Consider the following 114924-nt stretch of genomic DNA (forward strand, 5'->3'; position numbering starts at 1 on the left):
GTGCTGTGAGGCATGGAGCGGACCATTACTAATCGGTCGAGGACTTAACCAAAGAGTCGCGCGAGTGACTCGGTCCAAAGAATTACAAGAGATGAATGTTATTCAGTTTTGAGGGAATGGATCTCTCAAAAATAAACAAAAGTGCGGCGATTATTGCACAAAGGCTACACCTGTTCCCATGCCGAACACAGAAGTTAAGCTTTGTCACGCCGATAGTAGTTGGGGGATCGCCCCCTGTGAGGGTAGGTCGTTGCCGCGCTTTGTTTATTATTCCGGCATAGCTCAGTTGGTAGAGCATCTGACTGTTAATCAGGGTGTCGACGGTTCGAGTCCGCCTGCCGGAGTTTTACAGTGTTAGTACTGTTAGTTATGACCCGTTGGTCAAGTGGTTAAGACACCGCCCTTTCACGGCGGTAACATGGGTTCAAATCCCGTACGGGTCAGTTAGATAGAAATAGTTTTGCCGGCTTAGCTCAGTTGGTAGAGCATCGGTATCGTAAACCGAGGGTCACAGGTTCGACTCCTGCAGCCGGCATCATAAAGTGACTTAAAGCATTGATATAACAGCATTCTTGATTGCTAAGTGCAACAAAAGTGCAACAAGGTACCTACTTTGCAACATCTGCAGAGTGGGTACCTTTTTTATTTGTCAGATTATCAAGTAGTAATTCAATTAAATCGTCGGACTTTGCTTTGTACTCGTCAATCAAATAAGCATAACGTTTTGATGTGGTCGTCATGTCGGTATGGCCAAGACGTTTACTAATTGCGTATAAGTCAGCACCCTGAGAAAGCAGATAAGCCACGTGCGAGTGTCTGAGACTGTGGAAGTGGAAGCCTTGTCGATTGATGTCGCAATCTTGAAGAAGGCTTCTAAGTGTCTTATTGACTGCGTTAGAAGTAGGGATAGTGCCATACTGATTAACAAACACCATTCCAGAATCAGCGTGATGCAGTTGTTCAAGAATATCCAGCAAATCATCATTGATGCGAATAATGCGAGTCGAGCCTTCGGTTTTAGTTGGCTTAAATTTGTTGTTAAGTGCATCCCATGATTTGTTGATAGAGATCGTTCGCCAATTAAAGTTAATATCTTTCCAAGTTAATGCTTGAATCTCGCCTAAACGTGCGCCAGTATAAATTGCTGTTAATATCATGTATCGGCTAGTGAAGTGTGGGTTTAGTTTTGATTGAGTATGGCTGATTAACGTTTGAATTTCGGAGATGTTAAGATAGTCCACTGTTATTTCACGACTCTTATCCCACGTGAGAGAGACATTCTGGGTGAAGTCTTTCTTGATTAGATCATCATAGACAGCCGACTTAACGCACGCTCGCACAATGGAGTTTAGTTTCTTGACAGTTTCTGGCGCATGATCAGCGCCATAACTATTGATAAATTTCTGGTATTTTCGGCGATCGACTTTTTTAATGTTTATTTTCTCGAAAGCGTGATGGAGCTCACGTGAGATTATTCGATAGCGATTAGCAGTGACCTGAGAAACCTTGTTTTCTTTGTAAAGCTGAAACCATTCGTCGAAATAATCTGCGAAAGGTACTTCACGCACATCCACATTATTATTAGCCACATCATTTTCGAAACTGATTGCATACAAGCGGGCTTCATTCTTAGTCTTAAAGCCTGCTTTATATTTCTGTTTTAGTTCACCGTCAGCATCGCGCCACGATACGCGAACCCCCCAACCAGTGGAAGTTTTTCGATAACTTGCCATTTTAATCATTCCTTTCTGTGTTATAATAATAAAAGGGCATACTTGTCCCTGAGCAATTAAGCGAGCACATCCTAAACTTTGGCGAGTGGGGGATGTGTTTTTTTATTAATCATCTATATGTTGAATTGCATAATCGGCTTCCTGAGATGTAAATTGTTCGCCGGCCTCTGAAGTTAATTGTTCGTGTATTGAATCATTGGACATGTCTTGTTCTTCACGATAATCTTTGGCTTTCTCTAATGCATTTTTGTTATAGTCGACCTTAATATTATCTACTGCATATTGTGCAGCCTTTTCTGGGAAGCCTTCACCTGCATCAGAAGTTAGCTGATCATAAATACCTGCTTTTGACATATTCATGGTGTCGGCGTAAGTTTGTCCCTTTCGTTGAGCTGCTCTATATTCAGCCGGTACATCATCTTTTTTCTCACTTGTTTTGCTAGAATCACTTGATGTTTTTTCTTCAGTCTTTTCGCTAGAAGATGAATCGCTTAATGTGTCGCTTTCATTACTACCCATTGATCCAGCAAATATAAATACAACAAGTACAACTAGAACCCAAAACCAAATTCTTTTATAAAAAGGTTTTTTAACCTTTACATAATATTTTTTTCCGTCTTCGCCAGTTACTTTTTTCTTTGCCATTTGTAATTCCTCCAAATATAATATTTCCTCGGTTTTTAACGTCCACGAGGTACGGACTATGTATTATTTTAATTAAATATGTAATGTGTCCAACTTCATGGTATATTTGAGTTGAACACATATTCTCATGCTCTAGCCGGTCCCTAAATTCTGGCTAGGGCGTTTTTTATAGGTCGGCAACGAATCGCATTGCCTTTCCTATTATTCTGCCAGTGTAATCATCTGATAAAATTATTGGATCGTATTCGTGATTGTCTGGCATCAGCATGACAATGTCGCCCTGGTGCTTGATCCGTTTCAATGTGGCCTCATTGTCATTGTCGACAAGTACCGCAGCGATCTCGCCATCTTCCACAGTTGGTTGCTCTCGTATCAATACATACGAACCATTCGGTATTGTCGGCTCCATTGACTGACCTTTTGCTTTAAGATAGAAAACTGTTCCGCTTGGTAACAGATCAGCAATAGTTTCACGATAACCTTCAATATTTTCATCGGCAGTGATTGGATCGCCGCAAGCGATGGCTCCAAGGACGGGAATACGGCGAATACCGGTAGTTATTGGTTTAACATTGTCAGGATAAGGAAAAAACTCGTTTATGCTAACATGGAAAACTTTTGATAATGAAAATAAGACATCCTGTTTTGGCTGTCGTGTTCCTGCTTCGTAATTAGCAATTGCACTTTTGCCGATGCCTAATTGTTTAGCAAGATCAGTCTGGGTCCAATTTCTTTGTTCACGAAAATATTTGATTTTGGTTCCAGCATATTTTGCTAAATCCATAACGTTCACCTCCTGTGTACACTTAATATAATACATTGCACTACTATAGTAGTCAATAACAAAAATCACGAAAAGTGAACTTTTTTTACTTTAACGCTTGATTTATGTTCACGTATCGTGTACTATAATAACATAGAGTTCAGGAAGGAGATGAGAAACAAAATGCAATATATTCTAACAGGCATTAGAAAAGAGCACGGAGAACTACAAGATGATTTGGCGAAAATGCTTAACATCAGTACTGCGGCATATCGCAACAAAGAACAAGGGAAGACTCAATTCAAAATGGATGAGATGTTTAAAATTGCTGATCATTACAACGTTAAGATTGAGGATATTTTTTTGCCTAGGAAGTACACGTTACGTGAACTAGAACGGCAATAGAAAGGAATGGTGATTATGATGCAACAGACTCTCTCAATCACTTTTCCCAAGCAAGAAATCCAAGCGATGGTTCAGCAACAAGCAGAACGTTACTTTGAAGAATTAACCACTGGCAAAACATGGACGTTAGACGAGTTCCGCAAGAATTGCTGTGGGAGCAAGTCACCCGATTGGGTCAAGCTGTTTGTGTTTGCTGAGTTTCGAGAAGAAATTGATTATCGTCACGGTGGGTGGTTGAAGTTTAGCCGGGGGCGTGGCAGTCAGTTTATTATCTTCGCCAAGCCAGCCTGTGAGTGGATGGAAGACAATCGGGACCGCATCGACTGGGAGGCGAAATTGCCATGACACCAATAGGGACTGTGATGTTGTCAGTTGTCCTTTTCATCGCTTGGAAAGCCTTGAGGGCCTTAATTGAAAGGTGGTGGGGAAAATGAAGTATACGAAAGAAAACTTCCAACGTGGCTTAAAAGTTCAAATGGCAGTTTTTAATTTAAATGTTAGCGATGTCGCTAAAAAAACAGGACTTAGCAGAGGTACTATATCTAATTTACTAAATAATAAAGTGACTCCAGATATGTCGTTCAGGATTGGGACATTATCAAAATTATGTACCCTCTTTAAGTGCACGCCGAACGATTTATTTAAGGAAGCACCAAAGGGGTGGGGGAAACGTTAAGTATTGCAATTGTCGGACTGCTAACGGTGTTGTGCCTTATCTTGGACGACATCGAGTGGAGCCTTGAGGGAAAGAGGTGGAAAGATGAACTGGGTACTGATTCAACAAATAGGAATGACGATTCTAGTAGTGATTCTGTTAATAATCGCAGTAATTAGTTTGTGGAAAGTTGTGCCAGAAATCAACAAGATAGTTCGGGGCGCAGCACTAGAAGAAGGCGAGAAAAATGAGTAGAGTAATCGATCTGACGGGACAGCGGTTTGGCAGGTTGACAGTTGTTCAATTTTATCAAAGAAAAAATGGAAGAACTTTTTGGAAATGTCAGTGCACTTGTGGAAATCAGACTATTTCAAGAGCCGATGCTTTGAAATCTGGAAGTGTGAAAAGCTGTGGCTGTTTTGCAAAAGAAAAACACAAACTTGATTTTGAAAAATTCGCTAGAAGCAAAAGACAAAAAAATGATTTAAAAGAAAACACGGATTTAACAAATTTGGTCGATAAACCGCAATCAAATAGTTTAAGTGGAATCAGAGGTGTTTGTTTTTCAAAAGGTGAACAATTATGGATAGCTACTTTAAATCTGAAAGGAAAAAATATTCTTCATAAACGTTTCAAAAACAAGCAAGATGCGATCAATGCTCGTAAAGAAGCAGAAGAGAAATATTTCAAGCCGATTTTAGAAAAATATAAAAATAGCCACTCCTGCCAGAGTGACTAAGCAAAATATTCAATGTGGTTATTATACCACAGATTGGAGAGCTTATGGACAAATACCGAGAAACGTTGCATGTGATTGCGAACATGTCAACAGAGCAGAAGATTTCGTTTCTGACACGCTTGTTGGCCGACAATGATGCGAAGTTAAGCATCTTCGAGCGCAATGACCTGCAAGCAACGATCACGAACCTAAGAAAGCAGAGGGAACAACATGCCAAATATAAATTGGGACCGCAGTATGGAACAGGCAGATAGAAACCTGCAAATGGACCCGCCCACATACGACTGGGACGAACGAGAGGATGTGGCAGAAGATGATTGACGAAGCACAACGTATCTTATTGAAGCTAGTCGATTGCAAGAACGAACGCATCAACTATGAAGGACCGACAGACACCATCAAAGGCATTCAGTTAGCAATTGACTGTGTGACGGAGTACATGCGCAAGAAAGGGGAATAAGCATGAACCTATACGATTTAAACGATGCTTACAAACAGTTAGCTTACTCAGACGCTGACCCAGAAGTCATTAAGGACACGCTCGATTCAATCAACGATGAGTTTAACTTGAAACTCGATAACATTGCATCATGGATCGAATCAAACAAGAGCCAAATTGAGTGGGCCAAGAAAAAAGCACAGGAGTTCTCGGAGTTGGCCAAGCAATTAGACAACCGAAACAAATCATTAAACGAGTACCTGGCGGCGGCAATTGACGACCGAGGGGTTAAGTCAGTGCAGACTGAAAACCATTTGTTACGGCCGAGAAACTACCGTGCAAGCGTGCGAATCGTGGATGAGAGCAAAATACCGGCTGATTACGTCCACACAGAGACTGTCACTAAGATTGACAAGAAACAACTGTACAGCGACTTAAAAGCTGGCAACGTTCCAGGTGCTGAATTGAAACCGAACCGAGGGGTGGTGATTAAATAATGGAAATCAAATCGTTAAAGGACACAAGCCGAACCGAGCAATGGCGTGTCTGCTTGTACGGCAAGCCAGGTGTCGGAAAGACAAGCTCTGCGAAGTACCTTAAAGGCAAGACGCTAATTCTAGCATTAGATAACTCAGCCAAAGTGTTAGGCGGTACAGACATTGATGTGATTGAGTTCAATCGGCAACAACCAGGGCAAGAGATCAATGATTTTATTAAAGAAGTTCCTAGCTTTATTGGGGGTTACCAGAATCTAATTGTTGATAACATTTCATCTTTTGAAAAAGACTGGTTTGTTGAGCAAGCTCGAAATTCTAAGAGCGGTATTCGCAATGAGCTGCAAGATTACTCAGGATATACAAACTATTTTGCACGACTTATCTCAGCAATCTACCGTTTGCCCGTCAACATCTTAGTAACAGCGTGGGAAAGTCAACGACCAATTACAACTGCAAACGGTCAGCAATTCAACCAGTACGCACCAGCTGTCCGTGACAATGTACGCGATTTATTTATGGGCTTGACCGACATTGTGGGTCGAATGATTGCAAAACCAGACAGTGGCGAACGTGGCGTGATTCTTGAAGGCGATGATGGAACTTTTGCTAAAAACCGGTTAGACGATCGTAAGGGATGCAAGATTGAAGAATTGTTTAACTTTGAGGATGGTGATTAGGGATTGCCTTTGAGAGATTATCAAAAAAAGCTGATTAGTGATTTACGCAAATCGTTATTAGCTGGAAACCATAATGTTGTTGTGCAGTCCCCTGCGTAGGTAGTGGCAAGAGCGTCACAATGGCAGAAATTGCCAAGTCTGCTACTGACAAAGGCAATCGTGTGCTGTTTGTTGTTCATCGTAGAGAATTAGTTGAGCAAATCAAACAGACATTTACCAAATGGGGCGTTGATATGAGTTTATGCCAAGTTGGCATGGTACAAACCATAACAAGACGATTGCAGAAAATACCAATACCAAAAATGATTTTGGTAGACGAGTGTCATCATTCAATCGCTAAGACTTATCAAAGAATATTCGATAAGTTTCCTAATGCAAATGTAATTGGCTTTACTGCAACACCGCAAAGATTAGGTAAGAAGCAATTAGATGTTGTTTATAACGATTTAGTCCTTGGCCCAAAAATTAAATGGTTAGTGCAAAACAACTTTCTTGCACCATACAAATACTATTCTGTCAACATGATTGACACAACAGAATTAAAACGTTCATCCACAGGTGATTATACAGTTCAGAGCATGGGCAATGCTGCCAAATCAATTATCTATGGTGATGTGGTAAAGCATTATCAGAAGTTTGCTGATCACACAAAAACTATTGTCTACACCTACAATGTTGCATCTAGCAAAAAGGTTGCCGATAAGTTTCTAGCTGCAGGATATTCCGCTAAGCAAGTTGATGGTGAGACACCAAAAGATGTCAGACAGAAAGCGATGGACGATTTTAGGACTGGAAAAGTGACGATTCTAGTGAATGCCGAACTTTACGGCGAGGGAATTGATGTTCCTGATTGTGAGACTGTCATAATGCTACGACCAACTGAATCGTTGAGTTTGTTTATTCAAACCACAATGCGGGCAATGCGTTATAAGCCGAACAAAACGGCCAAAATCATTGATATGGTTGCGAACTGGAAAACACACAACTTGCCAGACGCTGATCGTGAGTGGTCGTTGGAAAGCAAACCCAAGAAAAATACCGAAGCAATGGACATTGTGCAATGTGAGAATTGCTTAGGCGTATCCGAACGTTCTGATTGCGGTAAAGGCTGCATCATACGAACACACAAAGTCGGGATGCTCTGTCCATTGTGTGGTGAGTTACTCAGCAATGGACGTGAATCAAACGGGCCAATTCATGAAGATGCTGAGCTAAAAGAAATCACACCTGGAATAGTCTTAAATTTCAAGTCTGCAAACAAGGGTGACTACTGGCAGAAACTAAAAGAAGCCAAAACTTGGGACGATCTCGAAAAAATTCGAAAAGAGCGCGGTTATAAACCAGGTTGGGTTTGGTACCAAGCAAAACAAAAAAATATAACAAAATAAAGAAAGAGGTATTTAATTATGGCATTTCAATTAGACTACAGTGATGTAAATGATGGACAAATCAAGGATGGAGATTACGAAGCAGTGATTTTTACTGTGAACGAAGATGCTTCACCATCCGGCTCAGAATTTATCAACTTCGACATGATTATCCGTAACGACATTGAGCAGCAGTACAAGAACTCACACATTTTTCACCGGGTTTGGAAAGCAAAAGCAACTGGTAAGTATAACATCAATATGATCATGCGTATTGCTCAAGCTGTTGGCTTGCCAGAAGGGAAATCATACAACTCATTTGATGACCTTCTAAAGGAATTCCATGGCAAAGCAGTTAAAGTTCGGGTCAAGAATGAAAAGTCAGAATTCAACGGTCAAACATACGACAATTTAAACGTTAAGCGTTGGAATCAAACAGAATTCCCAAACATTCAGCATCAGTGGAAAGACAATCCACAGCAGGCTAGTGATCCATTAATGGGACAAGGGCAAACAATTGACATCAGTGGCTCAGATTTGCCGTTCTAAATTTTAAATAGTCAGTGAACTTGATACGCCGGACCGGTGAGATGCCGGTTAATAAAATAAAGGAGGCATCTTTTTAATTGTTCGATTATGCAAAAATACCGCAAGAGCTGCGTGATCTAAAACAGTGGGGACTATATTCCAGAAAATGGTTACCTGAAAAAAATAAATATACTAAGTTGCCACTAACTGTGGATGGAAGAGCAGCATCGTCAACTAATGAAAGGACATGGTCAAGCTTTGGCGAAGCACTAACTGCTTATCTAACACCAAATAATTTTGAAGTTGCTGGTTTAGCATTTTTCTTCAAACCGCCCTACATCGGAATTGACATTGATCACATTAAAGATGACATCACTGCTACTATCCAAGGCGACCCTAACACTGTTACTAATGACTTTATCAAACGTACCAAAAGTTATACTGAAACATCAATGTCGGGTGAAGGCATCCACATTATCACTAAGGGGAACTTCAAAGGACAAAAGCATCGGAAAGGGCAGTTTGAATTCTACGACAAAGGACGTTTCTTCGCATTAACCGGACAAGCTTTCGGGAGTGTAAGTGATTATTCAAACATCAATCGGATTAAACCAGAAGACTTTGATTATTTGTATAAGCGCTACATCGGAGAAGATAAACCCTTAATTCCTCAAGAAAATAAGCCAGTGCCATCAAATAATTTAAGCAAAAACGATGTAATTCTAAAAGCAGCACAAAGCAAAACAGGCAAGCGGTTCACAACTTTATACAAAGGCGACTGGCAGGGGTTATATGAATCACAGTCAGAAGCCGACCAAGCCTTTATGAATGATTTGGCATTCTGGACAGCTAAAGACCGCAGTATGATGGACGAAATTATGCGAGAATCTGGACTCTATCGCCCGAAATGGGACGAACGCCGTGGAAGATTGACTTACGGCGAAATCACAATGAACGAAGCAATCAACTCAACTTCAGACACGTATAAATCTCACTCTGATCAATACCAGATATTCGTCAAAGGTTTTAATGTGCCAGATGATGCTAAACCAATTACTCTGACGACTGCATTTAATTATACTGACACCGGTTTTAGAAATAGGTTCTTACGCGATCATCCAAAAGATGTTTTATTTTCTCAACAAACCAAGCAGTTTTTGTACTTTAACGGCAATCGTTGGGTCTATGACACGAGTGGAGTTGTTCCTCGAATGTTGGATCCAGTAATTGACAAGATTGGGAATGAACAACGGCTTTCACCCGATGATGTTGGCGCAAAAGATGAAGGTGCAGCAACTAAAGCATTTCATGATTTCGAAAAACGATGTCTCTCCCACAATGGGCAGCAGGCGGTGCTAAGCATGATTGCAAATCAGCGAGGAGTCGATGATTCAGAATTTGACCGCAAGACAAACATTATCAATACACCTTCAGGAATTGTTGATTTATCAAGTGGGAGCATTAAACCAGCAACAACCGAAGACCTAGTTACCAAGTCGACCAATGCAGAAATTTCTGAAATTGAAACACCAATTTTTGACAAATTTATGCTAGATATTTTTCCAAGTCATCCCGAATTGATCGAGCTAGTTCAGAAACTGATTGGGTACACAATTACTGGGACTGTGGCTGAGCAACTAACAGTCTTTTTGCTAGGCAAAGGAAACGAAAATGGCGCGAATGGTAAATCGGTATTAGTCGAAGTGTTACGACAAATTCTGGGAGACTATGCGGTCAGCATTCAACCCGAGACGATAACTTATAGCAAGACAACAAATTCAAGCAGCAACACCGACAACCAGATTGCCGACACAAAAGGTGCCCGTATGATTGCAACATCAGAAATCGAACGTGGAGCTAAGTTGTCAGAATCAATGCTCAAACGGCTAACTGGTGGCGAGATGATCACTGCTAAACGGCTATATGAAAAGCCAATCAGTTTTACGCCAACAGGCACATTGTGGATGAGTTCTAACTACAAACCAATTATTTCAGGAACCGATAACGGTATTTGGCGGCGACTAGTATTTATCCCGATGACGGCCAAGATCACGAAGAAAGACCCACACCTCAAAGATAAATTGATGACTGAAAAAGCCGGTATTATGAACTGGATCATTGAAGGAGCGCTGAAATATCAACGTGATGGCATCCAATTGCCAAAGATTATCACCAATGAAGTTGATGAGTACCGAGAAGACATGGACGATGTGGCAACATTTATTAACGATTGCTTTGATAAAGTTCCTGGATGCAGAACACCATTTTCTGAAATTTCAGACAGATTCAAAGAATGGAAAGACATATATGGTACTCCACTGACTATCCGTGGACTGTCCAGAGAATTGTCTGATCGGTATGAAAAATATCGGACAGAAAGCGAACGTGGCTATGTTGGTCTGAAATTAAAAGGAAAAATCGAAATTAAGAACGGATATAACCCTTTATAAATGACAGTAAGAACCATTCTGACAGTTGGCTGACACTAATTTGGAATTAGTGTCAGGTTCAAAAACGTTGATATAACAGTCTTAAACCTATATAGATGACAGTATGACACTAATTTCTATTAAATAGATATACTTTTAGGAACTATATAAAACCATATAAGAGCCTCGAGGGGAAATTACAGTCATTTAGTGTCAGCGATGGCTATAACCGCTGGGAGAGTAAGCATAACAGCATGACAGTGTTAGTGTCAGGAAAGGAAACTATGAAATCAGAAGCGCAAATTCAAAATGAAATTTTAGTCGCGCTCAGTAAGTGTGGATGCACAGTGATCCGCACAAATGCTGGGCAAGCCAGAACAATGCAAGGAAGAATCATCAAATTAGCACCCCGAGGTTGGCCAGACATCACTGGCTTTCGTAAATCAGACGGGCGGATGCTGCTTGTGGAAGTTAAGAATGAAAAAGGCCGACTTCGACCTGACCAAGTTAAGTTTCAAGAATTTATCAGTCAATATCCGGTATTGTACGGTGTCTGTCGGAGCGCTGAAGACGCAATTAAGTTAGTGGAGGATGTTAATAATGCAGGAAAATAAAACAGATTTAACTAAAGCAGTTCAACAGTGGGGCAAAAACAAAGGCATCACCGACCCACGGGCACAGTTTATGAAAGTCGTCGAAGAAGTCGGCGAGATTGCCGAAGCATACGATAAAGGCTGGCAAGACAAACTGGTCGATTCGTTTGGTGATGTGCAGGTCACATTGATCATTGCAGCCGAGCTAATGGGTGTGGACTATGAAGCATCACTAGCTGAAGCTTATAACGTGATTGCGAAACGTAAAGGTCACATGCATAACGGGGTGTTTGTTAAGGAAGAAGACGAATAGCCCTTAATCGTGCTTAAACGGGCACCTAAGCGATTTAAATACTAGATTGGTGTAATTACACCAGAAGACAATAAAGGAGCTTAAAACAATGGAATTAAGCGAATACGCAAGTAAGCTAAGAGAACTAGCAGATATTATCGAGAAGAAGTATTACGTGCAGGTCTTTGATTGTCCCTCAGGGTATTTGAATTTTTCAGAAAAAGCAGAAGATTATGCTGTCGAAACAAGAGTTGAAGTCTTCGGTTATCGGGTCACGTTTACTAAGACTGAAATCGAAGATCTAAAAATTAATCCAGCATTGAAAGCAATCAATTGGGACGAAGTTAAGCTTATCCCGGTCGATTAACAGTTTATGTGGGTGTCAAAACCCGCATAATCATTGGCCGAGTGAGAAAAAACTCAAGGAGTGTGAACGCACCCCCTACTAATATTACGCACTCACTCAGCCACACAGTGACTAGAAAATAAATCAAAGGATGTGAAGACCTCAATTATATATATTTAATTAATTCTAGTCACTGCATTGCCCCGAACAGTTTAACTTAGGTGCAACTCCTGAGCGGGGCTTATCCGGATAAATTTAAACAAAGGAGTGATTAAGATAGCAAAGTTAAAAGCACTTGAACTGTTTGCAGGAATTGGTGGTATTGCTTTGGCCGAACAAATGGCAGGCATTGAAGTTGCTGGCCTGTGCGAATATGCAGAGTTTCCACGCAAGATATTAAACAAAAATTTTCCAAAAGTTCCAGTTTAAAAGACGTTAAGAAAATAAATTCAGAAAGCTTAAAAGGAGTAGGTATAGATGCTTCAACAATTGACATTATTTCCGGCGGATTCCCTTGCCAGCCTTTCAGTATTGCCGGGAAGCGACAAGGCACGGAAGATGACCGCGACCTCTGGCCAGAGATGTTTCGAATTATTCAAGAGCTCGAGCCAACTTGGGTTGTTGGAGAGAATGTTGCTAACTTCGCCAATATGGAACTCGACCGCACGTTATTTAACTTGGAAAGTGCAGGCTACGAAACACGTGCATTGGTATTACCAGCTTGTGCCGTCGGGGCATTTCACCAACGAAAAAGAACGTTTATTGTGGCCCACGCCAACCGCCAGCGATGGGGGGGGCTTGGACAAAAGTCAAGAAAACCGATGTGTTAGGGAGTTTGCAGAGAGCTTTGGAAGACAAACCTGGCAGACACATGGGAACGATCCGCACAACTTATTACTTGCAGGCGCAGAAAAAATCGCCCATGGAGACAGCAGAATTCAACGAAATGATGATGGGCTTTCCACTGGGGTGGACAGACTTAAAGCATTAGGCAATGCAGTTGTACCTCAACAAGTTCTGCCTATTTTTAAAGCGATTGTGAAAATTGAAGAGTTAAGGAGCGAAATCGTATGAAAGAATCACTTAAAGCAACGATGTTACTTGCAAATTACTTCGAGCAGCATCCTGACGCACCAGATGACGACCCGTTTGTGGTCGAGCAAAGAAAAATTGCTGGTATTGTACCTAACTCTAATAAGCCGATGAAACGTCGTGGCAACAGAAAGAAAATCGATGACGAAGCGATCAACAGGCTAAACCAGCAAGGGCTGACTAGAGTGCAGATTGCTGACCAATTAGATTATGCAGTGTCGACTGTTTCAAAGCATATTCGAATAATGGAATCGAACGTCCCGCGCCCACCACATGGCAATCGCAAAGATATTGACGAAAAAATTATTAAACTCCACAAACAGGGACTAACCAGAAACGCAATCGCAGAAGCGATTGGTGTCACTGGTACAACCGTCAACAAGCATTACCAGAAGCTCGGGCTGACACCGAATAATGTAGCCAAGAAAGAACTACATCTTGGCCGCATGAAGAAGCTAGTCGGTCAGGGACTAACCATGCAGATGATGACGGAGAAATTGCACGTTGACCGCAAACAGATTAAAGAAGCCATCTTGAAGCACGGACTGTGGACGCATTACAACGAGATTCAAGATCTACGACATCAATTTGTGTTCGTCCTGCCAACAGGTGGTTACCGTGATTATGACACGATGAAAGAGCTGGAACGGCATGAAGATGTTACAGCAGGCGAAGTGATGACGATGTTTGAGTATGAGAAAAGAAAGGGTGTTAAGTTTTGAGCAAATATTACCGAGTGAGAACGCAAGAGCAGTGGAACTGGCTGATGGAACATCTAGAATTAGAATACCCGTTCTCATCTACTACATTCTTGACAGATTCAATTTTTATGGATTTTAAAGACGCCCATCAATTAGTGCCAAAAATATCAATTAAATCAAGCAATATAAATAAAATTATCGAAGTATCTCAAATGATGGAGGACGAGAAAATGGAAGATTACGTAACGATCCACAGTGAAGATTTAGAGAAGATAAAAGTTGATTATGGACAGATGAATGACGTTAGCTTAATTAACCATGACGTTGATGGAAAAATGTATATTCATGAGCGTTTCTTACCTGCTGATTTAATGGTTCCCAAGTCCCTGCTTTATCCCAAAATTAAACTTACACCAGCAGAGAAAGCTGAGTTTGATTCGATTGATAATGACGAAACGCTATATAACGCTTTGGATATTATTGAACGCGAAGACTATCCACATCTATACAAACGAATCTATGAGCACGCAATAATGTCTATCCCTAAGTTCGAATTAGAGTTTGCCCGTGCATGGGCGGACCCAGATTTAATCGAAGTCCTGCCAGAAAAGAAATGGAATGTGCGAGTGCCTAAGCTCAAAAATATGTTCTATTGGAAAAATGATGATGAAACACTTGATTATCAAGACAGCCAATATAACTGTTATCATCACCAGCAGTTCACCGCAGAAGAACTTAAACACTACGGTTTGGACAATGATTTATTCGAGAAAGTCGAGGTAAGCGAATGAAAGTTTATGTATTAGAAATGGTTTCAGAAGGCGGAAGCATCGTGTACGGAGTTTATAAGACCCGAAAAAGTGCAGAATTAGTTGGTTTGTCTCAAGTTGGTAAGAGTTGGCCAAACTATTATATTACTGAGCAGGAAATACATGGGGAAGGTAAGCAAATAACCGAATGTGAGTATTGCTCTCAGGAATATAACATTGAGGGCGATTATACGGAATTAGAATTAAACCTACCAGACAGAAAAATCATTGCATGGGGTGACGGTGAAGCTGTCCTAAAAAATGTCAATTATTGCCCCATGTGTGGACGGAGGCTGACTGATGAATAACTTTTATGCTTTATATCGTGGCGACAGGTTTATCACAGTTGCCGATACGATCCAAGAAATGGCTGAATTTATGCATGTGTCAATCAGCACGGCACGTTGGCTAACTTATCCAACTGCACACAAACGATTTAAGAACCAGAATGCAAATTTAATTTATAAATACGAGGTGTAAATTATGAAGAAAACACTTAAGCAACAATTAACTGGAATGAAACCAACCACAGAATGTCACGTCCAATTCACTGATATGCGATTCTGTGACACTGTGAGTGAGTTACTGCAAGATGAGCGAATCCAACAATACAAGGATAACTTGGTAACTCGTACACGCAGACAACACGTGGCAGGGAGACATTACGTTGAGATTTATGTGGGGAGGGCGAAATAATGTCATTTAAACGCAAGCACTACATCTACCGCAGAATTGGGCCAAGATTGTACAAATTCAATCGGGCAGCAAAACGAGACAGTAAACTAAACCAATTGTTTAAATTATTCTAGGGAGTGATCTATTGGCAACAAGAGATGAAGCAATTCAAGCAATTAAGAGATATCCAGATTATGAACGTGATAGACGCAGACGTGAGCTAGAACTCAGATATCCATTTGATAAATACCCAGATGAAAATATCGGTGGCGGACGCGCGCAGAATGTACGTGATGAATCGCTCGAGAATGAGGTTAGCCGAGTTTTATCTGACCCTAAGCTAATTGAGCTAGAGCGAAATAAAAACGTAGTAGAGAGCGTTCTAAGGCAATGTGTGGACAAGCAAGTTAGATCGTTGCTAGATAAAGCTACCTACGATATTATCTACGAGTTTTATTTTGCGGAAGTAAAAAGATATAACGCGCAGGCAATTGCTGATAAAGTTGGTTTATCTCGTGCAAGAGTTTACGCAAGAAAAAACGCCTTTATAGATGAAGTTCAAAAAGAATTAACAAAACGAGACAAAAACGAGACAAAACGCCCTTAAAAGTGTTGTATATTTGTAATATACAAAAATGTTTAATTAAGCAGTTTGTATAGCACATATTTTTCTCCTTTATAAATAACGTGCTGGCCGTGATGTCAGTCCCTTAGCCAGGGTCACAGGCTTACATATTCTTCAGACAGCTTAATGGCTGTCTTTTTTATTGCAAGGAGAAAGCAATGCACAACAGAATAACAGTAACTGAAAATATATATAGGCAGCCATTGCTGGTTGTCTTTTTTATTGCAGTTAGAAAGGACGATAACATGATTGATTTAAAACAAGGCGATTGCCTAGAACTGATGAAAGAGATACCGGATAAGAGTGTGGACATGGTGCTGTGTGATTTACCTTATGGGACTACCAAGTGCCGATGGGATAATGTGTTGCCATTCGATAAATTGTGGGAGCAATACCATAGAATTATCAAAGATAAAGGTGCAATCGTGTTATTTGCGACAGAGCCTTTTACATCGACTATGATTTGCTCAAATATCAAAGAATTTCGAGAAAAAATAACATGGATAAAGCATAGAGCAAGCAACTGGGCAAACGCGAAAAGAAGGCATCTTAAATATACTGAAGATATTATTATCTTCGGAAGTGGACAGCCGACCTACAATCGTCAAATGGAACCAAGAAAATCACGACGTGTTGCAGAAGCACAAAAAAACAATTGGACTATGACAAACAACAACACCTCTCAGGTTTCGTTTAGCCCAAAACAAACAAAAAATGTTAGTTCTTTAAATTGGGACAAAGACTATAAGAACCCAATGGACTATATAAAGTGCCCAAGCGTAGTTAATAATTCGCACGAGAAAGTTAATCATCCGACGCAGAAACCAGTTAAGCTGTTGACCAACTTAATCAAGACCTATACCCACGAAGGCGAGCTAGTCTTAGACAACACAATGGGTAGTGGTTCAACAGGTGTGGCATGTGTCAATACTAAGCGTGACTTTATTGGTATGGAACTGGACGAAGAATATTTTCATATTGCTGAGAAACGGATACAAGAAGCACAGAGTGAGATTAGATTGGACGTGTAACCATGGAGCCAGAAACACGAAACTTTTGCATAGGCTGTCTCAACGGCCTGCTGGCAACAATAGCATTAATTGCTTTGCTCGCTCTGTTATTCTGGGGTGGGAAAGTATTCGCATGGCTGATTATTAAAACTATCTTGTAATATACGAATACTGAAAGGTGGTGGGGCTGAATGTGCAAAAGAAAAAGCTAAATAAGCAACAACTCAAGTTCTGCCGTGAATGGTTGAAAAGTCACAATGCTTATGACGCTGCGATAAAAGCAGGCTACTCTGACAGTTATGCCAGAAATGCTACTAAATTTCTATTGGAAAATATTGGAATTCAAGAATACATCGACAAACGGACATCAAAAGTCGAAAAACAGGAAGATGACGAAGTCGATATGGTTTTGACAAATATCTATCGAATTGCGACAGGAAAAGAGATAAGCAATCACTCGAAAGCTGTTGACAATCTCAAAGACAAAGTTATCCACGACAAGACATACATCAGCCCCGCCGATACAAAAGAACAAATCGCCGCTGCTGAATTGTGGATGAAGATTAAAGGGCAATTCAAAAATGATAATGCCGAGATTGAAAAAGCTAGAGTTAAGAAGCTTAATGCTGAAGCACGAATTGCAGATGCTAAAGCTGACGCAATTGAGAACACGGGGCAAGATACTGAAACATTATTGACCGGCTATTTAAAAGAGTTGCGCAAAGGTGTGAATGAAGATGAGTCTTAACGATCTATATACAGAGAAACAAGTTGAAGTTATTAAGACTTTGAATCGCAACGACTGGAAGTTAATGATTAACTATGGTGCAGTTCGCTCGGGCAAAACTGTAATTGATAACGATATATTCTTGTTAGAAATTGACAGAGTTAGAGACTTAGCTAACAAGTTAGGCGTATCAGAGCCAATGTATATCTTAGCTGGCTATTCTAGCAAGTCTATCCAAAACAACGTCTTACAAGAGTTAAGCAACAAGTACGGTATTGAGTTCAAGTTCGACAAACATAATTCGTTCAAGCTTAATAATGTAAAGGTCGTTCAGACATTTACTGGTTCAATCTCTGGTTTAGGTGCAATTCGAGGCATGACAGCGTTTGGTGCATATATCAACGAAGCATCGTTAGCTAATGAATTGGTTTTCGACGAAATTAAGAAACGTTGCTCAGCACCTAATGCTCGTATCATCTGTGACACTAACCCTGACCAGCCACAGCATTGGTTGAAGAAAAATTATATCGACAACAAAGACCCTGACGCAGGTATCGTGAGTTATCACTTTATTCTTGATGACAACACTTTCTTGCCAGAAGATTATGTTAAGCATGAGAAAGCTGGTACACCTAAAGGTATGTTCTATGATCGCGACATCCTAGGACTGTGGGTGTCAGGTGAAGGCATGGTTTATCAAGACTTTGACAAGAAACATTCTGCTGTTGATGTTGCACCCGAAGGGCTAGAGTATTATGTTGGTGTCGACTGGGGTTATGAACACAAAGGCTCAATCGTTGTCTTAGGCGATGATCGTCAAGGCAATACGTATTTAGTCGAAGAGCACACTAAACAGCACCAAGAGATAGATTACTGGGTCAAGGTTGCTAAAGGCATCCAACAAAGATACGGCAGGAATATCCGTTATTATGCTGACTCAGCACGTCCCGAACACGTGCAGCGGTTCATCCGTGAAGGACTGCATACGATAAACGCAGACAAGAATATCATGGCTGGGATTGAATCAGTGGCTAAGCTGATCAAGACTGGTCATTTTTATTACGTTAAATCAGGCATTCAAGAGTTCCTTGATGAGATATATCAGTATATTTGGGACGAGAAAAAAGGTGTGCCAGTTAAAGATGAAGACCATGCAATGGACGCTCTTAGGTACGCATATTACACGAAACACAACCGCAAACCGGTTTCAATAATGAGAAGGTGATTATAGATTGGAAACTATAGTGCAGGGCGCTGGTTCAATGATTAAAGGCAATGTATTCGTCTATCCAAGAAATAGGAATATGACACCCGATGATCTGCGTGGGTTTATCAACGCCAATATGGAACTATCAAAGAATTACAACAAGTTGTATCGGTATTATTTGGGACATCACGACATTTTAGATGAATTTCGCAAGACTAAGCGCCCAGATCATAAGCTAGTACCTAATTATGCTAAAACATTAACAGAAACATTCAACGGTTACTTTATGGGAGTACCGCCTAAGATTAGCTTGAACAATGATACAGACAATATGAAGCTACAAGATTGGCTAAATTGGAACTCATTCCAAGATAAATTGAATGAAGCCAGCAAGATTGTTGACATTATGGGACGGTCGTATATGTTCCTATATCAGAATGAAGACAGTCAAACGTGTGTGGCGGTCAGTGAACCAACTGAATCGTTTGTAATTTATGATGATACAGTGGCACATCTACCGATTGCATACGTACGTTATTCGTTTGATGACAATAACAATTTATCTGGCAGTTATTACACCCAATCAAAAGCATACACGATTGATACAGCATACAGATTGTTAGATGAGCGTATCAATCCGATTCAAGCTGTACCCGGTATTGAGTTTTATGCTAATGAAGAACGACATGGCTTATTTGAACCAGTCATGACATTGATTGACGCGTTCGACAAAGCGCTGTCCGAGAAAGCTAACAACGTGTCTTATTTCGATTCTGCTTATCTATTATTGCTTGGCCTGCAATTTCCACACGATGAAAACGGCGACCCAATCGTCAATATTGACGGTAACGATATGATTGTTGCTGAAGATGCAGATGCAACGCAGGCACGAGTTGAGTTCTTAAACAAGCCCGACAGTGACGGTATGCAAGAGCATTACTTAGACCGTTTGAACGATTTGATTTATCAAGTCTCGAACGTAGCTAATTTGAAAGATGATTCTTTTAGCGGGAACTCTAGTGGTGTGGCAATTCAATATAAGCTGTTGCCAATGCTCAACTTAGCATCCACAAAGGAACGCAAATTCACACAGTCGTTGCGAAAATTATTCGGCCGTGTATTTGATATTGGAACAGTCGTCAATGCTAAAGCTCAAGACTTGACGTTTAAGTTTATTCGCAATATGCCTGTTAATCTTGAAGACGAAGCAGATACTGCTCAAAAACTCAACGGGATTGTGTCGAAAGAAACACAGCTTAAAAGCCTATCATTCGTGGATGATGCTAAACAAGAAATTAAACGTATTGCTGATGAACAAACTGAACAGGTCAAGCAGTCACGTATTGATTACGGTGTGGCTACTGATAAGGAGATGAACGGCGATGGCTCGCAAACTGCCGAAGCAAGATGACGCATACTGGAAGAAACGTATTAAGCAAGAGCAAAAGTACATGGAGCAAGCGACCAACATACCTGAACTAAAAAAGTATTACCAGCAAGCAGTCGATGAGATTCAAGAAAAAATCGATGCCGAATACGCTCGTTTGGATAAGCTAGGCTTTAGCTCTAAAGATGTTAAGCAAGCTGATATTCGTCGATATGAGCAAGAAGCTAAGGAAGTCGTTGCTCAAGCTGATAAGATTCGTGAGGAGCTAGGACGCAATGCTAAACGCTCAGACTTCACTGATGCGGTTAATGATCGCATGACGATCTACAATGCCACAATGAGAATTAACCGTTTAGAATATCTGAAATCGCGCTCTGCTCTCTCGTTAGTCAAGGCAGGCGTGAACGTTATCGACAAGATGACTAAGGAGTTTTTCAGCAAATACATTGGTGAGTTCAAGCGACAAGCTGGTATTCTAGGACGCACGTTTCAGCACATGGGAGCTGACCGCATTATTAAGCACGTGCTGGCACAAACAGACGGGGCAACGTTTAGCGACCGTGTGTGGAAGAATACGGACGAATTAAAGGCTCGTTTAGATGTATTGCTGACTAACAATCGCATTAAAGGTGAGAACCCTGATAAGATTGCTCGGCGGTTACGTGATTTAGTTAGTGACCAGTTTGCAGGCCAAGCTAAGTATGTGACTGAACGCATTGCTCGAACTGAATCAACTCGATTGATTGGTGAAGCACAAAAAGAAAGTTATAAGAAATACGGTATTAAGTTCGTTAAGTGGATAGCAGAAGCTAGTGCTTGCGATTTCTGCGAAGATATTGCACATGGAGGTAAAGATGGCGAGGGTGTGTACAAGATTGATAATGTACCAGCATACCCCCGCCATCCGTGAATGAGCCGAATTGTATGTGCAGTCTTGCAGCTTATTATGAAAATGAATAAAAGCGATGGTTTAACAGCCACCGCTATTTTTATGCAGTTTTTGGAGGTGATCCCTTACATCTCGCAGTTATACGTTAAATAATTGTCCGTTTTCCTCGATCGTGGACGTTAAATAAGATCGTGAGTAAACAGTGCACCCGCACTTTAAACGGAGGTTATTAAATGGCTGAAGAAGTACAAGCAGAAACGGTTGAAACTGAACAAGCCGAAGTACAAGGCGAGCAAACAGAACAAGCTGAATCTCAAGGTAAAACATTCACTCAAGAACAAGTCAATGCAATGATCAAAGACCGCTTAGCACGTGCCGAAAAGCAAGCCGAAGCAGAAAAAGCTGAAGCTAAGAAGTTAGCCAAAATGAACGCTGACCAAAAGCAACAATACGAGCTTGAGAAAGCACAGAATGAGGCCAAGGAGGCACAAGCCCAGTTAGCTAAGTATGAGATGCAAGGACAAGCTCGTAAGATGTTTGCTGATTCTGGCATCGAACCCTCTGATGAAGATTTAGCTTTGATCGTGACGGCTGAAGCAGAAGGCACGCAATACAACGCTAATCAGTTGCTTGATTTGATTGCACGAGTTCGTGAAGATGAACGCACTAAATTGCTGAAAGGCGAAACACCTAAAGCAAATGGTAAGAAATTGCCAGCTCAAGTTACACAAGAAGATTTTAATCGCATGAATATGACTGAAAAAGTTAAATTACATGCAGAAAACCCAGAACTATTCAATAAATTAACAGGAGGTCATGAATAATGGCAGATAATATTACACACATTGCGGATTTGGTAAATCCCGAAGTATTGGCACCAATCGTGTCTTATGAATTAGAAAACGCATTACGCTTTACACCGTTAGCTCAAATCGACGCAACATTGCAAGGTCAACCAGGCTCAATCTTGAAGTTCCCTAGCTTTACGTATATGGGCGACGCTACCGACATTGGTGAAGGCGAACAGATTCCTTTAGATAAAATCGGCACATCTTTAAAGCAAGTTGAAATCAAGAAAGCTGCTAAGGGTACAGCAATCACTGACGAAGCTATCTTATCTGGCTATGGCGATCCTGTGGGTGAGTCTACAAAACAACTTGGTTTAGCAATTGCTAACAAAGTTGATAATGATTTGCTCGCAGCTGCTCAAGGTGCTACTCAATCTGTTGCGTTTGCTGCAACTGTTGATGGTGTACAGGCTGCACTGGATGTCTTCAACGATGAAGACGACGCTACTGTCGTCGGTATCTTCAATCCTAAAGATGCTGCTGCTTTGCGCAAAGATGCTAACAAGCAAAAAATTGGTTCAGAAGTTGGCGCTAACGAATTAGTGAACGGCACATACCTTGACGTGTTAGGGGTGCAGATTGTTCGTTCTCGCAAAGTAGAAGCAGGCACAGCCATCTTTATTCGTGCTAACCAAGCTAAACCAGCTTTGAAGTTAGTTATGAAGCGTAATGTTCAGGTTGAATCTGATCGGGACATTAGGACAAAAGAGACAGTATTAACAGCCGATGAGCATTACGCTGCATATCTCTATAATGATGCCAACGTGGTATTAATGACAAAAAAAGCCTAACCCCGCCTAGTGGGGTGATAGCTACCCCAACTAAAGACGGGGCCAATATCACAGCTGGCTAGAGAAGGAGGCTAAACAGACTGAACCAGAACCGCCTGCTGAAGGTGAATAACATCAAACTAGAGACGAGGGATATGAAACGTATTAGGAGGTGTAAATATTGGAGTTAAGTGATTTAAAAACAATGCTCCAAATTGCTGATGATAAGCGTGATTCTATTCTTGAATTAATCAAGAAGAACACAGAACAGGCTTTGCGATTTAAACTCGGGTTGAAACCTAGTGATGATTTACCCACAGAGCTTGACTATATTACTTTAGAAGTCGGCATTAAACGTTACAACCGAATTGCGAACGAAGGCATGAGCCAATATTCGCAGGAAGGTGAAACGATCACGTTTAAATTGAACGACTTTGATGAGTTTGCCGATGACATTGATCAATGGAAGAATAACAACGATAAGAAGCCTAAATCATTAGGCGGTGTCGCTTTTATTAATCCATATGGTGGTGGTCAGCATGAGATTTAATAACAACGTTAAGTTTTACTCGGATGAAGCCGAGCACTACGACCCAACCAGCGGCGAATGGGTTGGCGGTGAGAAGTTAATCGCTGAAGTTATCGCCAACGTGACTGACTTAGGTACTAACCGCTCAGTAGCCTTATATGGTGATGTTAATATTCAAGCGTATGTAATTCGCACGATCAATCCAATTGATTACAATTGGAGCTATTGCACGATTGATGGAGGAAACACGCAGTATATTGCTAACACTAAACGAGTACCACTGAAGAACAATACCTTGATTGTAGGTGAGCGTAAGTAATGGCAAGAGTTAGTTATAGCATTAAAGGCTTGGACAAACTGGAGCAAGGTCTGCTGAAACGGGCACAAGTGGAAGCCATCAAGACGATCGTCAAAAAACATACGACTGAACTACAGCAGAAAGCAATGGCAAACGCCAGTTCAACTTATGTTAAAGGTTATTCAACTGGAGCAACTAAGAAGTCAATTGGTATCGGCTTTGAAGATGGTGGGCTAACTGGTATTACCGGTTTAGGGCTTAGCTACGATCCCTACCTAGAAACAGGAACCCGTTTCATGGCAGCCGAGCCATTGCTAAAGCCATTGTTTAATCAACGCAAGAACATGTTTATTTCAGAAATTAAGAAGGTGGTTGAATGAAATCACCAGAGCAATCACTGTTTGATTATTTTTATAGTCTATGTCTCAAACATAATTTGCCGACATTCGATTATCTACCAGCGGAAAAAGAAGCTGCTTATCCGTTTGTTTATATCGGGCAAACACAGACACAGGGACAAAACAATAAGTATAGTCGCAGCGATCACATCTTTCTCACTATTGATGTGTGGGGAGACAAAAAGCAAAGAAAGACTGTCAGTGAAATAGCTGATGGCCTTTTTAATTGTGCAATTGGAAGAATAAAAACTGCTGAATATGAGTTTTATGGGCGTTCCAATCAGCAATCTAAACAGATGATGATTGACACGAGCGTCCCTAATACGGTCTATCAGCGGGGGCATATAGAAATTGAAATGGAGGTAGTTTTATAAATATGGTTAAAGTATTAAAAGGTGAAAAAACCTTGCTGTTTGCACGTAGACATGCAGACGCAGCAACCAAAGAAATGCAGTTAGTACCGTATCAGACCGGATTAACATTTGACCCAAGTCGTGACAGTGATTCAACTGCCACAAAGAGCGGGTCTGTCAATACGACATCTAGTGTGGAAACTGACTTAGAAGTCAACTTCTTAAACAACACATCAGAAGTGGCAGACGTATTATTGCAAGCATTGTTCGATGGTACACAGATGGACATGGAGATTGTGCGTACTGATCGTCAGAATGATAAAGGTGAATATGAAGCATGGTATATGCAGGGCTCTGTGTCAGAAGATTCTAATGATAACGATGCAGACGATAGCTCAACACGTGATGTTTCTTTTGCAGTTGATGGCACGCCTAAGCACGGCTGGACGACATTTACGCCAGATCAGCAAGCTGATGTTGATTACTTGTTCAAGGGACTGGCTGCAGTTACTGACGAAGATAAAGACGGTGGCGGTACTGCATGGACAGACGCTGATAACGGCAAAGATGCTGATTCGGGAAAATAACAGCTCCGGCTAATGTCGTTGGTTCGGCAACAGTCGACGGCGCAATAATATCGGCTGACTAAACTAAGATGCTCGCCAGAGAAATAAACAATGCCGTAGTGCGGGGCGGGCATTAATTGGAGGAATTAAAACATGCAAATCAAAATTAACAATAAAGAAATTGAATTAAAGTTTGGCATCAAGATGATCAGAGAGCTTAACAATATTGCAGGGATGAAATTTAACGGTGCGCCTTTTGGTATGGCTATTGCTAAGGTTACTCCTGAATTAAAAATTGGTGACCCATCTGCATTATCTGATGTGATTTATGCAGCAACTTCTACAGTACAAATGGGACGCCCAAGTCATGATGATGTAGATGAATTCTTGGAATCTCAAAAAGATTTAGAGCCTATTTTCGATGAAGTTATTAAAGAAATGAATAAAGCTACTGTATTGAAAACTGCATTAAAAAACATGCAAGCCTAGACGAGGAACAATCAAAGACTAGCGAACAAACGTATCACGAAATAGTCTTGAATTGCTTAACTCGTCTAGGCTTTTCTGTCGGTCAAATGCACGAAATAGAGTGCTTGTCGTTGTCTGACTACTGGCTTGGCATGGAAGCCTATGCGATTAAGAAAACGCTAGAACGTGAAGATTTGGCGTTACAAGCATGGATGAACCAAACTGTGCAAGCAACTAAAGGCAGTGACAAGCATCCACAGCCTATGTATAAGAAGTTTGAAGACTTCTACGATGCCAATGAGCTGGAAGATAACATTCGGGGCGAATTTGAGCCCGATTATGTTTCAAAACATGCGATCGAGAAAAACGAACAAGATGAGATTCGCAGTCGCTGGGATGCGATTCAAAAAATGAGAGAAAGGAGGAATAAATAAGTGGAAAGTTATTCAGTTGAAGCTGTTTTAAAGGCTGTTGATAGTGGCTTTTCTGACACATTCAAAGAAGCTACTAAAACTGCTAGCTCGCTCTCTCAACGTGTGGGTGGGTCATTGCAGAAAGTCGGCAAGATGTCAACGATTACTGGCCTAGCTGTTGGTGCAGCAGCAGGCAAAGCAATTAAATCATATGGTGACTTCCAAGAAAGCATTAACAAGGCGGCGGTTATTGCCGGTTCAAGCAACAAGAAACTGAGCGGTAACATGAAAGATTTGGAAAAAGTTGCCTTGTCACTGGGGAAGACGTTGCCTATCTCAGCCGAAGATGCTGGGAATGCGATGGTTGAAATGGCGCGGAATGGTGCGTCAATTAAAGACTTGAAGAAAGAATTCCCTGCAATTGCCAAAGCTGCGGCAGTTTCTGGCGAAGATTTATCACAGACAGCCACGACCGTTCAGCAAGCAATGAACATCTGGGGTGGCGGTGCGAAGAATGCTGCTAAAGATTCAGCCACTCTGGCGATCGTTGCCAACAAGTCAAATGCTGAAATTGGCGATATGCAACAGGTATTCGCCAACGTTGGTACGACAGCGAAAAACATGGGCTACTCACTCAAAGATGTGGCAATTGCCGCAGGTGTTATGACTAACGCCGGTATTCCTGCCGCTCAAGCGTCAATGGATTTGAATCATGCGTTTGCCCAAATGGTTAAGCCATCTAAGACAGCTCAAGGTGAGATGAAGAAATTAGGCCTGTCATATACTAATGCTCAAGGCGAAATGAAACCACTCAAGACAATCATTCAAGATGTGGGCAAAGCCACTAAAGGAATGTCTGGAGCACAGAAAACTGCTGCTTTAAACATGTTGTTTGGTGCAGCAGGCGCTAAAGCAATGGCTCCGTTACTAGATTCAGTAGGCGACAAGGCTAAAAAGTCTGGTAAAGGTTGGGATAGTTTTAGTTCTGCCATTGATAAAGGCGCAGGATCAGCGAAGAAAGCTAATAAGTACCTGAGTGATAACTCACAGAATATGACTAAGAACGTGGGACAGTCACTTGCGCAGATGGCTGACGCATTCGATGCGTTAGTGAAGACTTCGATTGGTTCAATTGCTCCACAGATTAGGGCAGTTGCTGACGCTTTAGGAGATTTTGCAACTTGGCTAAACAATTCTAAAAGCCCACTTGCTGGCTTCGTTAAAAAGCTAATTGCTTTGAGTCCTGTAATTGCTGGCGTGTTGGTCGTCTTTGGATTATTAGCTAGCGGCGTTGGAAAATTAATCAAAGCATTCTCAAGTCCGGTCAAAGCCATCCAATCATTTGGAAAAGGTGCACAGACAGCCGGTAAGTTTGCCGGAGCGTCTGCTGGCCAGATTGCTGCAATGGGAGCTAAAGCATTAGGAATTGGTGCAGGAATTGGAATTGCTGCCGCAGGAATTGGCGTCTTTGCGATGGGTGTTGCTAAAATGGCAAGCACTGGTAAGTCTGGCCTGATTGCATTAGCAGCATTAACTGCTTCGATTGTGGTATTAGCCGGCACGTTTGCTTTGCTTAAAGGCCCATTGACTGCAGCGATTCCTGCAATGTTGGCGTTGTCAGTTGTTTTGATTGCCGTTGGTGCGGCGGCAATAATGACTGGTGCAGGAATGCAAATGCTAGCTAGCACTTTGCCAACCGTGTCGCAATATGGACTTAGCGCATCAGTTGGTTTTATTGCATTGGCAGGAGCGATGGTATTAATGGCACCTGCGTTGGTATTAGTTGCAGCAGGCTTGCTCGCTGTATCAGTACCATTAGCGGCGATTTCAATTGTGATTGTGGTTGTTGCTGCCGCGTTTACGGCCATGTCTTTAGCGTCTATTGCATTAGGAGCTGGTTTGATTCTAGTTGGTGCTGGTTTAGCAATCGTGTCAACAACACTTCCTGTATTGGCACAATATGGTTTACAAGCTGCATTAGCAATGACAGCATTAGGAGCTGCATCTATTGTTATGGGGGCCGCTTCGTTAGTGCTAGCCGCTGGCTTACTTGCCGTATCTATTCCACTAGCACTAATTGCAGTAACTCTAGTTGTTGCATCAGTCGCAGCATTAGCGTTCGGTGCAGCTATTATGCTGGTTGGTACAGGAACAATAATTGCTGGTGCTGGAATGGCGATGTTAGCAACAACATTACCGATAGTCGTTGCTAGTACGTTAATGGCAACCGCAGCATTAATGGCATTTTCAGCCACAATTCTAGTGACTACTGCAGCATCTTTGGCAGGTGCTGTTGGTTTAGCTGCATTAGGCGCAGCGGGGCTCGTCGCTGGGATTGGTCTTACTGCTGTTGGAGCAGCAGGGATGATTGCTGGCGTAGCGTTGGCACTTATCGCTGGAAGTATTGTTGTTGCCGCTGTCGGCGTGGTGGCTTTTGCTGTGGGAGTTACAAAAGCTGCAAAGCCGACTGGAACATTTGCTACTAATTTGCTTAAACTATCTGCCGCTGGTGTGGCGATGGCAGCCGGTGCCGCCGGAATTGCTGCCGCTGCAGCTGCAATTGGAGTGTTTGGTGCCGCCGTCGCATTGGTTGGTGGAAAGATTAAATCATTATCGTCCGCAGTCGTGTCAATGGATAATAACTTTGCGACAATGAAAGGACATGCTAATAGTGCCAAAAGTGCTGTGACAAGTTTTGGTTCTGCTACTGCTTCAGCAAAGTCACAGGTGAGTGGCTTTGCAAGTGGAGTAGCAAGCAGCATGTCACGTATGTCTTCTAGCGTTAAATCAGCAATGAATACCGCTAAGTCAGCTGTGCGCAGTAGTTTTGCAGGAATGAAGAGTGCTGCAAGTTCTGGTGCGTCTGGTATGGTTTCAGCCGTTCGTTCTAAGATGGCAAGCTTGAAGTCATCAGTTAGTTCTGCTATGCGTGGTGCTGCCAATTCAGCTCGTAGTGCTCGGGGAGCTTTTCAGTCAGCTGGGGGTTATGCTGCCGCTGGTATGAGTGCGGGTATTTTAGCACAACAAGGCTCAGTTATGGCAGCAGCCGCACGAGTTGCTTCGGCAGCCGCAGCAGCCGCACGTAAGAATCTGAAAATTCATTCACCTTCACGTGTTTTCTTTGATATTGGTGGGTTTACAACGGCTGGTTTTATTAATGGTATTGGTTCGATGGATCGTTCAGTCGTTAGTGCTGCTAACGGTATTGGTGATTTAGCGGCTAACGCTATTAGCAAACCAGTGAATGATTTAAACTCACGTGTCAACGGCTCATACAGCGGTTCACTGACGATGCAGGATAGCAGTCTGCAAATGCAGAATAACGCACTGCTGCGGGTGATTGCTAATAAGAATACTAATCTATACCTTGACGGTGACACTTTAGTCGGTGGCACTGCTGACCGTATAAACAATAATTTGGGGAATAAATCGCAATTAGAAGGGAGATGGAGTTAGTGGAGTATGGTTTTCACGATCTTTGTATTAGCAAAATCTTAGATCAGAACGAAAATATAACTGAAGGCTTTGAATTTGGTTCATTTAATTCAACCGAGAACAGCCTCTGGCTAGTCACACGTGACGCTCCAACTCCTGATGAGTTTGAAGTTCTTGAGACTGTCCCAGGAATGCAAGGTAGTTATGATTTTTCTGATTTAGGAACTGGTGAGCGATTTTTCCAAAACAGAGAGGTCAGTTATCAGTGCTTATTTATTTCCCAAGAATATATCGATCGTAAGACGATAGAGCATGAACTCAAACGTAAGTTAATGCCATTAGGCATACAGAATCTATATGACAGCCACATGCCAGTACACCATTGGCAAGGTAAATGCAAGTCTGTATCTGTGGACGATGATGCTAAATATGGCAAGCTAACGGTGACTGTTACGTTTAGTTGTTATCCTTTCGCCATTTCTAATTACGCTGAGGGCGACGACCTGTGGGATGATGTTTATTTCCCAGATTGGACCTTTTCAGAACAAAAATACTCAGTCAATGGTTTTAAAATCATTAATGTGCTGAACTCAGGTTCTAAATCAGTTCAGGCAGATTTAAAAATATCTGGAACTGTTCGTATTGAGGGAGATGTCGTTGCTGGCAAAGCTACGCTTAAGCGAGGACTTAACAGCTTTCAGATTATCGGAAATGGAACTATCGAGTTTATTTTCTATCGTGAGGAGATGTTCTGATGGCTTATAAAATTATTGGTTATAAGGATGTCTACGATAAAGACGGCTTTATTGTCTATGACCCGACAGTTAATCGGTTTATCAGCGAAGGAAAGCTCACCCTAAAAGAAAATGAAGTTGATGATTTAGTCTTAACCGTGAACCAAAACAGCCCCTTATTTGGGACCGTTGAACCAATGCAAACTATGGTGGATGTTTATGATGATAATGAGCTTATTTTTCGGGGGAGAGCTTTAAAACCGACTCGTCAAATGAAAGACAGTGGCCAGTTCATACAAAGCTTTACCTTTGAATCGATATTTTCTTATCTGATTGATTCAAACCAGACTTATGCAGAAATACACAATATGACGATTAAGCAGTTCTTTACCAAATTGATTGACTTTCACAATTCAAGAATGCCACCGCACAAACGTTTTGCGGTCAGAAATGTTAATGTGACCAATTCAACTGATAACGTCTATTATTATGTAGATTATGTCAGTACTTGGGATACTCTTAAAGACAAACTGCTAAGTCGTTTGGGTGGATATTTCCGCATGGAGTACAAGAATGGTGTTAACTATCTTGACTACATGCAAGATATTGGCAAAGACCATCTGAATGATACACCAATTCAATTCACTAAGAATATGCAGTCGGCTAGTGTGGAAGTTGACCCTACGCAAATCATCACTCGTCTGTTTCCTTATGGCGCTACGATTGAGGATGACGACCCTAACAATACAGCAGCATCTCGTCCAAGGATTGACATTAAGAGCGTTAACGACGGTTTCGACCACATTGACGATCCACAATTATTAGCTCAGTTTGGTGCAATAGACGGTTCGCAGATGTGGGACGATGTGCACGACCCTAAAATATTGCTGACTAAAGCTAAAGAGTGGTTAGCTCAACAGGGTACAGCAAAGCAAACGTATACAGTTACAGCACTAGAATTAAGAAATAGCGGTTATGATTCCTTTAAGGTGTCAGACCGCTATTTATTTGTTAATCCAAATGTTTCTGGGACGCAGTTGTTACGACTAACCCAGAAAGAAATCGACATTACACAGCCGTATAAGTCTACTTTGACGTTTGGTCCCAAGGTTCAAACATTGAGCCAATATCAGGCTGAAAACAAGCGGATGTCGGTGCAAGTTGATAACCTGCGTCACCAAGTTAACGGGTATAGCACGCGAATCGTTTCATTAAACGCCAAGGCTAAACAGCTGACCGATACTATTTCATCACAGCAAAGCATTATCGAGTCGGTTAAGAATGATGTTAATAATGCTGATTTAAATGGTATAAACGGAAAGCTTGCACAACTCCAAGGCACAACAGAATCAATTAAGAATCAAGTAGCTAACTTAGACTACGTATCGCAAAGTGTTTTTAACAGCTATAAAAATCAACAGCTACAAATTAACAATAATGTTGAAGCGAGATTACAGAAATTAGAAGGAGGTTCTACTTCCTAATGGAAATGGACAAAGTAGAAACTAGAGAAGATACACATTTTGATCAATCAAAATTAAACTCAATTGCTGAAATTAGTAACACTATCAGACATGACCCAAGCGCCTATTCAGTGCGTGGTGCAATGGCGCAGCAAGGAGAAGCGCTGGTAAAACTAATACAAGAAGAAGGGGGCAATCAGAGTGCCGAAGTTGCAGAAGCGCGTGGGAGTTTTGGAACGCTAGGGATGCGAGAATCTGCACAGGATAATGCAATTTATACCGCACAAAGTGATGCAGTTGCAGGCGTTCAGCAATCAACTGAAGCAATCAACTTAGCCAGAAACCTAAGCAGTGGTGGGCCCGCTGGAGTTTTTGATACAGTTAATGATTTAAAAAACGCCTTTCCAAGCGGTGATAGTCGTGTCTATCTTGTCTTAGCCGATGGTAAGGTTTATTACTACAGTTACACAAAAGGTTGGACTGCTGCAGTAGTATACCAGGCAACAGGATTGCCAGATAACGGAATCACTAGTTCCAAGCTGGCTTATAACGCACAATATGGCGAGATAGTTTGTGCCGGAATCTCAATCAGCCCTGAGAAAATGCAGGTTATCATTACTAACTGTTATCGGGTTACTTCAAGCATTTTGAGCTTTAACGTTAACAAAAGCATCACTGTTGCATTGACCCCTACCACTGCAACAGGCTTTTTTATTGCGTTTAATACTACAAATTCAACTTTCAGATCAACTACTAATATTTCTTCAATTACAAATGATGAAGTATATCTAGGTTGGCTATCGGTAACTCCTAGCGGGGTAACACACAATCTCCGTGGCAATAATGTCACAGTCGATAATGCTCCCGATTTGACAACTAATTTCGTAGTTGCCAGTCAAAAGCCAGCCATTGTTGATGTTGCAAATAAGACTATTGACTTCTCAAAGACAGGTGGATACTGTCGTGTATTCTATACTGATCAACAGTGGGTAGATTTAAAAGCCAAAAATCCTAGTCCAGTTGATATTTCTGCGAATGGTGCAAATAGCTCGTTTATATTTGTCAACAAGGACTCAGGAGTGGTTACTGCCGATTCGGGTATTAATAATAGAGGTAACCGTACACTCTTAGGATATATCACTTGGGGCGACTTTATGGAACACGATTTAGGAAGTTTGAGAGTCGAGTTTGTTGACTATCCGACTAAAGTTTCTGTCGGTGGGATGAGTTATGTTGCAATAGGCGACTCAATTACTGCTTCATATAATATTGTTAAATGGGCATCAATCGTTGCTGGTGCTTTGAACTTGCCAAGCATGCAGAATCTAGGCATAAAAGGCGCAACTTATTCAGTTAGAGATGGTCATGAAGATAGCGCAGTCGATAAGATCAACGATGTCAAAGGAGATCTAATCACAATTTCTTATGGTGTTAATGATTTCCATGCTGGCTTACCGTTGGGAACATTTGGCAGCAGTAATACTAAAGAATTATATGGGGCTTTAGATTATGTTTATTCAACAGTGATCGCAAACAATCCAAATTCTAGAATATTGGTTATCACTCCGATGAAGCAGCACGGGTATAATGAAGCACCCGATAGCTACACCAAGAACTCTCAAGGATTGCTACAAGCCGACTATGTGCAAGCTATTAAAGAAGTTGCTGGTAAGTATGCTCTACCAGTTATTGATATGTATAACAACTCTGGTATGTCACCGTTCAGCGAAGCACAAGCAACTCAATATTTTCGCGATGGTCTGCATCCTAATCAGGCTGGAGAGTATGTTTACGCTCGAAAAATTGTAGAAGCTATTAAATCATTGAGCTAAATTGTGATGATTGTTAGAGCAACAAAAACGCAAGAGCATCTATATTTACGTGGCTAAATTCACCATATTTTTGTATTATTGAGATTGAGGTGAATGAAATGATTAGTGCTTTGTTGTTTTATATAAATAATTTTATTTTTTGTTGGTACTAATAAAATAAAGGAGATATCTCAGACTAAGTATCAATTGAACAAATTTTTGGTTAAATACGTTAATAAGTTACAAGAAAGCAGCGGAGAATAAATAGATTTAATAGTTTTAATTGCGATTTTTATGTGAAATCCACAGTACGCAAGGGCGGCTATTATATAGAAGGGAGATGATGTGATGTGAAACTAGGCAATCGTTTGTTGCACAATCGGTTTATTCTCAGCAGGTCACTGCTAACGATAATCTGGGCGGTCTATGTGGCAATGCGCTTGATTGATTTCGGTGGGTCTATCCCGAAGACTGACGGGACGTTTATCTTGTATAATACGGTCAATTCTGGGCTGATTTACGGCTTTAGTATTGTTGGGCTTCTGGGACTGTGGTCGAGCTTATCGCCCCACTATATGCCTAAATTAAAGGTTTGGGTATTGATTGTAATGTTAATGATGTGGACTGCATTGGCAGTCTTTTTTGTTATCAAAGATGTGACTGTGACTGGTTTCGTGACGTTTTCGAGTATCTTGATTTGTTCAGTCGCACTTAGCATCTTGATTGAACTTGAGGTAGGTGAAGCAGTGTGAATATTGACCCACAGTTGGGGGCAGTTATCATTGCAATCATTTCGGGGCTGGGTGGGTGGTATGCGAACAAGAGCAAGCGAGTTTCGTCCACAGAAACAGTCTATGCCGAGCATACTCAAGACCTGTGGGCTCGTTTGGACAAACTCAGTAATGAGCTTAACTCGGTCACACAAGAACGGAACCAGTTGCAGATTCAGGTTGAACAATTGAGTGCACAAATCGAAGACCAGAGCAAGATGATTGGAAACCTACAATTAGAAGTTAGAAAACTGACTAACAGATTGGAGAGCAAGAATGAAGAAACCTAACTTTAATTACCATAGTTATAAAGCATGGGTCACACTAGCGATGGCAGTCGTGTCCGCTGGCTTAGCAATTTTGAAAGTCTGTGGCATTGAGGTCACGCCAGAACAAACTAAAGACGTGACGCTGATTATCACCACAGTTCTTAACGTGGCGGTCGCAGCAGGTATTATCTATGGCCCGATGGACAAACAGGATAAGGGAGATGATAATAATGACAATCACAGCAATTGATGTCGCTAGTTACCAGACAGTAGCTCAGGCAGTCGACAAACGGGCACAAGCGACAATCGTTAAGGCCACACAAGGAACTGGGTACGTCAACCCACTATGCGACCGCCAGTATCAGGCAGCAAAAAAGGCTGGAAAATTATTGGGGGTCTATCACTATGCTGGTGGTGGGAATGCCACAGCCGAAGCTGATTACTTCTTGAAGAATATTAAAGGCTACATCGGGCAGGCAATGTTAATTCTTGACTGGGAGCGTGGCGAAAATAGCGCCTATGGCAATGGCAAATGGGCGAACGATTTCATTGATCGTGTGCACGCGAAGACAGGAGTTTGGTGTGTGCTGTATACTGGCTCAGAAGGTGCTGGACAATGTGCCCCGTATTTGAAGAATAAGGCAGGCTTGTGGTTGGCTGGTTATCCGTACCAGAATTATCCAAGCTTCACACCGCCAGCTCAGAGCGTGTTTAAATCGCTCTATAACACCCACGGCATGAACTTAGTCGGTTGGCAGTATAGTTCGACTGGCATTGACCATTCAGTTTTCTACCTGACCGAAGCACAGTGGAAGAAGTATGCGAACCCGAAAAGTAAGCCTGCCAAGCCCATTGCTCCAAACAAACCTGCTAAGAAACCAGCTCCAAAGCCTAAGCCAGTAACGACATACACAGTTCAAGCTGGTGACACGTTAAGCGGAATCGCTGCCAAATACGGTATTTCCACGCAGAATCTAGCTAGTCTGAACGCCATCACTAACCCGAACTTCATTCGAGTTGGCCAGAAGTTAAAGGTTAATGGCAAAGCTAAGCCTGCTAGAGTGTACACCGTTGTTAATGGTGACAATCTCAGCACGATTGCTAAACGGCTGGGAACAACAGCCGACCGTCTGGCTAGACTAAATGGAATTGTTAATAAGAATTTAATTTACGCTGGTCAGAAACTCAAATATTAATGTATAATAGCTAAAGGCGGTCCAATATCCCGCCTACGTTATACTTTGCGCTCACCTTAATTGGTGGGCGTTATTTTTTTGCACTTTTTTTAAAAAACTTCTATATTTCTATTGACTAATACGCTATAACGTATTATACTATAGTCAAGGTTAAGGAAAGGAAGTAATCAGAATGAAGCATTTAGAAAACATGTTCGGAAAAGTCTTAGACCAAGCAGGCATCTTCAAACAAGCACACCAATGGACTAGAAAAGCTTTTTCAGAAGGCCGTGCAGAAGGTTCTTACCAAGCATGGTTTGCTGAATTCTTGCGTCGCTCATACGCTCGCAACAACAGCATCAAGGGCGACTACAAAGAATACAAAGAATGCAAGAACCGTCCGGACTATATCGAAGATGTGCCAACATGGTTACTTTCTAAGAACCTTAACCAGCAAGAATGGCAAGCAGTACAGACAGCTTATGCAAGCGAAACAGTTCGCGAAACACTCAAAGCTAAGTTAATTGCGTTTAGCACAGACTTCGGTCGTATCACTTGCTGGGTGCCAAAATCAGTTATCAAAGCAGCTTAATCAAAAAAGGAGAAAATAACATGCAAAATATTTTAGATCGTTACCTTAACAGTAAAAGTACAGTACGTTACCGTATTTCAAAGAAAGAGAATATCAGTGCATCCACATTGCAGAGTGCGGCGGACGCTTTCGACAAAGACGGCATGAATGCGAAAGTTGCAGTTAAGACAATCACTGCGATTGCCCATTATCTGCACAAGACACCCGGACAGGTGCTAGACGGAATCAAAGAATTTATCGAAAAAGGCGAGAAGACATTGGCTTATGCAATTGAGTTCACTGCTGACGATCAAACTTACTCCACTTCGTTTGAGATGGAACCATTGACCGATGATAATGTTCAGTACGTCGATAATGTGGGTGATGTTGGCGTAGCTTTGGTTGACATCTTCAAGACACACGATGGTCTTATTGACGGTGACAAGGACCAAGATGACGGGTTTGAAGCTTATTACTCTGAGAAAGACATGCTTAGTGATGATAATGTTCGAGCATGGTTCCTGAAACTGATTGAGCACTCTTATCCTGACGCAGAGATTACCGAATTCACCAACGAGACTGAATTTCTGAATAAATAAAAAATAGCCCGCCGGAGATTATCCAGCGGGTTTTATTAAAGTGCAACAAAAAGTGCAACAACTTCATTTCTTCTAATGGTTTTTAATGTGTTATTTTCAAACGTTTCCTATTATATAGCCTTTTAATTTGTTTTAATTCCATCTACATCGACTGCAGCCGGCATAAAAAGTGCCTGAGGTCTAATTAGATAGTAAATCAATGAAAGGTTCTTCGATCAGAGATGATGGGGAGCTTTTTTTGTACTTGAAAACTGCTTACGCTTAAACGGCACCTGCCTCATTTTAACTGATCGGCGAATTTGGCGAGGAAAAATGGTGAGGGGGGAAGTGTGAATTAACTAATTTAGCGAGCTAAGTGGCAGAAAAGGCGGTTGTGAATCCACTTAGTGGGCCCGGACAACCACTGAGCAATACTGGCAACAGCTTTAAATTGTTGTCTTAAAACTTAACCTCAACAGCTCCAGGCATGAAACAAAAAGTGTACTGGTGAATAGTCGGGGATGAGCTATTACAAGTAATTAATACCACAGGAATCAACATGCGTCTTAACAGAGACACTCAGACGTTGATTGAGCTTAATCAGCAAAGCAGACGGGCCGAGACAGTGTCTTGTAATGGATGTCAGCAGTGGCCGATCAGGAATTGATTGCGAAATTGGTTTAAAAAAACAGGGAAAATGAGCGCTAATGGTTGGTGATAAACCATTAAAATGGTCAAAAAAAAGACACGAACGATTTTTTTGTTTCTGAGTAGGGAATAATAAAAAAATATCAAATAAAATTTATTAATATTTTGAAAACGTTTTTTTGAAATGCAATTAATCAAAAAATAGGAAATTAAAATAGAACAGTGTGATTATAGTGATTTTTCGCTAAAAATAATAACAATACCGTTAACTTAAAATGAATTAAACATGAGTAAAACTGACAATGAATATTAATAGTTGGTGAGCCTGATTGACGAATTAATTATTAAAATTTATAATAGTTAATGTTATTTAATTTTATTTAAATGAATAAAACCCTTCGGGGGAAATTTGGAGGAATTTTATCAAATGAGTGGTAGTAAAGAACCATCATTTCTTGGACATCCACGTGGACTTTCTACGCTGTTCTTTACTGAAATGTGGGAAAGATTCAGTTACTATGGTATGCGTGCCATCTTGCTGTATTATATGTATTTTGCCATTAGCAAGGGCGGCCTTGGCTTTGATAAGGGAACTGCAGCTTCGATCATGTCGATTTATGGTTCACTAGTTTATTTATCTAGTGTGCTTGGCGGCTTTATCAGTGACCGTTTGTGGGGGCCACGCCGAACTGTCTTTATTGGTGGTATCTTGATCATGATCGGGCATATCGTCTTAGCAACACCATTTGGTGCGACAGCCTTATTTATTTCAATTGGCTTGATCGTCATCGGGACTGGGTTATTAAAACCTAATGTTTCTGAAATGGTCGGTGGTTTGTACGCTGAAGATGATCCTCGCCGCGATTCTGGTTTCAACATTTTTGTGTTTGGAATCAACATGGGTGCTTTCTTAGCTCCATATATTGTCGGTTGGTTAGGTCAAAACGTTAACTTCCATTTAGGCTTTTCATTAGCTGCGATCGGAATGTTCTTCGGCTTAGTTCAGTATGTGATGGATGGTAAGAAGTATCTGACTAAAGAAAGTCTGTATGCTTCAGATCCAATTCAACCAGAAGAAACTAAATCATTAGTTAAAAAAGTAACTTTAGGTGTCATTGCAATTATCTTGATCTTTGTGATCATGGCTTTGTTTAAGATGTTTAACATCAATAACATTATTAACTTATTAAGTATCTTTGCAGTGTTATTGCCAGTCGGCTACTTTATTTCAATGTTGACCAGCAAAAAGGTTAACAAAACGGAACGTTCACGTGTGTGGGCTTATGTTCCATTGTTTGTAGCGTCGATCTTATTCTGGTCAATTGAAGAACAAGGTTCAGTTGTTTTAGCCTTGTTTGCCCAGGACCAAACTAGATTGTCAATTGGCGGCTTTGGTTTCCCAGCTAGCTGGTTCCAAAGTGCTAACCCATTGTTTATCATGCTGTACACTCCATTCTTCGCCTTATTATGGACGAAGTTGGGTAAAAAACAGCCTTCATCAGGTAAGAAGTTCTCCTACGGACTCTTCTTTTCTGGGGCATCCTTCTTATGGATGATGTTGCCAATTATGTTGCATGGTACTAACACTAAGGTCAGCCCATGGTGGTTGATCGCTAGTTGGGCCTTAGTCATTATCGGTGAAATGCTGATCTCACCAATTGGCTTGTCCGTGACAACTAAGTTAGCTCCAAAGGCGTTCCAGTCACAGATGATGAGTATGTGGTTCTTAGGTGACGCAGCTGCTCAAGCAATTAACGCACAGATCGTGCGCTTGTATACACCAGCAAATGAAATGATGTACTTCGGTATTATTGGTGCTGTAGCAATCATCTTTGGCTTCGTCTTATTATTCTTCGTACCAAAGATCGAAAAATTGATGGTTGGCGTTAAATAAATCTAAAATTAAGCTTTATTTCATGTTAGTAGTGCTAAGCTGCAGCGTGAAATAAAGCTTTTTTGTTTAAATTCAAATTTTTTTATACCTTTTTGGAAATATCCCTTGCATTTTAGTGCCAAAGAGGTTATCATAATTAAGTCGGATGATTGCTGACGACATTTATGGAAGGGTAGCGAAGTCTGGCTAAACGCGGCGGACTGTAAATCCGCTCCTTCGGGTTCGGTGGTTCGAATCCACTCCCTTCCACCATTATTGGGGTATAGCCAAGCGGTAAGGCATCGGGTTTTGATCCCGTGATTCGCTGGTTCGAATCCAGCTATCCCAATCGATCGGTAACTAAGAAAAGCTTTCAGATCTTTGTTAAGAAGATTTGGAAGCTTTTTTTGAACATAAATTTCTGGCTGGGTCTTCGTTCCCTGATCTTGTGGGCTAATTTCAGCTCGTTGTTGTTTAGCTGCCAAATTTGCTGAGTGCACAAAGATTCCATCTGTCCGGATGTTTGTTATAATCAAGGTAAGTGAGGCGCGATTAACACAGTCAGATTTAGTGAGGAGTTTTGTTAAGATGAAATTAGGGTTTATTGGTGTTGGTAATATGGCAAAGGCCATTATTGAAGGTTTGCTTGCTGCAGGCAAAGTTGCTCCGGCAGATATTTATATTCATAGTGCCCATGCGGCAAATTATGAAAGCTATGCGGCAGAAAAAGGGCTGACGGCTTGCAAGGATAATACGGCGGTTGCTTTGGAAGCAGATTATGTTTTTCTGGCGGTCAAACCATTAACGGCAGGAGAGGTCTTGCGCGAAATTGCAGATTATTTAGTTGAAGCAAAGCCAGTCGTTGTTTCCATGGTCAGTGGGGTTTCTTTGACGGAATTGACAGACTTTATCGGTGCTCCGGAAGTTGAAGTAGTGCGGATCATGCCAAACGTTAACGTTGCAATTTCAGAGGGCATGACAGCGATGGTTGCTAACGATGCGGTCAGTGATGAACATTACCAAGAATTAACTGCAGTTTTAAACCAATTAGGGCAAACAACCAATTTGCCGGAAGCGGATTTCTCGACCTTCGTGGCCTTAGCGGGCAGTTCGCCAGCTTTTGTGTACTTCTATATTGATTCAATGGCGAAGGCTGGAGTTAAGTATGGTTTGAAAAAGGACCAGGCAGTCCAAGTTGCGGCTCAGGCAGTTTTAGGCAGTGCTAAAAACGTTCTGCAAAGTTCTAAGAGTCCAATGGATCTAGTCGACGATGTTTGTTCACCAGGCGGCACGACTATTGCCGGTTTGTTAGCGATGGAAGAAGCAGGCTTTATGCGTTCTGTGGTCCGTGGAATTGATGCAACGATCGCTAAGGACCAAGAATAAGTCATAAAAAGCTCGAATTCTACGTAGGCAAAGCTTGAAATTTTGGTATATACCGATTATGATAGAAGTATCGAAACCGAATGGGGTGTAAGAAATGAGCAAAGTATTAAAGCATGCAGTTATTTATACGGGTGAAGAAAAAATCACTGACGGCTACCTGCGTTTCACGGATCGAATCGAAAATGTCGGACCAATGAGCGAGTTTGCTCCGCAAGCAGGCGATAGTGAGATCATTGATTTAGCTGGGAAAATTGTTGTTCCTGGTTTTATTGACGTTCATAGCCACGGTGGGTACAGTTTTGACGCCATGGACGGTAACGCCGACCAATTGAATGAAATGGTCAACGACATGGTCTATGAAGGTGTCACGAGCTATTTTGCCACAACAATGACTCAGTCAAACGAAAACATTGACCAAGCAATGGTCGCTGTGAATGAAGCAATGCAAAAAAATCCGGTGATCTTGGGTGCGCATTTGGAAGGGCCATTTGTTGCCCTTGATTTTAAAGGAGCACAGCCGCCAGAATATATTAAAGATCCAGATGCTAAGCTGCTGGCACATTGGAATGAATTAGCCGGCGGTAACATCAAAATGATCACTTACGCTCCAGAACATCCAGGCACAGCCGAATTTGAGGACTACTGTTTGTCACACGGCATTGTTCCTTCAGCTGGGCATAGTAACGCCACTAGAGCGCAAATGAAGGCTTCTAAGGCTAGTCACGTCACACACTTGTATAATGCGCAACGTGAGTTCAAACACCGCGAACCAGGTGTGACTGGACATGCCTTGTTGGAAGATAATATTTATTGTGAAATTATCGCTGACGGGTTCCATGTAGTTCCAGATATGATCAAATTGGCCTATGAGTTAAAGGGCCCAGACAAGTTAGAGTTAGTGACCGACTCAATGCGTGCCAAGGGGATGCCTGAGGGAATCTCTGAATTGGGTGGTCAAAAAGTGATTGTTAAAGATAAACAAGCCAGACTTGAAGCCGGCAACCTCGCTGGTTCTGTCTTGGAATATAACGATGCTTTTGTTAACATTATGAAATTTACCGGCTGCGGGATCGAAGAAGCAGTCAAAATGTCTTCAGTTAACCAGGCCAAAGAATTTGGTTTAACTGCTAAAGGCAGTTTGCAGGTCGGAAAAGATGCCGATCTGAATGTTTTTGACGAAAATATGAAGCTCGACAGAACTTATAGTTTCGGACGGTTGTTTAAAAAATAACAGTTGGGAAGATCAACTGATAATAGGGAGTAGGGTTGCCAAGTGAGTTCGCCAATATATATACAAATTCATAACAAAATCAAGCAGACTATTGAATCTGGCAAGTGGAAAGTCGGGGACCGGATTCCAGCAGAAAGAGAGTTAGCCGTTCATTTTGGGGTGAGTCGGATGACCTTACGCCAAGCGGTCCAGACCTTAGTTGATGAGGGGATCTTAGAACGGCATGTCGGTTCTGGCACTTTTGTCGCACGGCAAAAAGTTCAAGAACGGATGTCATCTGGGGTCACGAGTTTTACGGAAATTATTGAGTCTGAGGGAAAACAGGCCTCAAGCAAGACAATTTCATATCTAGTCACGACTCCTTCGATCTCTGAAAGTGAGCGTTTAGACCTTGCTGCAGGAGAAAAGGTCTTACGGATGGAGCGGATCAGATATGCAGATGACCTGCCAATTTGTTTTGAAGTGGCAACTTTACCTTATAACCTGATCAAAGATTATGCACGTTCCCAGATCTCGACTTCGCTTTACCGGACACTGGCCGAAAACGGCTTGGAGATCGGACATGCTGAACAAAATATTTCTGCAACCTTAGCGCCAGAGCGAATTGCAGAGTATTTAGATGTTAAGCGCGGGGCTGCGATCTTGCGTTTGCGTCAAACGACGCGCTTAAAGGATGGCCGGCCCTTTGAATATGTGCGGACCCAGTATGTGGGCGAACGCTTCGAATTCTTTTTAGCAAAATAATCTGACCGTTGTTTTCTGGTCACAAAAAAGACAGTTCCACCAATCAGTTGCTGATTGAGGGAGCTGTCTTTTTAGTTTGCAGATTCATTGGTGGGGGACCTGGCTGAACAGGTCATGGATCAAATAATTGCCATCGCCTGGGTTAGCGGCCACTTGGTCGTATGCGTCAAGGTCATTAAAGTGCCACCATTCTGACGCTAAGGGGGTCAGTCCGCCATCTGTACAGTACTTTTGCAAGCGCAGGGCGTTTGGGTCGACCACTGAACGAATTTGACTGTGGCGCCAGGCAATTCGGTCACCAGTCCAAACGGGCGCCGTAAAGACCGCTGAGCGGCGACTGAGCTCGTGGATCGCGGTGTACATCTGGGCTTCGGTCGCTCGCGTGACTTGGTGGACCTGGTAGTCGCCGATGGTCGTTAATGTCGTTTCGTCCACCGTGGCGAGGGTCACGTCCATGGCATAACCGATTTGGTGGTTGGAAATGTCATCGGCAATGAACCACTCTAAGTCCCAGGGCTCACTTGAGATCCCAGCTTTAATTTCAGGATCCTGGTCAGCGAAAGCTGCTAGCTGAGTACAGACTTGTTGTTGGACAGAGTAGGGGCGAAAGGCCTCGTAGATTTTGAGCGTTTCGCCGTTTGCCCAGACTTGTCGTTGAATCCGCTGGATCTTTTGTGCCATTGGATACAGGAGCGGTGCAATGAATTCCGGGCGGCCTAAGCGCGGATTATAAGTCCGGTTGGTAAACAGCTGTTGACCAGTGATCCCAGGAATTGGTTTGCCAAGTGAAACAAACCGAGAACTCAAGGCGTTAGTTAGGTCATACATGATCGACGGGATCACGTCCGGCAAATTGATCATGGCCTGGTCATGGCGCACATAGCCTTGCTGAGTGGCGCGCTGAACTTGCCACCAGTCTCCGCTTTCAGCTAAGATCAAGAAACCATCTCCCGGCGCCAAAGTCAGCAATTGTTCGCTATTTAGATCGGCAGCTTGGTAGAGTGGTGTTTGGACTGGGACATAACCAGTGGCACCTGCGACTGGCAGTTCAAATAAATTTTCCCCCATGATAGTCATTCCTTTGCTAGTTGATTATCCTTTAGCCTAGCATTAATTGTCCCAGTCAGCTAATAATTTGCTGTAAAAAACCACTCAGTAGCAACCGTGAAGACGGTTTGACTGAGTGGTCCGTTTAACTATTAGAATTTAAAATCGTAGTCGCTGTCTTTCATGGCTTCAACGTTACCTAACAAGTAGCCGTTACCTACCTGAGAGAAGAAGTCATGGTTTGAGGTAGAAGTTGAGATCCCGTTCATCACAACTGGATTGACATCTTCAGCTGTATCAGGGAAGAGCGGGTCCATCCCCAAGTTCATCAAAGCTTTATTAGCATTGTAACGTAAGAAAGTTAGGACATCTTCTGCCCAACCAACTTGATCGTATAACAAGTGAGTGTATTTTTCTTCGTTTTCATACAGATCATATAGTAGGTCATACATCCAAGAAGTCATTTCAGCCTGTTGATCTTCGCTTAATTCTTGGAAACCAAGCTGGAATTTATAGCCGATGTAAGTGCCATGGACTGATTCGTCCCGCAAAATTAGTTTAATAATTTCTGCGACGTTTGGCAGCTTGTTATGACCTAACCAGTAGAGCGGAGTGTAAAAACCAGAGTAGAATAAGAAAGTTTCTAGAAAGACAGAAGCGACTTTCTTTTCCAAAGGTTGACCATTTTGGTAAATGTCATTGATTTTTTTGGCCTTATATTGCAAAAATTCATTATTGTTAGTCCATTCAAAGATCTCATCAATTTCTTTGGGAGTGTTCAAGGTCGAAAAAATTGATGAATAACTCTTGGCGTGGACGGACTCCATAAATTCGATATTGTTGAGCACAGCTGCTTCTTGTTGGGTACGAATATCTTTTTTAAGTGAAGCCATCCCGTCTTGAGACTGCAGTGTATCTAACAGAGTTAAGCCGCCGAAGACTTTGTCAACGACATCTTTATCTGTGTCAGAAAAGGCACGCCAGTCACTTAAATCGTTAGATAAAGGAATCCGGGTATCTAACCAAAATTGTTCGGTTAATTTTTCCCAGGTGGCTTTGTCCAGCTGGTCTTCTAAGACGTTCCAGTTAATTGCGATGTAGTTATTGTTTTCCATTCAAATTGCTCCTTCAAATCAAAGGTCATCGTTGCAGACCTTCTGTTATTCAAATCATGCCGAGTTAATTTAGCCAGCGGTTCTAACTAAATTGAGCAGCTTTCACATTCATTGGCGCCGATCACACCTGCATCGTCTGTGAAAGTTCGAATGTAATAAATTGATTTGATTCCTTTAGCATGGGCGTAGTTGCGTAAAATTGACAAGTCACGGGTCGTCAGCTTCTCTGATTCAGCATCTTTCCACTCATACATGCCTTTAGGCAAGGTCGAACGAACAAAGAGTGTCATACTCATCCCTTGGTCAACGTGAACCTGTGCGGCAGCGTAGGTGTCGATCACGCGACGCATGTCCATGTCGTAGGCGGAAGTATAGTATTTGATCGTATCGTTAGAAAGATATGGAGCAGGGTAGTAGATCTTACCGATCTTACGTTCCTGACGTTCTTCGATCCGGTTAATGATCGGCTGCAAAGAAGCAGTTGTGTCATTAATATATGAAATTGAACCAGTTGGAGCGACTGCCATCCGATTTTGATGGTAGAGACCATCTTTTTGAATGGCATTTTTTAATTCTTCCCAGTCTTTTTCAGCGGGAACGAAGATACCTTCAAAGAGTTCTTGGACCTTTTTTGTTTTTGGACCAAAGTTTTTTTGCAAATATTGATCAAAATACGAACCGTTTGCGTACTTACTACTAGAGAAGCCGGCAAAAGTTTCTTGGCGCTCTTTAGCAATTTCGTTAGAAGCCTTTAAAGTCCAGTAGTTGAGCAGCATAAAGTAGACACTGGTAAAGTCGATGGCTTCCTTTGAACCGTATTCGATGTGGTTTTTAGCTAAGTAGCCGTGTAAGCCCATCGCACCTAAGCCGATCGTGTGGGCTTGGTGGTTACCATGTTCAATTGAAGGCACAACATTGATGGCCGAGTGGTCGGTCACAAAGGTCAAGGCCCGAGTCATGGCTTCGACTGATTTACCGAAGTTTGGTGAAGCCATCAAGTTCGCAATATTAGTTGAGCCCAGGTTACAACTAATGTCAGTCCCTAGTTGTTCATATTCCTGTCTATTATTTACGATCGAAGGCTTTTGAACCTGCATGATCTCTGAACATAAATTACTCATGATGATCTTGCCGTCGATTGGGTTAGCCTTGTTTGCAGTATCGATGTTGATAATGTAAGGGTAGCCGGATTCCTGTTGTAACTTGGAAATTTCTTCTTCCAATTCACGCGCTTTGATCTTGTGCTTGGGAATGTCTGGGTTAGCGACCATGTTGTCGTATTCTTTAGTAATGTCAACGTAGGAGAACGGCGTATGGTAAACTCGTTCAACACCCCATGGATCAAAGAGGTACATGTCTTCGTTGTTTTTGGCTAATTCATAGAATTTATCGGGAACGATCACACCTAAGGATAAGGTCTTGACCCGGATCTTTTCATCAGCGTTTTCTTTTTTAGCTGATAAGAATTGGATAATGTCTGGGTGGAAGATGTTTAGATAAACAACTCCGGCACCTTGGCGTTGGCCTAACTGGTTGGAATAAGAAAAACTGTCTTCCAAGAGTTTCATAACAGGAACGACCCCAGAAGCAGCACCTTCAATGCCCTTGATCGGAGCACCGGCACCACGCAAGTTACTCAACGTGATCCCGACCCCGCCGCCGATCCGGGATAATTGTAAGGCAGAATTGATCCCGCGGCCGATGGAGTTCATATCATCGGTGAATTGCAGCAAGAAGCACGAAACAAGTTCGCCACGACGCTTCCGCCCAGCATTCAAGAAACTAGGTGTTGCTGGTTGGTAGCGTTGGTGGATCATTTCGTCAGCCAAACTTAAGGCTAAGTCTTGGTCGCCATCTGCAAAATATAAAGCGTTAATGGCCACACGGTCTATGTAGCTTTCTAGGTACGAATCATTATCGTTAGTCCGTAAAGCATATTGGGCATAGAACTTGTAAGCAGCCATAAATGTTTTGAATTGGAAATGAGCATCTTCTAGCTGTTGGTAGAGTTTTGCAATAAAAGCTGAATCATATTTGGCGAGAAATTCTTCTTCTAGGTAGTCATTTGCGACTAAGTAAGCAAATTTATCCTCCAAAGAATCGAATTTAACCATGTTAGGCGCGACGTTTTCTTGTAAAAACGCTGCTAAAGCCTCTTGATCCTTATCTAATTGAATCTTGCCGTTTAAAGGAATGTTGACCTCATTATTTAGGTCATAGTAACTGACGTTGTTGCTGTCTAGTGTTTTAAGCCCCAAGTTCTTTCACCGCTTTCTCAAAATTTGTTACATCTTTACTAGTTCCATTAAATTCAAATGCATAAAGGAGGGGAACGTTAAACTCGGCCGCCAGATCTTTTGCCGTAAAAATAAAAAGTTCGGCAAAATTACGGTTACCAGTTCCAGCCACACCCTGAAGCATTTCACGATTAGTGCTAAAATATAAAAAGTCGGTGACCGGTTCGGTTATCTCTTTTTCGTACGTAGGTACGACCAAGACGAAGGGTTCACCAACTTCAAATTCAGGATCGATCGGATCAATCTCGTAAGTGTCATTTAAGTTTAATTTTTTGATAAAGCGTCTGGTTTGTCCAGTGACGCTGAAATAGACGATTTTCATTGTGCGATCAGTTGTTTCAATAAGTCAGGACGGAAACCATTTACGATCGGTTGAGCGTTGTCTTCCAAGACTGGAACACTTCGGAAACCTTTATCTTTTAAATAGTCAATATATTCAGGAGACTCATTAATGTTTTTTTCAGCGAAGGCAATATTGTGTTCTGCTAAAAATTTCTTGGTCATTTTACATTGGATACAGTTGTTTTTGGTATATAGTTCTAAGCTCATGATGAGCACCTCCTAATAATATTTACTTGATTTAGTATACAACAATCTAGACTAAATTCAAGCCCTAAATACTAGATATGGTGTAAGATTTTACAAAACTCACCGATATATGGTGTTACACTGGCTTTTTACCCCTAGAAATAAATTTAGCAGCGGCTGGTGAAAAACGGCGCGTGAAAAAGTATTTGCTACTCGTCTATTTCTACTTTAAGATAGAAAGTGGATGTTTAATCGACAGTGAAAATTGTGTTACAACACTAGTTAAAGAAATGAAAGAGGAGAAATTGTGGCAGATCATTATTATACTAAAGACCCGAGTGTCAAACATGCCGAACAGACTTGGGATTTTACTTTATCCGGACGGAATTTTACTTTTAAGACTGATAGTGGTGTCTTTTCTAAGAATACGGTTGATTTTGGGTCACGGACTTTATTGGACGGGGCACAACAAGTTGAATTTCCAGCCGGAAAAATCTTAGATGTAGGGTGCGGCTATGGCCCAATTGGGCTCGCCTTGGCTGCTGCGCAGCCCGAGCGCCAGTTTGACATGGTCGATGTTAACGAACGTGCCTTAGGGTTGGCTCGCTTTAATGCTCAAGCTAATCGAATCACTAACGTGAACATTTTTAGTTCTGATGTCTATGAAGCAGTCACGCAAACAGATTATGCTGGGATCGTGACTAATCCGCCGATCCGTGCCGGCAAAAGCGTAGTGCACGCAATTTTAAGCGGTGCCTATGACCACTTAGCAGTTGGCGGCTGTTTACTAGCTGTGATTCAAAAAAAGCAGGGCGCCCCATCCGCACAAAAAAAGATGACGGAAGTTTTTGGTAACTGCGAAGTGATCTTGAAAAAGAAAGGCTACTTTATTTTAAAGAGTGTGAAGGTTAAATGACGGTCACATATAGTGAGCAGCAAAAGACCGACTTAATGCTGGCGGCTGTGGCTGAAGCCAAGCTTGCGGGGCAACAAGGCGAAGTGCCGATCGGCTGTGTGATCGCTGATCGAAACGGTCAGATCATCGGGCGGGGCCATAATCAACGAGAGTCGGCCCGTTCTGCACTGGGACATGCCGAGCTTCTGGCCATTCACCAAGCTAATCAGCAGAGTCAGGACTGGCGGCTAACTGACTGCAGCTTATTTGTCACCTTAGAGCCTTGTCCGATGTGTGCTGGTGCAATTGTGAATGCCCGACTCAGCCGGGTTTATTATGGTTGTGCCGATCTGAAAGCAGGTTGTGCTGGAACCTTGATGAATTTATTAACTGAACCACGGTTTAATCACCAGGTTCACGTTGAAAAGGGCTGCTGCCAGGAGCAGTGTGCAGAACTGCTCAGTGAATTTTTTAGGAAAATTAGGGAAAAATAATAAAAAGACTAGCAATTTAAGGTATTTTCATGTATTATAGTAGTTGCCGCAAGGCCTTGGGGCAATGTTGTCCTCACGAAGCGTGTCAGGTCCGGAAGGAAGCAGCACTAAGTTTGGTTCGGCATGTGCCTTAAGTTATTATGATATTGATCCCTGGTCTTTTTAAAGATCGGGGCTTTTTTTTAAGTTAAAATACTGGTAAAAATGGTTAGTTTGTCAGGAAGACTCGCCTGATTTTAGGTGAGCTTCTCAAGTGGACTTAGGTTAAGGAGGAGACGAAAATGAGTTACCAAGCTTTGTATCGTGCTTGGCGTCCACAGAAATTTACGGATTTAGTTGGACAAGAATTAGTCATCAAAACTCTTAAAAATGCTTTAGTTACTAAGCAAACTTCGCATGCATATTTATTTACCGGTCCGCGGGGGACAGGGAAAACGTCGGCGGCTAAAATTTTTGCCAAGGCGTTAAACTGTCACCACCAAAAAGATGGTGAACCTTGTAATGAGTGTGAGATTTGTCAGTCGATCACTGCTGGTCGACAAAATGATGTGATCGAAATTGATGCGGCTTCGAATAATGGGGTCGAAGAAATTCGGGATATCAGAGATAAAGTTAAGTATGCTCCAACTGAGTGTGATTATAAGATCTATATTATCGATGAAGTTCATATGCTCTCTACTGGTGCATTTAATGCATTATTGAAGACTTTGGAAGAACCGCCGAGCAATGTCGTCTTTATTTTAGCGACAACAGAACCGCATAAAATTCCTGCGACAATTATTTCGCGGACACAGCGGTTTGATTTTAGACGGATCCAGCCGCAAACTATTTTACAGCGGATGGAATATATTGTTGAACAAAAACACTTGGAATATGAGCCGGCCGCACTGAAGCTGATTGCTTCGGCTGCTGAAGGTGGGATGCGGGATGCTTTAAGTATTTTAGACCAGGTCATTTCATTTGGAACAGATAAGATCACACTTGACAACGCGTTGATGGTGACGGGCAGTGTCCAAAATGATGAATTGTTGCAGTATTTGCAGCAAGTTACTGCTAAAGAAACTGCCCAGGCTTTAGAAACCTTACATCAAATCTTAAACGATGGTAAAGATGCCAATCGTTTGATCGAAGACTTGATCAGTTTTTGCCGGGATCTGTTGTTGTACCAGCAGTTGCCTGAAAAAGTTGAGGAAGCTGAATTAGAAGAGGTCAACGATGACTTCCGCAGCTTCGCACAAAAGATTCAGCCGGCTGAGATCTACCAAATGATCGATTTATTAAATGAACAACAAGAAAATATGCGGTTTACGTCTCACGCTTCTATTTATTTGGAAGTTTTGACCGTTAAACTAGCCACACGAAGCAGTCAACCGGCGGCTCAGGCTGGCGCGGTGCAACAACCACAGGCACAAGCTGGTTTGTCACCAAAAGATACTGTGCAAGTTGAAAATTTAAGTCGACAAGTGAACGAATTAAAGCAACAAGTTAACCAACTGAAACAGGCTCTGCAAAATGGTGGCAACTCAGTTAAAGCTGCTCAAACTAGTACTAATAATCACCGGCAGCCAGCTAAGAAGTCCGCTGCAACCAAAATTGACTTGCAGCAAATTTACGCTGTCTTGGGTGAAGCCACTAAAAAGAGTTTACTAGAATTACGGGATGTTTGGGGCGACTTGATGAACATGCTGACGGTCTCGCAACGTGCAATCATGCACGTGAGTTCACCGGTTGCTGCCAGCCCAGACGGTGTGATCGTCACCTTTCAGTTTGACTTTTTATGTCAACGGGCTGAAGCTGACTCACAACTCAAGGATACCTTAGAAAATGGCTTGGATCGTTTAGTTGGACACGTTCCGCGGCTCTTGTTTATTCCGCAGGAACGCTGGCCGCAAATCAGACAAGATTATCTGCAAGGTCATCAAACTGAGTCTAAAGGACAAGGGGAACAAGCCGAACAAGCCCCGGCAAATGAACAAAAAGCAGCTGATCCAGTTGTGGATGAGGCGTTAAAATTGTTTGGAAATGAACTAGTTGAAGTTAAAGAAGATTAATAAATAAGGGAGTAATTTAAAATGATGCCAGGAAATATGCAAGGTATGATGAAAAAAGTTCAAAAGATGCAAAAGCAAATGCAAAAAGACCAGGAAGAATTGAACCAGACTGAATTTGCTGGTCAAGCTACCAATGAAGAAGTCGTAGTTAAAATGACTGGCGATAAGAAAATGACAGACATTGCAATTAAAGAAGAAGCCATCGACCCCGATGATCCAGAAATGTTACAAGATCTGATCATTATGGCCGTCAACGATGCGATGGACAAAATTGATCAAAAGACTCAAGCAGTCCTAGGCAAGTATTCTAAAGGCATGCCAAGAATGTAATTTAAAATTAAGGAGCGAAGTTTGTTATGCAATATCCAGAACCGATTGCAAAATTGATCGATAGTTATATGAAATTACCTGGAATCGGGAATAAAACTGCGGTCCGATTAGCTTTTTACACGATTGATATGAATGAAAAAGATGTCACGGCTTTTTCGCAGGCACTTCTGGCTGCTAAACGCGACTTACACTACTGTAGTGTTTGCGGAAATATCACTGAGTCAGATCCGTGTGCGATTTGTGCGGATAAAGGGCGCGACCAAAGTCAGTTGATCGTGGTCGAACAGCCTAAAGACGTGATGTCGTTAGAAAAGATGCGCGAATATCATGGCCTGTACCATGTTTTACACGGAGTATTATCACCGATCGAGGGTAAGGGACCAGAAGATATCAACATTAAAAGCTTAGTGAAACGCCTGCAAACTAAAGAAAGTGTCAAAGAGATCATCATTGCGACCAATGCCACCCCAGAAGGTGAAGCTACTGCAATGTATTTGTCACGTTTGCTCAAACCAGCGGGTCTGAAGGTGACGCGCTTGGCTTCTGGCTTAGCAGTCGGTAGTGATATTGAATATGCAGACGAAATGACTTTATATAAAGCCATTGAAGGACGACAAGAAATTTAAGCGGGGTAAACAGTAGTGTTTGGTAGAAAAAAAGTTGACCTTAAAAAACAGTATGATGAGCGTCTGCTGGCTGATATTGACCGTGCTTTTGCGTTATGGACCAACTGTAAGAAAAATCAGGAAACGATTTATGAAGCTGATGCACAATTGGCTGCCCAAACCAAGGCAGCGAAAGCTCAATATGAACTGTTGTACCGCGAAGCCCGTTTACGGCAAGTGAAGGGCCATCTTCAGTCTTCAGTGATCAGTCATTAACGGTCAATGTCAAAATGGCACTTGCGTTAGCGTGGACAGTTTACTAATTTTTAAGTACAATATAACTAATTAAATAAATAATTGAGGTTTTTTAAGTGGCAGGAATTTTTGTAACGTTTGAAGGAACTGATGGCTCAGGTAAAACTAGTGTCATCAATGATTTGACTGCACGCCTAGATCAAATGGGTTTGCAAGACCAGTATTTGGTCACCAGAGAACCAGGCGGCAGTCGTATTTCGGAAGCAATCCGAGAAATCATTTTAGATCAGAAAAATACTGAAATGGATCAAAAGACGGAAGCTTTGCTGTATGCGGCTTCACGTCGGCAGCACTTGGTAGAGAAAATTTTACCAGCTTTAGCGGCAGGCAAGCTTGTGATCTGTGACCGATTTGTAGATAGTTCTTTGGCTTATCAAGGAGCAGGTCGTGCGATCGGTGTTAAACAAGTTGCTGCGATCAATCAATTTGCCACTGACGGTTTGACGCCTGACTTGACTTTTTACTTTGATTTAGCCCCAGAAATTGGCTTAAATCGGATCAAAAAGAATCGACAAGACGAAGTTAATCGTTTGGACGAAGAACAGCTTAGTTTCTACCAGTTGGTTCGAACAGAATATTTGGCCCTGGCAGACCAAGAACCAGAAAGAATTAAAACCATTGATGCGACTCGCTCAGAAACAGAAGTTGCAGCAACAGTTTTTTCTCAATTAAAGAAATATTTACCATAGTTGTGCGCAGTCAGGCTAAGTAATATCGGAGGTAGAGAATATGAAAATGATTATTGCGATCATTCAAGATAAAGATAGTAACCGTTTGAGTAACGCTTTTATTGAACAAGATATTCGAGCAACCAAACTTTCATCAACCGGGGGCTTTTTACGCTCGGGAAACTCGACTTTTTTGATCGGGGTCGAAGATGAAAAAGTAGATGATGTCTTAGAGCTGATCAAAACAACGTCTAAGACCAGAAAACAGTTTATGGCACCACCAGTTAACTTGGATTCACCAATGGAGGCCGCAGGTGCTTACCCAGTTGAGGTTCAAGTTGGCGGCGCGACAGTCTTTGTCTTGCCAATTGATGCTTTCCACCGCTTCTAAGTGCAACGCTAATGGAAATTGTTAAAACTCAACCGGTGTTGACCCAGCATTTTGCAAACTTGATCCAACAAAACCGCTTGGCTCATGCTTATTTGTTAGCTGGTGAAGCAGGGGCTGGTAAAAAAGAGTTAGCAGTGTGGGTTGCGAAATTATTATTTTGCGAACAGCCTAGTGCGACGGGTCCGTGTGATCACTGTTCAGAATGTGTCCGGATCGGGGCACATGAACATCCTGACGTGGTAGAAATTGCACCAACAGGCTTATCGATCAAAATTGATCAGATTCGTTACTTAAAGTCTGAGTTTGCTAAAAGCGGAGTTGAAGGAGCACAAAAGGTCTTTATCATTGAAGATGCTGAAAAAATGTCCACTAGTGCGGCAAATGGGTTACTGAAGTTCTTAGAGGAACCCAGTGGGCAAGTGACTGCTTTTCTGTTAACAAGTGAACCAAACCAAATTTTGCCGACGGTTATTTCTCGTTGTCAGCTGTTAGAATTACAAGCTCCGTCACTGACGGACTTGGTGGAAAAATTTACGGCTGTGGGAGTGGCGCAGAATCAGGCAGTATTGTTAGCTAATTTAACTAAAGACCCGCAACAAGCACAGGAACTAGCCGAAAGTGAAGACTTTCAAAAGTTACTGACACACTTGTGGCAGTGGTATAGTGCGATTTTGAAGAATGATCTGATGGCTTTTGTGAAGGTGCAGGCGGACCTGGTCCCTCTAGTTGGAAGTCGAGATCAGCAAGACAAGTTGTTATTTATGATTGCCCTGTTGGCGCGTGATTTAATGTTGTATGCTAATGAACCGCAGCAGCAGTTTGTTTTTACCATGTTCACACAAGATTTTGCTGACAAGCTCCGTAATATTTCAGCAGCAGCTGCGACCGAAGCGTGTGAACTAGTGTTAAAGAAGTGGCGCTTATTATCGTTCAACGTTTCGATTCAAAATGTTTTAGAATCGTTAACATTAGAACTATGTAGTTGTTATCATCAATAAACGAAGGTGAATGAATTTGGATAAACGTGAGTTATATGACAATATTGAACAATTAGGAGAAAAAGCGGATCAATTGCGTCTAATGATTGGCAACACGCAAGATTCATTAACATCTTTAGTTGAAAGAAATGCGGAATTGGAAATCGAAAATCAACATTTACGTGAACGACTCAGAGAACTGGAAGACAAGGCGTTAGCCAAGAACAATCCAGCTGGCTTATCGAAGTCACGACAGAATTTAGAAAAGTTGTACGAAGAAGGTTTCCATGTTTGCAACGTCGATAATATGTATGGTTCACGGAGGATCAATGATGAACCATGCGTCTTTTGCGAGGATGTTATTTATGGGGAGAGAGGTTGATGAGTATTCAGATCGTAAGTAGTTTTCAGGGTGAAAGCAGCAGTGGGACCCTATTTTTAGTGCCGACACCAATTGGTAATTTGGGAGATATGAGTCCTCGTGCAATTGAAACTCTACGAGCAGTAGACTTGATTGCAGCCGAAGATACCCGCAATACCCAAAAACTGTTGAATCATTTTGAAATTGAGACTCATCAGATTAGTTTTCATGAATACAACACGAAAGAGCGAATCCCTCAGCTAATAGATAAGTTAGAGCAGGGTCTGAGTTTAGCGCAGGTCAGTGATGCCGGCATGCCGTCAATCAGTGATCCAGGCTCTGAGTTAGTAGAAGCCTGCGTGGCTAAAGGAATCCGGGTCGTTCCGATCCCAGGACCGAATGCCGCACTAACGGCTTTAATTGCTTCCGGTTTAGTACCGCAGCCATTTTTGTTTTACGGCTTTTTGTCACGTAAGAATACTGAAAGAGCGGAACAGTTAGCACAATTAACACCACAGACGATGACGCTGATTTTTTATGAGGCACCACACCGTTTGTTAAAAACGTTAAAGAGTTTAGTGACTGCGTTTGGAGAAGACCGCAAGATTGTTTTATGCCGGGAATTGACCAAACGTTATGAAGAATTTTTACGTGGAACGCTGGCTGAAGCAGTTGAATGGGCAGGCAGTTCTGAAGTGCGGGGCGAGTTTGTCTTGATTGTTGAAGGCAACCAAGCACCGCCGGAAGAAGAAGCTAAAGTCGTGTTACCCTTAGACCAACAAGTTGAAATGTTGATCAAGAGTGAAAACTTAAAGACGAATGATGCCATTAAAAAAGTGGCTAAACAAAATAAGTTAAAAAAACAAGTCGTTTATAACGAGTATCATCACTTAAATTCGTAATTTAGTGGAGAAAGAAAAATGATTGTTTGACGCGGTTTGGGTAATTTAGCTCAAGCTGCGTTTTTTTACACAGAGCGAAGTCAAGCGGTAGGACTTGAGCAGTTCAAACAAGCAGATAGAAATTTAAATGAGTAGAGGGTAAAAATGAGCGCAAAAAAATTTAGTGAAGATCATCGAGTAGTTTATTATGAAACAGACGTGACAGGAGCACTGAAAATTGGTCAACTAGTTGATTTGTTGATGCTGGTTTCTGGTGACCAAAGTGACCAAGTCGGAGTGACTGATGAGAAGGTCAGTGCCCAGGGGTTAGGTTGGGTCGTCACCCAACACATGATGGAAATTACCCGCTTACCTCGTGCAAACGAAGTCATTACGTTATCGACCCAAGCAGACAGTTACAACCGTTTCTTTTGTTACCGCGACTTTTGGGCCCATGATCAAGATGGCAATGAGCTGGTTAAAATGCACAGTGTCTTCGTGATGATGGACCGGACAAAGCGCAAGATAGTTCGTTTGCCAGAAGAGTTCGTCACCCCATATGAATGCGAGTATACGCGTAAAATTGAACGCTTAGCGACACCGCGTCCAGTAGAAGAAATCAGTGCACAAAAAGATTACCATGTTCGTTTTATGGATATCGATGGCAACCACCATGTGAACAACGTGCATTACTTTGACTGGATGTTGGATGCTTTGCCTGGTGAGTTTTTACTAAACCATCGCTTGGTAAGTCTAAACATTTCTTACCGACAAGAAGTTTACTATGGTGACCAGGTCTTAAGTGAAGTTGAAATCGACCAAGAAAACTTGCTTACTAAACATATGATCACCACCGGGTCTGAACAAAATTGTATCGCTGAATGCCAGTGGGTGAAAAGATCAGAATAACAAAAAGTCGTGGGTTTGAATTTAACCCACGACTTTTTTGGATAGTTTTCTTATTGTTTTGGCTGTAGTCTGTTCTTAGTCGAGCTACTCAAAGCAGCTTCTTGCGCCTATCCAAGAGCAACCTTCAATGCCGAAACCGCATTAAAGGTTACTCTCCGATATGCTCGGCAGCTAACCGCTTTGATTCACTCTGTTATTCTTAGTCGAGCTACTCAAAGCAGTTTCTTGCGCCTATCCAAGAGCAACCTTCAATGCCGAAACCGCATTAAAGGTCACTCTCCGATATGCTCGGCAGCTAACCGCTTTGTTTCGCGCTGTTTTTAGGAAGTCGCGTCATTGACAAAGTTCTTTAAGGCGGCTGGTCCCATTTGAGCACTTAACCCGACTAATAATTTGATGCGAGCTTTTTGACCATTTAGACCATGGCAGTAGATCGCGCCCATCTGTGCGAGCTGGACACCGCCACCCTCGTAATCGTAGATACTCTCAGCTGTCCCGTTAAAACAACGTGAGACGATGACGACAGGAATTTGCTGGTCTAAGAGTTGTTGTAACCCAGACAGTGTAGCAGGCGGCAAATTACCCGCACCTAGAGCGTCGATCACTACACCTTTAGTGTCAGAGTTGGCAAGTGCTTCGAATAGCTCTGGTCCCATGCCAGCGAAAGCCTTTAACAAATAAACATGGTCGACGACGTGGTCGATGGGAACATAAATCTGGCGGATCAGTTTGGAAAAGAAAGTGACCCGTTCTTTTGAAACAGAACCAACTGGACCAAAGGTTGGTGTACGGAAGGTGGCAACGTTGGTAGTGTGTGTTTTAGTCACAAAACGCGCGGTATGGATCTCATCGTTCATAACTACTAAAACGCCTTTACCATGTGCTTCATCACTCGCCGCTGTTTGGATCGCAGTTTGAAAGTTGTGTAAACCGTCAGAACCAATCTCATTGGCTGAGCGCATGGCACCCGTCACAACTACCGGAATATCTGAGGGTAGTGTCAAATCTAAAAAGTAGGCAGTTTCTTCCAAAGTATCGGTTCCGTGGGTGATCACGACACCATCGATTCCTTCATTTTCTGCCTGAATAATTTCATTTTTTAACTGCAGCATTTCAGTGGGCCGCATATGTGGTGAAGGCAAGTTAAAGGGATTACGAATATCCAGTTTGATTTTGCCAGTAAAGGGGTTAGTAAAGCTGTTGAGCGGGTTTTGTTTACCAGGAACAATTGACCCGTTTTCTCCTTCGGACATCGCAATTGTGCCGCCGGTATGGAGAACTAAGATTGTTTTCATATTTTTTTCACTCCAATTTTTTAGGATGATCAAGCGACTAGTCCACCAAGTAATTATAATGATTTTTTTACACTTAGTAAAACTTTTCTGAAACTCTGCCGAAAATTTGGCTAGTTTGTTCTTTTTTGTGAAAAGAGCAGGGTGGTTTATGGTAGAATGCTAAGTAGATGAAGAATTCAGTTTGAAAGAGGAATGAACAAAAATAATGAAAATTCTTGCAATTGATACCTCTAATCAGCCCTTAAGTGTGGCTTTATTAGAAGATCAAAAATTATTGGCCGAAACCACAACGACCGTTAGCAAAAATCATAGTGCAACATTAATGCCCGCCATTGACCAAATTTTTAAGCAAAGCCGCTTAAAGCCAGCAGACATTGACCGCGTGGTTGTTGCCCAGGGACCTGGCTCATACACGGGACTTCGGATCGGCGTGACTACCGCAAAAACTCTGGCATATAGCTTAGATAAAGAACTAGTGGGTGTTTCCAGCCTCGCAGTTTTAGCGGCGGCAGTGCATCCCAATGATGACACAATTTTAGTGCCGTTATTTGATGCGCGGCGCCAAAATGTTTTTGCCGGGGCCTACCAGTGGCAAGACTCGCAGTTGGTAAATGTGTTGCCAGACCAACATGTTTCCTTAAACGATTTATGTCAGCAATTAAGCGGAAAGAAAATCTGCCTGATCGGTACAGCTGCCCAGCAATTTGCAGATGAATTTGCTGCTAATTTAGCGGCTGACAGTTATGACTTTGCCCCCGTCGAAACAGCAGTTCCACGTGCTTTTGTGTTGGGATTGTTAGGGGAGGACAAGCAGCCTGAAAATGTGAATGACTTTCTTCCTCAATATTTGCGGATCACGCAAGCTGAGGCCCAATGGCTAGAAAAGAATCCAGCTGGAAAGGAAAATCATGGACCTTACATTCAAAAATATTAAAGCACAGTTAACACACTTCACTCAAGGTTTAGGTACACAGCCTAACGTTGAATTTGAAAACCGGGACCTTGTCTTACAGGGTAAGGATTATTTTTTGTGCCAGTTAGCCGTCGCGACGATTCCTGAAATGGCGGCAATTGAGGACCGTGCACAACCAGAAGATGATCGGTGGAATGATCGGACATTCCATCTCCGGATGAGCGACCCGAAGAAGTCGTTATACTTTGGTTTTCGTCAAGCTGATCAACTAGTTGCTTTTCTGGGTTGTCGTTTCAATGCCAAAATGACGCGGATGCGCATCATGCGACTATTAGTTTTGCCAGAAGAAATGACCGACTCAATCGCTGAAGCTTTAGTTTCTGCTTTGTTGGAGTTTGCGGCTCAGTTAGAAGTGCGGTCAATTTTTGTACAGGTTCGTAACGATCAAACTGAACTAGAAACTTTTTATTCCCAATTGGGCTTTAAAAAAGTCGTCACGGGAAAAAAGACGGAATCAGAGACTGAAGTTGCGGAATATCAGTACGTGTTGAAGTCAAAATAAGGGAAAGATGAAAATGAATGAGGAAAAGGATGTAATAATTTTAGCGTTTGAATCGAGTTGTGATGAAACTAGTGTGGCTTTGGTCAAAAACGGGCGTGAACTTTTAGCTCAGTCGACTGCGACACAAATTAAAAGTCACCAAAGATTCGGCGGTGTCGTTCCTGAGGTTGCCAGTCGGCACCATATTGAACAGATCATTGGCTGCTTGGATGATGTTTTTTCGGAAACCGGCTTAACTTACGCAGATCTAACGGCTGTGGCAGTGACATACGGCCCTGGGTTAGTGGGGGCTTTGTTAGTAGGAGTTTCAGCTGCCAAAGCAGTGGCCTTTGCGCACCAATTGCCGTTGGTTCCAGTTAATCACATGGCAGGACATATTTATGCTGCTCAATATAGTGCACCATTAGAATTTCCTGCAATGGCATTACTAGTTTCGGGTGGACATACTGAATTGGTCTATCTAGCCGCAGAAAATAGCTATCAAATTATTGGAGAAACTCGTGATGACGCGTGTGGTGAAGCCTTTGACAAAGTTGGCCGTGTTTTAGGATTAAATTACCCTGCAGGTAAAGAAATTGATGAACTAGCTCATCAAGGAAAAGATACTTTCCATTTTCCGCGGGCAATGGAAAAAGATGATAACTTTGACTTTAGTTTCAGCGGGTTGAAGAGTGCATTTATCAATACCGTTCATCATGCTGATCAAATTGGGGAGACCTTATCTAAAGTTGACCTCGCCGCTAGTTTTCAACAAAGTGTTGTGGACGTTTTGGCTGAAAAAACAGTCCGTGCACTAAGAAACTATCCAGTTAAGCAGTTGGTCTTAGCGGGTGGCGTTGCGGCTAATAGTCAATTACGTGACCGTTTGGCAAAAGAATGTGAACAGTTGGATGGTGTTCAGTTAGTTAAAGCACCGCTGAAATATTGTGGGGATAATGCGGCAATGATCGGGATAGCTGGTTATGTGGCTTATCAACATGGAGTGCGTGCAGATATGTCGTTGAACGCAGAGCCAGGATTAGAGTTTGAGTGGCTCAAATAACAGAGCGGAGTGAAACGGGAGAAAGTGAGCACCATCGGAACTTAGGGACTAATGCGGTTTAGGCATTGGTTCCTGGGTTTGGATGGGCGGAACTTTCTGTTTCAAGTAGCTCGACTAAGAATAACAGAGCGGAGCAAAGCGGTTAGCTGCCGAGCATATCGGAGACCAACGTTTAATGCGGTTTAGGCATTGAAGGCTGGTCTTGGATAGGCGGAAGAAGCTGCTTTGAGTAGCTCGACTAATAACAGAGCGCAGTGAAACAATCAGTCCCCAAGCATATCAGAGCATGGAGGTTTCATAAAAACTAAAGCAAAAAGACCCGCAAGATTTTCGTGACTTGAAAATCTTGCGGGTCTTTATTTTGTGTTTGAAATTATTCTAAGAAAGCTTCAAGTTGTTCAGAACTTTCTTCCCACTGTTCTTCGGCAGTGGTTAATTGTTCGGTAACGTCGGTCAGCTGTTGTTGTAGTTCTTGCATCTTAGCAGCATCGTTAAAAACATCTGGCTGTGACATCGTTTGTTCGATGGTTGTTTTTTGTTCGTCCAAATGTTCAACTTGTTCTTCCAGGTCAGCCACTGTACGTTCGAGTTTGCGTTGCTGTTTTTGCTGGGCCTTACTGTTCACGTAGTCAACTTTGGCTGCCGACTCAGTTTTAACTGGGGCAGCAGTTGAGCCGGCTTGTTCGAGTTCCTGTTGTGCAGCAATTAAGCGCAGCTCTTCTTTTTTCTCCAAGTAGTAGTCGTAGTTGCCCAAGTATAAAGTGCTGCCTTCAGGAGCGATTTCGATGATCTCATCTGCCGTTTGGTTAATGAAATACCGGTCATGGGAAACAAAAAGAACAGTTCCGCTAAAGTCTTGTAACGCTTGTTCAAGCACTTCTTTACTATTGATGTCTAAATGGTTAGTAGGTTCGTCTAAAATCAGTAAGTTATCGTGATCCATCGCGAGCTTGGTTAATAGCAAACGAGCTTTTTCGCCCCCGGATAAATTATGGACAACTTTTTTGACATCATCGCCTGAAAAAAGAAAACCACCTAGTAATGAGCGAATATCTTTTTCAGGAGTAGTGGGATGGTCATCCCAAATTTCATTTAAAACTGTTTTCTTGTCATGTAACCCTTGTTGTTCCTGGTCATAGTAACCGTACTGAACTTTGGCACCAAATTTGGCAGAACCGCTGATAAACGGAATTTCACCAATGATACTTTTTAGCAAAGTCGACTTACCAATTCCGTTTGGACCGACGATCGCTAAAATCTTGTTTTTGCGTAGTTCTAAGTTAATGGGGCCAGCGACGGTCTGCTGGTCATGACCAACATAGCCGTCTTCAACCGTCAAAACGACTGAGCCGCTTTTTTCTGCCGGAGTAAAGGAAAAGTGGGGGCCTTTTTCATCACCTTCTGGTCGTTCCAGCCGGTCGATCTTATCGAGCTGCTTTTGGCGACTTTGGGCCCGTTTACTGGTAGTCGCCCGCACTAAGTTTTTATCAACAAAGTCTTGGAGTTTGTTGATTTCAACCTGCTGTTTTTCGTATTCTTTCCATGCATGCTTTTGATCTTCTTGTTTCTGTTTCACAAAGGTAGAGTAGTTACCTGGGTATGTTTTCGCATGCTTGTGACTGATGTCGCAGACTTCTGTGACGATTTTATCCAAAAAATACCGGTCATGGGAAACAAGTAACAAGGCACCAGGATAAGTTTGGAGATAATTTTCTAGCCATTGAAGGGTTTCAATGTCCAAATGGTTAGTAGGCTCATCCAAAATTAAGAGATCTCGTTTTTCCAGCAATAACCGTGCCAGCGCTAAACGGGTCTTTTGTCCACCTGAAAGAGAGGAGATCTTCTTGTCGAAATCTTCTTCATAAAAGTGAAAGCCATGGAGGACCGCACGAATTTCGGCTTCATAACCATAACCATTTTGAGCCGAAAAATCATGCATCAACTGGTCATATTGTTGCAGCAGTCTTTGATAAGCTGCAGATTCATGGTTAGAACCAGTGGCAATTTCTTGTTCCAACTGGTGGATCTGCTTTTCCATCTTGATTAATGGTGCAAAGACTTTGAGCATTTCAGCATAGATCGTGTCATCAGATTGTAAGCCGGTATCCTGGGCTAAATAACCGATCGAAATTCCTTTGCGACTGATAATTTGGCCTTCATCGGGTTCAGTTTCACCCGTGATCATTTTGATTAAAGTTGATTTACCTGCACCATTCGGGCCAACAAGGGCGATCCGTGAATGGTCCTGGATATTTAAATTAATATTTTGAAAAAGCGGCTCGCCTGAAAAGAGCCGTGCAACCTGCTGAACTTGTAGTAAAAGCATAAAAAAGTTCACCGCCTAAATTTTATAGTATACAGAACTATTTTAGCATACTCACGCAGCATTAATATATCGTCAAAAATTTAAATTTTTTCAGATATGTTGTGAAATAATGCACTTTATGCTTGATTGTGAAAGTTAATATGGTAAAATAATTTGAGTGAGCATTTGTGAAAGGAGCTTAAAAATGATTAATTCAAAAATACCTCAGGCAACTGCCAAGAGATTACCAATTTATTATCGTTACCTAGGTATCTTGTATAATTCAGGCAAAAAGAGGATTTCCTCCACTGAGTTAGCAGAGGCTGTTAAAGTTGATTCGGCAACGATCAGACGTGATTTTTCTTATTTTGGTGCGCTGGGTAAGCGTGGATACGGTTATGATGTCAAAAGTCTATTAGACTTCTTCAAGAAGACCTTGAACCAAGACAAATTAACGAATGTCGCTTTGATTGGTGTGGGGAATTTGGGCCATGCTTTATTAAATTATAATTTTCATGGCAGCAATAACGTTAGAATTAGTGCAGCTTTTGATATTGATGACCGGATCACCGGCACAATTCAAAGTGGAGTACCAATTTATCCGATGAACGAAATGAAGGAACAATTAGTTGAACAACAGATCGAAGTTGTGATCTTAACTGTGCCATCTCCTGTTGCTCAACGTGTTACTGATGAATTAGTAACGGCTGGGATTAGAGGAATCTTGAACTTTACTCCATTACGGGTCAATGTCCAAGATGGCGTTCGGATTCAAAACGTTGATTTGACTAATGAATTACAAACTTTAATTTATTTCTTAAACCATGTGGATCAACCACAAGCATCAACTAAATAAAAAAATCGCAACAGTGCACTTGTTAAAAAGTAGACTGTTGCGATTTTTTAATTAATTAGTAAAACGAGTAAGTTCATCAGGACATGTGATGTCATCGCTGCGGATAATTTACCTGTTTTAGCATAGATGAAACACAAAATCAGACCGATCACACTGTAAGTGAGGAAGTGCCCGTCGCCATGAGCTAAAGAAAAGAGCAGACTGGAAAAGAGTGCTGCTTGCCAGGGCTTAAACCAGAAGGTCAAGTTGCCAAACAAGACCTTGCGGAAAAGTAATTCCTCAATGATCGGTTCGGTCACAACGATCACTAACAGATAGTAGGGGTACTTGGCCGCGATGGCTGTTAGTTGACTGGTGTTTTCAGAAATCACTGGTTGACTCAAAAAAGTGATCTCGAACCATAAGAAAATTTTTTGGAAGAGTAATAGGGCTAATGCTCCGCCACCAGCCCAAGCTGTAAACTGCCACCAAACTGGGGCGGCTTTTTCTTCTAACTGGTTTTGATGGTTAAAGTGTTTGGATAAAAACAGTAAAATTAGCGCACCAGCGAGGTTAATGATCGTTTGCAAGGGATAGAGCAGATCATTATTACTGATCAGGCGAAAGCTCAGCTGCTGACATAACACTAAGATCAGATAGCCCAGTAATAAACTGAGTGAATTCTTTTTTAAAGTCACTAGGGACACTCCTTTAAATATTTAGCTTCCAACATTATAGCATAGTTTGCTGAATGAAAATTAGCACTCTCCGGTGAAGAGTGACAAAAAAGACTTGCAATTTAAAAATAAAGTGTTTATGATAATAACTGTAATCAAATTAGCACTTAGAGATGTTGAGTGCTAAAAAATAATTGGAGGGATCAAGAGTGCTGAAACCATTAGGAGACAGAGTTATCCTTGAAGTTCAAGAAGAAGAAGAACAAACAGTTGGTGGAATTGTTTTAGCAAGTAATGCTAAAGAAAAACCACAAACTGGCAAGGTCGTTGCTGTGGGCGCTGGTCGTGTCCTAGATAACGGCGAAAAGATTGTACCAGAAGTCAAAGTCGATGACTTAGTAGTTTATGACAAGTACGCTGGGACAGAGGTTTCGAACGACGGTGAAAAGTATTTAGTTGTTCGTGCCAATGACATCATTGCAGTAGTTGAATAAACTGTGCAATTGTAGTGGTAACTCTAATTTTTGATGAGGTGAAAATAAATGGCTAAAGAAATTAAATTTTCTGAAGACGCACGAGCAAAAATGCTTGCTGGTGTAGATAAATTAGCAAATACAGTAAAATCAACGATCGGTCCTAAGGGTCGTAACGTTGTCTTGGAACAAACTTACGGCTCACCAACTATCACAAACGATGGTGTGACGATCGCTAAGAGTATTGAATTAGAAGATCATTTTGAAAACATGGGTGCAAAGTTAGTTTCTGAAGTTGCATCTAAGACGAATGACATTGCCGGTGACGGTACAACAACAGCTACAGTTTTGGCACAAGCAATTGTGACAGAAGGTATGAAGAACGTGACTGCTGGTGCTAACCCTGTTGGGATCAGAACTGGGATCGACATGGCTACTAAGACCGCTGTTGCTGCTTTACATGAAATGTCACACGATGTTTCATCTAAGAGCGATATCAGTCAAATCGCCGCAGTTTCATCTGCTAGTGAAGAAACTGGTGCATTGATCGCCGAAGCAATGGAAAAAGTCGGTAACGATGGTGTGATCACTATTGAAGAATCAAAGGGTATCGAAACTTCCTTAGACGTAGTTGAAGGTATGCAATTTGACCGCGGCTATCTTTCACAGTACATGGTAACTGATGAAGACAAGATGGAAGCTAACTTGGAAAACCCATATATCTTGATCACAGATAAGAAGATCTCAAACATTCAAGATATCTTGCCATTGTTGCAAAACATTGTTCAACAGGGTCGTCCTTTGTTGATCATTGCTGATGATATCGAAGGTGAAGCACTACCTACTTTAGTTTTGAACAAGATTCGCGGAACATTTAACGTCGTTGCTGTTAAGGCTCCTGGCTTTGGCGACCGTCGTAAAGAAATGTTGCAAGACTTGGCAATCTTAACTGGTGGGACAGTGATCACTGAAGATTTGGGCTTACAATTGAAAGATACAACGATCGATCAATTGGGGACTGCAAGCAAGGTGACTGTTGATAAAGAAAACACGACCGTTGTTGAAGGCTCTGGCGATAAGAACCAAATCGCAGAACGTGTTGCTCAGATCAAGAAGCAAATTGCTGAAACAACTTCTGACTTTGACCGTGAAAAACTACAAGAACGTTTGGCTAAATTGTCCGGCGGTGTTGCAGTGATCAAAGTTGGTGCAGCAACTGAAACTGAATTAAAAGAACGTAAATACCGGATCGAAGATGCTTTGAACTCAACTCGTGCTGCGGTTGAAGAAGGCTTCGTTCCTGGTGGTGGTACTGCTTTGATCAATGTGATCGATAAAGTAGGTGCCTTGGAAGAAGAAGGCGACGTTCAAACAGGGATCAACATTGTTAAACGTGCCCTTGAAGAACCAGTTCGTCAAATCGCATTTAATGCTGGTTTGGAAGGTTCTGTGATCGTTGAAAAACTGAAGAGTGAAAAACCTGGCGTTGGTTTTAACGCTGCGACAGGCGAATGGGAAGATATGATCAAATCAGGGATCGTTGACCCAACTAAAGTTACTCGTTCAGCTTTGCAAAACGCAGCTTCTGTTGCAGCTTTGTTGTTAACGACTGAAGCAGTTGTTGCTGACAAGCCTGAAGAAAATGCTGCTGCAGCACCTCAACAACCAGGTGCCGGCATGGGCGGTATGATGTAATTAAATAGCTAGTTTAAAAAGCCAGGGGCATTGTGCTTCTGGCTTTTTAATTGCGGTCAAAAATGTTGTTTGTTCTGAAAAAATATTTTTGACGTTAATTTTCAAAAAGCCTTAAATAATTTAATGATTTTACCGCCGTTTTTCTAGGAAAAATAAGACTTTTTACCGGTCTGACCTGGCTGAGAATAATTTAGTTTAGTAGCGAAGATTAACTTTTTCTATCGACTGCAAAATTTTTCTAAAATAATAGCTTGCAACTTTCTAGATGAGTGGAGTATTATAAGGTTCGCCTTTAAAAATTAACCAAATCCGGTGGAAAATCAGCGGTATTTTTCGTGCGGTTGACTGGTCATTTAAAGGAGATAAAAATAAAATTTAATTTTTTTGATTAAAGGGGTAAAGATTATGTGGCGTTACTTAAAACGGCTGTTGATTGGCAGACCACTCAAAACAGCTGATGAAGGTGGCCAATCATTGACCAAGTTTAAAGCACTGGCATTGCTCTCTTCAGATGCACTGTCTTCAGTTGCTTATGGGACTGAACAAATTACAGCTACGTTGATTATTTTGTCAGCGGCAGCAACTTGGTATTCGGTTCCTGCTGCGGCCATCGTGTTAGTGTTATTATTTGCGATCACGATGTCTTACCGACAAATCATTCATGCCTACCCATCTGGTGGTGGGGCTTACGTGGTAGCTACCAAGAACTGGGGTGCCAATGCCGGTTTATTGGCAGGTGGTTCACTGTTAGTCGATTATATGCTGACTGTGGCTGTTTCAGTGACCTCAGGGACAGAAGCCATTACTTCTGCGATCCCGTTGCTGCGACCATATGCGATTTTGATTTCCGTGATCATCGTGGTCTTTATTATGACCTTGAATTTAAGAGGAATGCGCGAATCAGCGTCATTTCTGACGGTGCCGGTCTATTTGTTTGTGGTAATGATCGCAGTAATGATCATTTGGGGATTATTCAATATTTTAAGCGGGAACCTTGATTACCAAGCGACTGCTAGTATTGGTGCTCCGGTCAAGGGAATGACGCTAGTCTTATTCTTACGGGCTTTCTCAGCTGGTTCTTCATCTCTGACAGGGGTCGAAGCAATTAGTAATGCAGTTCCTAATTTTAAGCGGCCTAAAAGAAAGAATGCGGCCAATACTTTATTGATCATGGCAGTGATTTTGGCGTTATTCTTTGCCAGCATTACATTTTTGAGTTATTACTTGGGGATCTTGCCTAACAGTCATGAAACTGTACTTTCACAAATTGCTGAAGCAGTCTTTGGCCATGGTGTCGTTTACTATCTCTTGCAGCTGTCGACAGCGATGATTTTAGCCGTAGCAGCTAACACTGGTTTTTCTGCCTTTCCAATCTTAGCCTATAACCTGGCAAAGGATAAATATATGCCACACATGTTTATGGATAAGGGTGACCGGTTGGGTTATTCCAACGGTATCGTAGCTTTGGCAGTCGGTGCGATCGTCTTGATCTTTATTTTCCACGGTCAAACGAACCTCTTGATCCCGCTTTACGCAGTGGGTGTTTTCGTACCATTTACACTCTCCCAGTCGGGAATGATCATTCATTGGTTCCGTGAACGAGGCAAGCATTGGCTATTAAATTCAAGCTTTAACCTGTTAGGCGCTGTGATTTCCTTGGCCTTAGTCGTATTCTTGTTCTGGCTGCATTTTCCAAATGTTTGGCCATACTTGATCATTATGCCGGTCCTGTTATTTATCTTTTATCGGGTCCATCGCCACTATGTTGAAGTTGCTGAACAGTTGCGAGTTAATGCTGAAGTCCAGCAATTACATGACTACAGTGGGGCAACAGTAATCGTTTTGGTTAGTTCAGTAACTCATGTGACGACGGGGGCGATCAATTACGCCCGTTCGATCAGTAACAACGTGATCGCGATGCATGTTTCATTTGATACGAATCCGAAAAAAGAACATGAGACTGCCAAAGAGTTTAAAGAATCTTTCCCAGAAGTGCGCTTTGTGGATCTACATTCGTCATATCGTTCAGTTGTAGCACCTGTACTGCGTTTCTGTGATGTGATTGCTAAAAACTCAGCAGAGCGAAATGATTCTGTGACAGTCATTGTGCCACAGTTTGTTCCACGGAAGCCATGGCAAAACATTTTGCATAACCAAACAGCTTTCCGTTTAAGAAACTCACTGAATACACGAGAAAACATTATCGTTTCCACCTATAACTATCATTTGAAAAAATAAACAAGCAAAAAACCTGTTAGTCTGAATTTTGACTAACAGGTTTTTTTGGATGCGCTGAAAGGGGGGATTGTAGTTGAACTCCTCTAGTGCTCGAGTCCTCCCGATTCACTCCGCTCTGTGATTTTAGTCGAGCTCCACAAACCAGGCTTTTCCGCCTAGCTAAGACCAGCCTTCAATGCCGAAACCGCATTAAAGACTAGTCTCGACTAGTGCTCGAGTCCTCCCGGTTTGCTCCGCTCTGTGATTTAGTCGAGCTCCGTGAGGCAAGAGATTCCGCTTATCCCGTCCCAACCTTCAATGCCAAGAACGCATTAAAGGTTAGGCCACGATCATGCTCGTCTCTTAAGCGCCTCACTCCGCTCTGTGATTTAGTCGAGCTCCAAAACTCAGAAGATTCCGCTTAAAAAGCAAGGGCCTTTAATGCCGAAATCGCATTTAAGGTCCTTGCTCCTTAATGCTCGTCTTCTAAACGAGTTTTTCCGCTCTGTGATTTTAGTACCGTGCTGGTTTATTTGCTAAATCATAATCAAGTTCATGGTAAACTTCTTCACCCTTGACGAAAGTAACTTGAGCGTTTAAAAAATCATTGATCAAACTAGTCTTTTCTTCGTATTCTGGGGTGTTTAATGCCAGCGTGAGCGTTACTTTGTCAGTATATTCTGTCTCAAGGATCGTAATGTTTTGTTCGGCTAAGAAGTGTTCAAGTTGTCCTTGTAACGGATATGCGATGGTCACCGCGACTTCTGTTTGTGGTGCACGGACCACCACACCCAAAGCATTTACAGCTTGTGAAGTTGCATTGCTGTATGCCCGAATTAGTCCGCCAGCCCCTAACTTGATCCCACCAAAATATCGGGTGACAACGGCTGTGACATTGCGGAGTTCTAGTTGTTCTAAGACATTTAAAATTGGAGCTCCTGCGGTACCAGATGGTTCACCGTTATCATTTTGCTTCATGACTTCATTTTTTAGGCCTAAAACGTAGGCATAACAGTTATGAGTAGCAGAAGAATGTTCTTGTTTAATTTGCTCGATAAAAGCTTCAGCTTCTGCTTTAGTTTCTGTCCGCGCAATGTTACAGATAAACTGTGATTTTTTAATGTCGATTTCGTGATTACCAGCTGTTTTTATGGTCAGGTAAGGTTGCATAAAAAAATTGTCCTCCTTTAGATCAAAATGCGTTTTTTTTGCGTATCTACTAGTTGAGGTGAAATAGTATGGAAATTAATGATGTCGCGGGCCGCTTGTTACTGGAAACCGAATTGACCCCTGAATTACGCCAACAGTTGGCCAAACAGGCCCAACCAGCAATAATTAGTCAGGGAAAATTTATTGTCTGCCAGCGTTGCTTGACGCGAACCCCGAAACTAGCAGCAAGTTTACCGAATGGTCAGTATTACTGTCCAGCTTGTTTGTTACTAGGCCGAGTTAGTTCAGCTAATCAATTATACCATTTATCAGAAAAAAATTTATTTTCCCCCTTGCAGCAGTCGCCGCTAGTTTGGCAGGGGAAACTGTCAGCCTTTCAAGCAGAATGTTCGGCTCAATTATCCAGTGCTAGTGAAAAGACAGGGCGGTATCTCTTATGGGCTGTGACAGGCGCGGGGAAAACGGAGATGCTGTTTCCAACGCTCGAAAAAGCTTTTTTAGCTGGCAAACGGGTCTGTTTAGCTTCACCGCGAGTAGACGTTTGTAATGAACTTTATCCACGGTTGTGTGCGGCCTTTACAGGGATCGAACCGACTTTATTACATGGGCATACAAAGCAAGTTTATCATTATAGTCAACTCACGATCTGTACCACCCACCAACTGTTACGGTTTCAACATGCTTTTGATTTATTGATCATTGATGAAGTTGATGCTTTTCCGTTTCGCGGCAATCAAATGTTGGGTCAAGCTGCGACAAGAGCTGTCAAACCGGCAGGGTGTCTGGTTTATCTAACGGCAACGCCGACTCCTGAACTACTGGCGTTGGTCAAACGAGGCCAGTTATCAGTTTCATATTTACCGTTGCGCTTTCACCAGCATCTCTTGCCGGTCCCAGTCGTATGGTTGTTACCAAACTGGCAGCGAGACCTAGCAGCCAGTAAATTACCGTTAAGAATTACTAGGGTGCTGCAAAAATGGGGTAAGTCGCAACAGCCATTCTTAGTCTTTGTGCCCAGCTTACGATTGTTATTACCAGTTTTGGAAGTGCTTCAACAGCTCTTACCGCCAGCGGTTCGTGGTGAGTCGGTGTATTCAGCTGATGCACAGCGAATCGAAAAGGTCCAAGCCTTGCGGGACCACCGGCTGAATTATTTGGTCACGACCACGATTTTAGAGCGGGGGGTCACTTTTCCGGCCTTAAACGTCTTAGTTTTAGGTGCCGACCACCAGACGTTTTCCACAGCAGCCTTGGTGCAAATTGCAGGGCGAGTTGGGCGCAGTGCTGAGCATCCAACGGGGGACGTGCTTTTTATTTGCAGCGACCATGTCAAAAATGTCCGTGCTGCACTGCAACAAATTCAAGGCTTAAATCGGAAAGGGGAGAAGTTATTGCATGGCTAAATGTTTAATGTGCGGCACAGAACTGGTTTCACGGCTTAGTTTGGCGTGGCTGTTGTCATTGCAGCCGTTAATTTTGCCGGTGCTGTGTCCACAATGTCAGCGTCAATTTAGTCCGTTAGCCCAGCAAACGACTTGTCCAGGCTGTGGCAGAGTCCAGCCGACCACCAAACTGTGCCAAGATTGTCAGCGGTGGCAAAAGATGGGGGAAACTGAATTGCTAGCCAACCAGGCTTTGTATGGTTATAATACTGCAATGAAAGATTATGTCCAGCGTTACAAGTTTACCGGTGATTACCAATGGCGGTTGATCTTTCAGCGTGAATTTACCGCGGCTGTCCAGCAATTTGTAGTACAAGAGTGGCTTGTCGTCCCTATTCCAGTTGACGAGCAAACCTTTGAGGTACGCGGCTTTAATCAGGTCCTCGGTTTGTTGGACCGGGTATCAACTGCGAATTTGTTACAGTTTAAGCAACAATCTGGACGAATCAAACAATCAACTAAGACACGGAAGGATCGGATGGAAACTATGCAGCCTTTTGTATACTGTGGACAACAAAAACTGAGTGGACAGAAGATCTTACTGATCGATGATATTTATACCACGGGACGGACCTTGTATCATGCGAAACACGTGCTGGCAAAACAAGGAGCAAGCCAGGTCCGTTCGTTAACTTTAGCTCGCTGACATTCGCCCAGTATTTTGAAATTAGTCTTGTCATGGCAATAACTTATCATTTCAAATAAAAAGATAAATTTTTATGCTGGTCAAAAGCCTATTTAGACGCGTTTAGACTCACTTTTGGAGTAAAACTTCGTAAAAAAAGGAGAGAAATATTTGTTTATTCAAGCGTTTTCTATTATAATTGAGTTGTAGATGAGATATCTAATTTAATTGATATCCACCCACTGGAACAATAAAAATGTTCTGGTTGTGAAAGGAGAGGTTATCCATGTTAAAAGTCAACGTACGTGGTGAGAATATTGAGGTTACAGCTGCTTTGAGGGATTATGTCGAAAAGAAACTGACAAAACTCGAAAAGTATTTTGAAGACACCTCCAATTCAACTGCTCATGTGAATTTGAAGGTCTATTCAGATAAAAATGCTAAGGTCGAGGTAACCATTCCGTTACCATACCTAGTTTTACGGGCGGAAGAAACATCGCCTGACATGTACGGAAGTATTGATTTGGTGACCGATAAACTTGAACGGCAAATCAGAAAGCACAAGACCAAGATCAACCGGAAATCTCGTGAAAAGGGATATAAAGGTTTGGACTTTGTTGCCCAAGCACCGGAAACTGAAGCTCCAGTCGATGACGACATCGAAATCGTGCGGACTAAAAACATTGCTTTAAAGCCAATGGATAGTGAAGAAGCTGTTTTACAAATGGAAATGTTAGGCCATAACTTCTTTATTTATGAAGATGCTGACTCAGAAGGGGTCAACATTGTGTACCGTCGCCGCGATGGCCGTTACGGCTTGATCGAAGCTGGTCAATAATCAGCTGCAGCTGGTTTCAGTTGATCCTGGACTGAAATAAAATGTGGTAATATAATTAAAAGCACCTCCCATTTTCTCAATGATCAGAAGATGGCGGGTGCTTTTTTGTAGATGATTATAGAATTCGAGCGGGATTTAGGGCAGTTTTTGTTTTCATTTGTAATCAAGAATGCTAGAATATAGGTTAGTGTATTATATCTAAAAAGATTAAAATCAATTAAAATTCAAAGTTTTTTATTAAAGAAGGGAATTATTTCATGGCAAACGTCCTGAAAAAGTGGGTTGAAAGTGACAAGCGAGAACTAAAGAGATTAAACAAGATCGCTGATAAAGTTGAAGCCTTTGCTGCTGATATGGAGGCTTTATCAGACCAGGAGCTACAAGCTAAAACCCCTGAACTTAAAACTAGAATTCAGGAAGGCGCAACCTTAGATGACGTGCTTCCTGAAGCTTTTGCAGTGGCTCGTGAAGGAGCAAGACGTGTGTTAGGTCTGTATCCCTTCCACGTGCAAATTATTGGTGGGATCGTTCTTCATGAAGGTAACATTGCTGAAATGAAGACTGGTGAAGGGAAGACCTTGACCGCTACGATGCCGGTTTATTTGAATGCCTTAGGCCAAAAAGGTGTCCACGTGGTTACGGTTAACGAATACTTAGCCTCACGTGATGCAACAGAAATGGGCGAACTGTACGAATGGTTGGGCTTGACCGTTGGTTTGAATGTCAACGGGATTTCAGCCGAGGAAAAACGCGCAGCTTATAACGCAGATATTACCTACTCGACTAACAGTGAGTTAGGGTTTGACTATTTGCGCGACAACATGGTCGTTTATAAAGAAGACATGGTACAACGACCATTGAACTTTGTGATCGTCGATGAAGTTGACTCGATCTTGATCGATGAGGCGCGGACCCCATTGATCATTTCTGGTCAAGCACAGGGCTCAACGAAACTGTATATTAGAACCGACCGTTTCGCTAAAACCTTGACTAAAGATGATGATTATAAGGTCGATTTGGAATCCAAGACGGTTTCATTGACTGAACAAGGAATTCAAAAGGGTGAAAAGTACTTTGGTTTGACCAACCTCTTTGACCCAGATAATACGGCATTGAACCATCATTTGGATAATGCCTTACGTGCGAACTACATTATGATCAACGATAAAGATTATGTGGTCCGCGATGGTGAAGTTCTGATCGTCGACCAGTTTACTGGCCGGATCATGGATGGCCGTCGTTATTCTGATGGCTTGCACCAGGCGATCGAAGCTAAAGAACGGGTCACGATCGAAGAAGAAACTAAGACGATGGCTAACATCACTTACCAGAACTTCTTTAGAATGTACCGCAAGTTAGCGGGGATGACTGGGACTGCCAAAACGGAACAAGAAGAATTCCGGGAAATTTATAATATGGAAGTTATCGGGATCCCAACTAACAAACCAGTTATTCGTGATGACCGTCCGGATTTGTTGTACCCAACTTTGACCAGCAAGTTTAACGCGGTGGTTGAAGACATTAAAGTCCGCCACGAAGCAGGCCAGCCAATCTTGGTCGGGACCGTGGCTGTGGAAACTTCAGAATACTTGTCGAGTTTGTTGGACCGTGCGGGTGTTCCGCATGCGGTTTTGAATGCGAAAAATAACGCTAAAGAAGCAGATATCATTACTAACGCTGGTCAACGCGGCGCAGTTACAATTGCGACTAACATGGCTGGACGTGGGACTGATATCAAATTAGGACCGGGTGTCACCGACGTTGGCGGTTTAGCTGTGATCGGGACCGAACGCCATGAATCACGCCGGATCGATAACCAGCTGCGTGGCCGTTCTGGCCGGCAGGGGGATCCAGGTGTTACTCAATTCTATCTGTCACTTGAAGATGACCTGATGTTGCGGTTCGGTTCTGACCGGATCAAAGATCTATTGCAACGGATGAAAGTCGATGACGATGACGCTGTGATCCAGTCGAAGATGATCTCCAAGCAGGTTGAATCTGCCCAGAAGCGGGTCGAAGGTAATAACTACGATACGCGGAAACAAGTTTTGCAATATGATGACGTAATGCGGGCACAGCGTGAAGTGATCTACGCTCAACGTCAACAAGTCATCATGGAAGAAGAATCTTTGAAGTCTGTCATCATGCCGATGATCAAGCGGACTGTTGCCCATGCTGTCCAAGTGCACACCCAAGGTGAACGTAAGGATTGGGATCTACAAGCAATTCTTGACTTTGCGATTGGAGTCATGGTCAATGAAGATAGCATTTCACTGAGTGATTTAGCGGGTAAGAAGCCAGAGGAAATCGTTGACTACTTGATGTCACGTGCTGAAGCTAATTATCATTTGAAGGAAAAACAACTCTATGATCCAAGTCAAATCTTGGAATTTGAAAAAGTTGTTATCTTACGGGTGGTTGACTCTCGCTGGACAGACCACATTGATGAAATGGATCAACTCCGGCAATCAATCGGCCTGCGTGGCTACGGTCAGTTGAATCCGTTGGTTGAATATCAGTCTGATGGCTACCGGATGTTTGAAGAAATGGTCGGCAACATTGAATATGATGTGACCCGGCTCTTCTTGAAAGCTGAAATTCGCCAAAATATTAAACGTTAATAAGTCTGAAACGGGCGGAGGCAACTATTACTAGCGGCCGCCGCTCGTTTTTTAAAGGAGAGAATGAATATGGAATTTAGCGATTATCATCGTGAAATTGAACATTTAAATCATCAACTCACAGACTTTAGGGGGTCTCTTTGACCTCGAAGGTCTGAAAGAGTCAATTGCAGAAAACGAAATGAAGATGGCTGACCCTAATTTTTGGAATGACAGTCAGCAAGCGCAAGTTGTGATCGATGAAAATAATGAATTAAAAAGCAAATACGATAATTTTAATTCATTGGTTGAAAGTACTGAAGACTTGGAAGTTTTATTGGAATTAGCTGAGGCTGATCCAACAGACCAAGAAATGCTGACTGATCTGGCTGCTAAATATCAAGAAGTATCTGGGCAAATGCAACGCTATCAGCTGACCTTACTACTCAATGAACCATATGATAAAAATAATGCGATCTTGGAAATTCATCCAGGAGCTGGTGGGACCGAATCACAGGACTGGGGCTCAATGTTATTGAGAATGTACGATCGCTGGGCAGAACAACATGGTTTTAGCGTGGAAACCGTCGACTACCAAGAAGGAGACGAAGCCGGGATCAAGAGTGTAACGCTGCTGATTTCTGGTAAGAATGCCTACGGTTATTTGCGGAGTGAGAAGGGTGTTCATCGCCTAGTCCGGATCTCACCCTTTGATTCTGCAGGTCGTCGGCATACGTCGTTTGCATCAATCAATGTCATGCCTGAACTGTCAGATGACGTTGAAGTCGACTTGCGTCCTGAAGACATTAAAATGGAAGTCTTTCGTTCTTCTGGTGCTGGTGGGCAGCATATCAACAAGACTTCATCAGCAGTCCGTTTGATCCATATTCCAACTGGTATTGTGACTTCTAGTCAGGCGCAACGTTCACAGTTTCAAAACAAAGCAACAGCTGAAAAAATGATGAAAGCTAAGTTGTATCAATTGGAACTTGAGAAAAAAGAGCAGGAAAGAGCACAAATTCAAGGGGAACAAATGGAAATTGGCTGGGGTTCGCAGATTCGTTCGTATGTTTTCCATCCGTACTCAATGGTCAAAGACCACCGGACCGAACAAGAAACTGGTAATATCCAAGCGGTGATGGATGGCGATCTAGACGCATTTATCAATGCTTACTTACAGTGGAAGTTGCAGCAAAAAAATCCACAGTAAGGGGAAAAGAACAGGTCTAGTGGGACTTGTTCTTTTTTTCGCAATCTTTTTGTAATATAAATGTTCTGTTAATTCATTAACAATCAATGTTATACTCATGGAGTATGAAAAATATTTTGGAGGAAGAGTTCTCTTGATCGAATTTAAAAATGTAGTGAAAGATTATGGCAATGCCGTCTTAGGTGCCGATCATTTATCTGTCCGCATTAATCAGGGCGAGTTTGTCTATGTTGTCGGACCAAGTGGTGCCGGTAAATCAACATTCATTAAACTAATGTATCGTGATGTGGCACCAACTTCGGGTGAAATTAAAGTTAACAATTATCGGGTCGATTCAATTACGAATAAGGAAGTTCCGTTCTTGCGGCGTGAATTAGGCATCGTTTTTCAGGATTTCAAGTTGTTACCACGTTTAACAATTTTTGAAAATGTGGCTTACGCTTTACAAGTTATTGAAAAAAAACCAGAAGATGTCCAAAAACGGGTCAATGAAGTCTTAGCATTAGTTGGCTTGGAAGATAAGGCACAAAGTTTTCCCAATGAAATTTCTGGTGGGGAACAACAAAGAGTGGCCATTGCACGGGCAATCGCCAACCATCCTGGAATTTTAATTGCTGATGAACCAACGGGGAACCTGGATCCGGAAACATCAGAAGATATTATGAGAATTTTGGAAAAAATTAATTTAGATGGGACCACGGTTGTCATGGCAACCCATAACAGTAACATGGTGAATGAACATAAGCATCGCGTTTTAGAAATCTCTGCCGGAAAGATTGCTCGTGATCAAGAAGGAGGAGGTTACGAAAATGAGTAGCTTAACGTTGAAACGTCATTTGACCGAAAGTTTACGCAACTTAAAGCGAAATGGTTGGATGACTGGGGCCGCAATCGCAGCGGTTACTGTAACCTTGTTGTTGGTCGGTGTCTTATTATCAATTCTATTGAACGTCAATAAAGTTGCTAGTGATATTGAAAACGACGTGGAAGTGCGGGTCTTTATTGAACGTAAGACCACTAAAGATGAACAACAAGAATTGAAAAAAGAATTGGCTAAGGTCGATGGTGTCAAAGAAATTAGCTTTTCTAGTCGGAAAAAGGAACTGAAAAACGTGGTTGGAACTTATGGGAAGTCCTTCCGACTGTTTTCTGGCGATGATAATCCTTTATATGATGTTTACGTAGTTAAAACGGATAGCCCTAAACATACGGTTAAGGTGGCTAAACAAGCTGAAAAATTCCGGCATGTTTATCAGACTCAATACGGCGGTACTTGGGCTAAAAAACTCTTTAAACTAGTCTCTGGTATTAGACGTTGGGGTGTAATTATTAGTGTCTTGCTGCTCTTTGTGGCAGTCTTCTTAATTTCAAACACGATTCGTTTGACGATTTTGTCACGAAGCAATGAAATTTCGATCATGCGCTTAGTTGGGGCAACCAATTCTTACATTAGATGGCCATTTATTTTGGAAGGTGCTTGGACTGGTCTGTTTGGTTCAATTATTCCGATCTTAGTCGTCGATTTTAGTTATGGCTGGATGTATCGCGTAATCACGGCGTCCTTGCATAGTACAACAATTTCCTTGTTGTTACCACATACGTTCTTAATTGAAATCGATTTGTTGTTGGCTGTCATCGGGATCGGCATTGGTGCTTTAGGTGCTGCATTATCGATGGGCCGCTTCTTGAAGCTGAAATAAGTTCAGCTAACAGGAACTTTATAAAAAATAATCTTAGTTTGTGGAACTCTACTTTATGAAAAAGTGGGGTTCTTTTTTGCCTAAAAATAACTGTAACTGTGATTTGGTCAAATTGATGCCGCTAAAAGCTGGATTCTGGTAATTTTGTCTAAATTTTAACCGTTGTTTTTTGTTTTAATTAGCTGATATTGATATACTTAAATCATTAAGTACATAGCGAGGAGACTTGAATGTGGAAATCTGGCAAATTATTTTATTATATCTAATTCAACCCGTCACTTGGCTCGGAGTAATTTTGGCAGGGGTGGTGTATTACCGGCGCTTAAAACAGGAAAGACAACTCTTTCGAATTGCGATCGACCGTGATTTTTATGAAGGTCGCCACTTTTTAAAAACGGCCGTATTTGGTTTAGTATTGGGTGGAGTAATCTCTCTTGCTGCGGGGTTAATGTTAAATAATGGGGCCTTGCTGCTGCTTGAACTAGCAGGCGTTTTGGGCTTGTTAGCTTTACCTGCCATTGACTTAAGTCTGGTTTTCTTGTGGTTGGCAGCGTTGGTGGCGTGTTTCTTAAATTTAACCGGCAATTCACTGTTAAACGTGAGCCATCATCTAATTTCAGTGGCTGGAAAACAGTTGCCCGCTAATTTGTTGTTAGTGTTGGTGCTCTTTTTCCTGCTACGGACATTTCTATTGCACTACAAAAAGAGTACGTGGTTTACTCCTAGTATTCAAAATGGCAAACGTGGGCGGCGAGTTGCCTATTATAAGTGGAAAGAATTTAGCGTGATTCCTTTAGTGGTCTTGATCCCAGCCGATACTTGGCAGAGTTCAGTGCCATACTGGCCAATTTTTTCTTTCAACGGACATTCATTTGGACTACTAATTTTGCCATTATTCGTCGCTGCAACACTGAAAGTCTTTAAAAAAGAACCGCAAGAGATGTTACGTTATTATCGACAACAATCTTTGTGGTTGGCGGCGCTCTCCTTGGTGGCTGCAATTGGCGGTCTGTTTGAACCGCTAGTTGCCGTAGCGGGTATACTCTTAGTAGGAATCTTGGCAGGGATCTTCACGTTTAAACGTCGCCGCTTAGACGCAACTGGCCAACGCTGGTATGTCGAGACTAAGGAAGGTGTGCGAGTGATCGCAGTCATGCCAGATACTCCTGCAGCTAAGATGAAGATCAAAAAAGGCGATATCATCTTGGATTGCAACAATATTGCGGTTCATAATGAAGCTGAATTCTACGCTGCCTTACAGAAAAATTCCGCTTACTGTCATTTACGGGTCAAGACGTATACGGGTGATTTAAAGATTGCTGAGAGTGCAATTTATGCAGATGCACCTCATGAAATTGGGTTGATACTTTTTCAATGAAAGGGCGAGGTTGAGTGAAAAAAATTCTAGTAGTTGATGATGATCAAGCAATTGTAACTTTGTTAGAATACAACCTGCAAAAGGCTGGTTATGAAGTTCATACAGCAAATGATGGACAACTTGCCTTACAAGAAGCGTTAACTGGTAATTTTGATTTTATTTTATTGGACCTAATGTTACCGAAGTTAGACGGAATTGAGGTCACGAAACGCTTACGACAAGAAAAAATTCAAACACCGATTTTGATGTTAACTGCTCGTGATGAAGAGACCGATAAAATTATCGGCTTAGAATTAGGGGCGGATGATTATCTGACCAAACCTTTTTCTCCCCGTGAGGTAATTGCACGGATGAAAGCCATTAGTCGACGAATCGGTCCTGGTACTCAGCCAGCGACAGAAGAACCACCGGAAAAAGTTTATACTTTCACTGACTTCACGGTGAATTTAACTAGTTACTCGGTTACTGTTGCGGGAAAGCCGGTGACTTTAACACCCAAGGAGTTTGAATTGTTAGCGTATTTCATTCAACGACCTGACCGGGTCCTAAGCCGAGAAAAACTATTAAATGGGGTTTGGGGCTACGACTATGTTGGGCAAACGCGGATGATCGACATGCATGTCAGTCATTTACGGGAAAAAATTGAGCCGCATCCAAGTCAGCCAGTTTATATTCAAACCGTTCGCGGCTTTGGGTATAAATTTAATGGTCAGCCAGATGAAAGTTAACCAGATTATCCGGCGCCTCGGACTGGGAGTACTTGCCGTTGGTTTGATTTTGATCGTGGCTGCTCAGGTGACTGGTCATTCGCTCAAAGCGACGGCAGTTGAGCTGCATGCCGGTTGGCTGGTGGCGACGGTGCTAGTGGTAGTTAGTTTGCTGGTCTTACTCGAATTCTTTGAACAACGACGGCAACGACAGATTCTTGCTTTATTGGCCAAGAAGTTACGAGAAGTGACGGCCGGTCAAAAAAGTGGTCATGTCCTCGTCCCTAAAAATAGTGAACTGTCTCAACTGGCTAGCGCAGTTAATCAGGTGCAAAGTACGAATACACTCTTACTTAAAGCCTATGACCGGCAAAAAAGAGGGTATTTTGGCTTGCTTGAGTATGTGCCAATCGGTGTGATGGTGATCGATCAGGACCGGGAAATTTATTTGAGTAACCATTATTTAAGTGACATCATGGAACGGGAATTGGAGTTGCAGCACGAATTGTACTATACAACTTTAGCGGAGTTTGACCTGGTCAAATTAGTTGAAGAAACCTTTCGGACTAAACAAGACCAGCAAGCAGAAGTTAGGTTGTCTCTGGCTAGCGGTCTGAAGATCGTGGCAGTCAATGTTGTTCATATCCCGGTAAGCACCCATCATTTCTTTGTAATGCTTCTGGTCAACGATATTACGGAACAAAAACAAATTGAACGGATGCAGCTGGATTTTGTCAGCAATGTGAGTCACGAACTAAAAACGCCGGTCACATCAATCGTGGGCTTCAGCGAGACGTTAAAAAATGGGGCACTCGATGAACCTGAGACGGCCGCGAAATTTGTGGAGATCATCTACCAACAGAGTCAAAAATTAACCGAACTGATCAATGATATTTTATCGCTGTCTCGGTTAGATAGTGGGCTGGTAGTTGAGCACCAAACGATCCATTTGGCACAGGTCGTTGACCAAGCACTCCAACCATATTCCCAGTTAATTGCGCAACGGCAGTTAACCGTGAAAAATCAGGTCTCAGCTGACTTTCTCGTGGTGACTGATGTTAAAAAACTGCGTTATATTTTAAGTAACTTATTGCAAAATGGGATCCGCTATAACCAAGTTGGTGGGCAATTGAGGATCAAGGCACACAAGAAAGCTGACAAATGGGAGCTGACAGTGAGTGACACTGGGATCGGATTAACAAGCGAACAACAGGGCCGGATCTTTGAACGTTTCTACCGGGCAGATACTTCGCGCAGTAAAGAAGTGGATGGAACCGGCTTAGGTTTAGCAATCGTGAAAGAATACGTCGAGTTTTTAGGCGGCAAGATCACGGTTACTAGTCAACTACAGGTTGGGACGACTTTTACAGTCAGTTTGCCTGTCAAACACGCTAAAGACTAATTATTTCTTAAAGATGTTCGCAAAAAGTCGGCAGAATTTGCAGTCCTTGCCGTTAGCTTGTAGAATTAATGATGGTGTCTTAAATGGAGATAAAATAGTAAGATAGTGAAGACTCGTGAAACCTTTTGGAGGAATGCTTTTTGAAGAAAAAATTACGTCGTTCAGCAACAAACCGTTATTTAGCCGGAGTTTGTGGTGGAATCGCTGAATATTTTAACTGGCCGGCTAAAAACGTGCGGATCGGTTACCTGATCTTTGCGATCCTATGCTCATTTTCAGGACGGTTCATGATTTTGCCGCTAGGATTGTATTTAATTTTGTATTTGGCATTACCGCAAGAAACTGCTGGCGGAACTTGGTCATCATTTTTCCATAATATGACTGACCAAGCAGCTGGCAAAACTGCACCAGGTGCTCGTCCAGAACAACGGCAGCGTAAAGTTTTGCATGATGCACATGAAAGGAAAGATTAAGTGAATTTTATTAAGCGTGTTTTGATCAATGCGTTGATTTTTGTGGCGGTTGCTGGTTTATTACCCAACTATTTTCATGTTACCAGCTTTTGGGTCGCCATTTTAGCAGCAGTAGTATTAAGTATGTTAAATGCTTTTGTGAAACCAATTTTAGTGATCTTGTCCTTACCGATCACAATGGTTACACTGGGTTTTTTCTACTTGTTTATCAATGCTTTTATTCTGGAAATGACGTCCTTTTTTGTCGGCAGTGCCGTTTTCAGTTTTGCTGGTTTTGGCAGCGCATTTTTGGTCTCGATCATTTTGAGTTTGGTGAACCTAATTATTACTGATCGCTTTTCTGGTTAAAAACTGTATAATAGTGATAGAAAAGGAATTGGTCTAGCTGCTTTCAGAGAAAAACAAGAAAGATTTCATGTTTTTTTATAGCAAATTAAATGATGTCCAGGGAGGTTTCAATTTGAATAAAGTCAGTGTACAAGAACTGGTGGATGAATGCGACTTGGTAGTTTATAGCGGGGGAGTTAACCTTGAGTCCCGTTTTATTGTCACGAGTGATATTTCACGACCAGGATTAGAGATGACAGGGTATTTTGACTATTACCCAGCGGAACGGGTGCAGCTATTGGGCATGACGGAAATCTCTTATTCGCATAAGATGAAACAAGATGAACGGGCGCGGATCATGGATAAAATGTGCGGTAAGAATACCCCATGTTTTGTGGTTTCTCGCTTTTTGCCAGTCCCGATCGAATTAGAAGAAGCGGGCAAACGGCATAATATTCCAATTTTGCGGTCTAAACTGTCAACGACACGGTTGTCTTCTCGACTAACAGATTACTTACAAGCTAAGTTATCGATCCGTCGCTCGGTTCATGGCGTTTTAATGGATATTTATGGCTTGGGAGTCTTGATCACAGGTGATTCTGGAGTTGGTAAATCAGAAACCGCCTTGGAATTGATCAAACGTGGTCACCGTCTGATCGCGGATGACCGGGTAGAAATTTATCAACAAGACGAACGAACTTTGGTTGGCGAAGCACCTGAGATCTTGAACCATCTCTTAGAAATTCGCGGGGTGGGGATCATTGATGTGATGAACCTCTTCGGTGCGGGTTCTGTCCGGCAAAATACCCAGATCTCAGTAGTAGTTAACCTGGAAAATTGGTCGGCAGATAAGCAATATGATCGTTTAGGCAGTGGAGAAGAGGTCTTTGAACTCTTTAATGTTGACTTGCCAAAAATCAATATACCAGTTAAAGTTGGCCGAAACATGGCGATCATTATTGAATCTGCGGCCATGAACTTCCGCGCTAAATCAATGGGTTATGATGCCACACAGAAATTTGAAGATAACCTCAGTCGGTTGATCGAGAAAAATTCTGTCCACTAAGAATTGAAAATCAAACTTAAACATAGAAACTAATTAAGACTAAATTACTTGATTATTCAAATAATTTAGTCTTAATCTGATTGTAAGGAGAGAATTGAAGAATGGAATTATTCTTGGGTGCTTTAAATCCGATCGCACTAGATTTCGGACCCTTTGAGATTCGCTGGTATGGTGTGATTATTGCCTGCGGAGTGATTTTAGCCGCAACCTTATCAGTAACTGAAGGGAAAAAGCGGGGACTCAAAGACGATTATTTTTATGACTTTCTGCTTTGGGCACTGCCATTTTCGCTCATTGGTGCGCGCTTGTACTACGTAATTTTTGAGTGGAAGTATTATGTCGTTCATCCGTCTGAGATCTATCGGATCTGGGATGGCGGGATCGCAATTTATGGTTGTTTGATCGCAGCGGTGATCGTCTTACTATTGTATTGCCGCCACCAAAAAATCTCGAGCTGGTTATTTTTGGATGTCATTGCGCCGAATGTGATTTTAGCGCAAGGAATCGGACGCTGGGGGAATTTCATGAACCAAGAGGCCCATGGACGAGCAACGACTCTGGCCTTTTTACACAAACTGCATTTGCCGCAATTTATCGTTGAACAAATGCAGATCGGCGGGATCTATTACCAGCCGACTTTCTTGTATGAGTCAGTCTGGGATGTGGCAGGTTTTATTGTCTTAGCTGTCTTACGGCAAAAACAGCACCTCTTTAAACAAGGAGAAGTCTTTTTTGCTTATGTGATCTGGTATGCCTTTGGCCGCTTCTTTGTCGAAGGAATGCGGACTGACAGTTTGATGTTAGGACCATTAAGAGTTTCCCAGTGGTTGTCGGTTGCTTTATTCGTTGGGTCATTTCTGTGGTTATTTCATCGGCGTTACTGGCAGCCATATGCTCCGTGGTATTTGGATGGCCAAATTGCCTTGAACAAAGAAGAAACAAAAAGAAAATAGAAAATTTAACAGAAGAACAGCTTTTTACTAGACAACTTACAAAAAGTAAGTTAATATAGACATAAGGTAAAAAGAGAAGGAAGGAATAAGTTGATGGCAAAAAGTTATGATGTGATCGTGATTGGGGCAGGACCTGGTGGTATGACCGCTGCCTTGTATGCTTCACGGGCAAACCTCTCAGTATTGATGTTGGACCGTGGGATCTATGGCGGCCAGATGAACAATACGGCTGCGGTGGAAAATTATCCGGGTTTCAAGTCAATTTTAGGCCCAGACCTCGCTGAAAAGATGTATCAAAGTTCAACTCAATTTGATGCCGAATATGGTTATGGCAGTGTTGATAGTGTAACTGTTGGCGACGATGGTTTAAAGACTGTTGTGACAGATAGTGAGACCTATGAAACCCATGCATTGATCATTGCGACTGGCTCTGAGTATCGTAAACTTGGTGTCCCTGGCGAAGATGAATATGGCGGCCGAGGTGTATCGTACTGTGCTGTCTGTGATGGTGCGTTCTTTAAGAATAAACCAGTTGCAGTGATCGGCGGCGGAGATTCTGCCGTTGAAGAAGGCGGATATTTGTCACAGATGACCTCTGGCGTCAATATTATTCACCGGCGCGACCAATTACGGGCCCAAAAGATCTTGCAGGACCGTGCTTTCGCAAATGATCGAATCGGTTTTACTTGGGATACGATCGTGACTGAAATTTTAGGTGATGGCCAAAAAGTCACTGGAGTTGCGACCCATAATAAAAAGACCGGCGAAGATAGCCAGCAATCCGTTGATGGTGTCTTCATTTACGTTGGTAACCAGCCAATGACGGCCCCATTTTTAGACTTAGGGATCACCGATGAAAAGGGCTGGATCGTGACAAACGAAAAGATGGAAACTAAGGTTCCCGGAATTTTCGCAGTCGGCGATGTTCGTCAAAAAGATTTAAGACAAATTACAACTTCTGTTGGTGATGGTGGTATTGCTGGACAAGAAGCCTTTAACTACCTCCAGTCATTAGGAGATTAAGCAAAGATTAAGAGTGTTACGAGGAAGGGTCATTCATTAAATTGAATGGCTCTTTTTTCTTTACGTAGTGAAGTGAACTGAGGGAGAGCTCGAGCACTAGCCCAAGACTGGTCTTGGCTAGACGGAAAGTCCTAGTTTGAGCAACTGACTAAGAAGTACGATCTGCTTAGTTTTCAACTGGTTGTAAGTCGGGCAAAGTTGGCCCCAGTCGAGTTGTAACTGGGTGTAAGTCAGTCGAAGTTGGTCCCAGTCGAGCAGTCACTGTAGGAAAGTCCCATTTTGGATAGTTCGACGACGATCACAGCGGGTTATTTTGCAGCCAAAATGCGGAAGCGCTGGCAAAAATCTGGATTTTAGTGGTAATCAAGCGACTGAATGGCTATACTAGAGTGAGATGTAAATTAATGAGGAGTGAACTAAATGAGTTGGGAAGATACTTATGAAGTTTGGAAAAATAACGCTAATTTAGAAGCAAGTTTAAAAGAAGAATTGGATTCCTTAGCTGGAAACCAAGAAGCATTAGAAGATGCTTTTTATGCACCGCTTGAATTTGGAACAGCCGGAATGCGCGGGATTCTTGGCGCAGGTGTGAACCGCATGAATATCTACACGGTTCGTCAAGCAACGGAAGGACTAGCCTCCTTTATGGAGACCTTAGCTGCTGAAATTAAGCAACGCGGTGTGGCGATTTCTTATGATTCACGTCATCATTCACAAGAATTTGCGTATGAAGCAGCGCGGGTATTAGGCGCTCATAACATCAAAGCTTTTGTGTTTGAAAGCCTTCGTCCAACCCCAGAATTGTCTTACACAGTTCGTCACTTACACACTTATGCTGGGATCATGATCACTGCCAGCCATAACCCGAAAGAATATAATGGTTACAAGATTTATGGTGAAGATGGGGCACAGATGCCACCCAAGGAATCAGATCTGATCACGAAATATATTCGCCAAGCCGAAGATTTATTTGCAATCAAGGTCGCAAACAAAGATGATCTCTTGGCAAACGGCTTACTAGAAATTATCGGTGATGCAGTTGACCAAGATTATTTGGCTGAAGTTAACCAGGTAACGATCAACCGTGAGTTGGTTGAAAAAGAAGGCGAAACCATGAAGCTGATCTTTAGCCCATTACACGGAACGGGTGCAATGTTGGGTGAAAAAGCTTTGAAACAGGCCGGCTTTAAGAACTTCACGATGGTTCCTGAACAGGCAATCACAGATGGCGACTTCCCGACAGTTAAAAAACCTAATCCAGAAGATCCAGCTGCCTTTGATTTGGCAATCAAGTTGGGTCAGCAGCAAAATGCTGACTTGCTGATCGCGGTTGACCCTGACGCTGACCGTTTGGGTGCCGCTGTTCGTCAGCCAGATGGTGAATATCAATTACTGACAGGTAACCAGATCGCAGCCTTGATGTTAAACTACATCTTGGTAGCGCATGAAAAAGCTGGGACATTGCCAGCCAATGCGGCCGCAGTTAAATCCATCGTTTCTAGTGAATTTGCGACAAAGATCGCTGAAAAGCATCACACTAAGATGATCAATGTTTTGACCGGCTTTAAGTTTATTGCCGAACAAATCAAGGAATTCCAAGCTAATCACCAACAGACCTTTATGTTTGGGTTTGAAGAAAGCTATGGCTACTTAACGAAACCATTCGTGCGTGATAAAGATGCGATTCAATCCTTAGTAATGTTAGCCGAAGTTGCAGCCTTTTATCGCGAACAAGGCAAGAACCTCTATGATGGTTTACAAGATTTGTTTGCCGAATATGGGTACTTCGCTGAAAAGACAATTTCATTAACATTTGACGGAATCGAGGGCGCTTCACAGATCGAAGCCTTGATGACTAAGTTCCGCAAAGAAGCACCTAGTGAATTTGCCGGCTTCAAGGTGGCAGCATTAGAAGACTTTACGACATCTGAAAAGACTTTGGCAGATGGTACGGTCGAAACAATTAACTTGCCACAAGCCAATGTCTTGAAATACTTGCTAGCCGATGGAACTTGGATCGCCATTCGTCCTTCTGGGACTGAACCAAAGATTAAATTCTATATCGGGACTCAAGCAGCTACTGCAGCAGAAGCCGCCGAAAAACGGGCAGGCTTTGAAAAAGCACTCAACGAGTTTACACAAGAGTAATTAAAACACTGAGTGAAACGGAACTTTCTGTTTCATGCAGCTCAACTTTAAAACAGCGGGTTTTAGCTAGTGTCACACTTCTGAATAGGGAAGTGTGATGCCGGCTGAACCGGCTGTTTTTTTACGCTGATGGTCGGAATTCATTTGGCAAAAGAAGTTAAAATTATCGCGAAAACATGTTCGGTATGCTACAATATATTGTGCTGGCTATGGCCAAAAACGGAGAGATGATTGGGGGAATAATTGTGATCGAAAGACAAGATGGACGTGAATTTGACTTGGTTTCTAAGTACCAGCCGACTGGTGACCAACCGACTGCGATCAAACAGTTAATAGAGGGCATTGAACAGGGAGAAAAGGCACAGATCCTGTTAGGAGCGACTGGGACTGGGAAAACTTTTACGATTTCAAACGTCATTAAAAATATCAACAAACCGACACTAGTACTAGCTCATAATAAGACCTTAGCGGGTCAATTATATGGAGAATTTAAAGAATTCTTTCCTAATAATGCGGTGGAGTACTTTGTTAGTTACTACGACTACTATCAACCAGAAGCATACGTTCCCTCGAGTGATACCTATATTGAAAAAGATTCAAGTATTAACGATGAAATTGATAAACTGCGCCATTCAGCGACGAGTTCATTATTAGAACGTAATGATGTGATCGTAGTGGCTTCAGTGTCTTCCATTTTCGGGTTAGGGGATCCTACCGAATATCAGGCCCACACCATTTCGATTCGAGTGGGGCAAGAAATTGAACGTAACCGCTTATTAGGTCAACTGGTAGATATTCAGTTTGAACGCAACGATATTGATTTTCAACGGGGACGTTTCCGGGTTCGCGGGGATGTCGTGGAAATTTTCCCTGCCTCACATGATGACCGGGCGTTACGCGTGGAATTTTTTGGCGATGAGATCGACCGGATCCGCGAAGTTGATCCGTTAACGGGTGAGATCTTGGGTGAACGAGAACACGTGGCAATCTTTCCAGCGACCCATTTTATGACGAATGAAGAGCGAATGGAAGAAGCCGTCAATGGAATCAGTGCTGAACTACAAGAGCAGCTGACCAAATTAAGGGCCGATAATAAACTCCTGGAAGCACAACGATTAGAGCAACGGACGACCTATGACATTGAAATGTTAAAAGAGATGGGGTATTGTTCTGGAATCGAAAATTATTCGCGCCATATGGATGGCAGAAAACCGGGACAGCCGCCATATACCTTACTGGACTTTTTCCCAGAAGACTTTTTGATCGTGGTGGATGAATCACACGCAACGATGCCTCAAGTTCGCGGGATGTACAACGGGGACCGGTCGCGGAAGCAAATGTTAGTTGATTATGGTTTTCGTTTGCCAAGCGCTTTGGATAATCGGCCGTTAAAATTAGCTGAATTTGAAAAACATGTTCATCAAATCGTCTATATGTCTGCCACTCCTGGACCATATGAACATGAACAAACTGATGATGTAGTTGAACAAATTATTCGACCAACAGGTTTGTTGGATCCAGAAGTCGAAGTGAGAAAGACTGAGGGTCAAATGGAAGACTTAGTCAGTGAGATCAACGCCCGCGTTGAGAATCATGAACGGGTCTTTGTAACGACTTTAACTAAGAAGATGGCAGAAGATCTGAGTGACTACTTCAAGGAACTGGGCATTAAGGGCAAGTACTTGCATTCAGATATTAAAACTTTGGAACGAACTGAAATTATCCGCGACCTACGGCTAGGGAAGTTTGATGTGCTGGTCGGGATCAACCTGTTACGAGAAGGAATCGACGTGCCGGAAGTCTCGTTGATCGCAATTTTGGATGCTGATAAGGAAGGCTTTTTACGCAATGAGCGTTCGTTGATCCAAACGATTGGACGGGCAGCGCGGAACGAACACGGCCACGTGATCTTGTATGCTGATAAAGTCACTGATTCGATGCAAAAGGCGATGGATGAAACAGCTCGCCGGCGTCAGATTCAGCAACAGTACAACCAGGACCACGGAATTACGCCGCAAACGATCAAAAAAGAGATCCGGGCTTCTATTTCAGGTGTCTTACCAGTTTCAGGTAAAACAGAAGACACAGGAGTCGTTGACTTTGCTAAGATGAAGAAGTCTGAGCAAAAAGAAATGATTGCTGGGCTAGAAAACCAGATGAAGCAAGCATCCAAGCAGTTAAACTTTGAAGATGCTGCCACTTTACGTGATACCATCTTAGAATTGAAAGCAGAGATCGAATAGACTGCGACACCGTTAGTTAGCTAAGAACAGTGTGAAAGAGGGAAATAGGTTGGCACAAGATAAAATTGTGATCCATGGCGCACGCGCGCATAATTTGAAAAATATTGATGTTGAGATCCCGAAAAATAAGTTAGTTGTCATGACCGGACTATCTGGTTCAGGGAAGAGTTCCCTAGCCTTTGATACTTTGTATGCTGAAGGCCAACGTCGTTACGTAGAAAGTTTGTCCGCGTATGCTCGACAGTTTTTAGGTCAAATGGATAAGCCAGACGTGGACTCAATTGATGGTTTATCGCCCGCAATTTCGATCGACCAGAAGACGACATCGAAAAATCCACGGTCAACGGTCGGAACTGTCACAGAAATTAACGACTATTTACGCTTATTGTGGGGGAGAGTCGGCACGCCAATCTGTCCTAACGATGGGCACGAAATTACGAGCCAGTCACCGGAACAGATGGTTGACCGCGTTTTGGCATTACCAGAACGGACTAAACTGCAAATTTTGGCACCGGTAGTCCGGGCTAAAAAAGGCCAACATAAGAAAGAATTAGCGAAAATTAAACGTGAAGGTTTTGTGCGCTTAATTGTTGATGGTGAAATGCATGACGTAGAAGAAGACATTGAGCTGGACAAGAATTTGCAACACTCGATCTCAGTCGTGGTTGACCGGATCATGGTCAAACCTAGTGCGAGGTCCCGGCTGTTTGATTCCTTTGAATCAGCGCTGCGTTTGTCAGGCGGCTATGCATTTGCGGATGTGATCGATGGTGAAACGCTCCAGTTTTCCGAAAATTTTGCCTGCCCGTATTGCGGATTTACGATTGGGGAATTAGAGCCGCGACTATTTTCGTTTAACGCACCATTTGGGGCTTGTCCAGAATGTGACGGTTTGGGTGTGAAATTAGAAGTCGATGTGGACTTAGTTGTGCCCGATAAGAATAAGACTTTAACTGAAGGGGCTTTAGCACCGTGGAATCCGATCAGTTCACAATATTACCCGACTCTGTTGCAAGAGGCCTGTGAAAAATTCGGAATTGATATGGATACGCCATTTAAAAAATTAACTAAAAAACAACAAAATATTGTTTTATACGGAGCGGGCGAGAAGACTTTCCACTTTGTCTTTGAAAATGACTTTGGCGGTAAACGTGACCTTGATATGCAGTTTGAAGGGGTCGTTAACAACGTTTCTAGGCGGTACCACGAAACAAACAGTGACTTTACGCGCGATGTGATGCGCAAGTATATGACGAGTTTAACTTGTCAGGCTTGTCATGGTTATCGTTTAAATGAAAAAGCTTTGGCAGTTAAGATCAACGGTCAGCACATTGGGGAAGTTTCAGATTATGCCATTGGCGAGTCCTTAGACTTCTTTAATGACTTACATTTTTCAGAACAAAATGAACAGATTGCTCGCCCAATTTTAAAAGAAATTCGGGATCGGTTAGCCTTTTTGCAAAATGTAGGCCTCAATTATTTGACCTTAAGCCGTTCTGCCCGGACTCTTTCTGGTGGGGAAGCTCAGCGAATTCGGTTAGCCACACAAATTGGTTCTAACCTTTCTGGTGTGATGTATATCTTGGATGAACCATCAATTGGTTTACACCAACGAGATAATGATCGTTTGATCGCCTCTTTGAAAAAAATGCGTGATTTGGGAAATACCTTGATCGTGGTCGAACATGATGAAGATACGATGCGCGCCGCTGATTATATTATTGACATTGGGCCAGGAGCCGGAGTTAACGGTGGTCAAGTCATGGCGAGCGGAACTCCTAAACAAGTCCAACGGGCTAAAAAGTCGATCACCGGTCAGTATTTAGCAGGCAAACGGTATATTTCAATTCCTAAAAAACGGCGTGCTGGTAATGGTGAGTTTGTCACAGTCACTGGGGCTAGTGAAAACAACTTAAAGGACTTAACCGTTAAATTCCCATTAGGCAAGTTTATTACGGTAACTGGGGTCTCAGGTTCCGGCAAGTCGACTTTGATCAATATGATCTTGAAGCGTGCTTTGGCACAAAAGCTGACACATAACTCTGAAAAGCCGGGTAAATACCAGACGATCAGCGGCTATGAGTCTCTGGAAAAAGTAATCAATATTGATCAATCGCCAATTGGTCGAACTCCCCGCAGTAACCCGGCGACTTATACGGGTGTCTTTGATGACGTTCGGACTCTTTTTGCCCAAACGAATGAAGCTAAGATGCGTGGTTACAACAAAGGACGTTTTAGTTTTAACGTCAAGGGTGGCCGCTGTGAGGCCTGCAAGGGTGATGGAATCATCAAAATTGCGATGAACTTCTTGCCGGATGTCTATGTTCCCTGTGAAGTTTGTCATGGAACACGCTTTAATTCTGAAACTTTGGAAATTGAGTATAAAGGACATACAATTGCGGAAATTTTGGAGATGACGGTGGAAGAAGCTTTGGATTTCTTTGCACCTATCCCTAAGATCAAGCGCAAACTGCAAACGATCGTGGATGTCGGTTTAGGTTACGTTAAACTGGGGCAGCCAGCAACGACCTTGTCTGGTGGGGAAGCCCAACGCATGAAGCTGGCTTCAGAGCTGCACCGGAAGTCAAACGGCAGAACTTTTTATATCTTAGATGAACCAACGACTGGTTTACATTCTGAAGATGTGAAACACTTGTTGGCAGTCTTGCAGCAGTTAGTTGATAAGGGCAACACGGTCTTAGTGATCGAGCATAATTTGGATGTCATTAAGACCTCTGACCATTTGATCGACCTGGGACCTGAGGGCGGCGATGGCGGCGGCCAAGTCGTTGTGACTGGGACCCCAGAAGACGTTGCTGCCTGTCCTGAAAGTTATACCGGTCAATATTTAAAGGATATTTTAGCAAATGGCACTTACGAATAAGTGAGCGAATGATTTGCATTTTGGGCGGTAAATGCTAAAGTAACTTTAATGGATCTAATTCAAGATTGGAGAGATGATTTTGGCAGAAGTTGAAAGTTTTACATTGGATCATACAGCAGTTAAGGCACCTTATGTTCGTTTGATCACGACAGAAGAAGGCGCAAAGGGCGACGTGATCGCTAATTATGATTTACGTTTAGTGCAGCCCAATGAAAACGCAATTCCAACGGCAGGTTTGCATACGATCGAACACATGCTGGCAGGATATTTACGTGACCATCTTGATGGTGTGATCGACTGTTCTCCATTTGGTTGCCGGACAGGTTTTCATTTGATCACTTGGGGTGAACATGACACCGTTGAAGTGGCACGGGCTTTGAAAAAATCCTTAGAAGAAATATCTCAAGCTTCATGGGAAGATGTGCAAGGTACTGATATTAAGAGTTGCGGTAATTACCGTGATCACTCCTTGTTCTCAGCCCAAGAATGGTCTAAAAAAATCTTGAGCGAAGGAATTTCTTCCGAACCATATGAACGTAAAGTAGTTGAATAAGCATTAGCAAAAAGACTCAGGGCAAAACCTGGGTCTTTTTTCTTCGGGAAAAATTGAACTGCCTGTTTGCTAACGGCCTTAAAAAATATATAATTGGAAGTAATTGGAACAGTCTGGAATAGAGCGGCAGAAAAGGGGCGGCAACGATGAATGAAAAATATCAGAGTGTTTTTGATATCGTGGGACCAGTGATGGTGGGGCCGTCGAGTTCGCATACAGCTGGTGCAGCTAAATTAGGCTTTGCTGCCGGTAAGCTCTTACCCACACGTCCGGACAAGATTCAAATCGATTATTACGAGTCTTTCGCCAAGACCCACGCTGGGCACGGAACAGATTTTGCCATTGTTGCGGGAATTTTAGGGATGGAAACCAATGATCCGCGGTTGCCAGAGTCCTTGGACCTGGTACATGAACTGGGCATTCCCGTGCAGATCAATGAAATGCAGACTCCCAGCCCGCTTGGACATCCCAATACGGCGCAACTGACCTTGTGGGCCGGGCAGAAGAAAGTTAGTTTGTGGGGAGATTCGATCGGCGGCGGTAAAATCGAGGTCAAACAAATTCAGCTGGGAGAAAAGACCTTGGAATTACCTGGTCCTCTGCCAGTCCTGCTCTTTTCTTGTCCGCCCAGCCGGTTACCGCAGATTTTGGCAAAAATGGCGACGCTGTCAGTGGTAGTGACCGCCCAAAATTTTTGTCAGTTAAATCAAACGGAAAATTTGTATGCACTGAATTTACAAAAAGAAATTGCACCAAAAAGTGAATTGGAACTCTCACAGTTGTGTCATAACTTAATTTGTCTTTAGGATGTTAGGTGGAAAAATGTACAAAAGTATTGCAGAAATTGTGCAGGCCGCACAAGAACGACAACTCTCGCTGGCCGAGCTAATGATTGAACAAGAATGTGAACTTTCGAAAAAAACGGTCGCAGAAGTCCGAACTAAAATGCAGACCCAGCTCCGGGCAATGCACGCTGCAGCGGTGCGCGGGACCCACGGAAAAGGTGTTGCTTCAAGGACTGGTTTAACTGGACAGCAGGCTGCCAAATTGGTCAAATATCACCAGGAGGGCCATAGCCTGTCGGGAGATACTGTCTTAACGGCCTTAGAAAACGCAGTGGCTACCAATGAGGTCAACGCCGCGATGGGTGTCATTTGCGCTGCACCAACAGCCGGTTCGGCGGGGACTTTACCAGGAGTGTTATTTGCTTTGAAAAAAAGATTAGCGCTGAGTGAAGAAGACGAAGTGAATTTTCTGTTTTGTGCCAGCGGCTTTGGACTTATTGTGGCAAACAACGCAACGATTGCCGGGGCGACAGGAGGATGTCAGGCTGAAGTGGGAAGTGCTTCTGCGATGGCAGCTGCCGCAGCCGTGGAAGCTAGTGGCGGGACCCCGCAACAATCAGCGGAGGCCTTTGCTTTTGCCCTCAGCAATTTGTTAGGCTTAGTCTGTGATCCTGTGGCCGGTTTAGTCGAGATCCCCTGTGTGAATCGTAATGTGGTAGGGGCCGTTAATGCTTTAGCGGCAGCTGATCTGGCCTTGGCGGGATTGACGAGCCAGATCCCGGCAGATGAAGTGATCTTAGCCATGAAAGACGTCGGACAAAGAATGCCGCGTGAATTACGGGAAACAGGCTTAGGGGGTCTGGCTGCCACACCGACGGGGACCGAGATTGCCTTTAAAATTTTTGGTCAAGAAGCTTAACTGTTAGTAATGAATAACTTAAGAAGAATAAAATATGATGACACGCCCGGATTGTTGTGGTATTGTTATCAAGGATGTTTGAAATTGGAGGAGCAATAATGAGTGAACAATTTGAATTAGTAATATTAACTGGGATGAGTGGGGCAGGTAAAACTGTGGCCATGCAGAGTTTTGAAGATTTAGGCTACTTCTGTATTGATAACATGCCGCCCAGCTTGATCCCTAAGTTTTATGAATTATTGCAAGATTCAGGGAAGGTTACAAAAGTTGCCTTAGGGATCGATCTGCGTTCGCGGTCTTTTTATGACCAAATTATTGAAATTTTACAAAGCGTCGAAGATCATCAGGCGGTCCATATTAAGATCGTCTTTCTTGATACCTCCGATGAAGAATTAGTTGCTCGGTATAAGGAAACCAGGCGGGCACATCCTTTGGCACGAGCCGGTCGCTTATTGGACGGAATTGCCAAGGAAAGAGAATTACTCGCTGAAATTAAGACCCAAGCTCAGCTGGTGATCGATACTACCAAGCTGTCACCGCGTCAATTACGGGAAGAAATTTTCCATACTTTTGAAAGCGGCAAGGAAACACCTTTCCACGTGGAAGTAATGTCATTTGGGTTTAAATATGGGTTGCCAATCGATGCTGATATTGTGATGGATGTTCGCTTTTTGCCTAATCCATACTATATTCCAGAACTAAAGGATCAGACTGGCTTAGACCAACCTGTTTCTGACTATGTGATGAGTTCAAAAGGGGCAAAAAGCTTTTATGAACAGTTTGCGGGCTTGTTAGAAGAAATTTTACCTGGCTACGTGAATGAAGGAAAATCAAGTGTTGTGATCGCCATTGGCTGTACTGGCGGGCAACATCGTTCAGTTGCTTTGACTCAGATGATCGGGCAAAGATTACAAAAACAGTATCCGGTCCGCATCTCACACCGTGATATGAACAAGCGGAAGGAGACTGTGAACCGCTCATGATCAATCTTAACAGGAATAACCAGCGCCCTAAAATCGTGGTGATTGGCGGAGGGACTGGTCTACCAGTCGTTTTGCGCGGGTTGCATAAACAAAACGCCGATATCACTGCCGTTGTGACCGTTGCCGATGATGGCGGATCTTCCGGCGTGATCAGGGATTATATCAACGTGGTCCCGCCTGGAGATATTCGGAATGTTTTGGTCGCACTGGCAGATGTGCCAGAGATTTATGAGGATATTTTTCAGTATCGTTTTAACAGTCAAGATCAGTTTTTTTCAGGACATGCGATCGGTAATTTAATTATTGCAGCATTGTCCGAAATGAATGGCGACGATATTTTTTTGGCGGTACAGAAGCTGTCACAGTTAATGAGAGTCGATGGAAAAGTCTACCCTGCTGCAAGTGTTCCGTTGGTTTTAAACGCTGAATTTAGCGATGGAACGCAGTTGGCTGGAGAAGCTGAAATTACAGCTGCTGGAAAAAACATTGAAAAAGTGTGGGTCACCAGCACGAATGGCACGAAACCAGAAGCACGTCAGGAAGTAATTGACGCAATTTTGGAAGCTGATCAGATCGTCTTAGGACCTGGGAGTTTGTTTACGAGTATCTTACCGAATTTGATGATTGAAAATGTAGGTCAAGCGGTCTGCCAAACTCAGGCTGAAGTGGTTTACATTTGTAATATCATGACGCAAAAAGGGGAAACCGAGAAGTTTACGGATGCTGACCACGTGCGAGTTTTAAACCGGCATTTGCATGAGAATTTTGTGGACACTGTTTTAGTCAATACGGAACCAGTGCCGCAGGATTATTTGAATCATCAGAAATATAATGAAATTTTAGACCAGGTCAAGTATGACTTTAATGGGTTGCGTGAACAAAATTGTCGGGTAATTTCAGATAATTTTTTGGAACTGCGGAATCAAGGAGTTTTCCATAACGAAAACAAAGTTGTGGATGAATTGATCAGGTTAGCGGGACGACCGAATTCGTGGGTCGCTGATCGTTTTAATTAAAAACAGGGCACAAAAAATTAAGGTGGGCTGGAAAGTTTTCTGGCGCACCCTTAGTTTTGTCTAGGGAAGGAGGCAGTTAAATGTCATATGCTAGTGAGGTCAAAAAAGAGTTAACGACCTTAGAAGTTAGTCACGAACAAAATGGTAAGGCCGAACTGATGGCACTGATTCGAATGAACGGCGCGTTGAGCTTGATCGACCACCAATTCGTGTTAAGCATTCAAACGGAAAATCCGGCAACAGCCAGGAGAATTTATTGGCTGTTGGAAAAATTTTATGGCATTAAAAGTGAGTTAATGGTGCGGCGGAAGATGAAGTTAAAGAAAAATAACTTGTACATTGTACGTTTGCGGACGGGGACGAGTTACGTTTTGGAAGACTTGGATATTATCGATGGTCTTCAAATTAAACAAACAGTGACAAATAGCTTTTTGACTACCGATGGGCCAGTACGTTCTTACTTGCGCGGTGCCTTTTTAGCGACTGGGTCGGTCAATAACCCGGAGACCAGCCGTTACCACTTGGAGATTTATTCTTTATACGAAGAACATAACAACTCGATCTGCGAGATGATGAACCATTACCAGCTCAACGCACGTAAAACAGAGCGGCGCAGCGGCTATATCACCTATTTAAAAGAAGGGGAGAAGATTGCTGATTTTCTATCCCTGATTGGTGCAACGAGTTCGATGCTGAAGTTTGAAGATATTCGGATCATGCGTGATATGCGAAATTCGGTCAATCGGATCGTGAACTGTGAAAATGCGAATATGAATAAGGTTGCCGATGCAGCTACTAAGCAAATACAAAATATTGAGTTTTTGGATGAGACAGTGGGGTTAAACAAGCTGCCTGTTAAGTTGCAACAAGTGGCGCGAGCTCGGGTGATTCATCCAGATGTTAGTTTGAAGGAACTAGGGGACTTGGTCGAAGGCGGTCCAATTTCTAAATCAGGAGTCAATCACCGTCTGCGCAAACTCAATGAGTACGCTGCTAAAGTCCGAGACGGAACTTTTAGCTAAAATAAAAAAGAGGTGTTATTCCATTTTCAGGAATAACGCCTCTTTTTAAATCATTGTTTATTTAGCTTGCTTTTTGTTTTTCATGATACCATCGATCAAACCATAGTCAACGGCTTCTTGAGCAGTCATGAAATGATCACGTTCAGTATCGCGGTTGATTGTTTCAAGGTCTTGTCCAGAACTTTCGGATAAGATCTGGTTGATCAGCTTCCGTGTCTTCAAAATGTGCTCAGCAGCGATTTGAATTTCAGTTGATTGACCTTGAGCACCGCCCAATGGTTGGTGAATCAAGATTTCAGAGTTAGGTAAAGCAAAACGCTTGCCCTTTGCACCAGCAGTTGAAAGGATCGAAGCCATTGAAGCTGCCATCCCTAAAACAATTGTTTGGACATCTGAATTGACGAAGTTCATGGTATCGTAAATTGCCAAACCAGCTGAAACAGAACCACCTGGTGAGTTGATGTACATGTAGATATCTTTTTCAGAATCTTGTGCATCTAAGAAAAGTAACTGAGCAATCACAGCATTAGCCATATCATCAGTAACTTCACCTGAGACCATGATGATCCGGTCTTTTAATAAACGAGAATAAATGTCATAAGCACGTTCCCCTTGGGGAGACTGTTCAACGACTGTAGGTACTAAATTCATATTCAAAAACCTCCTGTTTCAAAATTTCTTGCATGAAATTCGCTTTCATGGCTTTGATTTATAGTTTACCTTATAGGTCAAAAAAGGTCAAACTTTTCGCACTTCTTTTTTGCTTAAATTTAAGATTTTTTTGACCGATAGTAATGTCAGGGACCTTGGCACGATTTTTCCAGTCTGGAACCAGCTGATACGTGCACCGCGATAGACGAATTTCGCGAATAAATGTATAATAATACTACAGTCTTAAAAGAGCAGTAAAGCGTGGATTCACTTGAAAGAAAGCGCTGGCTCAAACTGACTGATCGTTCGAATTTTGGTGGGATCGTTGAGAACGGATTCCAAAAAAAGGACACAAAAAAAGCTTGATCACTCAAGCTTCAACCGTTAATTCAATGATGCGCCAGCAGGGAGTCGAACCCTGATTACAAGAACCGGAATCTTGTGTGCGATCCATTACACTACCGGCGCGTACTAGATTATTTTAACGTAAATGAAATAGAATTACAAGGTAAATTTATAAATAATTATGTAAAAAGTCAAAAGGAGAAATTTGTATGGCACTGCAACAGGATTTTAGTCAACAACAAAATCAAATCCAAAAGCTTGCGATGACACAAAGCATGCAGCAATCGATCCGAATGCTGAAGTTTAGTGCCGATGAGTTGCAAAGCTTCTTAAAACAACAGGAATTAGAAAATCCGTTTATCGTCGTTAATCCGCGGCGACAGGGGAGCAGTGCGAATGTTATTAGCACAACTAGTGCTGCAAGTAGTGAAACTGATTGGACTGAATATACTACCAGCAGAAAACAACGGTCACTAGATGACTACCTGCTAGATCAGGTTCATTTGACCATGAGAAAAACGCCATTGCGTGGCTGGGTTATTTTTTTAATTGAACATTTGGATTCAAACGGATACTTAGATCTGGATCTTGAGCAACTGTTAACTAGTGATTTGCTGGATAAAATCACCTTGATCGATGCTTTGACCTTACTACAGGAATTAGATCCACCTGGTGTGGGGGCAAGGAACTTGCAAGAGTGTTTACTGTTGCAGATCCAACATGATCGTTTTGCGCCGCTTGGTGCTGAAGAAGTGATCAGCAGCGACTTTGAAACGTTTGTTGACCGGAAATGGCAGCCATTGGCTAAAAAGTATGATTTAACGCTAGGCCAGCTGCAAGAGATCTTAGACTATATTCAAACTCTGTCACCAGCACCAGGTGCTGAGTATAGTCAAGATGAAGTGGGATACATTCGACCAGATTTAATTTTAGAAGTGGGACCAAATGATGAGTTAACTTTGAAAATGACGAAACAGACGCACCCGAAAGTTGTTTTTCGTGATAATTATTTTCAAGAAATGTTGCAAAGTGATGATCCGCAAGTCAAAAAGTATGCGGAAAGTAAGAAAAAAGATTATGCAGAGATCTACCGGGACATTGAACAGCGGGGAACGACTTTACTGCGGGTCGGCAATGAGATCATTAAGTATCAACGAGCATTTTTGTTAGATCCTAGCCAATCTTTAACACCGTTGTTATTACGTGATGTGGCTAACCACCTCCACTTGCATGAATCGACTATTAGTCGAGCAGTAAATGGTAAGTACTTGCAAACTAAAAATGGAGTTTATGAATTAAAATCATTCTTTTCACAGGCAGTTAATTATAGTCAAACTGGAGAAAAATTAACGGCGCAAGATGTGAAGGACCGGATCAAGGCCGAAATTATGGCCGAAAATCCTGCTAAGCCGTTATCTGATCAAAAAATCAGTGATTTATTAGCTAAAGAGGGACTAAAATTGTCCCGCAGAACGGTAGCAAAGTACCGTGAACAACTCGGAATCAGCGGCTCAAGCCGGAGAAAGAAATATTCGTGAAAAAATAACGTTCTGGTATTTCATGGGTAGCTACAGCCTTTCATAAAAATAATTCGTATTTTCACAAATATCGGCTAATTAACCGTCAGTGTTGAGAAGAAAAGCTGAATTTTGATGAAACGCCTAGAAAATTACTTGAAAAAATTAGTTCACATGGCTTGCAATAAATGGTCATTGTTGTTATAATTTTCTTGTAAATAAGGAAACAGCCCAGTGAGTTTTCAGTGGAACTGTTGAACTTATTTAAATAGATTGTTGGACATTATCAGTCCCAAAGGGAGAGACAAGCAATGCACCGAGAACTTGAGTGGATTCAAGCTGTCGTTCCCGATATGATCAATGTCTTAAGTCGGCGGTTTCTGGTTTTGAAGTCAATTGGAACTGATCGACCAGTAGGACGTAGAAGTTTAGCTGCTCAACTTAATTTAAGTGAGCGCGTTTTACGGACTGAAACTGATTTTCTGAAAGAACAAGGCCTAATTTGCTCTAGCAAGGCGGGCATGAGTTTGACAGAGAACGGTGCATTGGTCGTTCGAAGTTTGACTGCTTTTATGAATCAAATGTTACCGTTACGAGCAACTGAGCAAAAGTTAAATGCCTTGTTTCAAGGTAAACGTTGCTTGGTAGTTCCTGGAGATAGTGATTTAAGCGAAAATGTTGTCAGTTTGATGGGACAGGCTGTGAATGATATTTTACAGGCACTGCTTCCGTTGGGTGAAAATATTATCGCTGTAATGGGTGGAACAACCATGGCCACCGTGGCCCACTCCTTAGATGATTCACTATCAGAACAACGCGACTTGATGTTCGTACCTGCCCGTGGCGGGATCGGAGAAAGAGTCGATGTCCAGGCCAATAACGTTTGTGCACAGATGGCTGAACAAACAGCCGGACAGCACCGGGCGTTATATGTTCCTGAACATGTCAGCGAGAAAACTTATGAGCCGTTATTACGTGAACCTGCAGTGCAGGAAGTGATCGCAATGATCAAACGAAGTAATGCGGTGATCCATAGCGTTGGTGAAGCAATTCCGATGGCGGAGAGACGTTCGATGCCTCAAAGTGAAATTGACTTCTTGAAAAGCAACGGCGCTGTCGGGGAAGCCTTTGGTTATTTCTTCAATAAAGAAGGACAGATCATTAAGAAGCTTTCACGGATTGGATTGCAACTCAAGGATCTCGTGTCGGTGAAGTGTGTTGTTGCCGTGGCCGGTGGTGCTTCAAAAGGTCATGCGTTGGCAGCATATATGAAACTCGCTCCAAGTCAGACGTTTTTAATTACTGACGAAGGGGCTGCAAATGTGATTTTAAAAGGGTAGTGTTTAGCGGCATTATCTTTTAAAATAAATTTTTTATTTCCTAAAGGAGGAAAATATTAGTATGACTACTAAAGTAGGTATTAATGGCTTTGGCCGTATCGGCCGTTTGGCATTCCGTCGTATTGCAGAAACATCAAAGGATTTGGAAGTTGTTGCGATTAATGATTTAACATCTCCAGCAATGCTCGCACATTTGTTGAAGTATGATACAGCGCATGGTCAATTTGCTGGCGAAGTTTCAGCAACAGACAATGCTCTTGTTGTTGACGGCAAGACAATCCCTGTATATGCAGAAGCTGATGCACGCAATATTCCTTGGGTTAAGAATGACGGCGTAGATTTGGTACTTGAATCAACAGGTTTCTACACATCTACAGAAAAAGCAACTGCTCATTTGGACGCAGGTGCAAAACGTGTTCTTGTTTCAGCTCCAGCTGGCGACATGAAGACAATCGTTTACGGTGTTAACGATGACACAATGACAGCCGACGACAAGATCGTTTCAGCTGCTTCATGTACAACAAACTGCTTGGCACCTCTTGCAAAGGCTGTTAACGATGCATTTGGTATCAAAGCAGGTACAATGACAACTGTTCATGCTTACACAGCTACACAGAAGTTACAAGATGGTCCTGACAAGAAGGGTAACGTTCGTGCTGCACGTGCCGCTGCCGCTAACACAATTCCTCATTCAACTGGTGCCGCTAAAGCTCTTGGCTTGGTAGTTCCTGAATTGAACGGTAAATTGGATGGCCATGCACAACGTGTGCCAGTTATCACAGGTTCATTGACAGAATTAGTTACAACTTTGGACAAAGAAGTTACAGCTGACGAAGTTAATGCTGCTGTTAAGAAAGTTACTGATGGTAACGAATCATTTGGTTACAATGCTGACAGCATCGTATCTTCAGATATCATCGGAACAACATTTGGTTCAGTATTCGACCCTACACAAACACAAGTTGTTGGTGAAGGCGAAGGACAAGTTGTTAAGACTGTTGCTTGGTATGACAACGAATCTGGTTTTACTGCACAAATGATCCGTACACTTGAAAAATTTGCTAGCATGCTTTAATATTCGCCTTTAAGCGAATATGACGCCTGCATGGCGCTAATTAAGGCGGGGGGAGGCAAAACTTCCTCCGCTTTTTCTTTGAAATAAGTTTAAAGTTTGCTAGCGCAGCTTGGACTCGTTGACAAACTTGGATAAATCAATGGAGGATTTTCAATGGCTAAATTAACAGTTTCAGATCTTAAAGATCTTAAAGGAAAAAAAGTCTTGATCCGTGTTGACTTTAATGTTCCTTTGAAAGACGGCAAAATCGGTGATGATAACCGGATGGTAGCTGCATTACCAACAATCAAGTATATTACTGAAAATGGTGGTAAAGCCATCTTGTTCTCACATCTTGGCCGTGTGAAGAAGGAAGAAGACAAGAAAGAATTAACTCTACGTCCAGTAGCACAGCATTTAGCTGAATTACTCGACAAACCAGTCACATTCGTTCCTGTAACACGTGGACCTCAATTGGAAGAAGCTATTGGTAAATTGGCTGACGGCGACGTGCTGTTAGTTGAAAATACTCGTTTCGAAGATTTGGATGGCAAAAAAGAATCAGGTAACGATCCTGAACTTGGCAAGTACTGGGCTTCTCTTGGCGACGTTTACGTCAACGATGCTTTTGGTACAGCTCACCGTTCACACGCTTCTAACGTTGGTATTGCAAGCAACATGGACCAAGCTGCTGCCGGCTTCTTATTAGAAAAAGAAATCAAGTTCTTAGGTAATGCTGTGGATAACCCTAAGCACCCATTTGTTGCTATTCTTGGTGGTGCTAAGGTTTCTGACAAGATCGGTGTGATCGATCACTTATTGTCAAAAGCTGACAAAGTTATTATCGGTGGTGGGATGACTTACACATTCTACGCTGCTAAAGGCTTGAAGATCGGTAACTCTTTAGTTGAAGAAGACAAGATTGATTTGGCTAAAAAGATTATCGACAAAGCTGGCGACAAGTTAGTCTTGCCAGTTGATAACATTGTTGCCCCAGAATTTAACAACGATGCACCTAGCGAAGTTGTTGAAGGCGACATTCCTGATGGCCAAATGGCATTGGATATCGGTCCTAAATCAATTGAATTGTTCAAGGATACTTTAAAAGATGCTAAGACAGTTGTTTGGAATGGACCAATGGGTGTCTTTGAAATGAGCAACTTTGCTAAAGGAACACTTGAAGTTGGTGAATTCTTAGGTACTTTGACTGATGCTTCAACAATCGTCGGTGGTGGTGATTCAACAGCCGCTGTTAAGGAACTTGGCGTTAGTGATCAACTGACACATATTTCTACCGGTGGTGGAGCTTCATTGGAATACCTTGAAGGTAAAGAATTACCAGGTATTGCAGCCGTTTCAGATAAATAGTCATTTAGAAAATAAAAAATTTATGATAGTTGCGAGTTGTTAGTACGGCCCGCAATTATTTTTTTAAAAGGAGAAGATATTTAATGCGTACACCAATTATTGCAGGTAACTGGAAATTAAACATGAACCCAGAACAAACTGCTGAATTTGTTAAAGCTGTTAAAGATCAATTACCAACAGACGGAAGTGTAGAAGCCGTAATCGGTGCTCCTGCCGTTGACTTGCCAGCCTTGCTCGAAAACCGTGCCGGCTCAAGTTTGAAAGTTGCCGCTGAAAACTGCTACTTCGAAGATGAAGGTGCCTTTACTGGTGAAACTTCACCAAAAGTTTTAGCTGAAATGGGCGTTGACTACGTAATTATTGGTCACTCAGAACGTCGCGAATACTTCCATGAAACAGACGAAGACATCAACAAAAAAGCACATGCCATCTTTAAGAATGGTTTAACACCAATTATTTGCTGTGGTGAAACTCTTGAAACACGTGAAGCCGGCAAATACCAGGAATGGGTTGAAGGACAAGTCACAGCTGCTTTGAAAGATTTGACAGCTGACCAAGTTGCTTCACTTGTAATTGCTTACGAACCAATCTGGGCCATCGGAACTGGTAAAACAGCTTCTTCTGACCAAGCTGAAGAAGTTTGTGGAATTGTTCGCCAAACAGTTGCTAAATTGTATGACCAAACAGTTGCTGACAAAGTTCGGATCCAATACGGCGGTTCAGTTAAACCAGCTAACGTTGCAGAATTAATGGGCAAAGAAAATATCGACGGCGGCTTAGTCGGTGGTGCTTCATTAGTTCCAGAATCATACGTACAATTGGTTAACTTCAACAAATAATTAGTTGTCCAAACTAAGCAGCTTTCTCTTTAAAAGGGAAAGTTGCTTTTTTGCGTTGTGGTCAAAAAATTAGTATAATAGAACTACTATTAAATTCAGACAGAGAAACTAGCTGAATCAAGCCGAGTCTTATTGTGTTATCAGGTATTTTGTGCTAAATTAGAATAGATGTAGGTTACCTAGATAGGTAAGGAGGAAACTTGTTTGTACAATACATTATTGACCCTATTGCTGATCGACTCAGTGTTAATTATCATTGCTGTTTTGATGCAACCAGCAAAGAACGATAATGCCGCGTCCGCGTTGTCAGGTGGAGCAGCTGACCTATTTAGTAAACAAAAGCCACGCGGTTTTGAAGCTTTTATGCAGAAGATCACAGCTGTTTTAGGCGTTTTATTTTTCGTTTTGGCGCTGGCTTTGGTATATATTTCTTCACATTAACTTTGAAGTAAAACCTCCTGCACAGTTCAAACAGGAGGATTTTTTGTTTGTTAAAGTCAAAATTGGTATGATACGGGGATTTAGATGAATAAAGAAAATATAATTGAAAAATTAACCGGCTTTTTTGAAGCAGAACCAACCCAGAAATTTTCTGTCGAACAAATGGTTCAAAAGCTCGGTATGGAAGGTGCTGGACAGTTTAAGTTCGTAGTCCAGGCCTTGACTCAACTCGAACATGACAAAAAGGTCTTGTTAGACGATGAGGGTCGCTTCTCATGGAATGTCGCAGCAGACACCGCAGCCTTAACGGGGATCTTCCACGCTAATGACCGCGGCTATGGTTTTGTGACGGTTGATCCAGAACAACCAGATTATTTTATTAATCCAACCGCAACGATGTCCGCTTTAAACGGCGATGAGGTTCGGATCGAAGAAACAGGCGCTGGAGATCCAAAGATCAACAAACGTCCAGAAGGTAAAATTGTTGAAATTATTGCACATTCACTGACACAGGTCGTGGGTGAATTTCAGGATGCCGCTGATGAAAACTTGCCAGCTGGGATCTTGGGCTTAGTACATTTGAAAGATAAGAAATTATCGAATTTCAAGTTTTTACTAGAAGATAAAGGCTTACATCCGGTTGCCGGAGAAGTCATTTTGGCAGATATTTCTGCTTATCCTAGTGCGGCTTTACCTGGCTTATTAAAGGGTGTTGCCGTGAAAGTCTTGGGAAATGTTAATGATCCGGGAATGGATATCTTGCAGGTCGTTTATGAACATGAGATTCCTCATGAATTTCCAGATGATGTCATGGAGCAGGCTGAAAAAACTCCTGATCATGTGACTGAGCCTGAACGTGAGGGTCGGGTCGATTTGACTGACCAAAAATTAGTGACGATCGATAGCATCGAATCTAAAGATTTGGACGACGCTGTTAACGTGTGGAAACTGCCAAACGGTAACTTCCACTTAGGTGTTCATATTGCTGACGTGTCCCATTATGTTCAGCCTGGTACACCGCTTGACCGTGAAGCCTACGAACGGGGAACTTCCGTTTATTTGACTGACCGCGTGATCCCAATGTTGCCAGCTAAGCTGTCAAACGGGATCTGTTCTTTGAACCCACACGTTGAACGGTGTGCGATGACGTGTGAAATGGAAATTGATGCTGCTGGTAAAATCGTGAACCACAAGATTTTCCCAAGTTTGATCAAGTCAACTGAACGAATGACTTATATCGCCATCAATAAGATCGTCGAATCACATGATGAAAAAACGATGGAACAGTATCAAGAACTTGTTCCAATGTTCCAGGACATGGCCGAATTGCACAAAATTTTGTTGAAGATGCGGAAGCGTCGTGGTGCCATTGAATTTGATGATACCGAAGCCAAAATTATTGTGGATGAACAAGGTCACCCAACTGATATTCAGTTGAGAGAACGTGGGACCAGTGAACGCATGGTGGAATCATTTATGTTAGCGGCTAACGAAACCGTTGCTGCACACTTCCATGCATTGAAAGTTCCGTTCGTATACCGGATCCATGAAACTCCTAAACCTGAAAAGATCGAAAACTTGTTTGAGATCTTAGGGACTTTAGGCATTGAAGTGGCTGGTAAGAAGACCGATGTTAATCCGAAGATGATGCAGAGTATTTTGAAGAAAGTTGCTGGCAAGCCGGAAGAAGCCATGGTTTCAACGATGGTCTTGCGCTCAATGCAACAGGCGAAGTATTCACCACAGCCTTTAGGACATTTTGGGATCGCTGCGGATGACTATACGCACTTTACTTCACCGATCCGTCGTTATCCGGATCTGATGGTGCATCGCTTGATCCATTTATACCTAGAACAAGGTTTAGGTCAAGAACAACAAGACAAGTATGCTGATCAGTTAGATTCATTAACAACTCATACTTCAGAAGCTGAACGTCGGGGAATTTCTGCTGAACGTGATACAGACGCCATGAAGAAGGCAGAATTTATGTCTGACCATGTTGGCGAAGAATTTGATGCGGTGGTTAGTTCAGTCACTAAATTTGGGATGTTCATTGCTTTACCAAATACAGTTGAAGGTTTGATCCACATTAGTCAGATCCAAGACGATTATTACGAATATTTGGAAAAACAAATGGCTCTAGTTGGACGACGGACCAAACAGACATACCGAATCGGTCAGCCAGTCAAGGTCAAGCTAATTAATGTCAACGTTGAACAAAAAGAAGTTGACTTTACTTTAGCTGAGCCAGGTCAAGCACCTAAGTCTGATTTGTTAGACGGGGTAGAATTACCTGATCGTCGACCAAAGCGGAATAATGACCATCGCGGCCACCGCAACAATTTCCATCGTCAGGGCGGTTCAAATCACAAACGTCCGAATGGCAATAATAACCGAAATCGTCGTAGCAATAATGGCGGACATTCAAGTCGGCCACAACGTCAAGGCGGTTCACGGTCGAACTACAAGAGTAATCAGTCATCTAATCGCAATCGATAATAGATGAGCTCTACATTAAATTTGCGAAGTGGTCATTAACAGGTAAAAAACTACTAGTTGATTTCTGCTTGGCATTCAGTGGAGGATGAGCGAAATGGTTCAGAAAAAACAGCATTCACGTCCCTTGGCTCAAAACCGGAAGGCGAGTCATGATTACTATATTTTAAGCACGATCGAGGCAGGGGTTTCTTTAACCGGAACTGAGATCAAATCAGTTCGTGCTGCCCGGATCAATTTGAAAGATGGTTTTGCCCAAATCAGAAATGGTGAAGCATGGTTGATGAATGTCCATATTTCACCCTATGATCAGGGAAATCAGTTTAATCATGATCCTTTGCGGAATCGAAAACTTCTTTTGCATAAAAAAGAAATTCTCAAACTTGAGCAGGAAACCTCTAAAAAAGGGATCACACTTGTACCACTCAAGGTTTACATTAAACATGGTTTTGCGAAAGTTTTAATTGGGGTTGCCCAAGGTAAACGTGATTACGATAAGCGTGAGTCGATCAAGCGTCGTGATCAAGAACGTGAGATTCAACGGACACTCAAGAATTATTAATTTCTAGTCAAAAACATGTTCAGTAAAGTTAACGTGGACATTAAAACACAAAAAAGCAGGCTTTAGTATACTCCTAGAGGAGTGTACTAAAGCCTTTTTTGGTGCAGCTTAGTTTTAAACGAGAAAAACAGAACCCTACCTGATCAGATAGAGTTCTGTTTGATTGGTACGGTAATGTTAGTCAAAAGTGGGGCGGGCGTGGTGGACATGACGTTGAGGTTCATGGACATGTTTACCAGTAGTCGCCCAATAATCCAAGACTGCCGCAATACATAAACATAAGGGTTCATCAGCCTGGTGTTGAACCTGAAACTTAATGTAGGGCTGACCGTGTTTTTCGATATCACCAGTTTGCATGACATTGTCACGACCAGCGTAGACGCGATAGCGAAAGTTCGTCAAGTTGCCAATTAAAAACCAGTTGAGTCCCTTAACGAACAACATTTCAGAACTGACCCCGTAGTACCGGCGAAATGAGCCAACTTTTCGACCAGAGACATATAGGTCAAACCGAGGAAAAAAACCAAGAGAAGATTGTTTGATCTCCGCTAAAAGTTCCCCTGAAACGGTATGGACTTCTATGGTGTCGTGAACTAGTCCCCAGCGACCAGTGATAAAATAAATAATGTGATCGTCATGATCTTTAATGGTCGTGACGCCTTTTTTTGAAAAACCGATCCGTTGTGCATATAAGGACCGCATGACTCGTTCACTTCCTATCTCTGACCGTCAAGTGGCTGTTGCCGCTGCTTTTATGGTAATAGGGCTAACTGTTCTTCAATTGCTTTACCAGCACCATTTTCAGTGTTGCGGGTGGTGAGGTGGTTGGCTGCTAATTTAATTTCGTCGGTGGCATTTTCCATCGCATAACTGATCCCTGCCGCTTTGATCATCGATAAGTCGTTATTGTTGTCGCCTAAGGACATGACATTATCTAATGGAACGTTGAGTCGGTCCGCATAAGCTTGCAAGGCGAGCCCTTTTTGAGCATTAATATGGTTAATTTCGATATTACCAGAGCCTGATGAAGTGATCACCAGAGATTTATGCTTGGCAATTTGACTCCGAACTTGGGCTAAACCGGCTTGACCTTCCGGACTAAAAGCAACAATTTTAAAAATCTGAATGTGTGGGTCAGAAACGAGATCATAGTAGTTATCAACGTAATTAATGTCCATTAATTCCAGCCGAGCTGACGCTAAGCTGACCGCTAGTTTGAAAGGCGTTGAGGAATCAATACTAGATAATAATTCAGCAAAATTTTCAATTCGAGCTGCACGGTTATCTGAACAAACACCGATCGAAGTGATCACTTCAAAATAAAGTCCAGCTTTTTTTAACAAAACCATTAATTTTTGCGCCATCGTATCGGCAAGCGGGGCAGAACTTAATGTTTTACCATTTTCATCAAGAACTAGTGCACCGTTTAAAGTGATCAACGGACAGGAAACACCTGCTTGATCCAAGAGGGGTTTAACTTCTTTATAGGCACGTCCAGTCGAAACAATAAAGTTGACGCCTTTTGCTTGGGCGTGTTTAATTGCGGCGACATTGTAATCTGAAATAATCATTTGGTCGTTAAGCATCGTTCCGTCCATATCTGAAGCAATTAATTGTAACATCTTCTCGTGACCTCACTTTTCTTTTCTCCCATCCATTTTATCATGAAGATTAGTGAAGTTCGATAGATTTAGATTAGAAGAATTCAAAAAAACAAGCAAATGTTTCTAATTAGCTTAATTTATTTGTTAAAAATTCACAATAATGAAAATTTTTTGCTTTTCTTTCGAATAAAGCGCTTTATTTATGGTATCATTAGAGCGAGGTGTTTTTATGAAAACGTTGTTACACAATGATTGGCAAAAAGTTTTAGAACCAGAGTTTGAAAAGGATTATTACCGTGAATTACATAATTTTTTGAAGGAAGAGTACCAGAATTATACGATTCATCCGGATATGTTCCACATTTTTCAGGCGTTTGAATGGACAGCTTTTTCAGATGTAAAAGTCGTGATCTTAGGCCAAGATCCTTATCATGGCGCTCATCAGGCACATGGCTGCAGTTTTTCTGTTTTGCCAGGTGTCCCGATCCCACCGTCGTTACGCAATATCTATACTGAACTGGAAAGTGACCTAGGAATTCAACCAGTCAACCATGGTTACTTGGAAAAATGGGCCAAGCAGGGGGTTTTGTTACTGAACTCTGTTTTGACCGTTCGGGATGGACAAGCTAATTCTCACCGGGATCATGGGTGGGAACAATTAACTGACGTGGCAATTGAACGGTTGTCCGAACGTGCGCAGCCTGTAATTTTTATTTTATGGGGGAAATCAGCACAAGCTAAAAGCAAGTTGATCAATCAAAATAACAATGTGATCATTCAAGCACCACATCCGAGTCCTTTGTCGGCTTACCGTGGCTTTTTCGGTTCACGTCCATTTTCTAAAACAAATGCGGCGTTGACTGCCATGGGAGAGCAGCCGATCGATTGGCAGTTGCCAACGACGGTCACTAGGGCGAATGAGCAAGACTAAAATGTAGCTGGCTCTAGGATGCTTCAAGCAATTTAAATCAACTCAGCCAAACAGTGCTGAAACTAGCTCATTGTCGCGATGAGTGCGACAACTAATACTTAGGAGGAATTAATCATGGATCTATTCACAAAACTAAAAGGTAAAATCAAAGGACAAGATAAATCATTAGTCTTTCCAGAAGGCGAAGATCAACGTGTGTTAGGTGCTGCTTTACGTTTAGCTCAAGATGGTTTGATCAATCCCATTGTTTTAGGTAACGAAGATAAAGTTAAGGAAATCGCACATGAACTGGGCAAGGATATTCCAGCTAACGTGACGGTCATTGATATTGAACAATATCCACAGGCTGAGTTTGACGAAATGGTTAACCAATTCGTTGAACGCCGTAAGGGTAAGAACACTCCAGAACAAGCACGTGAATGGTTGAAAGATGTCAACTATTTTGGTACGATGTTAGTCTACATGCACAAGGCTGACGGCTTAGTTTCAGGTGCTTCTCATCCAACAGGCGACACAGTTCGTCCTGCTTTGCAGATCATTAAAACTAAACCAGGTTTGAAACGGACTAGTGGTGCTTTTATCATGACTCGTGATGAAGGTGCAGAAACTTATGTCTTCTCTGACTGCGCGATCAATATTGATCCAACCGCTGCAGATTTGGCAGAAATCGCCGTAACTAGTGCTGACACTGCCCGTTTGTTTGACATTGACCCTAAAGTGGCAATGTTGAGCTTCTCAACTAAAGGTTCAGCTAAAGGCGAACAGGTTGATAAGATGGTTGAAGCAACAGAATTGGCCCACAAGATGGCTCCTTCATTGGCCCTCGATGGTGAATTACAATTTGATGCTTCCTTTGTCCCAACTGTTGCTGCTCAAAAAGCACCGAACTCAGAAGTTGCTGGCCATGCCAACGTCTTCGTGTTCCCTGAATTGGAAGCTGGTAACATTGGCTACAAGATTGCCCAACGCTTTGGCGGCTTTGAAGCCATTGGACCGATCTTGCAGGGCTTAAACGAACCTGTTTCTGACTTGTCACGTGGATGTAACGAACAAGATGTATATAACGTGGCCGTTTTGACTGCTGCTCAAGCTGTCATGGGCTAATTTTAGAAATAGGAAGATGAATGAAGATGGACTTGATTGCACATACTGTTGAGGAAACGCAAGCGATTGCCTCACGTCTGGCACAACACTTACAGGCGGGTGATGTGATACTGCTGCAAGGAGAGCTTGGTGCGGGGAAAACAACTTTCACCAAAGGTTTAGCTTTGGGGTTGGGGATCACTCGCAATGTGAAAAGCCCGACTTATACGTTGATCCGAGAGTATACTGAGGGGCGTTTACCGCTTTATCATATGGATGTGTATCGTCTGGAAGAAAGTGGGACCGCTGATTTAGGCTTGGAAGAGTATTTTGACGGTGATGGAGTCTGTGTCGTAGAATGGCCGCAATTTGCAGCTGAAGATCTGCCCACGGAATTTCTCGCAATTTCCTTTCAGAAAAGTGCGGAGCATGATGATGAACGGACGCTCAGCTTGACGGCCCATGGTTCACGCTATCTTGATTTATTGGCGACATTAAAATAATAGCAAACAAACAGCAGTTGAATGCTGCCTGCACCGCTTCTCTAATTGGAAGTGGTGCAGGCTGGCAATTCAACTGCTGTTTTTAGGTGAACTAAATTTGCTAATGTAAGATGTTTGGCTCTGTTTTCTTAGCCGAATTCCAAAACTCAGAAGATTCCGCCTAATAAGAAATGAACTTCAATGTCAAATACGCATTAAAGATCGAGCTCTGATAGTGCTCGAGTCTTAACCGGCTTGTTCCGCTCTGAGTATTAATATGCTTTAACAAGCGGTTTTAAAACATCGGTGCCAAATTGTTGAGCTTCGGATAACAAAATTTGGGCACAGGCCTGACTGTCGGCTAAGGCATTATGATGGTGCTTTAATGAAACTGACAGATAATCACAGACCGTGTTTAGTTTGTAGTTTGGCAAACCTTTTAATAATTGGCGACTTGTTTTTAAAGTATCCAATACGAGAAAATTAGGAATATCTAATTGATAAAAACCAAGTGTTTTACGTAAAACACTGACGTCAAAAGCTGCGTTGTGAGCAACAATTAGTTTATTGGGTCCAAAAAAGTTGGTGATATGCGGCCAAAGTTCCGGAAAAGTCGGTGAATTAGCAACATCTCTCGCCGTAATTCCATGAATGCGGACGTTGCCAGGGGCAAACTCAGTCGGTGGTTTGATCAATGAGTACATTTCGTCAACGACTTGGTTTTGCCGGACAACGGTCAATGCTAGAGAGCAGGCGCTATGTCTTTTAGGACTAGCGGTTTCAAAATCTAGGGCGATAAAATCCATCGTGGACCTCCTTTCTGCCAGAAGATGGTGAATAAATCAATCATTTGCTGGAATTAAATAAATTCTTACTATGTTAATATAGCCAAAAATCAGTGGCTTGTAAACTTCAGTCAGACTAAATTGGAAAAAAATTAAAGTTGGCGATGCGTGTTTTTAGGGTTATTGTGAGTTACAATTGATGTGTTTCAGACAGTGTTTACCAAAGGAAAAAAGTGTTTTTTTCTGGAAAAATGGTAAAATCAACTGTAGTACAATTCAGTAAGCGAGGAAAGACAAATGACTGGAATTCAGAAAATTACAACAGAAAATTTAGCGAAGATTGAAATTTTAACCGATGAACCGTTAGCTCATTATACCAACACCTGTACCGGGGGACCGGCAGACTACCTGGCATTTCCCAAAGATATCTCGGAGTTAAAAGTTTTATGCCAGTGGGCCCAACAAAAGGACTTACCGTTGACCATTTTAGGCAACGCCAGTAATCTGATCGTCAAAGACGGCGGTATAAAAGGCTTAGTTATCATTTTGACCAGTATGAATGCGGTGACAGTTAATGGTAAACAAGTGACAGCCCAAGCTGGAGCTGCTATGATCAAAACGACTCAGGTGGCATGTGCCGCCGGGTTATCCGGCTTGGAATTTGCCGCTGGGATCCCTGGTAGTGTCGGTGGTGCGATATTTATGAATGCTGGTGCCTATGGTGGTGAAATTAAAGACGCGGTCAGCGAAGTGTTAGTAGTTGACTATGCTGGTAATTTAAAGAAGTATACAAATGAAGAATTAGACCTGAGCTACCGTCATAGTCGCATTCAAGAAGAACAATCGATCGTGGTGCAGGCAACCTTTACTTTAACGGAAAAACCACAATGCCAAATTCGTGACCAAATGGACCAGTTGAATTTCTTGCGAGCATCTAAGCAACCCTTAGAATATCCATCTTGCGGGAGTGTTTTTAAACGCCCACAAGGCTACTTTACCGGCAAGTTGATTCATGATGCTGGGTTACAGGGCTACCAAATTGGCGGTGCACAGATCTCAACCAAGCATGCTGGGTTTATCGTTAACAAGGGCGGCGCAACTGCAACTGATTATATGAATGTGATCCATCACGTTCAAGCAGTGATCAAAGAGCAATTTGGCGTGGACCTAGAAACTGAAGTCCGGATTTTAGGACAAGAACAAGCTTAACTAAAAAAGGAGTTCCTTCGCTGGGAGGGAGCTCTTTTTGTATGAGCTTTTAAAGATTGATCGCACAGAATTAGTTGCTTTTGCAGGCAGCTAAACACAAAAAAGCATGTTCCTGTGAAAAGAAACATGCAAGGGTAATATTTGAAAAATTCTATGGGTTAAGATGCTTGATCTTTTAGGCTGGTCGGAGAATTGATTTTGAGGTAACAGTGTAAGCATACCCAAACGACCATTTGAATAATTGACATGAATAATACGAAAATCAACATTCGCGGATTCCACATTTGCATTAAATCATTGACGACTAACTG

122 protein-coding genes, 6 tRNA genes, 1 rRNA gene, 1 other RNA gene and 1 pseudogene (1 of these 131 only partly in view) are annotated in these 114924 nt (G+C 42.3%); 113 read left to right on the plus strand and 18 right to left on the minus strand.

Translation table 11 applies throughout. The features are described 5' to 3' along the window. Window positions 1-142: 142 nt before the first annotated feature. The 4 genes from rrf (at window position 143) to LPAF129_RS01925 (ending at window position 535) form a co-directional block, all read left to right on the plus strand. Window positions 143-259 (plus strand): 5S ribosomal RNA (gene rrf / locus LPAF129_RS01910). Window positions 260-271: 12 nt separating this feature from the next. Then, window positions 272-344: transfer RNA gene (locus LPAF129_RS01915), tRNA-Asn, on the plus strand. 27 nt (window positions 345-371) lie between these two features. Beyond that, window positions 372-443, plus strand: a tRNA-Glu gene (locus tag LPAF129_RS01920). A gap of 19 nt (window positions 444-462) precedes the next feature. Further along, a tRNA-Thr gene (locus tag LPAF129_RS01925) sits at window positions 463-535 on the plus strand. A gap of 73 nt (window positions 536-608) precedes the next feature. On the opposite strand, the gene LPAF129_RS01930 is transcribed toward LPAF129_RS01925, so the two are convergent. The 3 genes from LPAF129_RS01930 to LPAF129_RS01940 all read right to left on the minus strand — a co-directional run bounded on the left by LPAF129_RS01930 (window position 609) and on the right by LPAF129_RS01940 (window position 3162). Next, window positions 609-1733: a site-specific integrase gene (locus LPAF129_RS01930; protein ID WP_244054474.1), complete on the minus strand. Its 1125-nt coding sequence runs from the start codon at window positions 1731-1733 to the stop codon at window positions 609-611. Window positions 1734-1838: 105 nt separating this feature from the next. Further along, the gene (locus tag LPAF129_RS01935; RefSeq protein ID WP_244054475.1) at window positions 1839-2378 is read right to left on the minus strand and encodes an Ltp family lipoprotein; all 540 of its coding nucleotides are present in this window, start codon (window positions 2376-2378) and stop codon (window positions 1839-1841) included. Between the two features lie 166 nt (window positions 2379-2544). Then, window positions 2545-3162 (minus strand): LexA family protein, encoded by a 618-nt coding sequence (locus LPAF129_RS01940; RefSeq protein WP_244054476.1) that lies wholly within the window; start codon window positions 3160-3162, stop codon window positions 2545-2547. A gap of 162 nt (window positions 3163-3324) precedes the next feature. On the opposite strand from LPAF129_RS01940, the gene LPAF129_RS01945 reads away from it, so the two are divergent. From LPAF129_RS01945 to LPAF129_RS02200, 53 genes and pseudogenes are all read left to right on the plus strand, one after another. Beyond that, the gene (locus LPAF129_RS01945) at window positions 3325-3546 is read left to right on the plus strand and encodes a helix-turn-helix transcriptional regulator (protein WP_244054477.1); all 222 of its coding nucleotides are present in this window, start codon (window positions 3325-3327) and stop codon (window positions 3544-3546) included. 15 nt (window positions 3547-3561) lie between these two features. Continuing rightward, the gene (locus LPAF129_RS01950; RefSeq protein ID WP_244054478.1) at window positions 3562-3891 is read left to right on the plus strand and encodes a DUF771 domain-containing protein; all 330 of its coding nucleotides are present in this window, start codon (window positions 3562-3564) and stop codon (window positions 3889-3891) included. An 85-nt stretch (window positions 3892-3976) separates the two neighbouring features. Next, on the plus strand, window positions 3977-4222 hold the full coding sequence (locus LPAF129_RS01955) for a helix-turn-helix domain-containing protein (protein ID WP_244054479.1): 246 nt from the start codon (window positions 3977-3979) through the stop codon (window positions 4220-4222). Between the two features lie 84 nt (window positions 4223-4306). After that, window positions 4307-4456, plus strand: coding sequence for a hypothetical protein (locus tag LPAF129_RS01960; RefSeq protein ID WP_244054480.1), 150 nt, complete (start codon window positions 4307-4309; stop codon window positions 4454-4456). Further along, a complete protein-coding gene (locus LPAF129_RS01965) occupies window positions 4449-4940 on the plus strand; it encodes an alcohol dehydrogenase (protein WP_244054481.1) in 492 nt (163 codons plus the stop codon). The genes LPAF129_RS01960 and LPAF129_RS01965 overlap by 8 nt, the downstream gene beginning before the upstream one ends. Window positions 4941-4984: 44 nt before the next feature. Continuing rightward, window positions 4985-5194 (plus strand): hypothetical protein, encoded by a 210-nt coding sequence (locus LPAF129_RS01970; protein WP_244054482.1) that lies wholly within the window; start codon window positions 4985-4987, stop codon window positions 5192-5194. A 47-nt stretch (window positions 5195-5241) separates the two neighbouring features. Next, window positions 5242-5400: a hypothetical protein gene (locus LPAF129_RS01975; RefSeq protein ID WP_244054483.1), complete on the plus strand. Its 159-nt coding sequence runs from the start codon at window positions 5242-5244 to the stop codon at window positions 5398-5400. 2 nt (window positions 5401-5402) lie between these two features. Continuing rightward, entirely contained in the window at window positions 5403-5876 is a 474-nt protein-coding gene (locus tag LPAF129_RS01980; RefSeq protein ID WP_244054484.1) for a siphovirus Gp157 family protein, read from the plus strand. Then, window positions 5876-6553: an AAA family ATPase gene (locus LPAF129_RS01985; RefSeq protein WP_244054485.1), complete on the plus strand. Its 678-nt coding sequence runs from the start codon at window positions 5876-5878 to the stop codon at window positions 6551-6553. The genes LPAF129_RS01980 and LPAF129_RS01985 overlap by 1 nt, the downstream gene beginning before the upstream one ends. Before the next feature lie 119 nt (window positions 6554-6672). Continuing rightward, window positions 6673-7941, plus strand: a complete 1269-nt coding sequence (locus LPAF129_RS01990; RefSeq protein ID WP_244054486.1) for a DEAD/DEAH box helicase — start codon at window positions 6673-6675, stop codon at window positions 7939-7941. Window positions 7942-7959: 18 nt separating this feature from the next. Further along, entirely contained in the window at window positions 7960-8469 is a 510-nt protein-coding gene (locus LPAF129_RS01995; RefSeq protein ID WP_244054487.1) for a DUF669 domain-containing protein, read from the plus strand. Window positions 8470-8546: 77 nt separating this feature from the next. Further along, the gene (locus LPAF129_RS02000) at window positions 8547-10898 is read left to right on the plus strand and encodes a phage/plasmid primase, P4 family (protein WP_244054488.1); all 2352 of its coding nucleotides are present in this window, start codon (window positions 8547-8549) and stop codon (window positions 10896-10898) included. 263 nt (window positions 10899-11161) lie between these two features. Then, on the plus strand, window positions 11162-11491 hold the full coding sequence (locus tag LPAF129_RS02005; protein ID WP_244054489.1) for a VRR-NUC domain-containing protein: 330 nt from the start codon (window positions 11162-11164) through the stop codon (window positions 11489-11491). After that, window positions 11478-11783 carry a MazG-like family protein gene (locus LPAF129_RS02010; protein ID WP_244054490.1) on the plus strand — a complete coding sequence of 102 codons (306 nt, stop codon included), beginning with the start codon at window positions 11478-11480 and terminating at the stop codon, window positions 11781-11783. Before LPAF129_RS02005 ends, LPAF129_RS02010 begins: the two co-directional genes overlap by 14 nt. An 88-nt stretch (window positions 11784-11871) precedes the next feature. Continuing rightward, complete coding sequence (locus tag LPAF129_RS02015; RefSeq protein WP_244054491.1) at window positions 11872-12129, plus strand: hypothetical protein; 258 nt, start codon at window positions 11872-11874, stop codon at window positions 12127-12129. 318 nt (window positions 12130-12447) lie between these two features. Next, a pseudogene (locus LPAF129_RS02020) lies at window positions 12448-12938 on the plus strand (DNA cytosine methyltransferase). Further along, a complete protein-coding gene (locus LPAF129_RS11265) occupies window positions 12907-13182 on the plus strand; it encodes a hypothetical protein (RefSeq protein ID WP_373875024.1) in 276 nt (91 codons plus the stop codon). The pseudogene LPAF129_RS02020 and the gene LPAF129_RS11265 overlap by 32 nt, the downstream one beginning before the upstream one ends. Beyond that, window positions 13179-13922, plus strand: coding sequence for a helix-turn-helix domain-containing protein (locus LPAF129_RS02025; protein ID WP_244054492.1), 744 nt, complete (start codon window positions 13179-13181; stop codon window positions 13920-13922). Before LPAF129_RS11265 ends, LPAF129_RS02025 begins: the two co-directional genes overlap by 4 nt. Further along, complete coding sequence (locus LPAF129_RS02030; protein ID WP_244054493.1) at window positions 13919-14692, plus strand: hypothetical protein; 774 nt, start codon at window positions 13919-13921, stop codon at window positions 14690-14692. Before LPAF129_RS02025 ends, LPAF129_RS02030 begins: the two co-directional genes overlap by 4 nt. Then, window positions 14689-15018 (plus strand): hypothetical protein, encoded by a 330-nt coding sequence (locus LPAF129_RS02035; protein WP_244054494.1) that lies wholly within the window; start codon window positions 14689-14691, stop codon window positions 15016-15018. The genes LPAF129_RS02030 and LPAF129_RS02035 overlap by 4 nt, the downstream gene beginning before the upstream one ends. Next, window positions 15011-15190: a hypothetical protein gene (locus tag LPAF129_RS02040; RefSeq protein WP_244054495.1), complete on the plus strand. Its 180-nt coding sequence runs from the start codon at window positions 15011-15013 to the stop codon at window positions 15188-15190. Before LPAF129_RS02035 ends, LPAF129_RS02040 begins: the two co-directional genes overlap by 8 nt. A 3-nt stretch (window positions 15191-15193) precedes the next feature. Further along, a complete protein-coding gene (locus tag LPAF129_RS02045) occupies window positions 15194-15406 on the plus strand; it encodes a hypothetical protein (protein WP_244054496.1) in 213 nt (70 codons plus the stop codon). Window positions 15407-15530: 124 nt separating this feature from the next. Next, window positions 15531-15992 (plus strand): DUF722 domain-containing protein, encoded by a 462-nt coding sequence (locus LPAF129_RS02050; RefSeq protein WP_244054497.1) that lies wholly within the window; start codon window positions 15531-15533, stop codon window positions 15990-15992. Window positions 15993-16168: 176 nt separating this feature from the next. Next, window positions 16169-17041 carry a DNA-methyltransferase gene (locus LPAF129_RS02055; RefSeq protein WP_244054498.1) on the plus strand — a complete coding sequence of 291 codons (873 nt, stop codon included), beginning with the start codon at window positions 16169-16171 and terminating at the stop codon, window positions 17039-17041. A 172-nt stretch (window positions 17042-17213) separates the two neighbouring features. After that, complete coding sequence (locus tag LPAF129_RS02060) at window positions 17214-17768, plus strand: terminase small subunit (protein WP_244054499.1); 555 nt, start codon at window positions 17214-17216, stop codon at window positions 17766-17768. After that, on the plus strand, window positions 17758-18972 hold the full coding sequence (locus LPAF129_RS02065) for a PBSX family phage terminase large subunit (protein ID WP_244054500.1): 1215 nt from the start codon (window positions 17758-17760) through the stop codon (window positions 18970-18972). The genes LPAF129_RS02060 and LPAF129_RS02065 overlap by 11 nt, the downstream gene beginning before the upstream one ends. 37 nt (window positions 18973-19009) lie before the next feature. Next, window positions 19010-20365, plus strand: coding sequence for a phage portal protein (locus tag LPAF129_RS02070; RefSeq protein WP_373875027.1), 1356 nt, complete (start codon window positions 19010-19012; stop codon window positions 20363-20365). Further along, complete coding sequence (locus LPAF129_RS02075; RefSeq protein ID WP_244054502.1) at window positions 20337-21251, plus strand: structural protein; 915 nt, start codon at window positions 20337-20339, stop codon at window positions 21249-21251. The genes LPAF129_RS02070 and LPAF129_RS02075 overlap by 29 nt, the downstream gene beginning before the upstream one ends. Before the next feature lie 212 nt (window positions 21252-21463). Continuing rightward, window positions 21464-22054, plus strand: coding sequence for a capsid assembly scaffolding protein Gp46 family protein (locus LPAF129_RS02080; protein WP_244054503.1), 591 nt, complete (start codon window positions 21464-21466; stop codon window positions 22052-22054). Next, window positions 22054-22869 carry a N4-gp56 family major capsid protein gene (locus LPAF129_RS02085; RefSeq protein WP_244054504.1) on the plus strand — a complete coding sequence of 272 codons (816 nt, stop codon included), beginning with the start codon at window positions 22054-22056 and terminating at the stop codon, window positions 22867-22869. The genes LPAF129_RS02080 and LPAF129_RS02085 overlap by 1 nt, the downstream gene beginning before the upstream one ends. A 160-nt stretch (window positions 22870-23029) precedes the next feature. After that, complete coding sequence (locus LPAF129_RS02090; protein ID WP_265747147.1) at window positions 23030-23398, plus strand: phage head-tail connector protein; 369 nt, start codon at window positions 23030-23032, stop codon at window positions 23396-23398. Then, window positions 23388-23696 (plus strand): hypothetical protein, encoded by a 309-nt coding sequence (locus LPAF129_RS02095; RefSeq protein ID WP_244054505.1) that lies wholly within the window; start codon window positions 23388-23390, stop codon window positions 23694-23696. Before LPAF129_RS02090 ends, LPAF129_RS02095 begins: the two co-directional genes overlap by 11 nt. Then, on the plus strand, window positions 23696-24055 hold the full coding sequence (locus tag LPAF129_RS02100; RefSeq protein WP_244054506.1) for an HK97-gp10 family putative phage morphogenesis protein: 360 nt from the start codon (window positions 23696-23698) through the stop codon (window positions 24053-24055). The genes LPAF129_RS02095 and LPAF129_RS02100 overlap by 1 nt, the downstream gene beginning before the upstream one ends. After that, window positions 24052-24447: a tail completion protein gp17 gene (gp17, locus tag LPAF129_RS02105; protein ID WP_244054507.1), complete on the plus strand. Its 396-nt coding sequence runs from the start codon at window positions 24052-24054 to the stop codon at window positions 24445-24447. Before LPAF129_RS02100 ends, gp17 begins: the two co-directional genes overlap by 4 nt. Window positions 24448-24449: 2 nt before the next feature. Next, window positions 24450-25013: a phage major tail protein, TP901-1 family gene (locus LPAF129_RS02110; RefSeq protein ID WP_244054508.1), complete on the plus strand. Its 564-nt coding sequence runs from the start codon at window positions 24450-24452 to the stop codon at window positions 25011-25013. A 132-nt stretch (window positions 25014-25145) separates the two neighbouring features. Beyond that, a complete protein-coding gene (locus LPAF129_RS02115) occupies window positions 25146-25481 on the plus strand; it encodes a tail assembly chaperone (protein WP_244054509.1) in 336 nt (111 codons plus the stop codon). An 86-nt stretch (window positions 25482-25567) separates the two neighbouring features. Beyond that, a complete protein-coding gene (locus tag LPAF129_RS02120; protein ID WP_244054510.1) occupies window positions 25568-25894 on the plus strand; it encodes a hypothetical protein in 327 nt (108 codons plus the stop codon). Next, complete coding sequence (locus LPAF129_RS02125) at window positions 25895-29329, plus strand: phage tail tape measure protein (RefSeq protein WP_244054511.1); 3435 nt, start codon at window positions 25895-25897, stop codon at window positions 29327-29329. Then, window positions 29329-30063: a phage tail protein gene (locus LPAF129_RS02130; RefSeq protein ID WP_244054512.1), complete on the plus strand. Its 735-nt coding sequence runs from the start codon at window positions 29329-29331 to the stop codon at window positions 30061-30063. Before LPAF129_RS02125 ends, LPAF129_RS02130 begins: the two co-directional genes overlap by 1 nt. Continuing rightward, window positions 30063-31526, plus strand: coding sequence for a phage tail protein (locus LPAF129_RS02135; protein ID WP_244054513.1), 1464 nt, complete (start codon window positions 30063-30065; stop codon window positions 31524-31526). Before LPAF129_RS02130 ends, LPAF129_RS02135 begins: the two co-directional genes overlap by 1 nt. Beyond that, window positions 31526-33337: a GDSL-type esterase/lipase family protein gene (locus tag LPAF129_RS02140; RefSeq protein WP_244054514.1), complete on the plus strand. Its 1812-nt coding sequence runs from the start codon at window positions 31526-31528 to the stop codon at window positions 33335-33337. The genes LPAF129_RS02135 and LPAF129_RS02140 overlap by 1 nt, the downstream gene beginning before the upstream one ends. Before the next feature lie 329 nt (window positions 33338-33666). Continuing rightward, window positions 33667-34068: a hypothetical protein gene (locus LPAF129_RS02145; protein WP_244054515.1), complete on the plus strand. Its 402-nt coding sequence runs from the start codon at window positions 33667-33669 to the stop codon at window positions 34066-34068. Further along, complete coding sequence (locus LPAF129_RS02150) at window positions 34065-34376, plus strand: hypothetical protein (protein ID WP_244054516.1); 312 nt, start codon at window positions 34065-34067, stop codon at window positions 34374-34376. Before LPAF129_RS02145 ends, LPAF129_RS02150 begins: the two co-directional genes overlap by 4 nt. Continuing rightward, window positions 34363-34605 (plus strand): hypothetical protein, encoded by a 243-nt coding sequence (locus tag LPAF129_RS02155; protein ID WP_244054517.1) that lies wholly within the window; start codon window positions 34363-34365, stop codon window positions 34603-34605. The genes LPAF129_RS02150 and LPAF129_RS02155 overlap by 14 nt, the downstream gene beginning before the upstream one ends. Continuing rightward, window positions 34586-35551, plus strand: a complete 966-nt coding sequence (locus LPAF129_RS02160; protein WP_244054518.1) for a LysM peptidoglycan-binding domain-containing protein — start codon at window positions 34586-34588, stop codon at window positions 35549-35551. Before LPAF129_RS02155 ends, LPAF129_RS02160 begins: the two co-directional genes overlap by 20 nt. A 172-nt stretch (window positions 35552-35723) precedes the next feature. Beyond that, entirely contained in the window at window positions 35724-36122 is a 399-nt protein-coding gene (locus tag LPAF129_RS02165) for a hypothetical protein (RefSeq protein ID WP_244054519.1), read from the plus strand. 20 nt (window positions 36123-36142) lie between these two features. Next, entirely contained in the window at window positions 36143-36700 is a 558-nt protein-coding gene (locus LPAF129_RS02170; protein ID WP_244054520.1) for a hypothetical protein, read from the plus strand. A gap of 1054 nt (window positions 36701-37754) precedes the next feature. Next, complete coding sequence (locus LPAF129_RS02175) at window positions 37755-39221, plus strand: peptide MFS transporter (RefSeq protein WP_244054521.1); 1467 nt, start codon at window positions 37755-37757, stop codon at window positions 39219-39221. Window positions 39222-39387: 166 nt separating this feature from the next. After that, a tRNA-Tyr gene (locus tag LPAF129_RS02180) sits at window positions 39388-39473 on the plus strand. Between the two features lie 4 nt (window positions 39474-39477). Then, window positions 39478-39549, plus strand: a tRNA-Gln gene (locus tag LPAF129_RS02185). A gap of 239 nt (window positions 39550-39788) precedes the next feature. Beyond that, window positions 39789-40586, plus strand: coding sequence for a pyrroline-5-carboxylate reductase (gene proC, locus LPAF129_RS02190; protein ID WP_244054522.1), 798 nt, complete (start codon window positions 39789-39791; stop codon window positions 40584-40586). Window positions 40587-40680: 94 nt separating this feature from the next. After that, window positions 40681-41817 carry an N-acetylglucosamine-6-phosphate deacetylase gene (nagA, locus tag LPAF129_RS02195; protein WP_244054523.1) on the plus strand — a complete coding sequence of 379 codons (1137 nt, stop codon included), beginning with the start codon at window positions 40681-40683 and terminating at the stop codon, window positions 41815-41817. Between the two features lie 42 nt (window positions 41818-41859). After that, a complete protein-coding gene (locus LPAF129_RS02200) occupies window positions 41860-42561 on the plus strand; it encodes a GntR family transcriptional regulator (RefSeq protein WP_244054524.1) in 702 nt (233 codons plus the stop codon). An 84-nt stretch (window positions 42562-42645) separates the two neighbouring features. On the opposite strand, the gene LPAF129_RS02205 is transcribed toward LPAF129_RS02200, so the two are convergent. The 5 genes from LPAF129_RS02205 to nrdH form a co-directional block, all read right to left on the minus strand. After that, the gene (locus LPAF129_RS02205; protein ID WP_244054525.1) at window positions 42646-43629 is read right to left on the minus strand and encodes a M15 family metallopeptidase; all 984 of its coding nucleotides are present in this window, start codon (window positions 43627-43629) and stop codon (window positions 42646-42648) included. Window positions 43630-43760: 131 nt separating this feature from the next. After that, window positions 43761-44723 carry a class 1b ribonucleoside-diphosphate reductase subunit beta gene (gene nrdF, locus LPAF129_RS02210; protein ID WP_244054526.1) on the minus strand — a complete coding sequence of 321 codons (963 nt, stop codon included), beginning with the start codon at window positions 44721-44723 and terminating at the stop codon, window positions 43761-43763. Window positions 44724-44809: 86 nt separating this feature from the next. Continuing rightward, window positions 44810-46981 carry a class 1b ribonucleoside-diphosphate reductase subunit alpha gene (nrdE, locus tag LPAF129_RS02215; RefSeq protein ID WP_244054527.1) on the minus strand — a complete coding sequence of 724 codons (2172 nt, stop codon included), beginning with the start codon at window positions 46979-46981 and terminating at the stop codon, window positions 44810-44812. After that, the gene (nrdI, locus tag LPAF129_RS02220) at window positions 46971-47342 is read right to left on the minus strand and encodes a class Ib ribonucleoside-diphosphate reductase assembly flavoprotein NrdI (protein WP_244054528.1); all 372 of its coding nucleotides are present in this window, start codon (window positions 47340-47342) and stop codon (window positions 46971-46973) included. Before nrdI ends, nrdE begins: the two co-directional genes overlap by 11 nt. Continuing rightward, window positions 47339-47569 (minus strand): glutaredoxin-like protein NrdH, encoded by a 231-nt coding sequence (gene nrdH / locus LPAF129_RS02225; RefSeq protein ID WP_244054529.1) that lies wholly within the window; start codon window positions 47567-47569, stop codon window positions 47339-47341. Before nrdH ends, nrdI begins: the two co-directional genes overlap by 4 nt. 286 nt (window positions 47570-47855) lie before the next feature. Between nrdH and LPAF129_RS02230 the strand changes: the two genes are divergently transcribed. The 13 genes from LPAF129_RS02230 (at window position 47856) to LPAF129_RS02290 (ending at window position 56425) form a co-directional block, all read left to right on the plus strand. Continuing rightward, window positions 47856-48464 (plus strand): class I SAM-dependent methyltransferase, encoded by a 609-nt coding sequence (locus LPAF129_RS02230; protein WP_244054530.1) that lies wholly within the window; start codon window positions 47856-47858, stop codon window positions 48462-48464. Next, a complete protein-coding gene (locus tag LPAF129_RS02235; RefSeq protein WP_244054531.1) occupies window positions 48461-48937 on the plus strand; it encodes a nucleoside deaminase in 477 nt (158 codons plus the stop codon). The genes LPAF129_RS02230 and LPAF129_RS02235 overlap by 4 nt, the downstream gene beginning before the upstream one ends. Window positions 48938-48990: 53 nt before the next feature. Beyond that, window positions 48991-49077: signal recognition particle sRNA small type (gene ffs / locus LPAF129_RS02240), an RNA gene on the plus strand. A 141-nt stretch (window positions 49078-49218) separates the two neighbouring features. Next, on the plus strand, window positions 49219-50988 hold the full coding sequence (gene dnaX, locus LPAF129_RS02245) for a DNA polymerase III subunit gamma/tau (protein WP_244054532.1): 1770 nt from the start codon (window positions 49219-49221) through the stop codon (window positions 50986-50988). Window positions 50989-51009: 21 nt separating this feature from the next. Beyond that, window positions 51010-51318 carry a YbaB/EbfC family nucleoid-associated protein gene (locus LPAF129_RS02250; protein WP_244054533.1) on the plus strand — a complete coding sequence of 103 codons (309 nt, stop codon included), beginning with the start codon at window positions 51010-51012 and terminating at the stop codon, window positions 51316-51318. 26 nt (window positions 51319-51344) lie between these two features. Next, on the plus strand, window positions 51345-51944 hold the full coding sequence (gene recR, locus LPAF129_RS02255) for a recombination mediator RecR (protein WP_244054534.1): 600 nt from the start codon (window positions 51345-51347) through the stop codon (window positions 51942-51944). 15 nt (window positions 51945-51959) lie between these two features. Next, window positions 51960-52199, plus strand: coding sequence for a YaaL family protein (locus LPAF129_RS02260; RefSeq protein ID WP_244054535.1), 240 nt, complete (start codon window positions 51960-51962; stop codon window positions 52197-52199). 95 nt (window positions 52200-52294) lie between these two features. Next, on the plus strand, window positions 52295-52927 hold the full coding sequence (gene tmk, locus LPAF129_RS02265) for a dTMP kinase (protein WP_244054536.1): 633 nt from the start codon (window positions 52295-52297) through the stop codon (window positions 52925-52927). Between the two features lie 40 nt (window positions 52928-52967). Continuing rightward, window positions 52968-53297 (plus strand): cyclic di-AMP receptor DarA, encoded by a 330-nt coding sequence (darA, locus tag LPAF129_RS02270; RefSeq protein ID WP_244054537.1) that lies wholly within the window; start codon window positions 52968-52970, stop codon window positions 53295-53297. A gap of 11 nt (window positions 53298-53308) precedes the next feature. Then, window positions 53309-54295, plus strand: coding sequence for a DNA polymerase III subunit delta' (gene holB, locus LPAF129_RS02275; protein WP_244054538.1), 987 nt, complete (start codon window positions 53309-53311; stop codon window positions 54293-54295). A gap of 16 nt (window positions 54296-54311) precedes the next feature. Continuing rightward, window positions 54312-54656, plus strand: coding sequence for a DNA replication initiation control protein YabA (locus LPAF129_RS02280; protein ID WP_244054635.1), 345 nt, complete (start codon window positions 54312-54314; stop codon window positions 54654-54656). After that, window positions 54656-55537 (plus strand): 16S rRNA (cytidine(1402)-2'-O)-methyltransferase, encoded by an 882-nt coding sequence (rsmI, locus tag LPAF129_RS02285; RefSeq protein ID WP_244054539.1) that lies wholly within the window; start codon window positions 54656-54658, stop codon window positions 55535-55537. The genes LPAF129_RS02280 and rsmI overlap by 1 nt, the downstream gene beginning before the upstream one ends. 144 nt (window positions 55538-55681) lie before the next feature. Then, the gene (locus tag LPAF129_RS02290) at window positions 55682-56425 is read left to right on the plus strand and encodes an acyl-[acyl-carrier-protein] thioesterase (protein WP_244054540.1); all 744 of its coding nucleotides are present in this window, start codon (window positions 55682-55684) and stop codon (window positions 56423-56425) included. A gap of 320 nt (window positions 56426-56745) precedes the next feature. On the opposite strand, the gene LPAF129_RS02295 is transcribed toward LPAF129_RS02290, so the two are convergent. Next, on the minus strand, window positions 56746-57720 hold the full coding sequence (locus LPAF129_RS02295) for an asparaginase (RefSeq protein WP_244054541.1): 975 nt from the start codon (window positions 57718-57720) through the stop codon (window positions 56746-56748). Window positions 57721-57925: 205 nt separating this feature from the next. On the opposite strand from LPAF129_RS02295, the gene tsaB reads away from it, so the two are divergent. The 3 genes from tsaB to tsaD are packed head-to-tail and all read left to right on the plus strand — an operon-like array spanning window position 57926 to window position 60237. Beyond that, window positions 57926-58654: a tRNA (adenosine(37)-N6)-threonylcarbamoyltransferase complex dimerization subunit type 1 TsaB gene (gene tsaB, locus LPAF129_RS02300; protein ID WP_244054542.1), complete on the plus strand. Its 729-nt coding sequence runs from the start codon at window positions 57926-57928 to the stop codon at window positions 58652-58654. After that, window positions 58629-59195 carry a GNAT family N-acetyltransferase gene (locus LPAF129_RS02305; protein WP_244054543.1) on the plus strand — a complete coding sequence of 189 codons (567 nt, stop codon included), beginning with the start codon at window positions 58629-58631 and terminating at the stop codon, window positions 59193-59195. The genes tsaB and LPAF129_RS02305 overlap by 26 nt, the downstream gene beginning before the upstream one ends. 13 nt (window positions 59196-59208) lie before the next feature. After that, a complete protein-coding gene (tsaD, locus tag LPAF129_RS02310) occupies window positions 59209-60237 on the plus strand; it encodes a tRNA (adenosine(37)-N6)-threonylcarbamoyltransferase complex transferase subunit TsaD (RefSeq protein WP_244054544.1) in 1029 nt (342 codons plus the stop codon). A gap of 373 nt (window positions 60238-60610) precedes the next feature. Here tsaD and LPAF129_RS02315 read toward each other — a convergent pair whose 3' ends face one another. Next, window positions 60611-62563, minus strand: coding sequence for an ABC-F family ATP-binding cassette domain-containing protein (locus LPAF129_RS02315; RefSeq protein WP_244054545.1), 1953 nt, complete (start codon window positions 62561-62563; stop codon window positions 60611-60613). 184 nt (window positions 62564-62747) lie between these two features. Between LPAF129_RS02315 and LPAF129_RS02320 the strand changes: the two genes are divergently transcribed. Further along, the gene (locus LPAF129_RS02320) at window positions 62748-63398 is read left to right on the plus strand and encodes a redox-sensing transcriptional repressor Rex (protein WP_244054546.1); all 651 of its coding nucleotides are present in this window, start codon (window positions 62748-62750) and stop codon (window positions 63396-63398) included. 47 nt (window positions 63399-63445) lie between these two features. Here the strand turns inward: LPAF129_RS02320 and LPAF129_RS02325 are convergent, their stop codons facing one another. Next, the gene (locus tag LPAF129_RS02325; RefSeq protein ID WP_244054547.1) at window positions 63446-64075 is read right to left on the minus strand and encodes a CPBP family intramembrane glutamic endopeptidase; all 630 of its coding nucleotides are present in this window, start codon (window positions 64073-64075) and stop codon (window positions 63446-63448) included. 188 nt (window positions 64076-64263) lie between these two features. Here LPAF129_RS02325 and groES point away from each other — a divergent pair, with 188 nt between their 5' ends. The 3 genes from groES (at window position 64264) to kimA (ending at window position 68460) form a co-directional block, all read left to right on the plus strand. Beyond that, window positions 64264-64548 carry a co-chaperone GroES gene (gene groES, locus LPAF129_RS02330; protein WP_244054548.1) on the plus strand — a complete coding sequence of 95 codons (285 nt, stop codon included), beginning with the start codon at window positions 64264-64266 and terminating at the stop codon, window positions 64546-64548. A gap of 48 nt (window positions 64549-64596) precedes the next feature. Beyond that, a complete protein-coding gene (gene groL, locus LPAF129_RS02335; protein ID WP_244054549.1) occupies window positions 64597-66222 on the plus strand; it encodes a chaperonin GroEL in 1626 nt (541 codons plus the stop codon). Between the two features lie 405 nt (window positions 66223-66627). Beyond that, on the plus strand, window positions 66628-68460 hold the full coding sequence (kimA, locus tag LPAF129_RS02340; RefSeq protein WP_244054550.1) for a potassium transporter KimA: 1833 nt from the start codon (window positions 66628-66630) through the stop codon (window positions 68458-68460). Window positions 68461-68952: 492 nt separating this feature from the next. Here the strand turns inward: kimA and LPAF129_RS02345 are convergent, their stop codons facing one another. Further along, window positions 68953-69609 (minus strand): YigZ family protein, encoded by a 657-nt coding sequence (locus tag LPAF129_RS02345; protein WP_244054551.1) that lies wholly within the window; start codon window positions 69607-69609, stop codon window positions 68953-68955. 68 nt (window positions 69610-69677) lie between these two features. On the opposite strand from LPAF129_RS02345, the gene LPAF129_RS02350 reads away from it, so the two are divergent. From LPAF129_RS02350 to whiA, 24 genes are all read left to right on the plus strand, one after another. After that, window positions 69678-71012 (plus strand): ATP-dependent helicase ComFA, encoded by a 1335-nt coding sequence (locus tag LPAF129_RS02350; RefSeq protein ID WP_244054552.1) that lies wholly within the window; start codon window positions 69678-69680, stop codon window positions 71010-71012. Continuing rightward, the gene (locus tag LPAF129_RS02355; protein ID WP_244054553.1) at window positions 71005-71697 is read left to right on the plus strand and encodes a ComF family protein; all 693 of its coding nucleotides are present in this window, start codon (window positions 71005-71007) and stop codon (window positions 71695-71697) included. The genes LPAF129_RS02350 and LPAF129_RS02355 overlap by 8 nt, the downstream gene beginning before the upstream one ends. A gap of 265 nt (window positions 71698-71962) precedes the next feature. Further along, window positions 71963-72514: a ribosome hibernation-promoting factor, HPF/YfiA family gene (gene hpf, locus LPAF129_RS02360; RefSeq protein WP_244054554.1), complete on the plus strand. Its 552-nt coding sequence runs from the start codon at window positions 71963-71965 to the stop codon at window positions 72512-72514. A gap of 257 nt (window positions 72515-72771) precedes the next feature. After that, window positions 72772-75135, plus strand: a complete 2364-nt coding sequence (secA, locus tag LPAF129_RS02365; RefSeq protein ID WP_244054555.1) for a preprotein translocase subunit SecA — start codon at window positions 72772-72774, stop codon at window positions 75133-75135. 69 nt (window positions 75136-75204) lie between these two features. Further along, window positions 75205-76324 (plus strand): peptide chain release factor 2 gene (gene prfB / locus LPAF129_RS02370; protein WP_244054556.1). Its coding sequence is split into 2 segments (ribosomal slippage): window positions 75205-75276 and window positions 75278-76324, totalling 1119 coding nucleotides; the frame shifts between segments, so codons are not numbered across the junction. A 133-nt stretch (window positions 76325-76457) separates the two neighbouring features. Continuing rightward, a complete protein-coding gene (ftsE, locus tag LPAF129_RS02375) occupies window positions 76458-77141 on the plus strand; it encodes a cell division ATP-binding protein FtsE (RefSeq protein WP_244054557.1) in 684 nt (227 codons plus the stop codon). Next, a complete protein-coding gene (gene ftsX / locus LPAF129_RS02380; RefSeq protein ID WP_244054558.1) occupies window positions 77134-78024 on the plus strand; it encodes a permease-like cell division protein FtsX in 891 nt (296 codons plus the stop codon). Before ftsE ends, ftsX begins: the two co-directional genes overlap by 8 nt. Before the next feature lie 232 nt (window positions 78025-78256). Beyond that, window positions 78257-79402 carry a PDZ domain-containing protein gene (locus tag LPAF129_RS02385; RefSeq protein WP_244054559.1) on the plus strand — a complete coding sequence of 382 codons (1146 nt, stop codon included), beginning with the start codon at window positions 78257-78259 and terminating at the stop codon, window positions 79400-79402. Between the two features lie 14 nt (window positions 79403-79416). After that, window positions 79417-80130: a response regulator transcription factor gene (locus LPAF129_RS02390; RefSeq protein WP_244054560.1), complete on the plus strand. Its 714-nt coding sequence runs from the start codon at window positions 79417-79419 to the stop codon at window positions 80128-80130. Next, on the plus strand, window positions 80120-81511 hold the full coding sequence (locus LPAF129_RS02395) for a sensor histidine kinase (RefSeq protein ID WP_244054561.1): 1392 nt from the start codon (window positions 80120-80122) through the stop codon (window positions 81509-81511). Before LPAF129_RS02390 ends, LPAF129_RS02395 begins: the two co-directional genes overlap by 11 nt. 140 nt (window positions 81512-81651) lie before the next feature. Next, window positions 81652-81984, plus strand: coding sequence for a PspC domain-containing protein (locus tag LPAF129_RS02400; protein WP_244054562.1), 333 nt, complete (start codon window positions 81652-81654; stop codon window positions 81982-81984). Then, the gene (locus tag LPAF129_RS02405; protein ID WP_244054563.1) at window positions 81985-82332 is read left to right on the plus strand and encodes a phage holin family protein; all 348 of its coding nucleotides are present in this window, start codon (window positions 81985-81987) and stop codon (window positions 82330-82332) included. 112 nt (window positions 82333-82444) lie between these two features. Beyond that, window positions 82445-83377 carry an HPr(Ser) kinase/phosphatase gene (gene hprK / locus LPAF129_RS02410; RefSeq protein ID WP_244054564.1) on the plus strand — a complete coding sequence of 311 codons (933 nt, stop codon included), beginning with the start codon at window positions 82445-82447 and terminating at the stop codon, window positions 83375-83377. 101 nt (window positions 83378-83478) lie between these two features. Then, window positions 83479-84330 (plus strand): prolipoprotein diacylglyceryl transferase, encoded by an 852-nt coding sequence (gene lgt / locus LPAF129_RS02415; RefSeq protein ID WP_244054565.1) that lies wholly within the window; start codon window positions 83479-83481, stop codon window positions 84328-84330. Between the two features lie 93 nt (window positions 84331-84423). Continuing rightward, a complete protein-coding gene (gene trxB / locus LPAF129_RS02420; RefSeq protein WP_244054566.1) occupies window positions 84424-85353 on the plus strand; it encodes a thioredoxin-disulfide reductase in 930 nt (309 codons plus the stop codon). 420 nt (window positions 85354-85773) lie between these two features. Beyond that, on the plus strand, window positions 85774-87501 hold the full coding sequence (locus LPAF129_RS02425) for a phospho-sugar mutase (RefSeq protein WP_244054567.1): 1728 nt from the start codon (window positions 85774-85776) through the stop codon (window positions 87499-87501). 245 nt (window positions 87502-87746) lie between these two features. Further along, the gene (gene uvrB, locus LPAF129_RS02430; RefSeq protein ID WP_309296495.1) at window positions 87747-89744 is read left to right on the plus strand and encodes an excinuclease ABC subunit UvrB; all 1998 of its coding nucleotides are present in this window, start codon (window positions 87747-87749) and stop codon (window positions 89742-89744) included. Window positions 89745-89793: 49 nt separating this feature from the next. Next, the gene (gene uvrA / locus LPAF129_RS02435; RefSeq protein WP_244054568.1) at window positions 89794-92628 is read left to right on the plus strand and encodes an excinuclease ABC subunit UvrA; all 2835 of its coding nucleotides are present in this window, start codon (window positions 89794-89796) and stop codon (window positions 92626-92628) included. Between the two features lie 79 nt (window positions 92629-92707). Then, window positions 92708-93181 carry an S-ribosylhomocysteine lyase gene (locus LPAF129_RS02440; protein WP_244054569.1) on the plus strand — a complete coding sequence of 158 codons (474 nt, stop codon included), beginning with the start codon at window positions 92708-92710 and terminating at the stop codon, window positions 93179-93181. 146 nt (window positions 93182-93327) lie between these two features. After that, window positions 93328-93987, plus strand: a complete 660-nt coding sequence (locus LPAF129_RS02445; RefSeq protein ID WP_244054570.1) for a serine dehydratase beta chain — start codon at window positions 93328-93330, stop codon at window positions 93985-93987. 16 nt (window positions 93988-94003) lie between these two features. Next, window positions 94004-94885, plus strand: coding sequence for an L-serine ammonia-lyase, iron-sulfur-dependent, subunit alpha (gene sdaAA, locus LPAF129_RS02450; protein WP_244054571.1), 882 nt, complete (start codon window positions 94004-94006; stop codon window positions 94883-94885). Between the two features lie 98 nt (window positions 94886-94983). Beyond that, the gene (rapZ, locus tag LPAF129_RS02455; protein ID WP_244054572.1) at window positions 94984-95868 is read left to right on the plus strand and encodes an RNase adapter RapZ; all 885 of its coding nucleotides are present in this window, start codon (window positions 94984-94986) and stop codon (window positions 95866-95868) included. Further along, a complete protein-coding gene (gene mgfK, locus LPAF129_RS02460; protein WP_244054573.1) occupies window positions 95865-96884 on the plus strand; it encodes a gluconeogenesis morphogenetic factor MgfK in 1020 nt (339 codons plus the stop codon). Before rapZ ends, mgfK begins: the two co-directional genes overlap by 4 nt. Before the next feature lie 80 nt (window positions 96885-96964). Beyond that, window positions 96965-97906, plus strand: a complete 942-nt coding sequence (gene whiA, locus LPAF129_RS02465) for a DNA-binding protein WhiA (protein WP_244054574.1) — start codon at window positions 96965-96967, stop codon at window positions 97904-97906. Window positions 97907-97963: 57 nt separating this feature from the next. On the opposite strand, the gene LPAF129_RS02470 is transcribed toward whiA, so the two are convergent. Together LPAF129_RS02470 and LPAF129_RS02475 are read right to left on the minus strand one after the other, a co-directional pair. Continuing rightward, window positions 97964-98557 (minus strand): ATP-dependent Clp protease proteolytic subunit, encoded by a 594-nt coding sequence (locus LPAF129_RS02470; protein WP_244054575.1) that lies wholly within the window; start codon window positions 98555-98557, stop codon window positions 97964-97966. Between the two features lie 396 nt (window positions 98558-98953). Continuing rightward, window positions 98954-99025: transfer RNA gene (locus LPAF129_RS02475), tRNA-Arg, on the minus strand. A gap of 86 nt (window positions 99026-99111) precedes the next feature. On the opposite strand from LPAF129_RS02475, the gene rpoN reads away from it, so the two are divergent. The 8 genes from rpoN (at window position 99112) to smpB (ending at window position 108519) form a co-directional block, all read left to right on the plus strand. Next, window positions 99112-100440 carry an RNA polymerase factor sigma-54 gene (gene rpoN, locus LPAF129_RS02480; protein WP_244054576.1) on the plus strand — a complete coding sequence of 443 codons (1329 nt, stop codon included), beginning with the start codon at window positions 99112-99114 and terminating at the stop codon, window positions 100438-100440. Between the two features lie 290 nt (window positions 100441-100730). Then, window positions 100731-101759: a sugar-binding transcriptional regulator gene (locus tag LPAF129_RS02485; protein WP_244054577.1), complete on the plus strand. Its 1029-nt coding sequence runs from the start codon at window positions 100731-100733 to the stop codon at window positions 101757-101759. 61 nt (window positions 101760-101820) lie between these two features. Then, the gene (gene gap / locus LPAF129_RS02490) at window positions 101821-102834 is read left to right on the plus strand and encodes a type I glyceraldehyde-3-phosphate dehydrogenase (protein ID WP_244054578.1); all 1014 of its coding nucleotides are present in this window, start codon (window positions 101821-101823) and stop codon (window positions 102832-102834) included. Window positions 102835-102987: 153 nt separating this feature from the next. Continuing rightward, window positions 102988-104181 carry a phosphoglycerate kinase gene (locus tag LPAF129_RS02495; protein ID WP_244054579.1) on the plus strand — a complete coding sequence of 398 codons (1194 nt, stop codon included), beginning with the start codon at window positions 102988-102990 and terminating at the stop codon, window positions 104179-104181. A gap of 83 nt (window positions 104182-104264) precedes the next feature. Beyond that, window positions 104265-105020 (plus strand): triose-phosphate isomerase, encoded by a 756-nt coding sequence (gene tpiA / locus LPAF129_RS02500; RefSeq protein ID WP_244054580.1) that lies wholly within the window; start codon window positions 104265-104267, stop codon window positions 105018-105020. Window positions 105021-105224: 204 nt separating this feature from the next. Then, window positions 105225-105461, plus strand: a complete 237-nt coding sequence (gene secG / locus LPAF129_RS02505; protein WP_244054581.1) for a preprotein translocase subunit SecG — start codon at window positions 105225-105227, stop codon at window positions 105459-105461. Between the two features lie 84 nt (window positions 105462-105545). Next, complete coding sequence (gene rnr / locus LPAF129_RS02510) at window positions 105546-107960, plus strand: ribonuclease R (protein WP_244054582.1); 2415 nt, start codon at window positions 105546-105548, stop codon at window positions 107958-107960. Window positions 107961-108054: 94 nt separating this feature from the next. Beyond that, window positions 108055-108519 carry an SsrA-binding protein SmpB gene (gene smpB / locus LPAF129_RS02515; protein WP_244054583.1) on the plus strand — a complete coding sequence of 155 codons (465 nt, stop codon included), beginning with the start codon at window positions 108055-108057 and terminating at the stop codon, window positions 108517-108519. Window positions 108520-108696: 177 nt separating this feature from the next. Here the strand turns inward: smpB and LPAF129_RS02520 are convergent, their stop codons facing one another. Together LPAF129_RS02520 and LPAF129_RS02525 are read right to left on the minus strand one after the other, a co-directional pair. Then, window positions 108697-109221, minus strand: a complete 525-nt coding sequence (locus LPAF129_RS02520) for an LURP-one-related/scramblase family protein (protein WP_244054584.1) — start codon at window positions 109219-109221, stop codon at window positions 108697-108699. A gap of 50 nt (window positions 109222-109271) precedes the next feature. Continuing rightward, window positions 109272-110141 carry a Cof-type HAD-IIB family hydrolase gene (locus LPAF129_RS02525; RefSeq protein WP_244054585.1) on the minus strand — a complete coding sequence of 290 codons (870 nt, stop codon included), beginning with the start codon at window positions 110139-110141 and terminating at the stop codon, window positions 109272-109274. A 211-nt stretch (window positions 110142-110352) separates the two neighbouring features. Between LPAF129_RS02525 and LPAF129_RS02530 the strand changes: the two genes are divergently transcribed. The 3 genes from LPAF129_RS02530 (at window position 110353) to tsaE (ending at window position 112640) form a co-directional block, all read left to right on the plus strand. Further along, the gene (locus LPAF129_RS02530) at window positions 110353-111054 is read left to right on the plus strand and encodes a uracil-DNA glycosylase (protein WP_244054586.1); all 702 of its coding nucleotides are present in this window, start codon (window positions 110353-110355) and stop codon (window positions 111052-111054) included. Between the two features lie 114 nt (window positions 111055-111168). Further along, window positions 111169-112158 (plus strand): phosphate acetyltransferase, encoded by a 990-nt coding sequence (gene pta, locus LPAF129_RS02535; RefSeq protein WP_244054587.1) that lies wholly within the window; start codon window positions 111169-111171, stop codon window positions 112156-112158. A 26-nt stretch (window positions 112159-112184) separates the two neighbouring features. Beyond that, window positions 112185-112640, plus strand: a complete 456-nt coding sequence (gene tsaE / locus LPAF129_RS02540; protein ID WP_244054588.1) for a tRNA (adenosine(37)-N6)-threonylcarbamoyltransferase complex ATPase subunit type 1 TsaE — start codon at window positions 112185-112187, stop codon at window positions 112638-112640. Between the two features lie 251 nt (window positions 112641-112891). On the opposite strand, the gene LPAF129_RS02545 is transcribed toward tsaE, so the two are convergent. Continuing rightward, entirely contained in the window at window positions 112892-113425 is a 534-nt protein-coding gene (locus tag LPAF129_RS02545) for a 3'-5' exonuclease (protein ID WP_244054589.1), read from the minus strand. A gap of 276 nt (window positions 113426-113701) precedes the next feature. Here LPAF129_RS02545 and murB point away from each other — a divergent pair, with 276 nt between their 5' ends. Continuing rightward, entirely contained in the window at window positions 113702-114613 is a 912-nt protein-coding gene (gene murB / locus LPAF129_RS02550; RefSeq protein ID WP_244054590.1) for a UDP-N-acetylmuramate dehydrogenase, read from the plus strand. 158 nt (window positions 114614-114771) lie between these two features. Here murB and LPAF129_RS02555 read toward each other — a convergent pair whose 3' ends face one another. Then, window positions 114772-114924 carry the 3' end of a DUF1361 domain-containing protein gene (locus LPAF129_RS02555; protein WP_244054591.1) on the minus strand. Its footprint extends 528 nt past the window's final position, so 153 of the gene's 681 nt are visible here — the last part of the coding sequence; its start codon lies beyond the right edge, outside the window; its stop codon occupies window positions 114772-114774.

Source organism: Ligilactobacillus pabuli (assembly GCF_022836475.1).
GTDB lineage: Bacteria > Bacillota > Bacilli > Lactobacillales > Lactobacillaceae > Ligilactobacillus > Ligilactobacillus pabuli.

What these genes read in the sequence shown, in the direction of transcription:
- LPAF129_RS01930 (WP_244054474.1), bottom strand. Translation starts at nt 1,733, where the DNA reads ATGGCAAGTTATCGAAAAACTTCCACTGGTTGGGGGGTTCGCGTATCG.
- LPAF129_RS01935 (WP_244054475.1), bottom strand. Translation starts at nt 2,378, where the DNA reads ATGGCAAAGAAAAAAGTAACTGGCGAAGACGGAAAAAAATATTATGTA.
- LPAF129_RS01940 (WP_244054476.1), bottom strand. Translation starts at nt 3,162, where the DNA reads ATGGATTTAGCAAAATATGCTGGAACCAAAATCAAATATTTTCGTGAA.
- LPAF129_RS01945 (WP_244054477.1), top strand. Translation starts at nt 3,325, where the DNA reads ATGCAATATATTCTAACAGGCATTAGAAAAGAGCACGGAGAACTACAA.
- LPAF129_RS01950 (WP_244054478.1), top strand. Translation starts at nt 3,562, where the DNA reads ATGATGCAACAGACTCTCTCAATCACTTTTCCCAAGCAAGAAATCCAA.
- LPAF129_RS01955 (WP_244054479.1), top strand. Translation starts at nt 3,977, where the DNA reads ATGAAGTATACGAAAGAAAACTTCCAACGTGGCTTAAAAGTTCAAATG.
- LPAF129_RS01960 (WP_244054480.1), top strand. Translation starts at nt 4,307, where the DNA reads ATGAACTGGGTACTGATTCAACAAATAGGAATGACGATTCTAGTAGTG.
- LPAF129_RS01965 (WP_244054481.1), top strand. Translation starts at nt 4,449, where the DNA reads ATGAGTAGAGTAATCGATCTGACGGGACAGCGGTTTGGCAGGTTGACA.
- LPAF129_RS01970 (WP_244054482.1), top strand. Translation starts at nt 4,985, where the DNA reads ATGGACAAATACCGAGAAACGTTGCATGTGATTGCGAACATGTCAACA.
- LPAF129_RS01975 (WP_244054483.1), top strand. Translation starts at nt 5,242, where the DNA reads ATGTGGCAGAAGATGATTGACGAAGCACAACGTATCTTATTGAAGCTA.
- LPAF129_RS01980 (WP_244054484.1), top strand. Translation starts at nt 5,403, where the DNA reads ATGAACCTATACGATTTAAACGATGCTTACAAACAGTTAGCTTACTCA.
- LPAF129_RS01985 (WP_244054485.1), top strand. Translation starts at nt 5,876, where the DNA reads ATGGAAATCAAATCGTTAAAGGACACAAGCCGAACCGAGCAATGGCGT.
- LPAF129_RS01990 (WP_244054486.1), top strand. Translation starts at nt 6,673, where the DNA reads ATGGCAGAAATTGCCAAGTCTGCTACTGACAAAGGCAATCGTGTGCTG.
- LPAF129_RS01995 (WP_244054487.1), top strand. Translation starts at nt 7,960, where the DNA reads ATGGCATTTCAATTAGACTACAGTGATGTAAATGATGGACAAATCAAG.
- LPAF129_RS02005 (WP_244054489.1), top strand. Translation starts at nt 11,162, where the DNA reads ATGAAATCAGAAGCGCAAATTCAAAATGAAATTTTAGTCGCGCTCAGT.
- LPAF129_RS02010 (WP_244054490.1), top strand. Translation starts at nt 11,478, where the DNA reads ATGCAGGAAAATAAAACAGATTTAACTAAAGCAGTTCAACAGTGGGGC.
- LPAF129_RS02015 (WP_244054491.1), top strand. Translation starts at nt 11,872, where the DNA reads ATGGAATTAAGCGAATACGCAAGTAAGCTAAGAGAACTAGCAGATATT.
- LPAF129_RS02025 (WP_244054492.1), top strand. Translation starts at nt 13,179, where the DNA reads ATGAAAGAATCACTTAAAGCAACGATGTTACTTGCAAATTACTTCGAG.
- LPAF129_RS02035 (WP_244054494.1), top strand. Translation starts at nt 14,689, where the DNA reads ATGAAAGTTTATGTATTAGAAATGGTTTCAGAAGGCGGAAGCATCGTG.
- LPAF129_RS02040 (WP_244054495.1), top strand. Translation starts at nt 15,011, where the DNA reads ATGAATAACTTTTATGCTTTATATCGTGGCGACAGGTTTATCACAGTT.
- LPAF129_RS02045 (WP_244054496.1), top strand. Translation starts at nt 15,194, where the DNA reads ATGAAGAAAACACTTAAGCAACAATTAACTGGAATGAAACCAACCACA.
- LPAF129_RS02055 (WP_244054498.1), top strand. Translation starts at nt 16,169, where the DNA reads ATGCACAACAGAATAACAGTAACTGAAAATATATATAGGCAGCCATTG.
- LPAF129_RS02065 (WP_244054500.1), top strand. Translation starts at nt 17,758, where the DNA reads ATGAGTCTTAACGATCTATATACAGAGAAACAAGTTGAAGTTATTAAG.
- LPAF129_RS02070 (WP_373875027.1), top strand. Translation starts at nt 19,010, where the DNA reads ATGATTAAAGGCAATGTATTCGTCTATCCAAGAAATAGGAATATGACA.
- LPAF129_RS02075 (WP_244054502.1), top strand. Translation starts at nt 20,337, where the DNA reads ATGGCTCGCAAACTGCCGAAGCAAGATGACGCATACTGGAAGAAACGT.
- LPAF129_RS02080 (WP_244054503.1), top strand. Translation starts at nt 21,464, where the DNA reads ATGGCTGAAGAAGTACAAGCAGAAACGGTTGAAACTGAACAAGCCGAA.
- LPAF129_RS02085 (WP_244054504.1), top strand. Translation starts at nt 22,054, where the DNA reads ATGGCAGATAATATTACACACATTGCGGATTTGGTAAATCCCGAAGTA.
- LPAF129_RS02095 (WP_244054505.1), top strand. Translation starts at nt 23,388, where the DNA reads ATGAGATTTAATAACAACGTTAAGTTTTACTCGGATGAAGCCGAGCAC.
- LPAF129_RS02100 (WP_244054506.1), top strand. Translation starts at nt 23,696, where the DNA reads ATGGCAAGAGTTAGTTATAGCATTAAAGGCTTGGACAAACTGGAGCAA.
- gp17 (WP_244054507.1), top strand. Translation starts at nt 24,052, where the DNA reads ATGAAATCACCAGAGCAATCACTGTTTGATTATTTTTATAGTCTATGT.
- LPAF129_RS02110 (WP_244054508.1), top strand. Translation starts at nt 24,450, where the DNA reads ATGGTTAAAGTATTAAAAGGTGAAAAAACCTTGCTGTTTGCACGTAGA.
- LPAF129_RS02115 (WP_244054509.1), top strand. Translation starts at nt 25,146, where the DNA reads ATGCAAATCAAAATTAACAATAAAGAAATTGAATTAAAGTTTGGCATC.
- LPAF129_RS02120 (WP_244054510.1), top strand. Translation starts at nt 25,568, where the DNA reads ATGCACGAAATAGAGTGCTTGTCGTTGTCTGACTACTGGCTTGGCATG.
- LPAF129_RS02135 (WP_244054513.1), top strand. Translation starts at nt 30,063, where the DNA reads ATGGCTTATAAAATTATTGGTTATAAGGATGTCTACGATAAAGACGGC.
- LPAF129_RS02140 (WP_244054514.1), top strand. Translation starts at nt 31,526, where the DNA reads ATGGAAATGGACAAAGTAGAAACTAGAGAAGATACACATTTTGATCAA.
- LPAF129_RS02155 (WP_244054517.1), top strand. Translation starts at nt 34,363, where the DNA reads ATGAAGAAACCTAACTTTAATTACCATAGTTATAAAGCATGGGTCACA.
- LPAF129_RS02160 (WP_244054518.1), top strand. Translation starts at nt 34,586, where the DNA reads ATGACAATCACAGCAATTGATGTCGCTAGTTACCAGACAGTAGCTCAG.
- LPAF129_RS02165 (WP_244054519.1), top strand. Translation starts at nt 35,724, where the DNA reads ATGAAGCATTTAGAAAACATGTTCGGAAAAGTCTTAGACCAAGCAGGC.
- LPAF129_RS02170 (WP_244054520.1), top strand. Translation starts at nt 36,143, where the DNA reads ATGCAAAATATTTTAGATCGTTACCTTAACAGTAAAAGTACAGTACGT.
- LPAF129_RS02175 (WP_244054521.1), top strand. Translation starts at nt 37,755, where the DNA reads ATGAGTGGTAGTAAAGAACCATCATTTCTTGGACATCCACGTGGACTT.
- proC (WP_244054522.1), top strand. Translation starts at nt 39,789, where the DNA reads ATGAAATTAGGGTTTATTGGTGTTGGTAATATGGCAAAGGCCATTATT.
- nagA (WP_244054523.1), top strand. Translation starts at nt 40,681, where the DNA reads ATGAGCAAAGTATTAAAGCATGCAGTTATTTATACGGGTGAAGAAAAA.
- LPAF129_RS02205 (WP_244054525.1), bottom strand. Translation starts at nt 43,629, where the DNA reads ATGGGGGAAAATTTATTTGAACTGCCAGTCGCAGGTGCCACTGGTTAT.
- nrdF (WP_244054526.1), bottom strand. Translation starts at nt 44,723, where the DNA reads ATGGAAAACAATAACTACATCGCAATTAACTGGAACGTCTTAGAAGAC.
- nrdI (WP_244054528.1), bottom strand. Translation starts at nt 47,342, where the DNA reads ATGAAAATCGTCTATTTCAGCGTCACTGGACAAACCAGACGCTTTATC.
- nrdH (WP_244054529.1), bottom strand. Translation starts at nt 47,569, where the DNA reads ATGAGCTTAGAACTATATACCAAAAACAACTGTATCCAATGTAAAATG.
- LPAF129_RS02235 (WP_244054531.1), top strand. Translation starts at nt 48,461, where the DNA reads ATGACGGTCACATATAGTGAGCAGCAAAAGACCGACTTAATGCTGGCG.
- dnaX (WP_244054532.1), top strand. Translation starts at nt 49,219, where the DNA reads ATGAGTTACCAAGCTTTGTATCGTGCTTGGCGTCCACAGAAATTTACG.
- LPAF129_RS02250 (WP_244054533.1), top strand. Translation starts at nt 51,010, where the DNA reads ATGATGCCAGGAAATATGCAAGGTATGATGAAAAAAGTTCAAAAGATG.
- recR (WP_244054534.1), top strand. Translation starts at nt 51,345, where the DNA reads ATGCAATATCCAGAACCGATTGCAAAATTGATCGATAGTTATATGAAA.
- darA (WP_244054537.1), top strand. Translation starts at nt 52,968, where the DNA reads ATGAAAATGATTATTGCGATCATTCAAGATAAAGATAGTAACCGTTTG.
- holB (WP_244054538.1), top strand. Translation starts at nt 53,309, where the DNA reads ATGGAAATTGTTAAAACTCAACCGGTGTTGACCCAGCATTTTGCAAAC.
- rsmI (WP_244054539.1), top strand. Translation starts at nt 54,656, where the DNA reads ATGAGTATTCAGATCGTAAGTAGTTTTCAGGGTGAAAGCAGCAGTGGG.
- LPAF129_RS02290 (WP_244054540.1), top strand. Translation starts at nt 55,682, where the DNA reads ATGAGCGCAAAAAAATTTAGTGAAGATCATCGAGTAGTTTATTATGAA.
- LPAF129_RS02295 (WP_244054541.1), bottom strand. Translation starts at nt 57,720, where the DNA reads ATGAAAACAATCTTAGTTCTCCATACCGGCGGCACAATTGCGATGTCC.
- tsaB (WP_244054542.1), top strand. Translation starts at nt 57,926, where the DNA reads ATGAAAATTCTTGCAATTGATACCTCTAATCAGCCCTTAAGTGTGGCT.
- LPAF129_RS02305 (WP_244054543.1), top strand. Translation starts at nt 58,629, where the DNA reads ATGGACCTTACATTCAAAAATATTAAAGCACAGTTAACACACTTCACT.
- tsaD (WP_244054544.1), top strand. Translation starts at nt 59,209, where the DNA reads ATGAATGAGGAAAAGGATGTAATAATTTTAGCGTTTGAATCGAGTTGT.
- LPAF129_RS02315 (WP_244054545.1), bottom strand. Translation starts at nt 62,563, where the DNA reads ATGCTTTTACTACAAGTTCAGCAGGTTGCACGGCTCTTTTCAGGCGAG.
- LPAF129_RS02320 (WP_244054546.1), top strand. Translation starts at nt 62,748, where the DNA reads ATGATTAATTCAAAAATACCTCAGGCAACTGCCAAGAGATTACCAATT.
- groL (WP_244054549.1), top strand. Translation starts at nt 64,597, where the DNA reads ATGGCTAAAGAAATTAAATTTTCTGAAGACGCACGAGCAAAAATGCTT.
- kimA (WP_244054550.1), top strand. Translation starts at nt 66,628, where the DNA reads ATGTGGCGTTACTTAAAACGGCTGTTGATTGGCAGACCACTCAAAACA.
- LPAF129_RS02345 (WP_244054551.1), bottom strand. Translation starts at nt 69,609, where the DNA reads ATGCAACCTTACCTGACCATAAAAACAGCTGGTAATCACGAAATCGAC.
- LPAF129_RS02350 (WP_244054552.1), top strand. Translation starts at nt 69,678, where the DNA reads ATGGAAATTAATGATGTCGCGGGCCGCTTGTTACTGGAAACCGAATTG.
- LPAF129_RS02355 (WP_244054553.1), top strand. Translation starts at nt 71,005, where the DNA reads ATGGCTAAATGTTTAATGTGCGGCACAGAACTGGTTTCACGGCTTAGT.
- hpf (WP_244054554.1), top strand. Translation starts at nt 71,963, where the DNA reads ATGTTAAAAGTCAACGTACGTGGTGAGAATATTGAGGTTACAGCTGCT.
- secA (WP_244054555.1), top strand. Translation starts at nt 72,772, where the DNA reads ATGGCAAACGTCCTGAAAAAGTGGGTTGAAAGTGACAAGCGAGAACTA.
- ftsX (WP_244054558.1), top strand. Translation starts at nt 77,134, where the DNA reads ATGAGTAGCTTAACGTTGAAACGTCATTTGACCGAAAGTTTACGCAAC.
- LPAF129_RS02395 (WP_244054561.1), top strand. Translation starts at nt 80,120, where the DNA reads ATGAAAGTTAACCAGATTATCCGGCGCCTCGGACTGGGAGTACTTGCC.
- lgt (WP_244054565.1), top strand. Translation starts at nt 83,479, where the DNA reads ATGGAATTATTCTTGGGTGCTTTAAATCCGATCGCACTAGATTTCGGA.
- trxB (WP_244054566.1), top strand. Translation starts at nt 84,424, where the DNA reads ATGGCAAAAAGTTATGATGTGATCGTGATTGGGGCAGGACCTGGTGGT.
- LPAF129_RS02425 (WP_244054567.1), top strand. Translation starts at nt 85,774, where the DNA reads ATGAGTTGGGAAGATACTTATGAAGTTTGGAAAAATAACGCTAATTTA.
- LPAF129_RS02445 (WP_244054570.1), top strand. Translation starts at nt 93,328, where the DNA reads ATGAATGAAAAATATCAGAGTGTTTTTGATATCGTGGGACCAGTGATG.
- sdaAA (WP_244054571.1), top strand. Translation starts at nt 94,004, where the DNA reads ATGTACAAAAGTATTGCAGAAATTGTGCAGGCCGCACAAGAACGACAA.
- rapZ (WP_244054572.1), top strand. Translation starts at nt 94,984, where the DNA reads ATGAGTGAACAATTTGAATTAGTAATATTAACTGGGATGAGTGGGGCA.
- mgfK (WP_244054573.1), top strand. Translation starts at nt 95,865, where the DNA reads ATGATCAATCTTAACAGGAATAACCAGCGCCCTAAAATCGTGGTGATT.
- whiA (WP_244054574.1), top strand. Translation starts at nt 96,965, where the DNA reads ATGTCATATGCTAGTGAGGTCAAAAAAGAGTTAACGACCTTAGAAGTT.
- LPAF129_RS02470 (WP_244054575.1), bottom strand. Translation starts at nt 98,557, where the DNA reads ATGAATTTAGTACCTACAGTCGTTGAACAGTCTCCCCAAGGGGAACGT.
- rpoN (WP_244054576.1), top strand. Translation starts at nt 99,112, where the DNA reads ATGGCACTGCAACAGGATTTTAGTCAACAACAAAATCAAATCCAAAAG.
- LPAF129_RS02485 (WP_244054577.1), top strand. Translation starts at nt 100,731, where the DNA reads ATGCACCGAGAACTTGAGTGGATTCAAGCTGTCGTTCCCGATATGATC.
- gap (WP_244054578.1), top strand. Translation starts at nt 101,821, where the DNA reads ATGACTACTAAAGTAGGTATTAATGGCTTTGGCCGTATCGGCCGTTTG.
- LPAF129_RS02495 (WP_244054579.1), top strand. Translation starts at nt 102,988, where the DNA reads ATGGCTAAATTAACAGTTTCAGATCTTAAAGATCTTAAAGGAAAAAAA.
- tpiA (WP_244054580.1), top strand. Translation starts at nt 104,265, where the DNA reads ATGCGTACACCAATTATTGCAGGTAACTGGAAATTAAACATGAACCCA.
- rnr (WP_244054582.1), top strand. Translation starts at nt 105,546, where the DNA reads ATGAATAAAGAAAATATAATTGAAAAATTAACCGGCTTTTTTGAAGCA.
- smpB (WP_244054583.1), top strand. Translation starts at nt 108,055, where the DNA reads ATGGTTCAGAAAAAACAGCATTCACGTCCCTTGGCTCAAAACCGGAAG.
- LPAF129_RS02520 (WP_244054584.1), bottom strand. Translation starts at nt 109,221, where the DNA reads ATGCGGTCCTTATATGCACAACGGATCGGTTTTTCAAAAAAAGGCGTC.
- LPAF129_RS02525 (WP_244054585.1), bottom strand. Translation starts at nt 110,141, where the DNA reads ATGTTACAATTAATTGCTTCAGATATGGACGGAACGATGCTTAACGAC.
- LPAF129_RS02530 (WP_244054586.1), top strand. Translation starts at nt 110,353, where the DNA reads ATGAAAACGTTGTTACACAATGATTGGCAAAAAGTTTTAGAACCAGAG.
- pta (WP_244054587.1), top strand. Translation starts at nt 111,169, where the DNA reads ATGGATCTATTCACAAAACTAAAAGGTAAAATCAAAGGACAAGATAAA.
- tsaE (WP_244054588.1), top strand. Translation starts at nt 112,185, where the DNA reads ATGGACTTGATTGCACATACTGTTGAGGAAACGCAAGCGATTGCCTCA.
- LPAF129_RS02545 (WP_244054589.1), bottom strand. Translation starts at nt 113,425, where the DNA reads ATGGATTTTATCGCCCTAGATTTTGAAACCGCTAGTCCTAAAAGACAT.
- murB (WP_244054590.1), top strand. Translation starts at nt 113,702, where the DNA reads ATGACTGGAATTCAGAAAATTACAACAGAAAATTTAGCGAAGATTGAA.